Source organism: Massilia rubra (assembly GCF_011682065.1).
Taxonomy (GTDB): Bacteria; Pseudomonadota; Gammaproteobacteria; order Burkholderiales; family Burkholderiaceae_D; genus Telluria_A; species Telluria_A rubra.
Genome location: NZ_VUYU01000006.1, coordinates 171,190 through 284,148 on the forward strand (window position 1 = coordinate 171,190; position 112,959 = coordinate 284,148).

110 protein-coding genes and 1 pseudogene (2 of these 111 cut by a window edge) are annotated in these 112,959 nt (G+C 64.6%); 46 read left to right on the forward strand and 65 right to left on the reverse strand.

Annotation, left to right across the window (positions count from 1 at the left end):
• The 6 genes from F0185_RS11115 to pstS form a co-directional block, all read right to left on the reverse strand.
• Positions 1-237, reverse strand: the 5' portion of a protein-coding gene (locus F0185_RS11115; protein WP_166888586.1) for a response regulator. The gene continues 453 nt to the left of window position 1, outside the view; only the first 237 of its 690 coding nucleotides appear in the window; its start codon is at positions 235-237; its stop codon lies off the left edge, out of view.
• A gap of 5 nt (positions 238-242) precedes the next feature.
• Complete coding sequence (gene phoU, locus F0185_RS11120; RefSeq protein ID WP_166870092.1) at positions 243-950, reverse strand: phosphate signaling complex protein PhoU; 708 nt, start codon at positions 948-950, stop codon at positions 243-245.
• A gap of 31 nt (positions 951-981) precedes the next feature.
• On the reverse strand, positions 982-1,767 hold the full coding sequence (gene pstB, locus F0185_RS11125) for a phosphate ABC transporter ATP-binding protein PstB (protein ID WP_187362493.1): 786 nt from the start codon (positions 1,765-1,767) through the stop codon (positions 982-984).
• Positions 1,768-1,792: 25 nt separating this feature from the next.
• Positions 1,793-2,653, reverse strand: coding sequence for a phosphate ABC transporter permease PstA (pstA, locus tag F0185_RS11130; protein WP_167224354.1), 861 nt, complete (start codon positions 2,651-2,653; stop codon positions 1,793-1,795).
• Positions 2,650-3,633 (reverse strand): phosphate ABC transporter permease subunit PstC, encoded by a 984-nt coding sequence (gene pstC, locus F0185_RS11135; protein WP_229476908.1) that lies wholly within the window; start codon positions 3,631-3,633, stop codon positions 2,650-2,652. The genes pstA and pstC overlap by 4 nt, the downstream gene beginning before the upstream one ends.
• 144 nt (positions 3,634-3,777) lie before the next feature.
• Complete coding sequence (gene pstS / locus F0185_RS11140) at positions 3,778-4,818, reverse strand: phosphate ABC transporter substrate-binding protein PstS (RefSeq protein ID WP_167224357.1); 1,041 nt, start codon at positions 4,816-4,818, stop codon at positions 3,778-3,780.
• Between the two features lie 231 nt (positions 4,819-5,049).
• On the opposite strand from pstS, the gene ppk1 reads away from it, so the two are divergent.
• From ppk1 to F0185_RS35170, 3 genes are all read left to right on the forward strand, one after another.
• The gene (ppk1, locus tag F0185_RS11145; RefSeq protein WP_167224359.1) at positions 5,050-7,155 is read left to right on the forward strand and encodes a polyphosphate kinase 1; all 2,106 of its coding nucleotides are present in this window, start codon (positions 5,050-5,052) and stop codon (positions 7,153-7,155) included.
• Positions 7,156-7,167: 12 nt separating this feature from the next.
• Complete coding sequence (sixA, locus tag F0185_RS11150; protein ID WP_166888573.1) at positions 7,168-7,635, forward strand: phosphohistidine phosphatase SixA; 468 nt, start codon at positions 7,168-7,170, stop codon at positions 7,633-7,635.
• Positions 7,636-7,719: 84 nt separating this feature from the next.
• Positions 7,720-7,842, forward strand: coding sequence for a hypothetical protein (locus tag F0185_RS35170; protein ID WP_267875850.1), 123 nt, complete (start codon positions 7,720-7,722; stop codon positions 7,840-7,842).
• A gap of 272 nt (positions 7,843-8,114) precedes the next feature.
• On the opposite strand, the gene F0185_RS11155 is transcribed toward F0185_RS35170, so the two are convergent.
• The gene (locus F0185_RS11155) at positions 8,115-9,254 is read right to left on the reverse strand and encodes a polyamine ABC transporter substrate-binding protein (RefSeq protein ID WP_167224361.1); all 1,140 of its coding nucleotides are present in this window, start codon (positions 9,252-9,254) and stop codon (positions 8,115-8,117) included.
• 190 nt (positions 9,255-9,444) lie between these two features.
• On the opposite strand from F0185_RS11155, the gene F0185_RS11160 reads away from it, so the two are divergent.
• Positions 9,445-10,143 carry a FadR/GntR family transcriptional regulator gene (locus tag F0185_RS11160; RefSeq protein WP_167224363.1) on the forward strand — a complete coding sequence of 233 codons (699 nt, stop codon included), beginning with the start codon at positions 9,445-9,447 and terminating at the stop codon, positions 10,141-10,143.
• Positions 10,136-10,639, forward strand: a complete 504-nt coding sequence (locus tag F0185_RS11165) for a type II secretion system protein (RefSeq protein ID WP_167224365.1) — start codon at positions 10,136-10,138, stop codon at positions 10,637-10,639. The genes F0185_RS11160 and F0185_RS11165 overlap by 8 nt, the downstream gene beginning before the upstream one ends.
• Before the next feature lie 98 nt (positions 10,640-10,737).
• Here the strand turns inward: F0185_RS11165 and F0185_RS11170 are convergent, their stop codons facing one another.
• The 11 genes from F0185_RS11170 to F0185_RS11220 all read right to left on the reverse strand — a co-directional run bounded on the left by F0185_RS11170 (position 10,738) and on the right by F0185_RS11220 (position 21,064).
• Complete coding sequence (locus tag F0185_RS11170; RefSeq protein WP_166888564.1) at positions 10,738-11,550, reverse strand: pectate lyase; 813 nt, start codon at positions 11,548-11,550, stop codon at positions 10,738-10,740.
• 77 nt (positions 11,551-11,627) lie between these two features.
• Positions 11,628-12,689 carry a pectate lyase family protein gene (locus F0185_RS11175; protein WP_167224367.1) on the reverse strand — a complete coding sequence of 354 codons (1,062 nt, stop codon included), beginning with the start codon at positions 12,687-12,689 and terminating at the stop codon, positions 11,628-11,630.
• Positions 12,690-13,293: 604 nt separating this feature from the next.
• The gene (locus F0185_RS11180; protein WP_166888558.1) at positions 13,294-13,677 is read right to left on the reverse strand and encodes a prepilin-type N-terminal cleavage/methylation domain-containing protein; all 384 of its coding nucleotides are present in this window, start codon (positions 13,675-13,677) and stop codon (positions 13,294-13,296) included.
• Entirely contained in the window at positions 13,652-14,125 is a 474-nt protein-coding gene (locus F0185_RS11185) for a type II secretion system protein (protein ID WP_167224369.1), read from the reverse strand. The genes F0185_RS11180 and F0185_RS11185 overlap by 26 nt, the downstream gene beginning before the upstream one ends.
• Before the next feature lies 1 nt (position 14,126).
• Positions 14,127-16,001: a secretin GspD/PilQ domain-containing protein gene (locus F0185_RS11190; RefSeq protein WP_167224371.1), complete on the reverse strand. Its 1,875-nt coding sequence runs from the start codon at positions 15,999-16,001 to the stop codon at positions 14,127-14,129.
• A complete protein-coding gene (locus F0185_RS11195; protein WP_167224373.1) occupies positions 15,998-16,477 on the reverse strand; it encodes a hypothetical protein in 480 nt (159 codons plus the stop codon). Before F0185_RS11195 ends, F0185_RS11190 begins: the two co-directional genes overlap by 4 nt.
• A complete protein-coding gene (locus tag F0185_RS11200) occupies positions 16,477-17,001 on the reverse strand; it encodes a type II secretion system protein GspM (RefSeq protein WP_167224375.1) in 525 nt (174 codons plus the stop codon). Before F0185_RS11200 ends, F0185_RS11195 begins: the two co-directional genes overlap by 1 nt.
• Positions 16,998-17,567 (reverse strand): hypothetical protein, encoded by a 570-nt coding sequence (locus F0185_RS11205; RefSeq protein WP_167224376.1) that lies wholly within the window; start codon positions 17,565-17,567, stop codon positions 16,998-17,000. Before F0185_RS11205 ends, F0185_RS11200 begins: the two co-directional genes overlap by 4 nt.
• Positions 17,564-18,220 carry a hypothetical protein gene (locus tag F0185_RS11210; protein ID WP_167224378.1) on the reverse strand — a complete coding sequence of 219 codons (657 nt, stop codon included), beginning with the start codon at positions 18,218-18,220 and terminating at the stop codon, positions 17,564-17,566. The genes F0185_RS11205 and F0185_RS11210 overlap by 4 nt, the downstream gene beginning before the upstream one ends.
• Positions 18,201-19,886, reverse strand: a complete 1,686-nt coding sequence (locus F0185_RS11215) for a GspE/PulE family protein (protein WP_167224380.1) — start codon at positions 19,884-19,886, stop codon at positions 18,201-18,203. The genes F0185_RS11210 and F0185_RS11215 overlap by 20 nt, the downstream gene beginning before the upstream one ends.
• Positions 19,883-21,064 (reverse strand): type II secretion system F family protein, encoded by a 1,182-nt coding sequence (locus tag F0185_RS11220; RefSeq protein WP_167224382.1) that lies wholly within the window; start codon positions 21,062-21,064, stop codon positions 19,883-19,885. Before F0185_RS11220 ends, F0185_RS11215 begins: the two co-directional genes overlap by 4 nt.
• Positions 21,065-21,380: 316 nt before the next feature.
• Here F0185_RS11220 and F0185_RS11225 point away from each other — a divergent pair, with 316 nt between their 5' ends.
• Positions 21,381-21,932, forward strand: coding sequence for a CPCC family cysteine-rich protein (locus F0185_RS11225; RefSeq protein WP_167224384.1), 552 nt, complete (start codon positions 21,381-21,383; stop codon positions 21,930-21,932).
• Positions 21,933-21,950: 18 nt separating this feature from the next.
• Here F0185_RS11225 and F0185_RS11230 read toward each other — a convergent pair whose 3' ends face one another.
• Positions 21,951-22,817, reverse strand: coding sequence for a hypothetical protein (locus F0185_RS11230; RefSeq protein ID WP_167224386.1), 867 nt, complete (start codon positions 22,815-22,817; stop codon positions 21,951-21,953).
• A 225-nt stretch (positions 22,818-23,042) separates the two neighbouring features.
• On the opposite strand from F0185_RS11230, the gene F0185_RS11235 reads away from it, so the two are divergent.
• Positions 23,043-24,083, forward strand: coding sequence for an Rpn family recombination-promoting nuclease/putative transposase (locus F0185_RS11235; protein WP_167224388.1), 1,041 nt, complete (start codon positions 23,043-23,045; stop codon positions 24,081-24,083).
• A 73-nt stretch (positions 24,084-24,156) separates the two neighbouring features.
• Here F0185_RS11235 and F0185_RS11240 read toward each other — a convergent pair whose 3' ends face one another.
• The 5 genes from F0185_RS11240 to alr form a co-directional block, all read right to left on the reverse strand.
• Positions 24,157-25,527 carry a glutamine synthetase family protein gene (locus F0185_RS11240; RefSeq protein ID WP_167224390.1) on the reverse strand — a complete coding sequence of 457 codons (1,371 nt, stop codon included), beginning with the start codon at positions 25,525-25,527 and terminating at the stop codon, positions 24,157-24,159.
• An 11-nt stretch (positions 25,528-25,538) separates the two neighbouring features.
• The gene (fliD, locus tag F0185_RS11245; RefSeq protein WP_167224392.1) at positions 25,539-26,906 is read right to left on the reverse strand and encodes a flagellar filament capping protein FliD; all 1,368 of its coding nucleotides are present in this window, start codon (positions 26,904-26,906) and stop codon (positions 25,539-25,541) included.
• A 163-nt stretch (positions 26,907-27,069) separates the two neighbouring features.
• Positions 27,070-27,390 carry a PilZ domain-containing protein gene (locus F0185_RS11250; protein WP_167224394.1) on the reverse strand — a complete coding sequence of 107 codons (321 nt, stop codon included), beginning with the start codon at positions 27,388-27,390 and terminating at the stop codon, positions 27,070-27,072.
• A gap of 60 nt (positions 27,391-27,450) precedes the next feature.
• On the reverse strand, positions 27,451-28,827 hold the full coding sequence (gene radA / locus F0185_RS11255) for a DNA repair protein RadA (RefSeq protein WP_166888516.1): 1,377 nt from the start codon (positions 28,825-28,827) through the stop codon (positions 27,451-27,453).
• Positions 28,820-29,926, reverse strand: coding sequence for an alanine racemase (gene alr, locus F0185_RS11260; protein WP_167224702.1), 1,107 nt, complete (start codon positions 29,924-29,926; stop codon positions 28,820-28,822). Before alr ends, radA begins: the two co-directional genes overlap by 8 nt.
• A gap of 127 nt (positions 29,927-30,053) precedes the next feature.
• On the opposite strand from alr, the gene lplT reads away from it, so the two are divergent.
• Complete coding sequence (gene lplT, locus F0185_RS11265) at positions 30,054-31,316, forward strand: lysophospholipid transporter LplT (protein WP_167224397.1); 1,263 nt, start codon at positions 30,054-30,056, stop codon at positions 31,314-31,316.
• Here the strand turns inward: lplT and F0185_RS11270 are convergent, their stop codons facing one another.
• The 4 genes from F0185_RS11270 to tsaB are packed head-to-tail and all read right to left on the reverse strand — an operon-like array spanning position 31,317 to position 34,360.
• Positions 31,317-32,276, reverse strand: coding sequence for a DUF1853 family protein (locus F0185_RS11270; RefSeq protein ID WP_167224399.1), 960 nt, complete (start codon positions 32,274-32,276; stop codon positions 31,317-31,319). It abuts the gene before it with no gap.
• Positions 32,260-33,180: a uracil-DNA glycosylase gene (locus F0185_RS11275; RefSeq protein ID WP_167224401.1), complete on the reverse strand. Its 921-nt coding sequence runs from the start codon at positions 33,178-33,180 to the stop codon at positions 32,260-32,262. Before F0185_RS11275 ends, F0185_RS11270 begins: the two co-directional genes overlap by 17 nt.
• Complete coding sequence (gene rimI / locus F0185_RS11280) at positions 33,177-33,647, reverse strand: ribosomal protein S18-alanine N-acetyltransferase (RefSeq protein ID WP_166888502.1); 471 nt, start codon at positions 33,645-33,647, stop codon at positions 33,177-33,179. The genes F0185_RS11275 and rimI overlap by 4 nt, the downstream gene beginning before the upstream one ends.
• Complete coding sequence (gene tsaB, locus F0185_RS11285; protein WP_167224403.1) at positions 33,644-34,360, reverse strand: tRNA (adenosine(37)-N6)-threonylcarbamoyltransferase complex dimerization subunit type 1 TsaB; 717 nt, start codon at positions 34,358-34,360, stop codon at positions 33,644-33,646. The genes rimI and tsaB overlap by 4 nt, the downstream gene beginning before the upstream one ends.
• Before the next feature lie 78 nt (positions 34,361-34,438).
• Between tsaB and F0185_RS11290 the strand changes: the two genes are divergently transcribed.
• From F0185_RS11290 to F0185_RS11330, 9 genes are all read left to right on the forward strand, one after another.
• Complete coding sequence (locus F0185_RS11290; RefSeq protein WP_167224405.1) at positions 34,439-34,861, forward strand: thioredoxin family protein; 423 nt, start codon at positions 34,439-34,441, stop codon at positions 34,859-34,861.
• Positions 34,862-34,964: 103 nt separating this feature from the next.
• Positions 34,965-35,204: a hypothetical protein gene (locus tag F0185_RS11295; protein WP_229476915.1), complete on the forward strand. Its 240-nt coding sequence runs from the start codon at positions 34,965-34,967 to the stop codon at positions 35,202-35,204.
• A gap of 94 nt (positions 35,205-35,298) precedes the next feature.
• The gene (locus F0185_RS11300; RefSeq protein WP_167224407.1) at positions 35,299-35,613 is read left to right on the forward strand and encodes a hypothetical protein; all 315 of its coding nucleotides are present in this window, start codon (positions 35,299-35,301) and stop codon (positions 35,611-35,613) included.
• A 255-nt stretch (positions 35,614-35,868) separates the two neighbouring features.
• Positions 35,869-36,621, forward strand: coding sequence for a hypothetical protein (locus tag F0185_RS11305; protein WP_167224409.1), 753 nt, complete (start codon positions 35,869-35,871; stop codon positions 36,619-36,621).
• A 4-nt stretch (positions 36,622-36,625) separates the two neighbouring features.
• Positions 36,626-37,690: a tetratricopeptide repeat protein gene (locus F0185_RS11310; protein WP_167224411.1), complete on the forward strand. Its 1,065-nt coding sequence runs from the start codon at positions 36,626-36,628 to the stop codon at positions 37,688-37,690.
• Positions 37,691-37,721: 31 nt separating this feature from the next.
• Entirely contained in the window at positions 37,722-38,879 is a 1,158-nt protein-coding gene (locus tag F0185_RS11315; protein ID WP_167224413.1) for a tetratricopeptide repeat protein, read from the forward strand.
• Positions 38,880-38,972: 93 nt separating this feature from the next.
• Complete coding sequence (locus tag F0185_RS11320; RefSeq protein ID WP_167224415.1) at positions 38,973-40,025, forward strand: hypothetical protein; 1,053 nt, start codon at positions 38,973-38,975, stop codon at positions 40,023-40,025.
• A 31-nt stretch (positions 40,026-40,056) separates the two neighbouring features.
• A complete protein-coding gene (locus F0185_RS11325; protein ID WP_167224417.1) occupies positions 40,057-40,914 on the forward strand; it encodes a DUF2059 domain-containing protein in 858 nt (285 codons plus the stop codon).
• 50 nt (positions 40,915-40,964) lie between these two features.
• On the forward strand, positions 40,965-41,972 hold the full coding sequence (locus F0185_RS11330) for a hypothetical protein (RefSeq protein ID WP_167224419.1): 1,008 nt from the start codon (positions 40,965-40,967) through the stop codon (positions 41,970-41,972).
• 46 nt (positions 41,973-42,018) lie between these two features.
• Here the strand turns inward: F0185_RS11330 and F0185_RS11335 are convergent, their stop codons facing one another.
• On the reverse strand, positions 42,019-44,301 hold the full coding sequence (locus tag F0185_RS11335; RefSeq protein ID WP_167224421.1) for a xanthine dehydrogenase family protein molybdopterin-binding subunit: 2,283 nt from the start codon (positions 44,299-44,301) through the stop codon (positions 42,019-42,021).
• Between the two features lie 65 nt (positions 44,302-44,366).
• Entirely contained in the window at positions 44,367-47,501 is a 3,135-nt protein-coding gene (locus tag F0185_RS11340) for a bifunctional diguanylate cyclase/phosphodiesterase (protein WP_167224423.1), read from the reverse strand.
• Between the two features lie 275 nt (positions 47,502-47,776).
• Here F0185_RS11340 and F0185_RS11345 point away from each other — a divergent pair, with 275 nt between their 5' ends.
• Positions 47,777-48,283: a DUF1993 domain-containing protein gene (locus tag F0185_RS11345; RefSeq protein WP_167224425.1), complete on the forward strand. Its 507-nt coding sequence runs from the start codon at positions 47,777-47,779 to the stop codon at positions 48,281-48,283.
• Positions 48,284-48,350: 67 nt separating this feature from the next.
• Here the strand turns inward: F0185_RS11345 and F0185_RS11350 are convergent, their stop codons facing one another.
• Complete coding sequence (locus F0185_RS11350) at positions 48,351-48,536, reverse strand: DUF1289 domain-containing protein (protein ID WP_229476918.1); 186 nt, start codon at positions 48,534-48,536, stop codon at positions 48,351-48,353.
• A gap of 7 nt (positions 48,537-48,543) precedes the next feature.
• Positions 48,544-49,113, reverse strand: a complete 570-nt coding sequence (locus F0185_RS11355) for a DUF1415 domain-containing protein (RefSeq protein WP_167224429.1) — start codon at positions 49,111-49,113, stop codon at positions 48,544-48,546.
• 501 nt (positions 49,114-49,614) lie between these two features.
• Between F0185_RS11355 and F0185_RS11360 the strand changes: the two genes are divergently transcribed.
• Entirely contained in the window at positions 49,615-50,934 is a 1,320-nt protein-coding gene (locus tag F0185_RS11360) for a transglycosylase SLT domain-containing protein (protein WP_229476929.1), read from the forward strand.
• Between the two features lie 431 nt (positions 50,935-51,365).
• Positions 51,366-52,769 carry a DEAD/DEAH box helicase gene (locus tag F0185_RS11365; RefSeq protein WP_166885884.1) on the forward strand — a complete coding sequence of 468 codons (1,404 nt, stop codon included), beginning with the start codon at positions 51,366-51,368 and terminating at the stop codon, positions 52,767-52,769.
• Between the two features lie 80 nt (positions 52,770-52,849).
• Here the strand turns inward: F0185_RS11365 and senA are convergent, their stop codons facing one another.
• The gene (senA, locus tag F0185_RS11370) at positions 52,850-54,046 is read right to left on the reverse strand and encodes a selenoneine synthase SenA (protein WP_187362495.1); all 1,197 of its coding nucleotides are present in this window, start codon (positions 54,044-54,046) and stop codon (positions 52,850-52,852) included.
• A gap of 38 nt (positions 54,047-54,084) precedes the next feature.
• Here senA and senB point away from each other — a divergent pair, with 38 nt between their 5' ends.
• Together senB and selD are read left to right on the forward strand one after the other, a co-directional pair.
• Positions 54,085-55,044, forward strand: coding sequence for a selenoneine biosynthesis selenosugar synthase SenB (gene senB / locus F0185_RS11375; protein ID WP_167224433.1), 960 nt, complete (start codon positions 54,085-54,087; stop codon positions 55,042-55,044).
• A 29-nt stretch (positions 55,045-55,073) separates the two neighbouring features.
• Entirely contained in the window at positions 55,074-56,132 is a 1,059-nt protein-coding gene (selD, locus tag F0185_RS11380) for a selenide, water dikinase SelD (protein WP_167224435.1), read from the forward strand.
• Positions 56,133-56,168: 36 nt separating this feature from the next.
• Here selD and F0185_RS11385 read toward each other — a convergent pair whose 3' ends face one another.
• Positions 56,169-56,891: a PEP-CTERM sorting domain-containing protein gene (locus tag F0185_RS11385; protein WP_167224437.1), complete on the reverse strand. Its 723-nt coding sequence runs from the start codon at positions 56,889-56,891 to the stop codon at positions 56,169-56,171.
• A gap of 266 nt (positions 56,892-57,157) precedes the next feature.
• On the opposite strand from F0185_RS11385, the gene F0185_RS11390 reads away from it, so the two are divergent.
• The gene (locus F0185_RS11390; RefSeq protein ID WP_223164493.1) at positions 57,158-57,520 is read left to right on the forward strand and encodes a DUF1428 domain-containing protein; all 363 of its coding nucleotides are present in this window, start codon (positions 57,158-57,160) and stop codon (positions 57,518-57,520) included.
• Between the two features lie 385 nt (positions 57,521-57,905).
• Positions 57,906-59,591: a 2-isopropylmalate synthase gene (leuA, locus tag F0185_RS11395; RefSeq protein WP_167224441.1), complete on the forward strand. Its 1,686-nt coding sequence runs from the start codon at positions 57,906-57,908 to the stop codon at positions 59,589-59,591.
• Between the two features lie 43 nt (positions 59,592-59,634).
• On the opposite strand, the gene F0185_RS11400 is transcribed toward leuA, so the two are convergent.
• From F0185_RS11400 to F0185_RS11425, 6 genes are all read right to left on the reverse strand, one after another.
• The gene (locus F0185_RS11400; protein WP_223164494.1) at positions 59,635-60,867 is read right to left on the reverse strand and encodes an ATP-binding protein; all 1,233 of its coding nucleotides are present in this window, start codon (positions 60,865-60,867) and stop codon (positions 59,635-59,637) included.
• Positions 60,867-61,760: a tetratricopeptide repeat protein gene (locus tag F0185_RS11405; RefSeq protein WP_167224445.1), complete on the reverse strand. Its 894-nt coding sequence runs from the start codon at positions 61,758-61,760 to the stop codon at positions 60,867-60,869. The genes F0185_RS11400 and F0185_RS11405 overlap by 1 nt, the downstream gene beginning before the upstream one ends.
• Positions 61,757-62,221 carry a hypothetical protein gene (locus F0185_RS11410; protein ID WP_167224447.1) on the reverse strand — a complete coding sequence of 155 codons (465 nt, stop codon included), beginning with the start codon at positions 62,219-62,221 and terminating at the stop codon, positions 61,757-61,759. The genes F0185_RS11405 and F0185_RS11410 overlap by 4 nt, the downstream gene beginning before the upstream one ends.
• A 100-nt stretch (positions 62,222-62,321) precedes the next feature.
• Positions 62,322-63,002, reverse strand: a complete 681-nt coding sequence (locus tag F0185_RS11415; RefSeq protein WP_167224449.1) for a haloacid dehalogenase type II — start codon at positions 63,000-63,002, stop codon at positions 62,322-62,324.
• A gap of 88 nt (positions 63,003-63,090) precedes the next feature.
• Complete coding sequence (locus tag F0185_RS11420; protein ID WP_167224451.1) at positions 63,091-63,552, reverse strand: SUKH-3 domain-containing protein; 462 nt, start codon at positions 63,550-63,552, stop codon at positions 63,091-63,093.
• The gene (locus tag F0185_RS11425) at positions 63,545-64,000 is read right to left on the reverse strand and encodes a hypothetical protein (RefSeq protein WP_167224453.1); all 456 of its coding nucleotides are present in this window, start codon (positions 63,998-64,000) and stop codon (positions 63,545-63,547) included. The genes F0185_RS11420 and F0185_RS11425 overlap by 8 nt, the downstream gene beginning before the upstream one ends.
• 377 nt (positions 64,001-64,377) lie before the next feature.
• Here F0185_RS11425 and F0185_RS11430 point away from each other — a divergent pair, with 377 nt between their 5' ends.
• Positions 64,378-64,905: a hypothetical protein gene (locus F0185_RS11430; RefSeq protein ID WP_167224455.1), complete on the forward strand. Its 528-nt coding sequence runs from the start codon at positions 64,378-64,380 to the stop codon at positions 64,903-64,905.
• A gap of 444 nt (positions 64,906-65,349) precedes the next feature.
• Here F0185_RS11430 and F0185_RS11435 read toward each other — a convergent pair whose 3' ends face one another.
• From F0185_RS11435 to egtD, 3 genes are read right to left on the reverse strand one after another with little or no spacing between them, the layout of a single operon-like run.
• Entirely contained in the window at positions 65,350-66,285 is a 936-nt protein-coding gene (locus tag F0185_RS11435; protein ID WP_167224457.1) for a YihY/virulence factor BrkB family protein, read from the reverse strand.
• Positions 66,282-67,487 (reverse strand): ergothioneine biosynthesis protein EgtB, encoded by a 1,206-nt coding sequence (gene egtB / locus F0185_RS11440; RefSeq protein ID WP_370664001.1) that lies wholly within the window; start codon positions 67,485-67,487, stop codon positions 66,282-66,284. The genes F0185_RS11435 and egtB overlap by 4 nt, the downstream gene beginning before the upstream one ends.
• 2 nt (positions 67,488-67,489) lie before the next feature.
• A complete protein-coding gene (gene egtD, locus F0185_RS11445) occupies positions 67,490-68,455 on the reverse strand; it encodes an L-histidine N(alpha)-methyltransferase (RefSeq protein ID WP_167224461.1) in 966 nt (321 codons plus the stop codon).
• Between the two features lie 137 nt (positions 68,456-68,592).
• Between egtD and F0185_RS11450 the strand changes: the two genes are divergently transcribed.
• The 6 genes from F0185_RS11450 (at position 68,593) to F0185_RS11475 (ending at position 73,092) form a co-directional block, all read left to right on the forward strand.
• Entirely contained in the window at positions 68,593-69,480 is an 888-nt protein-coding gene (locus tag F0185_RS11450) for a putative selenate ABC transporter substrate-binding protein (RefSeq protein ID WP_166885914.1), read from the forward strand.
• A gap of 17 nt (positions 69,481-69,497) precedes the next feature.
• The gene (locus tag F0185_RS11455; RefSeq protein WP_167224463.1) at positions 69,498-70,313 is read left to right on the forward strand and encodes a phosphonate ABC transporter ATP-binding protein; all 816 of its coding nucleotides are present in this window, start codon (positions 69,498-69,500) and stop codon (positions 70,311-70,313) included.
• A 14-nt stretch (positions 70,314-70,327) separates the two neighbouring features.
• Entirely contained in the window at positions 70,328-71,158 is an 831-nt protein-coding gene (locus tag F0185_RS11460; protein ID WP_167224465.1) for a PhnE/PtxC family ABC transporter permease, read from the forward strand.
• A complete protein-coding gene (gene phnE, locus F0185_RS11465; protein WP_167224466.1) occupies positions 71,155-71,946 on the forward strand; it encodes a phosphonate ABC transporter, permease protein PhnE in 792 nt (263 codons plus the stop codon). Before F0185_RS11460 ends, phnE begins: the two co-directional genes overlap by 4 nt.
• Positions 71,947-71,972: 26 nt before the next feature.
• Entirely contained in the window at positions 71,973-72,629 is a 657-nt protein-coding gene (locus F0185_RS11470; RefSeq protein WP_166885922.1) for an ABC transporter ATP-binding protein, read from the forward strand.
• Positions 72,630-72,804: 175 nt separating this feature from the next.
• The gene (locus F0185_RS11475; protein WP_054263205.1) at positions 72,805-73,092 is read left to right on the forward strand and encodes a hypothetical protein; all 288 of its coding nucleotides are present in this window, start codon (positions 72,805-72,807) and stop codon (positions 73,090-73,092) included.
• 124 nt (positions 73,093-73,216) lie between these two features.
• On the opposite strand, the gene F0185_RS11480 is transcribed toward F0185_RS11475, so the two are convergent.
• From F0185_RS11480 to F0185_RS11505, 6 genes are all read right to left on the reverse strand, one after another.
• The gene (locus F0185_RS11480; protein ID WP_167224468.1) at positions 73,217-73,972 is read right to left on the reverse strand and encodes a GNAT family N-acetyltransferase; all 756 of its coding nucleotides are present in this window, start codon (positions 73,970-73,972) and stop codon (positions 73,217-73,219) included.
• A 99-nt stretch (positions 73,973-74,071) separates the two neighbouring features.
• Positions 74,072-74,812 carry a hypothetical protein gene (locus F0185_RS11485; RefSeq protein WP_229476931.1) on the reverse strand — a complete coding sequence of 247 codons (741 nt, stop codon included), beginning with the start codon at positions 74,810-74,812 and terminating at the stop codon, positions 74,072-74,074.
• 186 nt (positions 74,813-74,998) lie between these two features.
• On the reverse strand, positions 74,999-78,733 hold the full coding sequence (locus F0185_RS11490) for an ATP-binding protein (RefSeq protein ID WP_167224470.1): 3,735 nt from the start codon (positions 78,731-78,733) through the stop codon (positions 74,999-75,001).
• Positions 78,734-78,849: 116 nt separating this feature from the next.
• On the reverse strand, positions 78,850-80,307 hold the full coding sequence (locus tag F0185_RS11495; RefSeq protein WP_167224710.1) for a Ppx/GppA phosphatase family protein: 1,458 nt from the start codon (positions 80,305-80,307) through the stop codon (positions 78,850-78,852).
• Positions 80,308-80,416: 109 nt separating this feature from the next.
• Positions 80,417-81,583 (reverse strand): GGDEF domain-containing protein, encoded by a 1,167-nt coding sequence (locus F0185_RS11500; protein ID WP_167224472.1) that lies wholly within the window; start codon positions 81,581-81,583, stop codon positions 80,417-80,419.
• Between the two features lie 17 nt (positions 81,584-81,600).
• A complete protein-coding gene (locus F0185_RS11505; RefSeq protein WP_166885930.1) occupies positions 81,601-81,876 on the reverse strand; it encodes a hypothetical protein in 276 nt (91 codons plus the stop codon).
• 166 nt (positions 81,877-82,042) lie between these two features.
• Between F0185_RS11505 and F0185_RS11510 the strand changes: the two genes are divergently transcribed.
• The 3 genes from F0185_RS11510 (at position 82,043) to F0185_RS11520 (ending at position 86,201) form a co-directional block, all read left to right on the forward strand.
• Positions 82,043-82,843, forward strand: coding sequence for a spermine/spermidine synthase domain-containing protein (locus F0185_RS11510; protein WP_167224474.1), 801 nt, complete (start codon positions 82,043-82,045; stop codon positions 82,841-82,843).
• Positions 82,844-82,996: 153 nt separating this feature from the next.
• Positions 82,997-85,885, forward strand: a complete 2,889-nt coding sequence (locus F0185_RS11515) for a bifunctional diguanylate cyclase/phosphodiesterase (RefSeq protein ID WP_167224476.1) — start codon at positions 82,997-82,999, stop codon at positions 85,883-85,885.
• Between the two features lie 94 nt (positions 85,886-85,979).
• Positions 85,980-86,201, forward strand: coding sequence for a hypothetical protein (locus F0185_RS11520; protein WP_166885936.1), 222 nt, complete (start codon positions 85,980-85,982; stop codon positions 86,199-86,201).
• A gap of 436 nt (positions 86,202-86,637) precedes the next feature.
• On the opposite strand, the gene F0185_RS11525 is transcribed toward F0185_RS11520, so the two are convergent.
• Both F0185_RS11525 and F0185_RS11530 read right to left on the reverse strand, forming a co-directional pair.
• Entirely contained in the window at positions 86,638-87,003 is a 366-nt protein-coding gene (locus F0185_RS11525) for a hypothetical protein (protein ID WP_167224478.1), read from the reverse strand.
• 82 nt (positions 87,004-87,085) lie between these two features.
• Complete coding sequence (locus tag F0185_RS11530; RefSeq protein WP_166885940.1) at positions 87,086-87,223, reverse strand: hypothetical protein; 138 nt, start codon at positions 87,221-87,223, stop codon at positions 87,086-87,088.
• 238 nt (positions 87,224-87,461) lie between these two features.
• Between F0185_RS11530 and F0185_RS11535 the strand changes: the two genes are divergently transcribed.
• Positions 87,462-87,761, forward strand: a complete 300-nt coding sequence (locus tag F0185_RS11535; protein ID WP_167224480.1) for a hypothetical protein — start codon at positions 87,462-87,464, stop codon at positions 87,759-87,761.
• Positions 87,762-87,898: 137 nt separating this feature from the next.
• On the opposite strand, the gene F0185_RS11540 is transcribed toward F0185_RS11535, so the two are convergent.
• Complete coding sequence (locus tag F0185_RS11540) at positions 87,899-88,072, reverse strand: hypothetical protein (protein ID WP_167224481.1); 174 nt, start codon at positions 88,070-88,072, stop codon at positions 87,899-87,901.
• A 147-nt stretch (positions 88,073-88,219) separates the two neighbouring features.
• Between F0185_RS11540 and F0185_RS11545 the strand changes: the two genes are divergently transcribed.
• On the forward strand, positions 88,220-88,903 hold the full coding sequence (locus F0185_RS11545) for an SOS response-associated peptidase family protein (RefSeq protein ID WP_167224483.1): 684 nt from the start codon (positions 88,220-88,222) through the stop codon (positions 88,901-88,903).
• A gap of 44 nt (positions 88,904-88,947) precedes the next feature.
• Here F0185_RS11545 and F0185_RS11550 read toward each other — a convergent pair whose 3' ends face one another.
• Positions 88,948-89,208, reverse strand: coding sequence for a hypothetical protein (locus tag F0185_RS11550; RefSeq protein ID WP_167224485.1), 261 nt, complete (start codon positions 89,206-89,208; stop codon positions 88,948-88,950).
• Between the two features lie 143 nt (positions 89,209-89,351).
• Here F0185_RS11550 and F0185_RS11555 point away from each other — a divergent pair, with 143 nt between their 5' ends.
• Positions 89,352-90,263 (forward strand): alpha/beta hydrolase family protein, encoded by a 912-nt coding sequence (locus tag F0185_RS11555; protein WP_229476935.1) that lies wholly within the window; start codon positions 89,352-89,354, stop codon positions 90,261-90,263.
• Positions 90,264-90,499: 236 nt separating this feature from the next.
• Positions 90,500-92,164 carry a methyl-accepting chemotaxis protein gene (locus tag F0185_RS35320; protein ID WP_167224487.1) on the forward strand — a complete coding sequence of 555 codons (1,665 nt, stop codon included), beginning with the start codon at positions 90,500-90,502 and terminating at the stop codon, positions 92,162-92,164.
• Between the two features lie 68 nt (positions 92,165-92,232).
• Here F0185_RS35320 and F0185_RS11565 read toward each other — a convergent pair whose 3' ends face one another.
• Positions 92,233-92,526, reverse strand: a complete 294-nt coding sequence (locus F0185_RS11565; RefSeq protein ID WP_167224489.1) for a 2Fe-2S iron-sulfur cluster-binding protein — start codon at positions 92,524-92,526, stop codon at positions 92,233-92,235.
• Between the two features lie 106 nt (positions 92,527-92,632).
• On the opposite strand from F0185_RS11565, the gene F0185_RS11570 reads away from it, so the two are divergent.
• Both F0185_RS11570 and F0185_RS11575 read left to right on the forward strand, forming a co-directional pair.
• The gene (locus tag F0185_RS11570) at positions 92,633-93,676 is read left to right on the forward strand and encodes a L,D-transpeptidase family protein (RefSeq protein WP_229476936.1); all 1,044 of its coding nucleotides are present in this window, start codon (positions 92,633-92,635) and stop codon (positions 93,674-93,676) included.
• A gap of 36 nt (positions 93,677-93,712) precedes the next feature.
• On the forward strand, positions 93,713-94,441 hold the full coding sequence (locus tag F0185_RS11575) for a M23 family metallopeptidase (protein ID WP_167224491.1): 729 nt from the start codon (positions 93,713-93,715) through the stop codon (positions 94,439-94,441).
• A 4-nt stretch (positions 94,442-94,445) separates the two neighbouring features.
• On the opposite strand, the gene F0185_RS11580 is transcribed toward F0185_RS11575, so the two are convergent.
• Both F0185_RS11580 and F0185_RS11585 read right to left on the reverse strand, forming a co-directional pair.
• Entirely contained in the window at positions 94,446-95,582 is a 1,137-nt protein-coding gene (locus F0185_RS11580) for a PEP-CTERM sorting domain-containing protein (protein WP_167224493.1), read from the reverse strand.
• A gap of 155 nt (positions 95,583-95,737) precedes the next feature.
• A complete protein-coding gene (locus tag F0185_RS11585) occupies positions 95,738-97,510 on the reverse strand; it encodes a M4 family metallopeptidase (protein WP_167224495.1) in 1,773 nt (590 codons plus the stop codon).
• A gap of 365 nt (positions 97,511-97,875) precedes the next feature.
• Here F0185_RS11585 and F0185_RS11590 point away from each other — a divergent pair, with 365 nt between their 5' ends.
• Positions 97,876-99,036, forward strand: a complete 1,161-nt coding sequence (locus F0185_RS11590) for a glycerophosphodiester phosphodiesterase (RefSeq protein WP_167224497.1) — start codon at positions 97,876-97,878, stop codon at positions 99,034-99,036.
• A gap of 34 nt (positions 99,037-99,070) precedes the next feature.
• Here the strand turns inward: F0185_RS11590 and F0185_RS11595 are convergent, their stop codons facing one another.
• Positions 99,071-101,149 carry a TonB-dependent receptor gene (locus F0185_RS11595; RefSeq protein WP_229476937.1) on the reverse strand — a complete coding sequence of 693 codons (2,079 nt, stop codon included), beginning with the start codon at positions 101,147-101,149 and terminating at the stop codon, positions 99,071-99,073.
• Between the two features lie 179 nt (positions 101,150-101,328).
• Here F0185_RS11595 and F0185_RS11600 point away from each other — a divergent pair, with 179 nt between their 5' ends.
• The 3 genes from F0185_RS11600 (at position 101,329) to F0185_RS11610 (ending at position 105,836) form a co-directional block, all read left to right on the forward strand.
• The gene (locus F0185_RS11600; RefSeq protein ID WP_167224500.1) at positions 101,329-102,510 is read left to right on the forward strand and encodes a PepSY-associated TM helix domain-containing protein; all 1,182 of its coding nucleotides are present in this window, start codon (positions 101,329-101,331) and stop codon (positions 102,508-102,510) included.
• A 291-nt stretch (positions 102,511-102,801) separates the two neighbouring features.
• Complete coding sequence (locus F0185_RS11605) at positions 102,802-105,387, forward strand: TonB-dependent receptor plug domain-containing protein (RefSeq protein ID WP_167224502.1); 2,586 nt, start codon at positions 102,802-102,804, stop codon at positions 105,385-105,387.
• Between the two features lie 134 nt (positions 105,388-105,521).
• Positions 105,522-105,836: a hypothetical protein gene (locus tag F0185_RS11610; protein ID WP_167224505.1), complete on the forward strand. Its 315-nt coding sequence runs from the start codon at positions 105,522-105,524 to the stop codon at positions 105,834-105,836.
• Here F0185_RS11610 and F0185_RS34775 read toward each other — a convergent pair.
• The 3 genes and pseudogenes from F0185_RS34775 to F0185_RS11615 form a co-directional block, all read right to left on the reverse strand.
• A pseudogene (locus F0185_RS34775) lies at positions 105,820-105,909 on the reverse strand (VapC toxin family PIN domain ribonuclease); the annotation flags it as partial. The gene F0185_RS11610 and the pseudogene F0185_RS34775 overlap by 17 nt on opposite strands.
• A 3-nt stretch (positions 105,910-105,912) precedes the next feature.
• Positions 105,913-106,116, reverse strand: coding sequence for an antitoxin (locus tag F0185_RS34780; protein WP_229476938.1), 204 nt, complete (start codon positions 106,114-106,116; stop codon positions 105,913-105,915).
• An 82-nt stretch (positions 106,117-106,198) separates the two neighbouring features.
• Entirely contained in the window at positions 106,199-106,891 is a 693-nt protein-coding gene (locus tag F0185_RS11615; RefSeq protein ID WP_167224507.1) for a sigma-70 family RNA polymerase sigma factor, read from the reverse strand.
• Positions 106,892-107,050: 159 nt separating this feature from the next.
• Between F0185_RS11615 and clpP the strand changes: the two genes are divergently transcribed.
• Complete coding sequence (gene clpP, locus F0185_RS11620; protein ID WP_167224716.1) at positions 107,051-107,674, forward strand: ATP-dependent Clp endopeptidase proteolytic subunit ClpP; 624 nt, start codon at positions 107,051-107,053, stop codon at positions 107,672-107,674.
• Here clpP and F0185_RS11625 read toward each other — a convergent pair.
• The 3 genes from F0185_RS11625 to F0185_RS11635 form a co-directional block, all read right to left on the reverse strand.
• Complete coding sequence (locus F0185_RS11625; protein WP_167224719.1) at positions 107,659-107,877, reverse strand: DUF1016 N-terminal domain-containing protein; 219 nt, start codon at positions 107,875-107,877, stop codon at positions 107,659-107,661. The genes clpP and F0185_RS11625 overlap by 16 nt on opposite strands.
• 85 nt (positions 107,878-107,962) lie before the next feature.
• Positions 107,963-109,327, reverse strand: a complete 1,365-nt coding sequence (locus F0185_RS11630) for a sensor histidine kinase (protein ID WP_167224509.1) — start codon at positions 109,325-109,327, stop codon at positions 107,963-107,965.
• Positions 109,321-109,980 (reverse strand): response regulator, encoded by a 660-nt coding sequence (locus tag F0185_RS11635; RefSeq protein WP_167224511.1) that lies wholly within the window; start codon positions 109,978-109,980, stop codon positions 109,321-109,323. The genes F0185_RS11630 and F0185_RS11635 overlap by 7 nt, the downstream gene beginning before the upstream one ends.
• An 88-nt stretch (positions 109,981-110,068) precedes the next feature.
• Here F0185_RS11635 and F0185_RS11640 point away from each other — a divergent pair, with 88 nt between their 5' ends.
• Entirely contained in the window at positions 110,069-111,298 is a 1,230-nt protein-coding gene (locus tag F0185_RS11640) for a serine hydrolase domain-containing protein (RefSeq protein ID WP_167224513.1), read from the forward strand.
• A gap of 10 nt (positions 111,299-111,308) precedes the next feature.
• On the opposite strand, the gene F0185_RS11645 is transcribed toward F0185_RS11640, so the two are convergent.
• Both F0185_RS11645 and F0185_RS11650 read right to left on the reverse strand, forming a co-directional pair.
• Complete coding sequence (locus F0185_RS11645; RefSeq protein WP_166885979.1) at positions 111,309-112,247, reverse strand: LysR family transcriptional regulator; 939 nt, start codon at positions 112,245-112,247, stop codon at positions 111,309-111,311.
• 81 nt (positions 112,248-112,328) lie between these two features.
• Positions 112,329-112,959 carry the 3' portion of a MipA/OmpV family protein gene (locus tag F0185_RS11650; protein ID WP_167224515.1) on the reverse strand. The gene runs 164 nt beyond the window's last position, so the window shows 631 of its 795 coding nt (coding positions 165-795); its start codon lies off the right edge, out of view; the stop codon is at positions 112,329-112,331.

Below are 112,959 nucleotides of genomic sequence, written 5' to 3' on the forward strand. Positions count from 1 at the left end.
GTCCTGGAAGTTGCGGTCCGAACGCATGCGCGAGAGCAGGCGCAAGCCTGTCTGGTCGGGCAACATCCAGTCCAGCAACATCAGGTGCGGCGTGCGCTGCTGCATGAATTCCCAGGCGTCGGCCACATTCTGCACCGAACACACATTCCAGCCCGCTTCACGCAGGGAAAAGGTCACCAGTTCAACAATGGCCGGTTCGTCTTCTACGATTAATACAGTGGTTTTTTCGGCTGCCATCGAGATTAGGGTACAGGTTGATCGGGAATCAAAAGGGCCGGCTTGCTATGCCGGATGTCCTTGCCTTCGACGACGTAGATGACGTATTCGGCGATGTTCTTGGCATGATCGCCAATGCGCTCGATCGCCTTGGCCACCCACAGCGTGTCCAGCGCCGACGAAATCGTGCGCGGGTCTTCCATCATGAAGGTAATCAGGTTACGCATGATCGAGCGGAATTCGTGGTCGATCACCGCATCCTGGGCGATCAGCTGCAAAGCCTGCTTGCCGTCCAGGCGCGCGAAGGCGTCGAGCGCATCGTGCAGCATGTCGGAGGTGGCGGTGGCGATCGTGCGCACCATTTCGTAATGGTTCACGCCAACCGCGCCGCGTCCATGCAAGTTCTTGGAAGTGCGCGCGATCTTGGCCGCTTCGTCGCCGATCCGTTCCAGATCGGTGATCACCTTGATGGTCGCCATGACCGTGCGCAGGTCGTTGGCGGTCGGCTGGCGCCGTACGATCAGGTGGCTGCAGGCGTCGTCGAGCGCCACTTCGAGCTGGTTGACTTCGTCGTCTTCCGCGATTACGCGGTCGGCGCGTTCGAGGTTACCGATGCGAAAACAGGTCATCGCGTCGAGAAACTGGGTCTCGACAATGCCACCCATCAGCAACACCTTGGAGCGGATGGTTTCTAGTTCGTGATCGTACTGCTTGGATGAATGCTCGCCTATCATTGCTGCTCTCCGTAATATGTTTTGTCGTGGCTCAGCCAAAGCGTCCGGTGATGTAATCCTGCGTCTCTTTGCGGGCGGGATTCATGAAAATCTGGTCGGTTTCGCCAAACTCGACCAGCTCGCCCAGGTACATATAGGCGGTGTAGTCCGAGCAACGCGCGGCTTGCTGCATGTTGTGGGTCACGATGGTGATCGTGTAATCCTGTTTCAGTTCGCTGATCAGTTCTTCCACTTTCGCGGTCGAGATCGGGTCCAGCGCCGAGGTTGGCTCGTCAAGCAAGAGCACGTCCGGTTTCACCGCCACGCCGCGCGCGATGCACAGGCGCTGCTGCTGGCCGCCCGAGAGCGACAGGCCGCTCTTGGACAGCTTGTCCTTGACCTCGCCCCACAGCGCCGCTTTTTTCAGCGCCCATTCGACCCGTTCATCCATCTCGCCCTTGGACAGGTCTTCGTACAGGCGCACGCCGAAGGCGATGTTGTCGTAGATCGACATCGGAAACGGGGTAGGTTTCTGGAACACCATGCCGACCTTGGCGCGCAGCATGTTCACATCCTGGCCCGGGTCGAGGATGTTCTTGCCGCGGTAAATCACCGAGCCTTCCGCGCGCTGGCCCGGATACAGGTCATACATGCGGTTCAGGGTGCGCAGCAGGGTCGACTTGCCGCAGCCGGACGGGCCGATGAAGGCCGTCACTTGTTTTTCGTAAATGTTGAGATTGACGTTGGTCAAACTCTGCGTCTTGCCATAAAAGAAGTTCAGGCCGGAAATCTCGATCGTCTTGTTCTTCGGCGTTACAGTAGGCATCGGTGTAGGCATAGGGCTCATGAGAGGGATCGGTCGATTATTTCGTGGTTTTCTGGCTGAACATGGTACGCGAGACGATGTTCAACAACAACACGCTGAAGGTCAACAGCAAGGATGCGGCCCAGGCCAGGTTGATCCAGTTGTCCGCCGTGCTGAGCGCGTAGGTATTGATAATCACCGGCAAGTTGGCGATCGGTGCGTTCATGTTCGAACTGAAGAACTGGTTGGAGAGGGCCGTGTACAGCAGCGGCGCGGTTTCGCCGGTAATGCGCGCCACCGCCAGCAGGACGCCGGTGACCACGCCCGACTTCACAGCGCGCAGGCGCACGGTGGTGGCCACTTTCCAGCGCGGCGCGCCCAGGGCGAACGCCGCTTCGAGCAGGTTTTGCGGCACCAGGCGCAGCATGTTGTCGGTGGTGCGCACCACCACCGGGATGGCGATCAGCGACAGCGCGACCGACCCGGCGTAGCCGGAATAGTGCCCGGCCACGTTGACGTACATGGTCCACACAAAAATCCCCAGCACGATCGAGGGGGCCGACAGCATGATGTCGGTCACAAACCGCGTGACCTGGGCAAAGCGGTTTTCTTCGCCGTATTCGGCCAGGTAGACGCCGGCCAGCACGCCGATCGGGGTGCTGATAAACGTGGCCAGGCCGACGATCATCAGGCTGCCGAGAATGGCGTTGCGCAAACCGCCGCCCTGGGAATCGGGACCGGGCGTATCGGCCAGGAACAGGTCGAGCGACAAGGCCGAGAAGCCCTTGATCAGCAAGGTCGACAAAATCCACATCAGGAAGATCAGGCCGACCGACATGGCCAGCACCGACAAGGTGATGCCGATCCGGTGCTTCCAGAGGCGCTTGCGGTAGACAGGGTTAACAATCGTCTGGCTCATTTGACGCCTTCCTTGCGTGACATTCCGGCCAGCATCAGCTTGGCTGCGGACAGGACGATAAAAGTAATGATGAACAGGATCAGCGCCGTCGCCAGCAGCGACGAGGTATGCAGCGGATGCTCGGCTTCGGCGAACTGGTTGGCCAGCAGCGAGGCGATACTGTTACCGGCGGAGAACAATGACAAGGACAGGTTGTTGGCGTTGCCGATCACGAAGGTGACCGCCATGGTTTCGCCGAGCGCGCGGCCCAGGCCCAGCATGACGCCGCCGACCACACCGGTCTTGGTGTACGGCAGCACGATCTTGCGCACGACTTCCCATTTGGTGCAGCCCAGGCCGTAAGCCGACTCTTTCAGCACGGCTGGCACGATTTCGAACACATCGCGGATGACCGAGGCGATGAAGGGGATGATCATGATCGCCAGCACCACGCCGGCGGCCAGGATCGAAAAGCCCATCATCGGGCCGCTGAACAGCTTGCCGATAAGCGGCAACTGGCCCAGCGTGCTTTTCAGGAAAGGCTGGACATATTCCGAAAACAGCGGCACCAGCACGAAGGCGCCCCACATGCCGTAAATAATCGAAGGAATGCCCGCCAGCAGTTCGACGGCGGTGCCCAGCGGGCGGCGCAGCCAGACCGGGCAAATTTCAGTAAGGAATAATGCAATGCCGAAGCTGACCGGAAACGCGATCAGCAGGGCGATCACCGAGGTGGCCAGGGTGCCGACGATGGGGATCAGCGCGCCGAATTTCTGGTTGCCCGGATCCCACTCTTCGCTGACGATAAAGCCGAAGCCGAATTTGCTGAAGGCCGGCGCCGAGCCGATGATCAGCGAGACGATGATGCCGACAAGCACCAGCAGGACCGTTGCCGCGAACAGCAGGGTCACTTTATGAAAGAAGAAATCTTGCATGCGCTGCTTGCGCATGGTGGAAAGCAAGGCGGCATGTTCGCGCTCATGCGCTGCGGATTTGCTCATGGCCATTGCGATAGTTGGGTTTGCGCTCATTGATTGACTTCGCCAGGTGTCCACATGATGTTGATCGCCATGATGTTGATTGATACCGATAGTGATGCTAAATGGGCAGGCGGGCCGCACACGCGCCCCTCCCGCCCCTTGTTGTTACCAGATGGCCTTGCCGGCCGCATCTTTCAGATTGGCTTTCCAGGAGTCGCCCACCAGCTTGGTGACGCTGTCCGGCAGCGGCACGTAGTCCAGTTCGACAGCGGCGGCGTCACCATTCTTGAACGACCAGTCGAAGAACTTGATGACTTCCTTGCCCTTGGCGGCATCGGCCTGGCTCTTGTGCATCAGGATGTACGATACGCCGGTGATCGGCCAGCTGTTCTTGCCTGGCTGGTCGGTCAGCACCACGCCGAAACCTGGCGCCTTGGCCCAGTCGGCCGAGGCGGCGGCGGCCTTGAAGTTCTCGTCGTCCGGCTGCAGGAACACGCCATCCTTGTTCTTGAGTTGGGTGTGCGCGATCTTGTTTTTCTTGGCGAAGGCCCACTCGACGTAGCCAACCGCACCTTTGACGCGCTGCACGGTCGAGGCGACGCCATCGTTGCCCTTGCCGCCCACGCCAACCGCCCACTTCACCGATGCATCGGCACCGACTTTGGTCTTGAATTCGGGCGATACTTTCGACAGGTAGTCGGTGAACAGGAAGGTGGTGCCCGAACCGTCGGCGCGGTGGACGACGGTGATGTCGTCGGCCGGCAGCTTGACACCCGGGTTCAGGGCGGCGATTTCAGGCGCGTTCCACTTGGTGATCTTGCCCAGGTAGATGTCGGCGATGACCGGACCGGTCAGCTTCATCGCGCCAGGAGCGATGCCTTCCAGGTTGACGATGGTGACCACGCCGCCCATGATGGCCGGGAATTGCATCAGGCCTGCCGCGTCCAGTTCTTCGACTGGCAGCGGTTTATCGGAAGCGCCGAAGTCGACGGTTTTCGCCTTGATCTGTTTGATGCCGGCGCCGGAGCCGACCGATTGATAGTTCATGCCATTGCCGGTTGCCTTCTTGTACGACTCCGCCCATTTCGCATACACAGGGTAAGGAAAGGTCGCACCCGCGCCGGTCATGTCCGCAGCCATGGAGTTCGCTGCCGCCAATGCGCCAACGCCAACGATGATGGAAGCCAACAACTGTTTCATTCGCATATCAAGTCCTTGTGGGTTATACAACGTGGAATGCTGCGCAGTCTACCGCGCAAATATGACATGTTTATGACATGGTCGAAATCCTGCAAGAATCGTTTTGCTGTCTGCATGATACGCTTTGTATGTCATCGAGGCATGTCACACAATTCACACCCCGTGTCACCGACTTGTCATATTCATTTATTACACTGGCGGCGTTTACTATTATCTATCTGACTAGTTAAAGACATAATGAAAACTGCATCGAGCACGGACCCGGCGCGCGCCAACATCTTCCTGGACCGCGAGTTGTCACAATTGACGTTCAACCGCCGTGTACTGGCCCAGGCGGAAGACACTTCCCTGCCCTTGCTGGAGCGGCTGCGCTACCTGTGCATTGTCAGCAACAACCTGGACGAGTTCTTCGAAGTGCGCGTGGCCAGTCTGCTTGCCCAGGGCAACCTTGCTGAAAATCCCGCGCTGATCGCCAACCTGACGCGCATCAGCAACGAATGTCACAATCTGGTCAAGGACCAGTACGCGGTGCTCAATACCGAAGTGCTGCCGGAACTGAAGGCCAACGGCATCCACCTGGTGCGCCACACCGACCGCAACGAGGCCCAGCGCGCCTGGGTAAAGGAGTATTTCGAGCGCGAAGTGCGCCCCCTGCTCACCCCGATCGGACTCGACCCGGCCCACCCGTTTCCGCAAGTGGTCAACAAGAGTCTGAACTTCATCATCTCGCTGACCGGCAAGGATGCATTCGGGCGCGGCACCGGGATCGCCATCGTCAAGGCGCCGCGCGTGCTGCCGCGCGTGATCCGCCTGCCCGATCACCTGTCGAGCAACGGCGCCATGTCGTTCTGCCTGCTGTCCTCGATCATCCACTCGCATATCGAAGACTTGTTTACCGGGCGCGATGTGATTGCCTATTCCCAGTTCCGGGTCACGCGCGACAGCGACCTGTGGGTCGACGAGGAAGAAGTCAAAAACCTGCGCCAGGCGCTCAAGGGCGAATTGCAGGGTCGCCAGTTCGGCACCTCGGTGCGGCTGGAAGTGGCCAAGAATTGCGCGCCGGAATTGTCCGAATTCCTGCTCGAACAGTTCGGGCTCGACAAGAGCCGCCTGTACGCGGTCGACGGCCCGGTCAACCTGGTGCGCCTGGCCGAGCTGATCGACCATGTGAAGCAGCCGGCGTTGCGCTTCGAGCCCTTCGTGCCCGGCATGCCGCAAAAGACCGCGCACCACGACATCTTCGAGCAGCTGAAAAAGCACGACATCCTGCTGCACCACCCGTTCCAGTCGTTCCAGACCGTGGTCGACTTCATCCAGGTGGCCGCGCACGACCCATCGGTGGTGGCGATCAAGCAAACCATCTACCGTACCGGCATGCACTCGGACCTGATGGAAGCGCTGATGGCGGCCGCCCGCGCCGGCAAGGAAGTGACCGTCATCCTGGAACTGATGGCGCGCTTCGACGAAGAAGCGAACATCAACTGGGCCGACAAGCTCGAACAGGCCGGCGCGCAGGTGGTGTACGGCGTGGTCGGCCTGAAAACCCACGCCAAGGTGGCGCTGGTGATCCGGCGCGAGGATGCCGACGCCGACGGCAATCCCGGTGGCCTGCGTTTCTACGCCCACCTCGGCACCGGCAACTACCACCTGACCACCACCCGCCTGTACACCGACTTTGGCCTGTTGACCGCGCACGCCGAGATGGCGCAGGAAGTAAACGAAGTATTCATCCACCTGACCAGCCTGACCAAGCCGCACAAGCTGACCCATTTGTGGCTGGCGCCGTTCGCGCTGCAGAGCGAAATCATCAAGGCGATCCGCAACGAAGCGAAGATCGCCCGCGCCGGCCGGCCGGGGCGGATCATCGTCAAGATCAATGCGCTGGTGGACGAATCGGTGATCCGCGCGCTGTACGCGGCCTCGCACGACGGCGTGAAGATCGACCTGATCGTGCGCGGCGCCTGCACCCTGAAACCCGGCGTGCCGGGGCTGTCGGAGAATATCAAGGTGCGCTCGATCATCGGGCGCTTCCTGGAACACAGCCGGATTTACTATTTCCGCAACGACCTGGCGCACGATGTGTACCTGGCCAGCGCCGACTGGATGAGCCGCAACCTGTTCCGCCGGATCGAGGTGGCCTTCCCGATCCTCGACAAGGCGCTGAAACGGCGCGTGCTCACGGAAGGATTGAACCCCTACCTGAAAGATAACTCGAACGCATGGGAGCTCGACGCGAGCGGGCATTACCAGCGCCGCAAGGTGCGCGGCAAGCAGGTGGAGTTTTCGGCGCAGCGCCATTTGATGGAATTATTGGGCACGCACCCGGTCGATACCGGAGAGTGACAGGAGAACACGATGGATCTGATTTTATGGCGGCACGCCGAGGCGCACGACGCCGATGCGGGCCAGGACGACATGGAGCGCGCACTCACGCCCAAGGGCCAGAAACAGGCGCGCCGCATGGCCGACTGGCTCACCTCGCAGCTGCCCGACAGCACCCGCATCCTGGTCAGCCCGGCCCTGCGCACCTTGCAGACGGTCGAACCGCTCAAGCGCAAGTTCAAGATCGTGCACGAGCTGGCGCCGGGCGCCGATCCGGAAGACGTGCTGATGGCGGCCAACTGGCCGAACGGACGCGAGCCGGTGCTGGTGGTCGGGCACCAGCCGACTCTGGGCCAGGTGGCGGCGCTGCTACTGTCGGGGCATCCGCAGGACTGGCAGATCAAGAAAGCCAACGCCTGGTGGCTGGTGCAGCGCGAGGCGCTCGATCCCTACAGCCTGTATCTGAAAGGCGTGATGGCGCCCGACCTGATTGTTAAATAAGTCGGTCGCAATCCTTGAATTGTTGTATTCACCTGCTAAAGTTTAGGTGTATCAACTAAAGGAGAAATCGCTCAACGGCGGTTCATGATCATGTTAAGCATGCTCGTCATGGCCATTTTCGGAGGCATGGTTGGCTTGGTGCTGTATGAACTGGTGGAAGAGGTTCACGGCAGCAAGCTCGACTTGCAAGACCGCTATCACGAATAGCACCTGGCTCACTAGGGCCGATACAAAAGCGGCAAGGCCCGAGGGCGCTTGCCGCTTTTGCCATGCAGCGTTGCTCACCCATCACGGTTGCGTATCCGCCACCGTCGCTTACCGGCCAACGTCGCTTACCCACCACCGTCGCTCATCTGCCACCGTCGCTCATCTGCCACCGTCGCTCCCGCGAAGGCGGGAGCCCAAGTTTTCTGCTCAGTCATGGACTTCGGTGCGAACTTGGGCTCCCGCCTTCGCGGGAGCGACGGAGCGAGCGCCGTTTAACGCCCGGTCTTGAACTTCGTATACGTCCTCGTCATCACCCGGCGAATATCCTGCGGCACCGCTTCCGGCGGGATCATCTTCTTCAAGTCTTCCTCCGACAGGAACACGCTCTTGTTCTCCGCCACATCCTTGCGCACGAACTTCATGCCGGCCTTGTTCGGATTGGCAAAGAACACCTTGTTGGTCAGGCTGGCCTGCACTTCCGGACGCAGAATATAGTTCATCCACAGATGGGCATTATTCGGATGCGGCGCGTCGGCCGGAATGGCCATGGTGTCGAACACCAGCGGCGCGCCGTTTTTCGGCACCAGGGCCTCGATCTTGACGCCCTTTTTCGCATCGATGGCGCGCTGGCGGGCGATATTGATATCCCCGGCCCAGCCGAACACCACGCAAATGGCGCCATTGGCCATGTCGTTGATATACCCGGAAGAACTGAACAGGGTCACGCTCGGACGCACCGCCTGCAGCATCGTGCCCGCAGCCGCATAATCGGCCGCGTTCTTCGAATACGCCGGCTTGCCCATGTAATGCAGCGCCGCCGGGAACACCTCGGATGGCGAATCGAGGAACGACACGCCGCACGACTTGAGCTTGGACGTGTACACCGGATTGAAGATCAGCTCCCACACATTGACCGGCATCGGCGTGGTGCCCAGCGCGGCCTTGACCTTGTCGACATTGATGCCGACCGTGGTGTAACCCCACATCCAGTCCACCAGGTGCTCATTGTTCGGGTCCAGCGTGGCCAGCTTGGCCTGGATGCCCGGATCGAGATTGGCCAGGTTCGGCAGCTTGGATTTATCGAGTTTACGCAATAACTTGGCGTCGATCTGCTGGCGCGCCCACGGTGCGGTTGGCACCACGATGTCGTAGCCCGATTTACCGGCCACCAGCTTGGCGTTCAAGACTTCGTTACTGTCGAAGACATCGTAGCGCACCGTGATGCCGGTCTCCTTGGTGAAGTTCTTGATCGTGTCGTCGGCGATGTAGTCGGACCAGTTATATATGTTGAGGACTTTTTCCTCGGGCTGCTGGGCCTGGGCCGGAACGCCCGACCAGAGAACCGCCGCCAGCGCGGCCAAACCCAGGCCGAGCCGCCGTTTCGCGTGCATGTGCCGATTGACTGCCACCATTGATGCCTCCGAATATAGATATACGCCAGATAAATGCCCCGTGCGGGACGCACTGCTGGAATGATCCGGCATTGCGGCCCGGTTGGCAAGCGCCGCCGCGCAAGCGCCTTGCATGGGCGCGCATAGCTATCTACAATCTGGCCTGTTGCGGTATCCTTTCCACTTTCCCCTTCCCGGACGGCTCCAGACGATGAAAACAAGCCCTGCGACGCTCGACGCGAGCACGCCGGAACCACGCATGTACCGGGTGGTGGCCGATAGCATCGCCCAACTGATCGTCGCCGAAAGCATGCAGCCCGGCCAGCGCCTGCCCGCCGAGCGCGAACTGTCGGCGCGCCTGGGCGTGAGCCGCGCTTCGCTGCGCGAGGCATTGATCGCCCTGGAGCTGGGCGGCGTGGTCGAGGTGCGCAGCGGGTCGGGCGTGTACGTCAGCGCGCAGGCGGCGAGCGCCACCCGGGCGCCGGAGGTCGGCCCCGGCCCGTTCGAAGTGCTGGCCGCGCGCCGCATGATCGAAACCGAGGTGGCCGGCCTGGCCGCCAAAAATGCCACCGATTCGGCCATCGACGCCATTCTCACCGCCGTGCTGGAAATGGAGCGCGACCACGAAGACCGCGCCAGCAACGAGCAGGCCGACCGCAATTTTCACCTGGCCCTGGCGCGCGCGACCGGCAACACGGCGCTGGTGGGCGCGATCGACTACCTGTGGAACCAGCGCGGCACCTTGTGGCACAAGCTCAAGGAACACTTCCAGACCGAAGAACTGCGCAAGCAGACCTTGATCGACCATCGCAATATTCTGGCGGCGATCGCCGCGCACGATGTCGCCGGCGCGCGCCAAGCCATGCGCGTACACCTTGAACGCGTTACGCGCACCTTCTCCCGTGCGTAGGCACAGCGCGCCGGGCTTCACCTATGTGGGCCTGATGGTGATGATCGCCGTGATCGGGGTGGCGACGGCGGCCACTGTGTCGGTGGGCGAGCTGGCGCGCAAGCGCGACGCCGAAACCGAGCTGCTGTTCGTCGGCAAGCAGTACATCCGCGCCTTTCTCGAATACGAACTCAATACGCCGGACGGCCATGCCAGCCATGCCCCGTCGCGCCTGGAGGATTTGTTGCAGGACCCACGCCAGCCGGGCATGAAGCGCTACCTGCGCCAGCTCTACCCCGACCCGATCACCGGCAAGGCCGACTGGCAGCTGGTGCGCGCGCCGGGCGGCGGCGTGATGGGCGTGCGCAGCGCCTCGTGCGCACCAACGATCCGGCGCAGCTTCACCGATGGCGACTTCGTTTACCTCGATGGTCAAAAGCGCTACTGCGACTGGCAGTTCGCCTACGCGATGGCGTGCGGCGGCAACTGCAAGGACACCTTGCGCCCGGAAGACTGACGCTTCGAACGAAAAAAAACCACGCGAACAGGGATCGCCTGTGCGCGTGGTCAAACCGGCTACATAGGCCGTCTTCTCACCTGAAACCCGATTGCTGATTACTTAAAGACGCATGCGCGAGCGATATTGCCGGCGTTGGTGTCCTTGTTAGGCTCGTTGCCTTTCGAGGTACCGACAAAGGTGGCGCAGCGCGACGACGACTTGTTCGACACGAAGTCGCTCATGGTCGCCACATCGTAGGCCTTGGCCAGCGCTGGCAGTTTCGACGCATCGAAGCTGCTGTTCACGCCCACGCCGGCATTGACGTTATAGATCGTCACGCCGCTGATGGTGACGGTGCGTGCCGACTGGCTCGAGCAATTGCCGCACGAGCGATACAGCTTGCCGCCTTCTTCCGCATAGAAGTTGGTGATGACGATTTTGCTGTTGGCGCCATTATTCTGGAACATTTTGTCGGCCGCTTTGTAAGCCGCGCCGCCGCTGACTGTCATGGTGCCTGCGCCTTTGAGCGTGGCCGCGTCTTCGCCTACATCGCCCCAGTACACGTTCTCGATCTTGCAGTTACCGGCGCAATGGACGCCGTCGGCGCCGCCGGCGGTCAGGTTGCGGCCCGTGCCCTTGGCCGGATCGCCCAGCACCACGTTCTTGAGGGTCGCGCCGACACCCAGGTTGAAGTGAGGGATCTGGCTTTCGGACTGGCTGCCGTCCATCTTCTTGGTGTTACCCACCAGGCAAACCATCTTGCCGTATTTGACCAGGCCATCGAAGGTGGTGTTGGCCGGAACCTCGGTCGTTTGCGTGACCAGCACCTTGGTGCACGACGGGACTGCGCGCTTGCCCGGAGCGGCCGATGCGCTGGTGGCGATGCACAGTCCGATGACTGCGAAAAGAAGGGCATTGAGACGTTTCATGATGACTCCTGGTGGATGAAGGAAGCAGCTATCGCCTTGCGGAGACGGCTGGATTTACAGCGAAATGCGCAGCGAAATTACTGGGCCAGGTTGGTGCGCGCGCCCGCCGTTGCGATGGCTTTCGCTTTTACGCCGGCAGCGGCGCTGGCGGTGTAGTTGTAGCCGGTAGGACCGTAGGCTTTGCTGGTTTTCCAGTCGGTGGCGTTGGCGTAGGTGCCGCTGTCCGGGGCGCCCCAGGTAATGCCGCTGCCGACGAAGTTGCTGCGCAGGTCCCAGTAACCGAGCTTGGTGCTGTCGCGCGAGGTCACAGGATTCCTGACGTTCTCGAAGTAGTTCGCTTCGACCAGCGCCATGGCGCCCATGCGCACGTTGATGCCCGACGTATCGACGTTGCCGAAGTAGTTGTTGAAGAGGTGGGCTTTACCGTAACGCAGAAGCGGCAGGCGCGACTTGACGTTCTCGAAGCGGTTGTTGTGGTAGGTGGTCAGCGAACCGGCGTTGAGCGTGTCTTTGTCGGAAAAGCCATTCAATGCCACTTTCTGGTAGTTGTACACGTAGTTGTACGACACCGTGATGTGGTTGGCGCCCTTCTTCATGTCAATGCCGCCGTCGAACGACGCGTCGCCGGCGCCAGGGCACGATTTGATCGAGGCGAAGATGGTGTTGTGGTCGACCCAGATCTTGCTTGGCTTGCCGCTCGAGGTGCCTTCGATCGAGATCGAATCGGCGTCTTCACCGCCCTGCAGCAGGCCGATGGTCATGTTCTGCACGATCACATTGCTCGAATCGCCAACCACACGGATGCCGAAGTTGGCCGACGAATCAGCCGCGCCGCGAATCGTGATGTCGCTCTTGTTTTTGATTTCCAGCGTCTGCGCCGGTTTTTTCCACTGCGCGCAGACATCCTTGATGCTGGCGAAGTCGAACTTGCCGGTGTAGTTCAGCACCAGGCCACCGCTGCCCGAATACGCCTTGATTTTCGCCGCCATGTCGGCCAGCGTGGCGACATTGACCGCCGCCTTGGCGCCCCCGCCGGTGGTGGCGGCGCCGTAGCCGATTGGCCCGGCCATTGCCTGGGTGCCGGCCAAGACGGCTGCGGCAGCCAGTGTCAGTTTCAGTTCCAAAGTCGATACTTTCATGCGGGTTACTCCGTAAATATTGGTATTTTTCGAGCCACCAGGGTTACCGGGGGAAATCCCTCGCTGGCGATGTGGACCGAACGGAGCGCCGCTTTGTTGCCGTATTGCATCCGCAAAAACCATGGGTTCATGCGCTCCGCGGGTCGGCCATAATGCAAATAAATCAACGTTCGCTAGGTCTGCTGCGAGGATGCACGTTGTTATATTGTCGTGTCAATATCATGTTAAATGACTAAATGCATTATTAAGATACCAATTTTGGCGCAGGTTCCGCAAAACCTGTGATCCTGGTGTGAGATTGTCACGGCGACGATCATTTTTTGTCGGCTAACATCTTTGTATATGCATGCAATTCATATCAACGTCTGTCTGACATCGTTTTCCATGCCAGCTGGGCAAATGAGCGGCTATTTCAAGACCGACAAGACCTCATGCTGATTAAAAATGTAAAATGCAAGATCAAAAAACAACATTTGGCCTGACCGATAGATATTATTGGTCGATTAAATGCAATATTTGGTCAGTCCAAAACACAGATATTTTGGAAATATATCGTGAAACGCCAGATTTGGCCTGACCAGACGATACTCGTATGGGATGCGAATCAGAGTCGGCTGAAAGGCATGCCGTCGCGCGCGGCGCCCGTGGCGCCGCTGTAGAGGTTGTAGACGCCGGCGCCGTTGTCCGGCGCGACGAGGATCCAGGTCGAGGTACTTTCGGTAATCGGATCGAGCGGCAGGGAGCGCAGGTACTTGCGCTCCACCAGTTCGCCGAGCGTCTGCGGATAGCGCCCGTTATCGCCGTAGAATTTGTCGATCACCTCGCGCGTAATGTGCAGGTTCTCCTTGAGCACCGTCTCCTTCGACTGGTCGATACTGCGGAAAAAACGCGGCGCGGCGATCGTCAGCAGCAGCGCCAGGATCGCCAGCACCACCAGCAGTTCGATCAGCGTGAAGCCGCGCTTACCAGCGCCGGTACGCAATGCCATTGAGGCCCACCTGTTCAGAATTGGAATGCACGTCGTAGACATCCTCGCCGGGCTTGGGGTCGGCCGGATCGCTCTGGTAAGAGCGCAGGAGCCAGGTCTGTTCGGCCGGCACGGTCGGATCGGTGCTGAACGGATCGCGCGGCACCGCGCGCAGGAAAAACACTTTGCGCGCCTTTGCGCTGCGCTGGTCCGGCACGCCGTTCACCAGCGCCTGCAGGTTGGGCGGGTAGCCGCTGCCATCGAGCAGGCTGGCGATACGCCCCTCGCCGGCCGCGCGTTTGTATTCGTCGAGCGCGCTGCGAATCTCGCGCAGGGCCAGGCGCAGCTCCTGCTCCTTCTGGCGCTGCACCGCCACCTGCGCCAACGGCAAGGCGATGGTGGAGAGCAGCGCCACGATCGCCAGGGTTACCATCAGCTCGATGAGCGTGAATCCGCGCGCACGGGGCATGTCAGCCGCCGCTTCGTTCAGGCAGGGGCGCGCTGGCCGGTGGCGCCGCCGGCAGCGGCGGCGCCGGCTCCTGTGGCGCCGCATGCGCCGACTGGCCCGGCTGGCCGGACTGGCCACGCAGGCTCGCATCGGTCCCGGCGTCGAACTCCACCTCGGCGCCGGCGCCGCGCGCCTGGTTGCGCAGCACGCGCGGCGTGATCGACAGCACGATCTCGGTCTTGGTGCGCTCGCTGCCCTTGCTGCCGAACAGGCGGTCAAGCATCGGCAGCTCGCCCAGGCCGGGAATGGCGCTTGACGAACGCTTGTCGTTTTCGCTGATCAGCCCCGCCAGCACCTGGTTCTCGCCATCGCGCAGGCGCAGCACCGTGCTGGCATTGCGCGTGCCGATCCGGTAGCCGTACGGCTGGTCGTTACTGTCGAAGATCGTGCCGAGGATGCTGCTCACTTCCAGACTGAGTTTGATCGATACTTCATCGTCCATGTACACCACCGGCTCGGCTTCGAGCTTGAGGCCCACGTCGAGGTAATTGACCGATTGCGAGGTCACGCCGGTCGAGGTGACATTGGCCGACACGCTCGGCACCCGCTCGCCGACCCGGATCAGGGCCTTCTCGCGGCTCTTGATGCGAATGCGCGGATTGGCCAGCACGCTGACGTTATCGCGGTTCACCGACGCCGACAGGCGCATCGGGTCTACGCTGGCGAGCAAGCCCTTGGAATTGAGGTTCTTCAGGTCGTTGAGGGTGAACGGGTTGGTCGCCACGGTGCCGTCGTACAGCAGGGTGGAGGCGCCGAGCGGCGTCAGGCTCACATTGCCCGGCCACTTCACGCCCAGCGATTCGAGGTCGCTGCGCTGCACTTCCAGGATCTCCACTTCCAGCATGACTTCCGGTTCGGCCACGTCGTGCAGCGCCACCAGCTTGGCCGCCATGAGGATGGTCTCGGGTGTATCGCGCAGCACCAGCATGTTGAGTTTTTCGTCGACGACGAGGTCGCGCGTCTTGAGCAGGGTGCGCAGGCTGTTGGCCACGGTTTTAGCTTCGGCGTTGGCAATGCGGAAGCTGCGGATCGTCAGCTTCTGGTAGTCGCGCTGCTTGGCCGCGTCGTTCGGGTACAGCAGCACGGTGCGCTCGTCGACGATGCGCTGCTCCATCTGCACGCTCATTAACAGATTGCGCAGCGCCTGTTCGATGGTCGTGTCCTGCAGGTTGAGCGTGACGCGCAGGTCGGCCGGTACGTCTTTATCGAGCGTGAAGCTGATGCCCGAGGTGCGCGACATCGATTCGAGCACCGCGCGCAGCGGCGCGTCCTGGAAGCGCAGGCTCAGTCGCTTCTGGAATGCCTGCCCCAGCGCCGTGCCGCCGGGCGCCACGGCGGCGTGATCCTGCAAGGCTTGCAGCATCTTGGCCGCGCGCGCGTTCTTCGGATAGTTGGCCACCAGCGCGCGCAAGGCGTCGCGTGCCTCCGCGCGCTTGCCGGCGGCGAGCTGCTGCTCGATGCCCGCCAGCGCCAGCGCTTGCGACTGCGCCGCAGCCAGGTTGCGCATGCCGATCATGGCCTGGTCCACGGCCCCCAGCGCGGCGGCGCGCCGATAAGCCTCCTGCGCCGCGCCCCAGGCGCCGCGTGCCACGTCCTGCGCGGCCTGCGCCAGCACCCGGTTGGTCAGCTCGATGCGCGTGTTGGCCAGCAGGACGCGCGCTTCGATGTGGCCCGGCGTGGCGGCCAGCATGTGCTCGAGGCGCGCCATGCCCTCTTCCAGCTTGCCGGCGTCGAGCAAGGCGCGGATGTCGGGCGCGGTAGGCTGCGGTCCGGTCGCGCATGCGGCCAGCATGGCCAGGCTGCATGCCAACGCCAGGTTGCCTGCTATTTTTCTCATTCTTCTGTCCCGAAACTGATCCGGTGTTGCTTGCCGGTTTGTTGATCCTGAATGTTCACCGATTCCTGGCGCAGGGCCAGCACGCGATAACGCTTTTCGAACACGCTGCCGGTGCGCGCCAGCAGCACGGCGTCGTTGCGCAGCAAATACGCTTCGCGCACGCCGTCTTCCACCTTGAACCCGAGCAGGACGAACGGCGCTTGCGGCTTGTCGCTGGCGTCCGGGGCATCCGTTGGCGGCGGCGCGCCCTGCTCCGCCGCCGCCGACGGGCCACCGGCAAACAGGTCGGGCACCGGGCTGGCCGGATCGACCGCAGGCGGCGGCGCGCGCAGCGGCGCAGCGGCGACTTGCGTCGATTGCGGCCGGCGCGGGCGTTCGGCCACGCCCACCACCTCCGGTTCGGACGGACTGTCGAACAGCATGAGCAGGCCGACGCCCAGCATCACCGCCAGCATGATCTTGAGACGGGTCGACATCAGGGCGCCTTTTCCGCTGGCGAGTCAAGCGTGAACCAGACCGAAAACAGCAGCCGCGCTTCGACGCCGGCGCCGACCGGCGCGCGGTGGATGCCAACTTCGTCAAGCGACAGACCGGGAATGGCCTGGGCCGCGCGCAGGAAGCGGCGCACCTGCGGATAGGTGCCGGTGGCCGGCATCTGCACTTGCCAGCGGCCGACGTGACCCGTTTCCTGGCGCCGGTAATCGGCCTGCGCGATCGTCAGTCCGTGTTCCGCCGCGAGCGCGAACAGGCGCTGCAGGGCCGCATCGGCGCGCGCCGCCGGCGGCAGAGCGCTGTGCGGCGCGGCGGCCGGCACGCTGGCGGTTGCCTGTTCGTTCACCCGCATGGCCAGTGTGTCGCGCAAGGCCGCTTCCTGCGATGGCAGCCACCAGAGCCAGGCCAGCAATGCGCACAGCAGCAAGGCCGCGCCGGGCAGCATCCACAAACCGTGGCGCACCGCCAGCACCTCAAGGCGCCAGCGCAGCGCGTTCCATTGCATCATGGGGCGCTCCGGATCAGGGTATCGGGCAGCCGGTACGGGGCCGAGAGCTGCGCTTCGTAATGGAAGTTGATGCCGCCTTCGGCCGCCGCTTCGTGGCGCATCAGGCTCAGACGCGCAAAGACCGGGCTGCTTTTCAGGGACCGCAGGTACTCCTGCAATCCCGCCACATCGTCCATGTTGGCCTGGACCTTGACCACGCCGCGCGCCAGATCGGGTTCGAACGATTGCAGGCGCGCCTGCGGCACGCGCTCAAACGCGCCGAAGATCTCTTCCCAGGGCTGCGCGCGTTGCAGCATGGCCTGGCGCAGCAATTGCGCTTCTTCGGCCAGCGGCTGCGAGCGGCTACGCTCGGCGCGCTCGCGCTGCTCGCCCGCGGCCAGGCGCGCGGCCTGCGCCGCCCTCGCCTCTTGCAGCTCGTGCTGCACGCGTACGCCGCGTCCGAATGCCAGGCTGCCCAGCACCATGGCGAGCAAGGCGAACGCCACGCCCAGCTGGGTGCCGCGCATGCGCCAGTCCCAGCGCCACGCGCTGCGCTGGTCGGCGAAGTCGATCATCATCGGCTTCATGCGGCTGCCTCCAGATGCGTCCAGCCGGCCGGCGCGGCGGGGCCGGACCAGAAGCGCGCGGCCGGCAAGGCGACACCAAGACGCGCCATTTCCAGCGCCAGCAAGCCGTCGACGTCGGTACCAGGCTGCTGGCGAACCAGTTGCAGGCGCGCCTCGTGCCAGACCAGCAGGTTAACCACGCCGTCGGCCGCCGCGCACCAGACGCCGTCAAGCGGCAGCGCCGCGCAGTGGCGGTTCCAATCCTGCAGCAGAGCCGGCAACAGGCGCGCCAGCGAAAACCCGGCCAGCGCCTGGCGCAGGCTGCGCGGAATCGCACACGCCAGCATCGGCGCGCCGGCCTGCCAGTCCGCTTGCAGCAGCCAGTCGGCCGGCGCCTGGCCGTACAGGGTTTCGAAGCGGGCGTCGAGCAGCAGGCGGCAGTCGCGCAGGCCGCCAATGCCGGCCGGCGCTTCGAGCAAGAAGGTGCGGCTCCAGCAATCGGCCACGCGCACCGACAGGCGCGCGCGCGCCGGCAGCAGCTGCGCCAGTTCGACGCCCAGCGCGGCCCAGTCGCCGCCCGCCGCCTTGAGCGTGGTGCGCTGCGCGCCGCGCCGCAGCGCGATGGTGTGGGCGCCGATATCGACGCCGATGTTTTCAACCTGCCAGAGTGACACGTTTGACCTCCTCCAGCGTGGTTTCTCCGGTGGCCACCAGCGCCAGCGCATCGTCGAACAGGCTGCGCATGCCGGCGGCCCGGGCCAGCTCCTTGATCTGGCGCAGCGGACGGCGTTCGATCACCAGTTCGGCCAGCGCGTCGTCGAGAATCAGGATTTCGGCCACGGCGCGCCGTCCCTTGTAGCCGGTGCCACGGCACTCGCCGCAGCCCACGCCGCGCAGGAAATTGTAGTGCGAAACGGCGGCGCGCGTCAGGCCGCTGCGCACCAGTTCCTCGTCGTGCGGCGTGTAGGGGGCGCTGCACTGGCGGCACGACAGGCGCACCAGGCGCTGCGCGATCACGCCATTGAGGGCCGAGACAAACGAGTACGGGTCGATGCCCATGTGGGCAAAGCGTCCGAACACGTCGAACACGTTGTTTGCGTGGACGGTGGAGAGCACCAGGTGGCCGGTCAGCGCCGACTGCACCGCGATTTCGCCGGTTTCCTTGTCGCGGATCTCGCCGACCATGATGATGTCCGGGTCGTGCCGCAGGATCGAGCGCAGGCCGCGTGCGAACGACAGTCCTTTCTTGTCGTTGACCGGAATTTGCAGGATGCCGGGCAGCTGGTACTCGACCGGGTCTTCGATGGTGATGATTTTTTCGTGGCCGCTGTTGATTTCGGTGATGGCGCCGTACAAGGTGGTGGTCTTGCCCGAACCCGTCGGCCCGGTCACCAGCACCATGCCGTACGGTTCCGATACCAGGCGCCGCATGGTGGCCAGGTGGTCGGGCGCGAACCCGGACGAATCGAGCGTGAGCGTTCCGTGCGCGCTGATCATCGACTGCTTGTCGAGAATCCGGATGACGGCGTCTTCGCCATGCACGCTCGGCATGATCGACACGCGCAGGTCGATTTCGCGCCCCTGCGCCTCGACCCGGAAACTGCCGTCCTGCGGCACGCGGCGCTCGGCGATATCGAGTTCGGCCAGCACCTTGATGCGCGAGATGGCCTGCTCCGCGAGCGCGCTGCCGGCCACTTGCGCGGCCTGGTCGAGCACCCCGTCGATGCGGTACTTGGTGAGCATGCCGCCGGGCGTGCTTTCGAAGTGGATGTCCGATACGCCGGACTTGAGCGCATCGTACAAGGTCGAGTTGACCAGCTTGACGGCCGGACTGCCAGCGTCGCCCAGCGAGGCGTAGGAGAGGCTTTCCATCAGGCGCGCAGGGTCGCCAACGCCAACCTCGCCGGCCTCGCCCATCACGAGCGAGTCGACCGAGCGCACCGATTCCTCCTGCTTGGACAGGTAGGCGTGCAGGTCGGCCGGCAGCGCCAGGCGCCAGCGCACCGGGGCGCCGGCCAGGGTTTCGACCCACACCTGCAGGTCTTGCGCGTAGGGGTCGCACAGCACCGCCCACAAGCCGTCGGCGCCCTGCAGCAGCACGCACTGGCGTTGCTGGGCGCGCGCCAGCGGCAAGCGCTCGAACAGCGGGGTGCAGGCCAGCATGGCCGCCATGTCGATCGCGGGCAAGCGGAACACATCGGCCGCCTGCGCCAGCAGCAGGCGCGGTTCGGACCGGGTCAGCGCTTCGAGTTCGGCAAAAAACGCGCGGCCCGACTGGCGCGCGTTGCACTGCGCCGCGCGCAGGGACGCCATCATGGGCGCCATCTCGACCGGGTTCATTGCAGGGTCCCGGCAAGGTCGAAGATCGGCATGTACAGCAGCACCACGATGGCGCCGATGACGACGCCGATGGCCGCCATCAGCACCGGTTCGAAGGTCTTGCTGAATTTTTCGATCCACAAGGTCGTTTCGGCATCGTAGAACAGCGCGGCGCGGGTGAGCATCAGCCCCAGTTGGCCGGAGCGCTCGCCCACGCGCAGCATGCGCAGCGCGATCGGCGTGGTCAATCCGTTCTGTTCGAGCGACTCGGAGAAGCTGCCGCCTTGCGCGATGGCGTGGCGCGCCGCCGCCAATGCGCCGCGCCGCGCCGGCGAGATGGCGCCGCTGACCATGTCGAGCGCCGACACCACGGCGATGCCGCCTTCGAGCAGCATGCCGAGGGTAAGGTACAAGCGCGCCAGTTCCAGGATGTGCATGCGTTCGCGCACGCCCGGCAGGCGCGTAAACAGCTGCATCAACTGGCCGGAGCGGTGCATGCGGCGCAGCCAGAAGAACAGCGCCGCGCCGATGCCCGCCATGGCCAGCAGGATCGCCATGCCATGGCCGGCGACGGCGCCGCCCCATTTGATCAGCCACTGCGACAGCATCGGCAGTTCGCGTCCGCTGCCCTGGTAGACGGCGGAAAATTTGGGCACCACGTACCCGAGCAGGAACATGCTGACCGCGCTGCCGACCGTGAGCAGGATGACCGGATAGATCGAGGCGCTGACCAGGCGATTGCGCACGCCATCGACGCGCACCTGGTATTCGATGTAGCGCGTGAGCGCCTGCGGCAGGTCGCTGGTGCGCTCGGCCGCCTTGACGATGCCGCCGAACAGGGGCGGGAACGACTCCGGTTCGGCCGCAATCGCCACCGAAAAGCGCAAGCCGTCGCGCATGCGCGCCAGCAGGCGGGCCAGCAGCGCGCCGGTATCGGTGTGGGATTCCTTTTCGCTGAGCGCTTCCAGGCTTTCAACCAGGCCGAGGCCCGCTTCGAGCAGGGCAAGCAGCTCCTGGGTGAACAGCACCAGGGAAAAGGTCTTGCCGCGCCGTTGGGCGCTCACCGCAAGCGGCCGCACGTCGAGCACCGTCAGGCGGCGGTCGACAGCGGCGCGCGATGCGGCGACGGCATCGCTGGCGTCCAGTTCCAGCATCTGGACCCGGTTGTCGGGTCCCACGGCACGAATCGCGAAGCGCACGGGCGGATCAGCGCGCGACGCCGGCGACTGGGCCGCGCAACTGCCGGCGTGGAAATGGATTCATGCTGCCCCTGCTTTCAAAAACATCCTGGTCGAACGCGTTATGGTTTGCCACTAAACAAAGGTGCACGCCCACTTCAACATCATCGGTCCGACCACTTAAGTTGCGGCCTGACCAATTCACATTCTACTACTGTTGATGTCATTTGGATATGTGACTTTAAAGACACGGCTTCTGCAATTTTTCATTGCAAAAACGTCCATCCTGGTGCCCGCGATGGCGGATAAGCGGGCCTGCGCTGAGTTAAGATGCTTTATGAACAGAGATGCAGCAATCGGCCTGCTGGCCCGACGTGACCTTACGCGACTTTCGACCGAGCAGCGGGCGAGCCTGTTGCTCGATTGGTGGTTCAGCGATCCCGATGCTCCGGGATACGCCGGGCTGCCCGATCCGTTGAAGTCGATGCTGGCCCATTCTGTTGAGCCGGACGACCCAACGCGCACGCTGTATGACCCGCTCCTGCAACTTGCGCTTGAATACAACTACATGGGCGTAGTCAACACGTATCTGTCGATGCAGCTCGCCCTGCCTGACCGGGACGTCACGGTCGAGGGCGATGTCGATGAGATGGTGGTATGTCCGTGTTGCCGCTACCTGAGCTTGCAAACGAGTGCGAATGACGAGATTTGCCGCGTGTGCTTTTGGGAAGATGACGGCACGACAGAGTTAAGCAGCCGCAGCGGGCCAAATCACCAGACGCTACGTCAGGCGCAAGAGAATTTCCAGCGCATCGGCGCCGTTACCGAGGCGAGCCGGCGATACGTTCTTCCCGACGGTAAACAGCGATATGGATTGGCCATCCCATAAGCAGGTCGATAGCGCGTTTCATGGCGCTTTTACCAGCGCAGACGATCCCAACACCGTGCCGATCAGGGTGATGAACTTGTTGTACTTGTCGTTCTCCTGCGCAGGCGAGGTGCCCAGGCGGCGCGCGGAAAGGCTCACGAACTCCATCGTCAGCTTGTGGCGTTCGCTTTGCAGTTGTTTCTGCTCGTCCGGCGTGCCGGCTTGCTGGTAGCGCTGGTACAGCTGGCGCAGTTTGAGCGACGCACTCTGCAGTTGCGGGTCCGCGAAATCGGGCAGCGGAGCCGGCGCGGCCGGCATGCGCGGTACGGAAACGATGTGCTGGCGATGCTTCTCGAAGAAACCGGCTTGCTCCGATTCGCTCTCGAAGTAACGCACAAAGTCGGCTGCGGTAAACAGCTTGCTGTAGATGTTGCCACCACCACCCGGGTCATATCCTTGCAGCGAGGTGGGGAAAGGTTCGCGCACACCGAAGCGCCAATCGTTCTCGATAAACAATCCGTTCACGAGCTTGAAGGGACCGCTGAAAGGCACGCCATCGAGCTTGAACGGGCCGCCGCCCCCCGGCCTGAAGTTCTTCAGCTTCTCTTCGCCGGTAACGTAAGCGACGCTGACAATCACGTAGTCGCTCAGCATTGGGTTGATCAGGCCGCCCTTGCGCTCAGCATAGACAATGAACTTGATCTTTCCCGCCACTGGCGCGTCCATGCTGTGCTCGCCAGCTTTCAATGTAATCTCCTTCGATTGATTTGCCGGGATTTCATAGTCCGTTTGATCGATCTGCAGTTTGATTGCCGCATCGGTCGGGTTATCTATCGAGAAATTGACATTGTTGCTGCAACCCGCGAGAAGCAGCAGTGCGGCGATGGAAAACAGCATGTTATTCATAAACTTATCCTTGGGGTGCTTCGATCGGACAACAACGGTGGCGTATCTTAAAGTCATTTCATTTTACACAACTCGCCAGGGTGGTTGCGGCAGTATCGCGCTTGCCTGCCGTGAAAACCCGCGACGATGTTCGCACGAGGCGGCGACCTTGAATGGCCTGTTTCGTGCCCCACGTACGCCTGAGCCAGCGCAACGGGCGGGTACTGTCGCTCGCTACAATGCGCCATGACCGCCCACCACGACCTCGGCTACCGTTCGCTGTTCGCCCACCCGGAACTGGTGCGCGATCTGATCGCTGACTTTACGCCCTTCAAGCTGTTCGAAAACGTCGCGCTGTCGTCCTTCAAGCGGGTCAATGCTACGTATGTGAGCGAGCAAGCATCGGCGCGCGAGGGCGACATGGTGTGGCGCGTGCAGGTCGGCGACCATTGCCTGTACGTGTACCTGCTTCTGGAATTCCAGTCCAGCGTTGACCCCTGGATGGCCCTGCGCATGCAGACCTATATCGGCTTGCTGCACCAGGACCTGGTCAAGCGCCACGAATTGCAACGCGGGGGCCTGCTACCGCCGGTGTTGCCGCTGGTCTTTTACAACGGCAAGCGGCGCTGGAGCGCCAGCATGGAGTTGTCCAAGCTCCTGATGGAAGCGCCTGCCGGACTGGCGCCGTTCCAGCCATCCCAGCGTTACCTGCTGATCGACCAGAAGCGCCTGGACCAGGCAGCGCTTAAAGCGAATGCGAATGTGTTGTCACTACTGTTCCTGTTCGAACTTTCCTCGGCTCCCGATGTCTTAAAAGAGGTAGCGCCAGCGCTGATCACCTGGCTACGCGCAACGCCGCAACTCGCCCTGCGCCGATCGGTCGCAGCATGGGCGAACCGCGTGGCGGAGCGCCGGTCCGGACGACCGGGGCCGTTTTCATTGGAAAATATGGAGGAGTTTGCTGACATGGGACGCAAATTTGCAACCTGGGCAGAAGAATTCGAGTATATCGGTTTCAAGAAGGGACGCGCCGAAGGTAAGGCTGAAGGTAAGGCCGAAGGCAAGGCCGAAGGGAAACTTATCGCACTGCGCGCAATGCTGCAAAGCCTGTTACGCCGCCGCTTCGGCGACCTGCCTGCACCGGCTGTCCAGCGTATCGGCGAGGCCACGCAGCCTGAGCTGGAACAGTGGTTCGAACGCGCCCTCGCCGCGTGGAGCCTGGAGGGGGTGTTTGGCGATGATGACATGCCCGTGGGGGACATGCCCGGCCGGGACGAGCCAGACTAAAGCCGCAGCTGAATCATGTCATGCTCGTTGCGGCAATCTGGACCGGAAGAAAGTTAAAGGAAACAGTCCTTCCCTACACATGCAGTAACAAGTGCTCGCGCTCCCAGGGGCTGATAACGGTCATGAATTCCAGGTGTTCCTGGTCCTTGATAGCGGCATACACGTCGACAAACCGCTCGCCCAGCACGTCGCGCAGCTTGTCTTCCGCGCGCAGCAGGTTCAACGCTTGCGGCAAGCCCTGCGGCAGCTCAAAGTCGAGCGCGTGGGCGCTGCCAACTGTCATCGCGCTCGGCTCGATCTCTTCCGTCATGCCGAGATAGCCGCACGCCAGCGTGACGGCGAATGCCAGGTAGGGATTGGCGTCGGCCCCAATGACGCGGTTTTCCACCTTGCGCTCCTGCGCTGTCGACTCCGGCACCCGAAAGCCGACCGTGCGGTTATCCAGCCCCCACTGCACATTGATGGGCGCGGTGGTGTGGCGCACGATGCGCCGGTACGAATTGACATACGGCGCGGCCAGCGCCATCGCCGCCGGCATGTAGCGCTGCAAGCCACCGATGTAATGGTAAAACGCGGGCGATGGCGCTCCTTCCGGTGTACTGAACAGGTTCAGGCCGGTGCCGCTGTCGGTCACGCCCTGGTGCACGTGCATCGCCGAGCCCGGCTCGTTGGCGAGCGGCTTGGCCATGAAGGTGGCGTACATATTGTGCTTGAGCGCCGCTTCACGCAAGGTGCGCTTGAAGAAGAACACATTGTCGGCCATGGTGAGCGGCTCGCACGAGAGCAGGTCGATGCCGAACTGGCCGGCGCCGATTTCGTGGATCAGGGTGTCGACGTCGAGCTGCATGAGCTCGCAGAAGTCGTAGATATCCTCGAACAGGGGGTCGAATTCGTTGACAGCGTCGATGCTGTAGATCTGGCGGCTGGTTTCGGCGCGTCCGCTACGGCCGATGGGCGAGCGCAGCGGCAGGTCGGGGTCGTTGTTGCGCGCGGTCAGGTAAAACTCCAGCTCGGGACCCACGCTCGGTTCCCAGCCCTTTTCCGCATACAGCTTGAGCACGCGCCGCAGCACGCTGCGCGGGGCGAAATCGACCAGGCTGCCATCGGAAAAATAGCAGTCGTGGATAACCTGGGCAGTCGGGTCGAGCGCCCACGGCACCATGGTGATGGTGGACGGGTCGGGCCGCAGCACCATGTCGCGGTCGGTCTCGGAAATGGCGCGGAAGTACGCAACGTCGTTAGCCGGATAATTGCCGGTGACGGTCATGCCGAGCACGGCTTCCGGCATGCGCATGCCGCGTTCGTTCGTGAATTTGGTGCGCGGCAGGATCTTGCCGCGCGCGACGCCGGTCAGGTCCGGTACCAGGCATTCAATTTCGGTGACCTGGCGCTGGTTGAGCCACAGGTCCATATCGCTGAAAGTAAAGTTCTTGCGAACCGCCATTCCACATCTCCTCAAACCATGAAATCAAACAGCGAGCGGGCCCCTCCTCCGGGCAGGCCGGGCAAGGCACTGTTGGCGCCGCCACCCTGGCTGATCTCGGTGTAGCGCGCAACCAGGTTGCTCGCCTGGGCATTGAGCGCGCCGGTGAGCGCGGTTTTCTGGCCGGTCAGCGTGCTGACGCTGCGCTCGGCCGTCAGTTTTTCCTTGCCGATGCTGCTGCCGGCGCCGAGCAACTGGCCCAACTGCGTGTCCAGCTTGTCGGCAATGCCCTTGCCGCCGTCGGTGAACAATTTGCTGACCGCGTTCGGGTCGGCCTGAACCGCCGAGGCCAAGGCCTTGGCGTCGATCTTGAGCGTGCCATTCTTGTCGAGCGAAACGCCGGCTTTTTCCAGCGCCTCGCTATTGCTGCGAACCATGTTCGTCAGTTGGTCCTGCGCCTGGCGCAGGGCGGGATCGGATTTCAGGCCGCCCTGCTGCAAGCCTTGCAAGGTGGACGAGAGCTTGTTGAAGCCATCGACAAAATTGCCGATATTTTTGGCGATCGCGCCGGTTTCCTGCGCGACGACCACTTTGGTAGCGCCCTTGGCGGTCAGCGCCAGCGCCGTGCCGCCGATCTGGCCGGTAATGACGTTGCCCGAACTGGTGACGCGCTTGCCGTCGATATTAAGTATCGCGTCCTGGGCTGTGCTGCCAGCCGTCAGGTTCTTGAGGCCGGCCGGATTGTAGGCCAGCAGTTTTTCGACCGCCGCGTCGCCGCCGGCGCTGATGCGCATGCTGCCGGCCGCGCCTTCCGGCCCCTTCAGTTGCAGCGCGAAGCCGGCGCTGCCCTTGACGATGGTGGCGTCGATGCCGGCCGCCTTGAAGGCGTCCGCCATGCCTTGCAGGGTATTGTTGCCAATGTCGATGTTGATTGAACGAACGCTGCCGTTTGGCGTGAAGCCGCTGCCCGACTCGGTGCCGAATTCGACCTTGATGGCGCTGGGCAGGCCGTTGCCGATCGGCGCATCCTTGTCCTTTTGCGGAAGCGTCAGCAGGGTTTGCGACTGCGCAAGTTGCTGCACGTCAATTGCGTAGGTGCCCGACTTGGCGCCGGTCATGGTCACGGCGGTCAGGACGTTGGGGCTGGACGAGATGGCGCCGGTTTGCAGGCCCGCGCCGGACAGCGACTGGGTCAGCGACTGGAAATTGGCCAAGGCGCTTTGCAACTGCCCGAGCCCGGACAGGCGGGTCTGGTCGCGGGTCAGCTGGGCGCTGAGTTTCTGGACGCCGGCGTTTTGCGCAAACAAGCTCTTGTTGACCCGGCCGTACATCTCGGCGGAGGCGGCATTGCCCGACTTGAGGCCACCCAGGACACTGTTGGAATTGATCGGCACGGCCATGATGTTTTACCTTTGATTCACGTTTAACGTAAAGGTAACACATTCGCTTGCCGCACTTCGTTCAAATTCCTGATCAAGACCTGAGCCAGATCAACGGTGGCGGGGGACAAGCTTGCGCCAGTCGCAGGCGAGATGCATCGCCCCGACCCCGCGCCCCTCAGTCTTACTTCAGGAACTTGGCCAGTTGCGTCATCCCCGACAAATTCAGATTGAGGAAGCTGAAGCCGACCTTGAAGTCGCCATGGCTCAAAATGCAGTACGAGGCCTTGCCGCGTACATCAATCGTGGTCATGGCGCCATCGACGAACAGGTCGAAGCGCAACTGCGCGCTCGCCCCCACCTGGATCGGCTCGGCCGACATGATGCACATCCCGTTCGCACCCACATCCACCGTCTTGACCGCGGCCGGTGCAGAACCGTCCACCGTCACCACAGCTTTAACTTTTAACAATTTTCGCTGCGCTTGTCTTTGTTCGTTAAACACGTTTCGCCCGTTGGCATTGCAGAGTCATACATTATAGTTCTAATTTGCAACATCGGTTGGCTAATCCAGTTCGCGCAGTTTGTTAAATGCTTCGTCGATCCGTTCGACCGCCACGATGGTCATGCCTTCGATTTTCTGCTTCGGCACGTTGGCCTTGGGAATCATTGCAATTGAAAACCCCAGCTTGGCCGCTTCGCGCAAGCGTTCCTGGCCGCGCGGCGCCGGCCGGATTTCGCCCGCCAGCCCCACTTCGCCGAACACCACGAGGCCGCGCGGCAGCGGTTTGCTGCGCATCGACGAGTTGATTGCCAGCAGTACCGCCAGATCGGCCGCCGGTTCGGTGATCTTGACCCCACCCACCGCATTAATGAAGACATCCTGGTCGAACGCGGCAATACCGGCGTGCCGGTGCAGCACCGCCAGCAGCATCGCCAGCCGGTTCTGCTCCAGCCCTACGGACAGGCGGCGCGCATTGGGCAGGTGGCTGGTATCGACCAGCGCCTGGATTTCGACCAGCAAGGGCCGCGTACCCTCTTGCGTCACCATCACGCACGAGCCCGGTACCTGATTGTCGTGTTGCGACAGAAACAGCGCCGAAGGGTTGGACACCCCTTTCAAGCCTTTTTCGGTCATCGCGAACACGCCCAGCTCGTTGACCGCGCCGAAGCGGTTCTTGATCGCCCGCACCAGCCGGAAACTGGACTGGGTATCGCCCTCGAAATACAGCACCGTGTCGACAATGTGCTCGAGCACGCGCGGCCCGGCCAGCGCGCCCTCTTTGGTCACGTGGCCGACCAGGATAATGGTCACGCCGGTCTGCTTGGCCACCCGGGTCAATTGCGCCGCGCACTCGCGCACCTGCGCCACCGAACCGGGCGCCGAGGTCAGCGCGTCGGAATACACGGTCTGGATCGAGTCGATCACCGCCACTTCGGGCTTCAGGTCGGCCAGGGTGCCGAGGATCTTCTCAAGTTGGATCTCGGCCTGCAATTTAAGTTCCTTGCCATCGACGCCGAGCCGGCGCGCACGCAAGGCGATCTGGGCGCCCGATTCCTCGCCGCTCACATATAAGGTACTCTTGATGTGCGAGATATTGGCCAGCGCCTGCAGCAACAGGGTCGACTTGCCGATGCCGGGGTCGCCGCCGATCAGCACCACCCCGCCCGAGACCAGCCCGCCGCCCAGCACGCGGTCGAATTCTTCGATACCGGTGCCGAAGCGCGGCACGTCGACCGCCTCGATGTCGGCCAGCGACAGCACCGGCGCGGTCTGCGCCAGGCTCCTGTGCTGGGTCTGGGACAGGCGGTTCACGCCGGGCGTGTCGAGCACCGTCTCGACCATCGTGTTCCACTGATGGCAGGCGGCGCACTGCCCGGTCCATTTGTTGCTGATCCCGCCGCAGTCGCTGCAGGTGTATTGCGTTTTAACTTTAGCCATTGAGATCCAGATTGCCTTCCACGACGCGCACGCGAGGCGCCAGCGCGCACATTAATTCGTAACCGATGGTGCCGGCGGCGTTGGCCACGGTGTCGATCGGCAAGCCGGCACCCCACAGGATCACCTTGCTGCCGACCCCGGCGCGCGGCACGTGGGTCAGGTCGACCGCCATCATGTCCATCGACACCCGGCCCACCAGCTTGGTGAGGATGCCGTCGACCATCACCGGGGCGCCGTGCGGCGCGTGGCGCGGGTAGCCATCGGCGTAGCCGCATGCAACGATGCCCACTGTCATCGGCCACTCAGCCTGGAAGCCGCTGCCGTAGCCGACCGAGTCGCCCGCCACCAGGTCTTGCACGCCGATGATTTCGCTGGCCAGGGTCATGGTCGGACGCAGGTCGAACGCGGCCGCGCTGCGGCCGCCCGGGGTGCCGCCGTACAGCATGATGCCGGGACGCACCCAGTCGTTCGACAATTCGTCCGACAGCGCCCCCTGGTGCAGCACGCCGCCCGAGTTCGACAGGCTGCGCTGGCCGGGCAAGCCGTCCGCACCCAGGCAGAAGCGGCGCACCTGCTCGAGCACGGTCAGGCGGGGGTGTTCGAGCTCATCGGCGTTGGCGAAGTGGGTCATCAGGGTGATCTCGCGCACCGCGGGGATGGCGCGCAGGCGGGCATACGCGGCGCCGAAGGCTTCCGGCCGGAAGCCGAGCCGGTTCATGCCGGTATTCATCTTCAGGTGGATGTCGATCGGGCCGGGCAGCGTCGCCTGCTCCAGCAGCACGATCTGCTCCACCGTATGTACAGCGCTGTTGAGCTGATGGCGTACCAGCAAGTCGACATCGCCGGCGTCGAAAATCCCTTCCAGCAGCAGGATCGGGCGCGTCCAGCCCAGTTCGCGCAGGCGCACCGCGTTCTCGGTTTCGATCAGGGCCAGACCGTCGGCGTCGGCAAAGCCGCGCATGCCGCGTTCGAGCCCATGGCCGTAGGCGTTGGCCTTGACCACCCCCCACACCTTGGCGTGCGGTGCGCAGTCGCGCGCCCGCATCAGGTTATGCTGCATGGAATCTAAGTGAATCGTGGCGATGAGCGGGCGCGGCATAGTGCGGAATGGGGTGATTGGCAAGCCTGTATTTTACCGGACGCAGCCCGTTCCGACGTGCCGATTTCTTTGGCTTCCCAGCCATTCATGGTATAAAGCAACCCACACTAGCTTTTAGACTTCTCGAATGAATCGTGGTTTTTACACCATCATGGCGGCGCAGTTTTTTTCGTCGCTGGCAGACAACGCCTTGCTGTTCGTGGCGATCGATCTGCTGATCTCCATGAATGCGCCGGCTTCGCTGACGCCTTTGCTCAAGCTTTCCTTCGTCCTCTTCTATGTGCTCCTTGCGCCATTTGTCGGCGCTTTCGCCGATTCCATGCCCAAGGGCAAAGTAATGTTTATCGCCAACCTGGTCAAGGTGGCCGGCTGCGCGCTCATCTTCTTCCAGGTCCACCCGCTGCTGGCCTATGCGGTGGTCGGCTTCGGCGCGGCGGTATATTCGCCGGCCAAGTACGGCATCCTCACTGAATTGCTGCCACCAGAGAAACTGGTCGCCGCCAATGGCTGGATCGAAGGCTTGACGGTGATGTCGATCATCCTCGGCACCGTGATGGGCGGCGCGCTGGTCAGCGCCAAGGCCTCGGCCTTCATGCTCGGCCTGGACGTGCCGTTCATCGAGACCGGCATCAACACCACCACCGAAGCGGCCCTGTGCGTGGTGGTGGCCGTATATATCCTGGCAACCCTGTTCAACCTGCGCATTCCCGACACCCTGGCCAAGTATGCCCACCAGGAACGCAACCCGGCCAAGCTGATCGCCGACTTCGCCAATTGCTCTTCACTGCTGTGGAAAGACAAGCTCGGCCAGATTTCGCTGGCCGTGACCACCCTGTTCTGGGGCGCCGGCGCGACCTTGCAATTCATCGTGCTCAAGTGGGCCGAAAAATCGCTGCACATGCCGCTCGACAAAGCCACCACCCTGATCGGCATCGTCGCGCTCGGCGTGGCCGTGGGCGCCGCCAGCTCGGCCAAGATGATTCCGCTCAAGAAGTCGCTGACCGTGATCCCGCTCGGCATTGCCATGGGCGTGGTCGTGGTCTGCATGACCATGGTTCATTCGGTCCTGATCGCCTATCCGCTGTTGCTGCTGATCGGCGTGCTGTCGGGCTTCTTCGTGGTGCCGATGAACGCGCTGCTGCAACACCGCGGCCACGTCCTGATGAGCGCCGGCCACTCGATCGCCGTGCAGAATTTCAATGAAAACCTGTCGATCCTGACCATGCTGGCCATTTACGCCATCCTGATCACCTTGAAAGTGGACTTGAATATCGTGATCGTCGGCTTCGGCCTGTCGGTGGCGGGCATCATGTTCCTGATCATGCGCAAGCACAAGATGAACCAGGCTGAGCACGATTCGCTCGCCCTGATCGGCGAGCACAAGCACTGATCAGGCGCCCTGCCCCACCATTTTCTGGCGGAAGGCGGCGCGCACGCGCCAGTCGTTGGGGACGATGAAACCGCGTTGCGTTTCGATCAGGCAGCCGTCTTCCACGCGCACGGCGGCCACCAGCAGCGGCATCGGCACGCTGTCGAATTTCTCGGCCAGGGTGGATTGCAACTGTGCCCGGCTCAGCAATCCGGCCTGGTCCGGCGCGCGGAACGGCGCCAGCCATTGCAAGCGCGGCAAGATCACCCAGGCGTCCGGCGCCAACGCCGCCACCTCGTCGAGCGCGCACCAGAAGCCGCGGCAATGCCGGCCGGAGATGCCATCCATCGCCTGCCCCGCGCCGCCCGGATAGAACAACCATCCCTTGACCAAGGCCCGCGCCCGCGTGACGGGACGCGGCAGCACGGCCTGGGCCGCCGGATGCGCACCGAGCGCCAGCTGCCGGTCGAAAATCTTGCGCATCTTGGCGCCCAGGCTGTCGGCCAGGTTGGGGCCGACAAAGGTGTCGAAGCGCGATGCCGCCGCCCCTTCCAGCAGATAAAACTTGGTGGCGAACTCGATGTGTTCGAGGCCGCCGTCACCGTGATCGAGCAGGAAATCGAACTCGCCGACCGTATCGTTGCGGCTGGCGCGCACCTGCAAGCCGTGCGCCACCAACTGGCCGTGCTCGCGGAAATAGAACGCCATCAGCTTTTCGGCATACAGGCCCAGGCGCGTGTAATTGCGCGTGCCGAGCGCCTCGAGCAGGCGCGCGGGATCGGCATCGAGGCCGAGCAGCCAGTCGTCGACCGCCGCCGGCAGCACGCCCAGGCTGGCGATACGGCCTTCCCAGTGCGGGTCGTCCGGATCGAGCAGGTCGGGCGCGTGCAGCAGCCAGGCCAGCGCGCGCACGTGCGGCTGCGTCAGCTGCCCCCAGCGGCGCGCGAAGCCGGCCTGGTAGTTGTCAGGCGCGCCGCTCATCGTGCTCCCGCGCAAGGCACAAGTCGACCCAGGCCAGCGCCTTGTCGGCGCCGCGCCGCAGCAGCTCGCCCGGATGCAGGGTGGCCACCAGCTTGACGCCGGCCAGTTCGTGCACCTGGCCGCGCGCGCCGGCCAGCGCTTCCTGCAAGGGCTTGCCGCGCAGGGCGTTGGCGGCGATCTGGCCGAGCGTGAGCACCATCGATGCACCGGAGAGCGCCAGTTCGCGGTCGAGGTAGGGACGGCAGGCCAGCGCTTCCTCGGCGCTCGGGGCGCGGTCGCCGCCGTTGGCGCTGGTCGGACGGCATTTGATCAGGTTGGTGACGTATACATTGCTCTCGCGCGAAAGATCGACCGCGGCCAGCATGTTGGCCAGCAGCTTGCCCGGTTCGCCCGACACCGGCTGGCGCTCCTTTTCGTCGGACGCGGTGGAGGCGCCGGCGGCCACCAGCCAGTGCGCCTGCTGCGCGCCGTTGCCGTAGACCGGCTTGCGTCCGCCCTTGCACAGGCCGCAGCGGGTGCAGTTGGCGATGGCGTTCTTGAGCTGGGCCCAGTCCATGGCGGCGATCTCGTCGTCGGTCGGTGGCGGCGCGGGCGGCTCCTCGCCCCAGGCCGAATCGGCGGCCGGGCTGATGGCGGGACTGACGGCGGGCGGCGCGGCCCTGGCCACCACCGGCGGGGGCGGCATGACGACCGCAGCGACGGTGGGCACGGGCACGGCGGCAGGCTCGGGCACGGCGGCAGGCTCGGGCGCGGCTTGCTGCGCGGGAGCGGCTTGCTGCGCGGGAGCGGCAAGCTCGTCGGAGTACGCCTCGTCGGCCACGCCGGCGGCGCCATCGCGCAAGGTCCACAGCGGGCCGATGCCCATCTCCTGCAAAAAGACGCTGTCGCGCGCGCTGGTACTCATAAGACAAACCTCATCACGATGGCATCCTCGCGCTTGCCGTCATGGGCGGGATAGTAGCCGCGGCGGCGGCCGATTTCAGTGTAGCCATACTGCTGGTAGACGGCCAGCGCACGCACGTTGGACGGGCGCACTTCGAGCAGGATCGAGTCCATCGACAGCCCGCGTGCGCAGGCGGCGACCTTGTCGAGCAGGTAGCGGCCCAGGCCTTCGCCCTGGCGCGCGGCGGCCACGGCCACGTTGAGCAGGTGCGCTTCGTCGACGATCGGCATCAGCAAAAAATAGCCGATCAGCGCCCCGCCGCGCTCGCGCAGCACCCAGGCGTTGTAGCCGCTGCCGAGCGAATCGCTGAAGTTACCGCGCGTCCAGGGATGCGGGTAGACCTGCTGCTCCAGCGCGAACACGTCGTCGACATCGGCCGCCACCATCGGCGCATAGACCAGGTGGTCATCGTCGCGCAGCGCGCTCATGCGGCGGCCTTGGCGGCGTTGATCACGCTGCGTTCCGCGCTGGTGTAGGCGATCTTGTTGCGCAGGTAGAGTGGCTGGGCGTCCGCCGCGCCGACCGCCTTGCCCGCCGCCAGAGCGGCACGGCCGAGCGGCGCCAGCTGGGCGGCGTGCGGCATGATGTCCGGATACATGGCCCCGAAGGCCTCACCGGGAAACGCGTCGGGATAGGCCGCCAGGCCATTGCCGCAGGCGGCCAGCGGGCCGTCCACCGGCAACGGCGCCACGGCGCCGGGTGCGCACAGCGCCGGCGCGGCCAGTTCGCGCCACAGGCCGGCGCCGTGATCGTAGCGGTACTGGGCCCAGTAGACTTCGCCCATGCGCGCATCGAGCACGGCCACCACATCGGTGGCGCCATGCTGCTGGCGGCAGGCCACGGCCATCGCCTCGAGCGTGATCAGGGGCAGCACCGGCAAGCCGGCGCCGTAGGCCAGGCCCTGGGCGATGCCGCAGGCGGTGCGCACGCCGGTAAACGATCCGGGACCGGCGCCGAAGGCGATGGCGTCGCACTGCTTCAGGGCGATGCCGGCCTCGGCCAGCAGTTCCTGCACCATCGGCAGGATCGATTGCGAGTGGGTGCGTACGCCGGACGATTCACGGGCGATGACGGTGTCGCCGCGCAGCAAGGCGCAGGACGCCATCTCGGACGAGGTTTCAATAGCGAGAATAATAGACATCCCGTATTTTAACCCGGCCGGGTGCCGCCTTGGCGCTTAAGCAAGCAGGGCTTCGTCGCCCGATGTAGAATGCCGCTCATGCACAGCCACACACTCGACTCCGACAACCGCGACAGCATTGCGCAAGCGCTGGGCGGCGACCGCTGGATCGTCGCCTGCCTGTGCGCAGCCTGGTGCGGCACCTGCGCCTCCTACCGCGCCGCCTTCGACGGCCTGGCCGCGCGCCACCCCGACAAGCACTTCATCTGGATCGATATCGAAGACCAGGCCGAGGTGGTGGGCGACCTCGATGTCGACAACTTCCCTACCCTGCTGATCCAGCGCCACGACACGGTGGCCTTCTTCGGCACCATGCTGCCCGACCCGGCGCTGGCCGAACGGCTGATCCAGGCCCAGGTTGCGCAATCGGAGGAGGAACTGGCGCTCCAGGCGCGCAGCAGCGACGAGCGGCGCCTGTGGCAGCAGCAATGCAATCTGCGCGCACTGTTGCGGCGCGCCTGAACCTGGCGCACCATGCGCTCGTTTGAGTCAAGTCAACAGCACCCGAAAACGGATCGCCGACGATGGGAGATCGTGGTTGAACGTTTTTTGGGAAGCGCAGATAATGGACATCATGGAAGCCCGTATCGTCAAACTTGAATTGGTGACAGAAAAGATCCTGGAACGTCTTGCGGCGGTGGAGCGCGACGTTGCGGTGATCCGGTCCAACTACGCCACCAAGGCGGACATAGCGGCGCTGCAAGTTTCGATAGCGACACTGGAGACGAAAATGCTCAAGTGGTTTGTCGGGACTGCCATCACGCTGGCCGGAGTCGCCTTCGCCGCCGCGAAATGGATCCACTAGCCCAGGCAGCCGGCGCCATCACTTGCGGCGCTGCGAACCCCGAACACGTTTGAGTCAAGTCAACAGCACCCGAAGCGGGACGACACACCATGGCATGTCCTGGTTGATCACTCTTTCGAAAGCGCAGATAATGGACCTCATGGAAGCCCGCATGATCAAACTTGAGTTGGCTGTGGAAAAAATTCTCGAGCGTCTTTTCGCGGTGGAGCGCGATCTCGCCGTCATCCGTTCCAATTACACGGCCAAGGACGAACTGGCGGAGGTGCAGCGCGATGTCGCCGTCATCCGTTCCAATTACGTCACCAAGGAAGACCTGGCGGCGCTGGAAGTGCGGCTACTCAAATGGTTTATCGGCACTGCCGTCACCTTGGCCGGCGTCGCCTTCGCCGCCGGCAAATGGATCCACTAACCGCGCCCTCCCGCACAGTCAGCGCCCTCCCCGCCAGCCGGGGATTTTTTACGCCCGAACGCGCCACAGCCCCCTTCCAGCACTAGCCGCAACCTTGCACTTGCACGAAGATTGTCCTTAGAGCACCTTTTACTGGTATTCTGTCGTCCCTCCGTGTAATTATTGAAACTCTTCTAAAACGACATCGGGAGCGACGCCGGCAACAGCCTGCTGGTGCGCACAACCGCTGCCGGATTGGATCACTTCCGCGCCCGAATGAACGCTAACCGACTCCTCAGCCTGATCCTCACCGTCACCCTGACCGGCCCCGTGCTGGCCGCAGGCGACGACAAATTCGACGACTATTTCGACACCCAGATGAAGGCGGCCCAGAAGGCCATGAGCGAGAAGCGCTACGCCAGCGTCAAGGAAAAAGTGCTGGAGCTGGAAAAAGCGCTGACCAAGGTCGACCCGGCCTACGGCGAAAAATCGCAATGGGCCTACGTGCTCGACTTCAAGCGCTTCTCGCTCTACGAAATGGGCGAGCAGGAAGCGGCCGTCGAGAGCTGCCGCCGCACCGTCAAGGTGCTCGCCTCCAACGACTGGCCTTACCTGGCCGAGTTCAACGTGGTGCGCGCCGCGCGCCGCGCCTGCCACAACATGCTGGCCTACGAACAGAGCGCGGTCGCCACCACGCTGGCCCAGCATGAAGAAGCCATCTCCCAGATCGAGCAATGTTTCGAGACCGTCTCGCCAATCGAAGACGATTCGGTGCTCGACAATTTCTACGAAACGCGCGCCACGGTCTACCTGAAGGCCAACGCCCTCACCAAAAACAAATACCAGCCGCAATTGTTCGACACCCTGGCCCGCGCCGACCTGCGCAAGCTGGACCTGGACCAAGATCCCGAATTTGCCAAGATCATGAAAACGCCGGCTTACCTGAGTTTCAGGAAAGACTTCAAGCTTCCCAAGAAAAACACCAGGCCAGGCATCAACCTGTCCTTCAATTCATCCGACGCCCGCTGACACCATGCTTCTTTCCGCCCGCACTGCCCTGTTGAAAACCTCGATCGCCGCCGCCTGCCTGGCCTTCTCGCTCGGCGCCCACGGCGCAGAACCCAAGCCGCCCGCGGACGACACCGTGCGCGCCCAGATCGACAGCCTGGGCGACAGCACCATCGCCGCCCTCGTGCTCGAGCAGCGCTGGACCGACGTGCTGCCGCTGGCGCGCGCCTGGACCCGCAGCAATCCCGGCTCGGCGCGCGCCTGGTACTACCTCGGCAAGGCCCAGCACCACCTCGACAAGTCGGCCGAGGCCGAAGTCTCGCTCAAGCGCTCGCTGGCCCTGGCGCCGGACGATGCCCAGACCCTCAACGAACTGGGCATCATCGCCAGCAGCCGCGACAAGCGCGAGGCCGCCATCGGCTACTACGAGCGCGCCCACAAGTCCGACCCGACCCTGCCGGCCGTGGCCGAAAACCTGGGCGCGGTGCTGGCCGCGTCCGGCAAGTACCAGCCGGCCCGCAGCGCCCTGCTGAATGCGATCGAACTCGATCCATCGAGCAGCTTCGCCTGGCACACGCTGGGCACGGTGCACGAAAAACTGGGCCAGATGAGCGAAGCCGAACAAGATTACCGCAAGGCGCTGGAACTGGCCCCGGCCCGTGAAAACACCGCCGTCGCGCTGGCCACCCTGCTGCACGCCCAGGGCAAGTACGCCTATGCGCTGCAGGTCTACCGCAACGCCGTGCGGCAGCGCGCCGACGATCCGGCCGTGTGGCACGGCATGAGCAATTCGATGGCCTCGATCGGGCGCATCGACGACGCCGTCAACGCCAGCCGGCGCGCGATCCGGCTCGACCCGACCTACGCCGCCGCCTGGCACGGGCTGGGCGTGCGCTACCTGCAAAAGCGCAATTTCGGCAAGGCGCTGATCGCCCTGAACAAGGCGGTCGCGCTCGATCCCAAGTCGGCCAACGCCTGGACCAGCCTGGTGGTGCTGCACAGCCTGCGCCAGGACCAGCCGGCGCGGCGCACCGCTCTGGCCCGCCTGCGCAAGCTCGACCGCGTCGCCGCCGACAGCCTCAGCAAATAATCATTTACCCTTACAGCCAAGCATCCATCCCATGACCATCGCCCTCCGCCCCCTTTTCGCCAGCGTGGCTGCCGCCCTCATCTTGTCCGGCTGCGGCGCCTTGCCGAGCACGGACCCCGCCGCCAAGACGTCGGCCCAGTACGGCATCCTGGTATCGAACGGCAAGCTGACCGAAGAAGGCGAACTGCGGCGCGACCTCGGGCTCGAGCATTCGACCGCCAAGCGGCACGCCGCCGCCTATGCCCAGTGGCTGCCGCTGGCCGAACAAGGCCACGCCGAATCGCAATTTAACATCGGCCTGATGCTGCGCGACGGCCTCGGCGTGCCGGCCGACAGCGCCCGCTCGCTCGACTGGACGCGCAAGGCGGCCGCCGCCAATTATCCGGACGCGTATCTGGCGCTCGGCGTACGCTACGCCAACGGCACCGGCGTCGCCAAGGACCCGCTTGAGGCGCTGCGCCTGTGGCGCCAGGGCGCCGGCCTGGGCGACGCCAACAGCGCCTTCTATGCCGGCCAGGCCCTGTTCTTCGGGCTGGACGTCCCGCGCGACGGTCCCGGCGGCCTGAAACTGCTGCTCCAGGCGGCCCAGGCCGATACGCCGAGCATACGCGCCCAGTCGATTCTCGGCATGATTTACCTGACCGGCGAAGATGGCGTGGCGCGCGACTACGCCAAGGCGCGCCAGTGGCTGACCCTGGCCGCGGCTGGCGAAGACAGCCAGGCCCAGCACCACTTGGGCGTGATGTACCAATTCGGTCGCGGCGGCCCGGCCGACCTGCGCCGCGCCGTCGCCTGGTACGAACGCGCCGCGCGCCAGGGCAATCCGGCCGCGCTCAACAACCTGGCCACCTTCTACAAGAACGGCAAGAACCTGCCGAAGGACGTCAAGAAGGCGCGCGAATATTTCGAGCGCGCCCATGAAGGCGGCAACTTCGACGCCACCGTGAACCTGGGCGACATGCTGTTCATGACACGCGGCGCCCCGGCCGATCGCGAGAAAGCGGTGGCGCTCTACAAGCAGGCAGCCGAGGCGGCGCATGCCCCAGGCCAGTGCCGCTACGCCCGCGCCTTGCGCCATGGCGAGGGCGTCGCCGCCAACGCCGACGAATCGGCGGCCTGGCTGGCCAAGGCCAAGGCGGCCAAGCTCGCTTGCGACACCAAGCTGCCGCTGGCGACCTTCCTGAAGTAATCGAGGCAAGCACTGACACAAGGCTTTACCCGACCCGGCGTGCCGACCACGGATAGCGACGCCGGTCAAACATCCATCCTTGAAAAGAACTCCATGACGCCACAGTCCTCCCCAGACGCCCGCACTTCCGGCGGCTTCGTCCAGAACGCCGCCGCGTACGGCGTCGCCACGCCGCGCCCGGGCCTGCTGCTGACCTTGCTGCTGCTCATCGCCATCTGCATCGTGGCGCTGACCGCGATCGACCTGGCGACCATGTCCGAGCGGATTGCCTCCCTGAGCAGTTCGGCGGAGGCGGGCAAGCTCCCGGTCGATGCCTTGCGCAGCAGCCAACTCAACAGTTCGCTGTTCATCTCGGCCTTCATGATCGGCGTGCTGGCCCTGATCGCCTTCGGGCACAACTGGGCGCGTTGGGTCTGGCTGATCGTGTGCATGCTGGTGGGGTTTCTGGTCGCGCTCGGCACGCTCATGCTGATGTTTACCTACTCAATGGATGCGGCGCTGCTCAAATGCGCCGTGTACCTGATCCTGTTCGTGCTCTCCTGCATGCTGTTTGCGCCATCGTGCAATGCGTGGTTCCGCCGGATCAAGGAAATTCGCAACAATCCGCGCCTCCATCCGGCCTCCGGCGCCGCCGCAGCAACAGCCGTCCCGGCCGACGGCCAGCCCTACCATCCCTACGCGCCGCCGGGCGGCATGAGCGGCGCACCGGCGGCGCCGGTGGCGATCCCGCCGCGCCCGCGCACCATCTCGCTGGCCGTTGCGCTGTTCCTGCTCAACGCCGTGCTCGGCATGATCCTGACGGTCATCTACCTGCCCGACATGTTCGCCATGCAGAACGCCCTGCTGGGCGAGGGGCTGATGAAGAAGCTGGCCTTCGGTGGCCTTGTGTTCGGCATCGTCCTGATGCTGGTCGTACTCTACTTCATCGCGCGCGGTTCGAATGTGGCGCGCTGGATCTGGACGGCGATCGCCGTGTTCGGCTTTCTCAATGCCTACACCACCCTGAGAATGGCGTTCGCCATCTCGTCGGCGTACGGCGCGTTGACCACGTTCAGCCAGTTGGTTTCGCTGGCCGGGACCATCCTGCTGTTCCTCCCCGTCTCCAACCAATGGATACGCCAGGTAAGGCTGGCAAATGGAAGGTAATCGTTGCCCGAGCGCTAAGCGGAACCAGGCAGTGCACACCCGTGTCGCTGCCATCTGGCGCCTGCTGGCGCAAGCCTGCCTGGCCACTGTGATGCTGACCCAGGTCGCGCAGGCGGCCCCGGCCAGCAAGGCTAGCCTGCGCGCCTATTTCGAGGCCGCCGGCATGGCGCACCAGATGAGCACGTCCATGCAAGCGCTCGCGCAAGCCCAGGAAGACGAATGGCAGGCCGAAAGCGATCCCTTGAGAAAGGCCGCTCAAAAAGGCGTGCTGGACGACTTCAACGCCCGCATGCGCACGCGCATGGTCTGGAGCAAGGTCGAGCCGCTCGCCATTGCCAGCTACCAGGCGCACCTGAGCGAGGGCGAAGTCAAGGCCTTGATCGCGCATGCGCGCACCCCGGCCGGGCAAGTGCGTTACCGCAAACTGAACCCGGCCATGATCAGGCAGTTGCCGGCTGTCCAGAAGTACTTGCTGACCACGTTTGCCCGCATCGCCGGCAATCCGGCGCCGGCGGCGCCCGCAGCCGCGCTGCCGCCGGCGGCGCCGGAGCAAGCCCTGTTGCTGACCTATCTGCGCGGCGTACCGGGCGAAAAAGAAGCGTTCGAGGACGACATGGCGGCGCTGGAAGATCTTATGGGCCTGTCGATCGACGCCGGTGACGACGCCGCCGGCGAGGCGCTTCTGGCGCGCACCCTGGCCGACATGAAAACGCAGCTCTCGTTCGACAACGTCACCCTGCTCAAGGCGCGCCTGCTGGGCGGCGTCTTGACCGCCGATGAAATCGCCCTGCTGATCGACGACAACCGGCATCCTCAGCGCGGCGAGCAACTGCGCAAGCTGCGCAAAGCCGAGCGGAAATTCCAGCAGCGCCTGATGAACAGCATGTAAGCGCAGCGCCAACCACGCCCCGATTTTTTACCGCCCTATCGAAAGCCACCATGCACGCATCGATCATCAGCGCCGTGCGCTACGCCGCCAGCGCTCTGGTCTTCACCCTGGCCATGGCGCAAGCGGCGCACGCCGAACCGGCCACCAAAGAGAGCCTGCAACGCTACTTCGCGATTGCCAGGTTCGAACAGAAAAACGCGGCGGAAGTCGAGGCGATGCTGGCGCTCGATGCGCGCGAGTGGCAAAACGAGCAGGATGCGGCCTATAAAGCGACACTGAAGGCGCGCTTCGAGCGCATGGCCGCCATCACCCGCGAGTATCTCGGCTGGAATGTGATCGAACCGATTACCCTCGGCAGTTACCAAGCGGTCCTGCAAGAATCGGAGGTGCAGGCGCTGATCGCCGAGGCGCAAAGCCCGCGCGGCCAGGTCTACATCGACAAGGTCGGGCCCGCGCTGCTGAAACAGCCGGCGGCGGTCGCTGCCCACCTGGCCCGGCGCGTGGAAGAAATCCGCATACGCGTGCTCGACAATCTGCCGCCGGCGCCTGTCACGCCCCCGGCCCCGCCCACCCCGAAAGAAGCGCTGGCGCAAAAACTCATGCTGAACTGGCCGGGCGCGCGCGAAGAATTCACCAGCAACATGGCCGGGGTCGAAGCGCGCGCGCACGACCTGTTCTCGACCACGGAAAACAAGGACCTGGCCGACATCGCAGTCGAGATACGGCGCTATGCCACGGCGCTGCGCACCGAAATCACATTCGAGGAAGTGAGCGCCATCGAAGCACGCATGATGGCGGCCGAACTGAGCGAAGCGGACATCGCCGGCCTGATCGAGGACCAGAACGATCCCGTGCGCGCCGCGCAACGGGCCAGGCTTGAACTAGCCGAGGCGCGCCTTGTGGAGGACATGCTGGTCTCGCCGCAGATCGTGGAAATGAAAAAACGGCTCGAGAAAGCGTACTTCGCCGAGTACGACACGGCGCCCGCGCGCGCCGCGCCGGCTGGCAAGGCCAGGCCGGCGAAGAAGATCCGTTCGCCGGCGCGCACGGGCCGCTGAAGCGCCCAAGCCGCGCCATTGTCGGCCGGCGCGCCGGCGGCCACCCTCAGGCCAGGCGCAAGGGCAAGCTGCGCAAGCGCTGCCCGGTCAGTTTGAACAGCGCATTGGCCACGGCCGGTGCGATCGGCGGCGTGCCCGGCTCCCCGACGCCCTCGGGCGGCTCGGCGCTCTTGATGATCACCGTCTCGACCTCGGGCGCGCTGTCGATCCGCAGCACCGGATAATCGCCAAAATTGCCCTGCTCGATGCGCCCGTTTTTCAGGGTGATCTCGCCTCCCAGCGCGGCCGACAGGCCGAACACCACCGCCGACTCCATCTGCTGCGCGATGATGTTCGGATTGACCGCCAGCCCGCAATCGATGGCGCACACCACGCGGTGCACGCGGATCTGCTTGTCCGTCACCGACACCTCGGCCACCTGCGCCACGATGCTGCCGAACGACTGGTGCAGCGCCACGCCGTGCGCGCGACCCGCGGGCGCCACGCCGGCCTTGGCCAGCGCCGCGTCGAGCACCGCCAGGTGACGCGGATGGCGCGCCAGCAGCGCGCGCCGGAACGGCGCCCCATCCTGCCCGGCCGCATGCGCCAGTTCGTCGATGAAGCTCTCTTTGAAAAAGGCGTTGTGCGAGTGCCCGACCGAGCGCCAGTACCCGAGCGGCACGGCGCTGTCGACGATCACGTGCACCACGCGCTGGTGCTCGATCTCGTACTGCATGTCGTACTCGCCTTCGGCCGTGGTCTTGTCCGGACCTACGCCTGGCAGGCCCAGGTTGCGCGGAAAATACTGGTGGCCGATCGAGCCGCTGGCCGACTTGTTGTCGTAGCTGACGATGCGGCCCTGCGCATCCACGCTGCCGGTAAAGCGCGCCAGCGCGGCCGGACGATAGACATCGTGCGTCATGTCGTCCTCGCGCGACCAGATCAGCTGCACCGGCTTGCCGCCGGCCGCCATGGCCAGCGCCACCGCCTGCCCCACCATGTCCACTTCCAGCCGGCGCCCGAAGCCGCCGCCCAGCAGCAGCACATCGACCGACACGTCGGCGCGCTCCACGCCGGCCACCTTGGCCGCCATGTCGACGCACATGCTCGGCACCTGGGTCGAGGCCCACAGCCTGACCTTGCCGCCCGCGACCTGCGCGGTGCAGTTGATCGGCTCCATGGTCGCATGCGCCAGGAACGGCGCCCGGTACTCGGCGCGGATGGTCTTGACCGCCCCCTTGGCCGCGGCCACGTCGCCACTCTCAAAGTAGGTGAAGCCCGACTCGGTATCGAGGGCGCCGGCGAACTGCCTGAAAATATCGGCGCTCGACAGGCTGGCGTTGACGCCCTCGTCCCACTTGACGGCCAGCGCGCCGAGCGCCTGGCGCGCGCGCCAGTACGAATCGGCGATCACCGCCACGCCGGCGCCGGCGCCGGTCTTGTGGCTGGCCGGAGGCGCCAGGCCGACCACCGCCACCACGCCCGGCATCGCCTTCGCCGCGGCGGCGTCGAACGAGGCGACCTTGCCGCCGACCACCGGCGACATCGTCAGCGCCGCATACAGCATGCCCGGTGGACGCGCATCGATCCCGAACATGGCGCTGCCATTGACCTTGGCCGGCGAATCGCGGCGCGCCTGCGGAGTGCCGATCAGGGTGAATTCGCCCGGCTCCTTGAGGCGCACATCGTCCGCGCCGATCGCCAAGCCCGCCGCCGCCGCTTTGGCGGCCAGGCTGCCGTACGAAGCGCGCTTGCCGCCCGAATGCACCACGAAACCGGCCGTGCCCTTGCACTGCGCGGCCGGCACGCCCCACTCCTGCGCGGCGGCGGCAATGAGCATGGCGCGCGCCACGGCGCCGGCTTCGCGCATCGGCAGCCAGGCGTCCTTGATGCTGCTCGATCCGCCCGTCATCATGATGCCCATCTCGCGCGCCACTTTGGCCAGCATCCACTGCGCGCCTTCCTTGACGCTGCCACGGTCGTCGGGATGGAAAGGCAGCGTCTCGCGCAGCACTTCGAGGTTGCTGAAGATTTTATCGATCGGCGCCTGGGTGATGCGCACCTGCGCCAGCGGCACGTCGAGTTCCTCGGCCAGCAGCATCGGCAGCGCGGTGTTGACGCCCTGCCCCATCTCGCAGCGCGGCACCACCACCGAAACAGTTCCGTCGGGCGCGATCGCCACCCACCCGTTCAGGGCCACGGCGCCGCCGACCAGCGCCAATGGCTGCGCGCCGTGCAGGCGCTGGCGCGGCGGCTGCACGCCCCAGCCCACCACCAGCGCGCCGCCGGCGGCCAGGCCGCCCAGCAAAAAACGGCGACGGGTCTTGCTCTTCGGTGTGCTCTGGCTCATTGCATTCTCATGGCGTGCGTGGGGAGTCGCACTGTAGCATGCGCGCGGCGCCGCGACGGTGCTGCTTACGAAGGCAGGCGCGCGGGCGCGTGCCAGCGCGCCAGGATCGACTCGGGCAGTTCCGGGCGGCTGTACAGGTAGCCCTGCGCCTGGTTGCAACCGTGGCGCAGCAAAAACGCGGCCTGCTCCTCGGTCTCGACGCCTTCCGCGATGACCGACAAATTCATGCTCTTGCCAAGCTGGATGATGGCGATCGCGATCGCCTCGTCGTTCACATCGGTCGAAATATCCTTGATGAAGCTGCGGTCGATTTTCAGGGTCTGCACCGGCAACTGCTTGAGGTAGGCCAGCGACGAGTAACCGGTGCCGAAATCGTCGATCGCCAGGCCCACGCCGATCGAATGCAGGTCGTTGATGAACACCAGCGCGTCGCCGGTATTCATGATCACCGACTCGGTCACTTCCAGCTGCAGGCGCTGCGGCGCCAGGCCGGTCTCCTGGAGGATGTCGGCCACCATGTTGACGATGCTGCCGCGCTCGAACTGCTTGACCGACAGGTTGACCGCGATCTTCGCCACGTGCAGGCCGGCGCGTTCCCAACGAATCATCTGGCGGCAGGCTTCTTCCAGCACCCACTTGCCCAGTTGGTTGATGAAGCCCGTATCCTCGGCCAGCGGGATGAAACGCACCGGCGTCACGTTGCCCAGCTCCGGATTGTGCCAGCGCACCAGCGCCTCGACCCCGATCAGGCGGCCGCTGTCGATTTCGACCTGCGGCTGGTAGTTCAGGAAGATCTCGTTCTTGTCGATCGAGCGGCGCAGCATCGCTTCCAGGCGCAAGCGCTCGACCCCTTCGCCGGTCATCGACGGCGCATAGAACTGGTAGCCGTTGCGCCCGCGCGCCTTGGCCTGGTACATGGCCACGTCGGCATTGCGGATCAACATGGTCAGGTCGGCCGCATCGTCCGGGAACACGCTGATGCCGACGCTGCCGGTGACGAACAACTCGTAATCGGAAATGATGAAAGGCTGCTCGAACATGGCCATCAGTTTTTCGGCCACCAGGCCGGCGCCGACCTGGCCGGCCACGTTTTCGAGCAGGACGATGAATTCGTCGCCGCCCAGGCGCGCCAGCGTGTCGCCTTCGCGCAGCTTGCCCTGCAGGGCCGCCGCGACCTGCTTGAGCAGCTCGTCGCCGACGTGGTGGCCGAGCGTGTCGTTGACGTTCTTGAAGCGATCGAGATCGATGAACAGCACCGCCAGTTGCTGGTTGTCGCGCGCGGCGCGCTGCAAGGCATGGTGCAGGCGGTCGTGGAACAGCAGGCGGTTGGGCAGCGCGGTGAGCGAATCGTGGTGCGCCATGTGATCGAGCTGCTCCTGCGATTCCTTGACCTTGGTGATGTCGCTAAATACCGCCACGTAGTGCGTGGTGACGCCGTGATTGTCGCGCACCGCCGACACGGTGAGCGACTGCAGGTAGGTTTCGCCATGTTTGCGCGTGTCCCAGCGCTCGCCGCGCCAGAAGCCGTGCTCGCCCAGTTCGGCCCACATCTGCTCGTACACGGCCTGCGCTTCGGTGCCCGAGCGGGTCAGGCGCACGTTCTTGCCCACCGCTTCGATGTCGGTGAAGCCCGTGATCTGGGTAAAGGCCGGGTTGACGGCGACGATTTCCAGTTCGACGTCGATCACCATCACGGCATCGGCGATATGTTCGAGCACGGTGGCCGACAGGCGCAGCATCTCTTCGGCCTCGCGCCGCTCGGTGACGTCGGCATACACCCAGATACTGCCGCCGTTGGGGCGCGCCGGGTCGAGCGCGCAGCCGCTCACGCGGCACCAGAACACGGTGCCGTCTTCCTTCATGTACTGGCGTTCTTCGTTGTAGTCCTTGCCGTCGGCCAGGGCCGCGTACTGGCGTTCGCCCGCGCGCAGGAACTCGTCGTGGCTCGGATACATCATGTCGGCCAGCTTGCCCGTCATCTCGCCGCTGGCGTAGCCGAACAGGTCTTCGCAGCGCCGGTTGACCGACACGATGCGCCGCTCGCGCACGAACATCACGCCGAACATGACGTTGTCGAGGATCGCGCTTTGCTCGGTCAGCAGCGCCGCGATGCGCATCTCGTTGTGTTTGCGTTCGCTGATGTCGGAGATGATCCCATCGACCCACGAATCCTCCATCCTGGCGGCGGCCTGCGGCTGGCCGTTCTCGGACACCCAGCGCTCGACGCCGGTCGCATCGATGATGCGGTACTCGATCTGGTACGGGCGGCCGCTGCTCATCGCTTCGCGCACGGTGCGGCCTTGCAGGCGCCGGTCCTCGGGGCAGATCAGGTCCGACCAGGCGTCGGTGGTGCTGCGCATGAACAGCGCGGCGGCGTAGCCGGAGATGTCTTCGATGGCGTCGCTGACGAAATCGATGGAGCCGCCCGGACGCACGCGGAACACCGCGCCCGGCACCTGGGTGACGATGGTGCGAAAGCGCTCCTCGCGCCGGCCGATATCTTCGAACAGATGCTTGATGGCGACCCGCATCTGCTCCATCTGCTTGGCCAGGCGGCCCAGTTCATCGCTGCCTTCGAGCTCGAGGCGCGTTTCGAAGTCGCCGTGCGAGAGGCGGTCGGAAAACTTCATCAGCTGGCGCAGCGGCACCAGCAAGCGCTTGTTCAGGAACAGCACGATCAGCACCAGCGAGATGGTCAGCTGGAACGCCAGCACGAAAGCGTAGTTGGACTGCTTGCCGCGCAATTCCTGCTGGCTGCGGGCGTCGTCCATCTCGACCACGACCACGCCGATGCGCTCGCCGCGCACCAGGATGTCGCGTTCGGCGCGGTAAATCTGGCCGGCCGGGCGCTGGGCCGAGTGGATGTTGATGAACTGGGCGTCGGCCTGGCCGATCACCTGGATATGCAGCACCGACGGATCGCGCATCACCGATTCGACCAGCGACTGGGCCGATTCGGCGTTCATGTTCCAGAGCGACTCCTGCATGCCGAGGGCCAGGATGTCGGCGTTGCGGCGCAGCGACTCGTTCAGCACCGCCTTGGCCGCCGCCCGCTCCTGCACGGCGATCAGCACATAGCTGCCGATCATGGCGGGAATGACCAGTCCGCCGACGACGACCAGCATCAGCGCGCCATAGATCGACAGACCGTACAGCTTGCCCAGCTTGGTACGGAAACGTTGGTAGGCCGTGCTAAGCATGCAGGGAATGGAATCGCATACGGGGGGATGCCTGAATGATAAGTTAGACAATAAAAGTTTGCTATACGGAATTATGCACGGAAGCACCCGGCAAGTCATCAAAAGTACGGGGGATGAGGCGTTTTACCGACGCCGCGAAAACCAGTTGACGTTCATGCTTGCGCGAAGGTGCATTCAGCGTCCTGGACGACATGACGCATGGCAAACGGCAGGCGCTTCAGCGCGAATCGCGCCAACTTGCTATCATCGCAGCACTTTTCTAACAGGGATTCCCCATGACTTTTTCCATGTACGACGCCTCGGTGCCCGTTTTCAAGCAAATCCTGACCAGCCTGTCGGCCATCATCGACAAGGCCGAAGCCCACGCCACCGAGAAGAAGATCGAGCCGGCGGCCCTGCTGCAGGCGCGCCTGTATCCGGACATGTTCCCTTTCCTGCGCCAGGTCCAGGTTGCGGCCGACTTCGCCAAGGGCTGCTGCGCCCGCCTGGCCGGGGTGGACGTGCCGCGCTATGACGATACCGAGCAGACCTTCGCCGACCTGAAGGACCGCATCGCCAAGACGCTCGCTTTCATCAACGGCTTGCCGCAGGATGGCATCGAAGCGAGCGCCCAGCGCGACATCAGCACCAGCAGCGGCGCCAACGCCAAGCATTTCAAGGGCCAGGTGTACCTGGCGCATTACGCGCTGCCGCACTTCTATTTCCACGCCACGACCGCGTACGCGATCCTGCGCCATAACGGCGTGGAAGTGGGCAAGAAGGATTTTATCGGCGCGTTTTAAGCCGCGTACATATATATAGTGAGGGGAGCCGCGCGGCTCCCCTTTTTGTTATCCGGCGGCCGCCCGGTCAGGTATTGCGGCGCGGGTAACCTTGCGCCAGGATGCGGACCCACACCACTTCCTTTTCGGCGTCGCTCATCGACACCCAGTGCGCCACTTCCACCACGCTGCGTCCGCAACCGCGGCAGATCTCGTCGAACGTGGTCGAACAGACCGCGACACAGGGCGTGTCCGGCCGTTCCGGTGGCTTCATGCCACCCTCACTTGGCGGGGCCGACATCGAGCGCATCCCAACCGTCATGGCCGAGTTTTTCCATGGTTTCAATATTCTTGTCGAAAATCTCGGACGCTTCCGGGAAAGCCTCGACCGCGCGCTCAATACTGTCTTCGCGCAGCAGGTGCAGGATCGGGTACGGGGCGCGGTTGGTAAAGTTGCTGATATCGTTGATATCGGTGTCCGCGAACTGGTATTGCGGATGGAAGCTGGCCACCTGCAGTTCGCCGTCCAGTTGCATGTCTTCCAGCGCGGCATCGGCCACATCGAGGAACTCGTTGTAGTCGAGGAAGTCGCCCAGCACGAATGGATGGATCAGCAAGGTGGTGTCGATGGCTTCAGGATCGGTATCGGACAGCAATTGCAGCTCATTCATCAAGGTTTCGAGCAAGACTTCCGGCGAGGTAGCGCTCGAGACGACGTAGCGCACCTGCTTTTTCACATGAACGGCCTTGGCGAACGGACAGAGATTGAGCCCGATGACGGCCTTTTCCAGCCATTGTTGGGTAGCAGCAATGATCTGCTCATCGTCGGCGTTCAGATTGGGGGTGTTCATGTCATGCTTTCATGGTGCAAAACCCAAATTGTACGCACTCTTTGCGCCACCTCATAGGTGCCAGCGCGTGCGCGAGTAGTTTAGAGCCCGACGACCGATCCGCCGCGCACGCCGGCGGCGCCCCGGTTTTGGTATTATCCCCCGGCGTACCGCGCCCTGTCCCGACGACCCCGCGCTGCGCTCTCCGGCGCCGGTCCGCCATAGGAGAAAATCATGCATACCCCCTGGGAGTATCTGAAGCGATCCCGTCCATACACTGATAGCATCCTGGCATTTTTAAGGCATACTCCCGGCAATTGGTCTTTTCCTATGCAACAATATTGGTTGGAAGTGTTATCAAAATTTTTGCCCCGCACACAGTTATTTGACTTGACTCAAACAAGAAGTGGTACGTACACTCCGACCTTATCTATTCGTCTGTCCAGCAGTTTTCGGACCCAACAATGGAACGCTATGCAAAAAACGACACGCAGTACCACTTCACTTGCAGTCCTCGTTCTGATGCTCGCGCCTGCGCTCAGCCACGCGGTCGACACCGTTTCGACCAACGTCGCGCCGCTCGCCCCGACTGCCAAGCCAGCGCCAGCCCCGCTTCAGCCCTTATCGGCCACCAAGGCCGATGAATACAAGGAAGCCGATGTCTGGGGCCGTATCCGCACCGGTTACGCCATTCCCGATATCGAAAACGAGCTTGTTACCAAGCACGTCAAGTGGTACAGCACCCGTCCCGACTATATCGCCCGCACCTCGGCGCGCGCCTCGCGTTACCTGTTCCACGTGGTCCAGGAACTCGAGAAACGCAACATGCCGACCGAGCTGGCATTGCTGCCGATTATCGAATCGGCCTTCAATCCGCAAGCCTATTCCAAGGCCAACGCCGCCGGCATGTGGCAGTTCGTGCCCGGCACCGGCAAGGATTTCAACCTCAAGCAAGACATGTTCAAGGACGAGCGTCGCGGCGTACTGGCCTCGACCGACGCCGCGCTGAGCTACCTGCAGCGCCTGTACGGCATGTTCGGCGACTGGCCGCTGGCCCTGGCCGCGTATAACTGGGGCGAAGGCAATGTCCAGCGCGCCATCAAGAAAAACCAGGCGCTCGGCAAGCCGACCGACTACGAAAGCCTGTACGAGCACATGCCGGCCGAAACGCGCGAATACGTGCCGAAGCTGCAGGCGGTCAAGAACATCATCGCCAATCCGGCCCAGTACCACGTGTCGCTGCCGGTGATCGACAATTCGCCGTATTTCACCGCAGTCGACAAGACCAGCGACATCGACCTGACCATCGCGGCCCAGCTGGCCGAACTGTCGGTCGAAGAGTTCAAGGCGCTCAATCCACAGTTCAACCGCCCGGTCATCACCGGCGGCGAACAGACCAAGATTTTGCTGCCGCAGCAAAATGCGGAAAAGTTCCACCTGAACCTGGCGCAATGGGGCCGTTCCCTGTCGACCTGGACCACGCACAAGATTACCGGCGCCAAGGACAGCATCGCTTCGCTGGCCTCGCGCTTCGGCACCACGCCGGAAGTGATTCGCCAGGCTAACAATATTCCGGCGTCAACCCGCCTGAAGGCCGGCTCCACGATCCTGGTGCCGAAAATCTCGACCTCGGTGCAGACCGATATCGCCGAGCATGTCGTCGACAACGCGGTGATGGCCTTCGAAGCCGAACGCGCCGGTCGCCGTGGCGGTCGCGCTGAAAAGCAGACCAATGCGGAACGCATCAAGGGCAAGGTCGCCGCACTGAAAACGCGCGTCTCGGCACGCAACACCAAGTCGGCAAGCAACGAATCCTCGCGCTACAAGCGGCGCGGCGGCTGATTTTCGCCGGCGGGTGCGTCCATCGCACCCGCCCCGTCCCGCTTTGCGGGCGACGGTTTATCTACCAAGACTTCTTCAGTAAATCCAGTTCTTCCATACACACTATTCGGATTTACCTATACAAGTACAGTGAAACTACTGTATAGTGTTGTTTGTGCGCTGCAATACGTTTCTCGCAATCAGTCTGAAGCGATGGCCCTTAGCAGTAACAAAGAAGTAAAACTAGCAGCTTCGCAAGCCTAGGCGTATCCCACGGATACCCTCAATAAAGCCCTCCCGCCTTGTGTGTCGCACCTGACACCGTCCCGGCGCAAAGCTTTTGTGCCGAAATTTCTTTCATCCTGAGTCATTTCGTTGTGTTGGTTGGCGTTGCTATTTTGCGCTCGGAGCATGTGCTCGGGCGCTGATCTATACCGAAAGAAAAAAACATAATGAGTTTTGAAGCATTAGGCCTCCACGCGTCTATCGTAAAAGCAGTAACCGATGCCGGTTACACCGTTCCGACCCCAGTCCAGGAGCAAGCTGTTCCTGCCGCCATCAGCGGCCGCGACCTGCTGGTGTCGTCGCAGACCGGTTCCGGCAAGACCGCAGCATTCATGCTGCCAGCACTTCACAAATTCGCCGTTGCCGAGCAATCGCAGGCGTCCAAGAATGCAGCCCAGGAAGCGCAAAATGCGCGTGCCCGCGGCGAGCGTCCACGTTTCAAAGCTGCACAGCCTAAAATGCTGGTGCTGACCCCGACCCGCGAACTGGCCCTGCAAGTGACCAGCGCAACCGAAAAATACGGCACCCAGATCCGCCGTATCAAGGCGGTATCGATCCTGGGCGGCATGCCTTATCCTAAACAGATGCAACTGCTGGCACGCAACCCGGAAATCCTGGTCGCTACCCCTGGCCGTCTGATCGACCACATGGAATCGGGCAAGATCGATTTCTCGGAACTCGAAATCCTGGTGCTGGACGAAGCTGACCGCATGCTCGACATGGGTTTCATCGACGACATCGAAAAGATCATCGCCGCCACGCCTGCAAACCGCCAGACGATGCTGTTCTCGGCCACGCTCGACGGCATGGTTGGCAACATGGCACGCCGCATCACGACCGACCCGATGGTCATCCAGATCGCCGGTTCGGCCTCGAAGCACGAAAACATCGTGCAGCGCGTTCACTTCGTCGACGACCTGTCGCACAAGAACCGCCTGCTCGACCATCTGCTGCGCGACGAAACGCTGGACCAGGCAGTGGTCTTCACCGCCACCAAGCGTGACGCCGACACCATCGCCGACCGCCTGAACATCGCCGGTTTCTCGGCTGCCGCACTGCATGGCGACATGCACCAAGGCGCGCGTAACCGTACCCTCGACGGCCTGCGCCGCGGCCAGGTTCGCGTGCTGGTGGCGACCGACGTTGCCGCCCGTGGTATCGATGTCCCGAACATCACCCACGTGTTCAACTACGATCTGCCGAAGTTCCCAGAAGACTATGTGCACCGTATCGGCCGTACCGGCCGTGCCGGCCGCAATGGCCTGGCGATCTCGCTGGTGAACCATGCCGAAGGCATGAACGTCAAGCGTATCGAGCGCTTCACCAAGCAGCTCATTCCGGTCAACGTGATCGAAGGCTTCGAGCCGAAGAAAACCGCGTCGGCGCCACGTTCGGCTGCCCGTCCAGGCACCTGGAAACCAGGCGACAACCGCGGCGGCGCCAAGCCAGGCCAGCGTACGTTCAGCAAACCGGGCGCTCCGCGCAAGGAAGGCGCGGCCGGCGGCGGCTACAAGGGTTCGAACCCGCGTCCGGCCTCCGAGCGCACCCGCAGCTCGTACGGCGACCGTTAATCGTTCGCTGTAACGACTGATTCAAGAACGGCTGCTTCGGCAGCCGTTTTTTTTCGTCCGGCAGATGGTCCTGGCAACACCTATAGCGCGCAGGTGCGGAATCCGCAGAATATATCGTCGCGCCCGGGCATGAAAAAATTGCGGAAGCGCGCCGACGCAAAGCGCGACGGCGTGGCAAACGAAGCCCCGCGCAGCACCTGGTGCGTCATGAACCACGGCGCCGAATACTCGCGGTAGCGGTCCGCCACAAAACCTGGATACGGCTCGAACGCGCTGCTGGTCCACTCCCACAACTGGCCCCAGCCGAACCCCGCCTGTCCCGACAGCGCCGCGTACTCCCACTCCGCTTCGCCCGGCAAACGCCGTCCGGCCCACGCGCAATACGCCTGCGCCTCGAACAGGCACACATGGCGCACCGGCTCGGACGGCGCCAGCGTTGACAAGCGCCCGAAGCGCATCGTGCGCCACTGGTCGCCGTCGCGTTGCCAGTAGCGCGGCGACGAGCGCTCCTGGCGCATCAGCCACGCACTGCCGGCCGCGCTCCAGTACTGGCGGTTCTGGTAGCCGCCATCGGCCACGAAGTCGGCAAACTGCGCATTCGTCACCAGGCCCGCATCGATACGAAACGGCGCCACGTACACCGGGTGCGCCTGGCGCTCGTTGTCGAACACGAAGCCGCCCTCCTGCGCGCTGCCTTGCACCAGCGTGCCACCCGGATAGGCGATCTCGGACGACGGCCCGCACAGCAATTGCGCCGGCAGCAGCCGGTCCGCCACCGGCACGCCCAGCGTCTGCAGGGTGTACAGGGACGCTTCGCCGTGCATGTCTTCGTGCGCCAGCGCCAGCCGGTAAGGATACAATGCCTCGTCGACGCCGGCCTCGCGCGAGAGCTTGTCGAGCGTGCGGTCGAGCACTTCGTGGCAGTAGGTCTTGAGCGCCCCGGCGCCGGGCAGGTCGAGCGTCCAGCGCGAACGGTGCGGCACGGTGTTCGAATCGAACCAGTCGTCGCCGCGCGTGAGCAGCGAATGGCGGGCGGCGTCGGCCGGGTGGCTCGAGGTCGCTTCGCGCAGGATGAACCACTCGGCAAACCATGCCGTGTGACCGAGCTCCCACAGCGGCGGATTGATGGTGGCGATGTGCGGCACGCGCGCCAGGCTGTCGTAACCCATGGCGGCGAAGCAGTCGAACAGGCCAAGGGTATAATTTCGGGCACTCTGGAGCGCCTCGGCCAGCGGCTGCGGCCTGGCGTGCCGGAACGATGCATTGATTGAGTTCATGGCGTCGATTGTAACGACTTTTTCAAAGGCGGCGCTGCGTGAAGAAACAGCTGTTGATCGTCAGTCCCGCCTCGGCGAAGGAAAACAACGGCAACTGGCAGACCGCCAGCCGCTGGGCGCACTTCCTGCGCGCGCGCTACCGGGTCGCCATCGCCCCCGGATGGCAGCCATCCGATTCCACGCCCGACCTGCTCATCGCCCTGCACGCGCGCCGTTCGGCCGGGGCCCTGGCCGCGTTTACCCAAGCCTGCCCGCAGCGGCCCTCGGTGCTGGTGCTGACCGGGACCGACCTGTATCGCGACATCGCCACCTGCGCCGAGGCCCAGGATTCGCTGCGGCACGCCAGCGCGCTGGTGCTGCTGCAAAGCGCCGGCCTGGCCCTGCTGCCCCCCGCCCTGCATGCGAAGACGCGCGTGATTTACCAGTCCGCGCCGGCGCTGGCCCCGCACCGCCACGCGCCCGGACGGCGCCATGCCGACATCTGCATGATCGGCCACCTGCGCGCTGAAAAAGATCCGCTCACCTTCATGCGCGCCAGCGCCCTGGTCACCAGTCCCACGGCCCGCCTGCTGCACATCGGCGGGGCGCTCGATGCCGCGCTGGGCGAGGCCGCGCGCGCCACGGCGGCGGCCGACCCGCGCTACCAGTGGCTGGGCAACCTGGCGCACGGCGCGGCGCGCCAGCGCCTCAAGCGCTGCCACGCGATGGTGATCGCCTCGCGCATGGAGGGCGGCGCCAACGTCATCATCGAAGCCGTCACCAGCGCGGTGCCGGTGCTGGCCAGCGATATCAGCGGCAACCGGGGCATGCTGGGCGAGGACTATGCGGGCTATTTTGCGCCGGGTGACGCCCCCGCGCTGGCGAGCCTGATTGACCGCTGCATCGACGACCAAGCCTTCCATGCGCTGCTGCGGCGCCAGTGCGACGCGCGCGCCGCCTTGTTCGCCCCAAGCCATGAGCGCGCCAGTGTGCTCGACTTGGTGGATAATCTGGTCTGACCCGCCCTTTACCGAAATGGACACCGATCATGAGCAATGCCCCAGAGACCCCCATCAAACTCACCTCGTTTTCGCATGGCGGCGGCTGCGGCTGCAAAATCGCGCCGGGCGTGCTGTCCGAGATCCTGAAAAACTCGGGCGGTTTCCCGCTGCCGAAGGAACTGATGGTCGGGATCGAGACCGCCGACGACGCCGCCGTCTACAAGCTCAATGACGAACAGGCGCTGATCGCCACCACCGACTTCTTCATGCCGATCGTCGACGACCCGTTCGATTTCGGCCGCATCGCCGCCACCAACGCCATTTCCGACGTGTACGCGATGGGCGGCACGCCGATCATGGCGCTGGCGCTGGTCGGCATGCCGATCAATAAACTGCCGATCGAGACCATCGGCGAGATCATTCGCGGCGGCCAGGTCATGTGCGCCGAAGCGGGCATTCCGATCGCCGGCGGCCACACCATCGATTCGGTCGAGCCGATCTACGGGCTGGTGGTGCTGGGCCTGGTGCATCCGTCGAAGGTCAAGCGCAACGCCGACGCGCGTGCCGGCGACGTGCTCATTCTCGGCAAACCGCTGGGTGTGGGCGTGCTCTCGGCGGCGCTCAAGAAAGACGTGCTGGGACCGGAAGGCTATGCCGCCATGATCGCCAATACCACCAAGCTCAATAAACCGGGCAAGGCCCTCTCGGAGATGGAAGGCGTGCATGCGCTGACCGACGTCACCGGCTTTGGCCTGTTGGGCCACCTGCTGGAACTGGCGCGCGGCGCGCAACTGACGGCGCAACTGAGCATGTCGCAGATTCCCCTGCTGCCGGGCGTGGAGCAACTGGCGCACGATGGCTACTTTACCGGCGCCTCGGGGCGCAACTGGGATGCCTACGGCAAGGACGTGACGCTCTCGCCGAGCATCAGCGCGGCGCAGCATAACCTGCTGACCGACCCGCAAACCTCGGGCGGACTGCTGGTGTCGTGCGATCCGGGCAGCGTGGACGAGGTATTGGCGCTGTTCGCGCGCGAAGGCTTCGAGAGCGCCGCCGTAATCGGCGAAATGACGCAGGGCGCGCCACGCGTGCAGGTCGCGGCGTAAGGCTGCCCAGGCGCGGCCTGGGCAGCCCGGGGCGCGTCAGGCGGACTGGCGACGCTTGCGCGCGACAAAGCCCAGCATGGCCAGGCCGGCGCCGAGCATGGCCCAGCTGCTTGGCTCGGGCACAGCGGCGACCGAGAACGACAGGTTGTCGGCATAGCCATCGTTGTAGCTGCCTTCGACCCGCTTCATGTCGAGCACGATGTCGACCAGCGTGCTGCCTACTGGAATGAAGCCATGGCTCTCACGAAATACCAGGCTGCTCAGTCCGCCACGGTCGCTCACGCTGACCGGCGCCAGGCTCTGGCTGAACAAGGTATTGCCGCTCTTGTCGCGGAACACGGCGGTCAAGGTGGCGTTGTCGCTTTGCGAAGCGTAGCCGCCCAGCCAGCCGGACAGGTCGAATTGCGACCGTCCGCCGTTGATGGCGTCGCTGTAGCCGCCCAGGTCGATCACCTGGACCGCACGCGATGCCGGCGTATTGACGCCGCCAGCAAAAAAGTTCTTGCCGCGGTTTTGCGGACCGGCGTCGGCCGGCCCAGGGAAACCGCCGCTGGCGCCGTACTTGACCGAGGTCAGGCCACCACTGACATTCCAGCCCGGCAGCGTGACCGTGCCGCCATCGCTCGAGCCGGCGCCGGCTTCGGCATCGCCGTTGACGATCAGGTTTTGACCGGGCGCGGCCGGGGCGGCATTCGCCGTTGCGGCGCAAGCGAGCGAACACGCCATCGATAATGCCATTGCTGCAGTTACAAAACGCATGGATTTCCCTTGAAATTGGTTAGAAACGGCGCATGTTTCACCGTCTTGAAATGACATGCAATTCTACAATGTTTACGCAATGAATTAGCATAAAGATAAGCCAACAATGGCGTCCTTGTCGGCAAAACAGCAACACGCATGCCATCGCCCCGCCTGGAAAAGACAAGATGCAAGGCCGATGATTTTTTTGGGGTATGGTGCGGCCCTGCGGCTGCGGGACGGGTATGATCGATTGTCGTACCCACCTTGTACAGCTACAGGAGAACATGATGGCTTATGTCGATGGTTTCGTACTTCCCCTCCCCACCAGCAATCTCGAAAGCTACCGCGCCATGGCGGCGACCTGCGGCGCAATCTGGCGCGAACACGGCGCCCTGCAATACCGCGAATGCATCGCCGATGACGTCAAACCCGGCAAGCTCACCTCCTTCCCCCAAAGCGTCAATCTGCAACCGGGCGAAACCGTGGTGTTTTCCTGGATCGTGTACGAATCGCGCGCCCATCGCGATGAAGTCAACGACAAGGTCATGAAAGACCCGCGCATGGCCGACTTCATGAAGGGCACCGACATGCCCTTCGACGGCAAGCGCATGATTTACGGCGGCTTCGACATGTTTCTCGATCTTTAGCGTCGGCGGCCTGGCTGGGCGGCGGCGGTTTGCGGGCGTTGCACATCAGCGCTTGACAAGCCGGCGCGGCCTGGCGTACAGTTGACTCATGTCTTCCTCCCTGCACCTGTCGTCTTTCCCCCTGCTCGCTGGCGCGCTATCGCTAGCGACGCTACTAGCTGCACGCGCGTAATTTACCCGCAGTGCGCCGCCCGGCTCCCCCGCCGGCGAAGTTGTAAAACCCCAGGAAAGCACGACCCATGTTCGCATCCGTCTCCCTCATTCAGTTTCTACTGCTAAAGCTACCGATCGGTTGCCTGGCCTAGCGTATATCCGTGGCCGCCCGGCAGCCTGTCGCCACACCGCCGCCCGGCCCTTATCCGCTTTCGCCAAACAGGAGTACCCCATGATGTTGCAGAATCCGTCGTCGAAATACCGCGCCTTCCCTCCAGTCAATTTGTCCGCCCGCCAGTGGCCGGATAACGCCATCACCCGTCCGCCGATCTGGATGAGCACCGACCTGCGCGACGGTAACCAGGCCCTGATCGAGCCGATGAGCCCGGAGAAAAAGCTGCGTTTCTTCGAGATGCTGGTCAAGATTGGCCTCAAGGAAATCGAAGTCGGTTTTCCATCGGCTTCCCAGACCGACTTCGATTTCGTGCGCAAGCTGATCGATGAAGACCGTATTCCCGAGGACGTGACCATCATCGTGCTGACCCAGTCGCGCGACGAACTGATCCGCCGTACCGTCGATTCCGCCGTCGGCGCGCGCCGTGCCATCGTGCACTTGTATAACTCGGTGGCGCCGGTGTTCCGCAAGGTGGTGTTTGGCATGACGCGCGAGCAGATTACCGAGATCGCCGTCAGCGGCACCAAGCTGGTCAAGGAACTGGTCAAGCAGCATCCGCAGACGGACTGGGGTTTCGAATACACGCCGGAATCGTTTTCGACCACGGAACTGGATTTCTCCAAGCACATCTGCGACGCGGTCAGCGATATCTGGCAGCCGACGCCGCATAACAAGATGATCGTCAACCTGCCCTCCACCGTGGAATGCAGCACGCCGAACGTGTACGCGGACCAGATCGAATGGATGTCGCGCAAGCTGGCGCGGCGCGATTCGCTGATCATCAGCGTCCATCCGCACAACGACCGGGGGACGGCGGTGGCATCGGCCGAGCTGGCCATCATGGCGGGCGCCGACCGGGTCGAAGGCTGCCTGTTCGGCAACGGCGAGCGCACCGGCAATGTCGACCTCGTCACTTTGGCGATGAATCTGTACACCCAGGGCGTGCATCCGGGGCTCGATTTCTCCGATATCGATGCCGTGCGCCAGGTGGTGGAAGAATGCAACCAACTGCCCGTGCATCCGCGCCATCCGTATGCGGGCGACCTGGTGTTTACGGCGTTCTCCGGTTCGCACCAGGATGCGATCAAAAAAGGCTTTGCCCAGCAGAAGCCAAATACCTTGTGGGAAGTGCCGTATTTGCCGATCGACCCGGCCGACCTGGGACGCAGCTACGATGCGGTGATTCGTGTCAACAGCCAGTCCGGCAAGGGCGGAATGGCGTATCTGCTGGAACAGGAATTCGGCTTGAGCTTGCCGCGCCGCTTGCAGATCGAGTTCAGCCGGGCGGTACAGGCGGTGGCCGACGCTAGCGGCCGCGAGATTGCGGCCAAGGAAATTCATGCGATCTTTTGCAGCGAGTATTTTGACCAGGCCAGCCCGTACGCGTACAGCGCCCACAAGATGGTGGAAGACAGCAGCAACGACGAGCCGGTGCAGATCGATATCACCCTGGCGCACCGCCAGGCCAGCCTGAGTTTGCAGGGTGGCGGCAACGGGCCGATCGATGCGTTCGTCAATGCGCTGGGACTCGATATCAAGCTGATGGATTACCACGAGCATGCAATCGGCTCGGGCGCGAATGCCAAGGCCGCGTGTTATGTGGAATTGCGCCTGGAGAATGGTCCGACCATGTTCGGCGCGGGGATCGACAGCAATATTGTGACGGCCTCGTTCAAGGCGGTGCTCAGTGCGGTGAACCGGCAGTTGGTGCGGGCCGAAAAAGAGCTGGCGGTAGCGCAGTAATGCAGTTGCCGTCCCCGCCCGGCGGCGCGGGGACGGCGCAAGATCAAATGAACTTGGTCTTCTTCAGATACTTTTCCACGTCGCGATAACTGTCGTCGCTGCCCGCGTAGCGCACCAGATTGCGCGCCGTTTTCAGCCACTCCACCGTCGATGGCTGCATCGCATCCAAGGCATACGCAATATCTGCCGGCCCGATCGGCCGTTCCGGATTTCCCGACAAAATATCGTGAATCGCGCTTTCCTTGGCCAGGTCGATTACGCCATCGATATCGGCGCCCGAAAAATGCGGGGTCGCCGCCACCAGCGCATCGATATCCACGCCTTCCACCGGCACCTCGCGCAGCTTGATGTTGATGATGTGCTTGCGCGCTTCGGCATCCGGCGGTGGCACGAACAGCTGGCGCGCAAAGCGCCCGGTGCGCTTCATCGCCTGGTCCACATCCCACGGCATATTGGTCGCAGCCAGGAACAGCACGTCGCGGTTGTCGCGCTCGAAACCGTCGAGCTGCGACAAGAATTCATTCACGATCGTGCGGCTGTGCTCGCTCTGAGCCTTGGAACGCGAAAATGCCAGCGCATCGAGTTCGTCGAAAAACAGCACGCACGGTTTTTGCGCACGCGCCTTTTCGAACAGTTGCGCCAGGTTGCGCTCGCTCTCGCCCATCCACATGTTCAACACTTCGCTGATGCCGACCGACACGAACGAGGCATTGCACTCGTTGGCAATCGCGCGCGCGATCATGGTCTTGCCGCAGCCGGGCGGGCCGTACAGCAAGATCCCGCCGCCGCCCTGCTTCTTGAACTTGGCAAACAGCGACGGCCGCAAAAACGGCTCGATGATGTGCAGGCGCAACATCTTCTTCAAGTCTTCCATCCCGCCCACGTCGGCAAAGCGCACCTGGTCCGGCGCTTGCGGCTTGAGCGGCACCACGTTGGCGCCCTGCCCCACCAGCGACAGCGCCGGCCCGGAAGCCGGACGCGCACTCTGCTGCAACTGTTCCAGCGCCGGCACCGGCACGAAGCCATCCTGCTGGCGTGCGCGGCCGTAGGCGGCCAGCGCATCGCTGTTGCGCTCCAGCGCCAGCAAGGCCTGCGCCTTGCCGCTCGAGGCGGCCGCACCGGGCGACTGCCGTTCGGCCAGCTCGAACTGCACCAGCGCGGCGGCGGCATCGTTTTCGTCGAGCAAGAGGCGGGCATAGCCGAGCCGGTTGGCAGTGTTAAACGGATCGCTTACCAGCGACGCTTCGTATTGTTCACGCGACATAGTCATGGTCATCAAATTCCTGCGCGGCGTTTCAGCCAGCGCTTGAGCAAAGAGGGGAAAATCCAGGAGTACGCACAATAACCGAGAAGGAAGATATTGAGCGGACCGAGGATATGCGGGGCAATCTTGCCGGCGCCACTGAACACGGCCACCGTCACCACCCACAAGACGACCGATGCCGCCCAGCCCCAGCGATTGAACGGCCACAGCGGCAACATGCTCCAGTGGCTCAGGGCGTCGAGTTCGACCACCAACTCGAGGATCTCGCGCGAGCCTGGATTGAGTTTCAATAGTTCGATGGCAATCCGCTTGGCGGCCCGGTATTTGCCGCGACGCACCAGGTGGGTGATCAGCATGTGGGCCGTGCCCGCGCTTTCGGGATGGCGGCCCATCAAGGCGGCCAGGCGCTCCTGCTCGGCGCCTTTGCGGCCATCGATCAGGTCGCCCATCATGCAGGCGATCAGGGCCAGTTCATCGTCCGGATCGAGGCGCAGCGCTTCGTGCGCCAGCGCCTTGGCCTTGTCGATGTGCATGGTGCGGTACATCAGCATGGCGTAGCGCGCGTAATGATGGCCGGACTCCGGGTAATCCCTGAGCAGCTCGATCAGCACCAATTCGGCCGCAGGCAGTTCGCCGCTGTCCTGGTACACGGTGGCGAGCAGGGAGCGGGCCGCGAAATGGCCGGGCTCGCGGCTGAGCACGCGCAGCAAGGCTTCGCGAGCGTCCTCCGGTTTGCCGGTCAGGTAATCGACCAGCGCCGCGCCATACAGCAAGTCGCTGTCGTCGGGATACTGGGCCAGCGCCTCGCCCAGCTCATCGCGGGCTTGCGCATAGCGGTTGCGCTCGATCAAGCCCTGCACGCGCCGGCTGTAATCGCGCACCGATAACACAAGGTGGTCGTTCATGCGAGGCCAGCCACAACGTAGAACTGCACCGCTTTCTTCATGCCGTACGCCAGGACGGCGCAGGCAATCGCCGGAATCCATGGCGACGGCGCCGTGGCGCCGAACAAGGCGGCGGAACGGTGTTGCTTGCGGTGCAGGAGATACACAATGCCAGTCAACGCCAGCGCCAGCGCGCGCCACAAGGCCTCGCCCGCGCTGTTGCCGATGACATCGATCAGGCTCACGAGCGGCGCATACCGGGTCAGCATGGCGACGAGATAAGTTACACCCAGCGCCAGGCCGGCCAGGTAGACCAGTGCGTCGAGCGGCCGCCTGAGCTTCCAGGAATTGAGCGCCGAATACAGGATGATCGCAAACGGCCCGCCGAAAAACGCCAGCACAAAGGACGATTGCAGCGAGTACAGCTTGGCAGCTGGCGCTGCGGAGAGCGAGAGCGACGGAGTGAGCAGGCTTTCGCGCATGGGGTGTTGTCTGGAGTAAGTGATCAATGGGGGCGTGAAACAGAATCCGCATCATACGCAAGTTTCGCGCCGCCTTCCAGTGATCTGCTCGATGCGGGCGTCAGCGCAGATCGAGCAACCAGTCGGCCATCGCGGCCAGGTCGGGCACGATGACGGCGGGCGTGGCGCCGAGCTCTTCGAGCGGGCCGCCATCGCGATTGACCCAGCATACCGGAAAGCCGAACAAACTGGCCGCACTCGCGTCCCAGCCGTTGGCGGACACATAAAGGATGTTCTCGCGCGGATAGCCGGCGCGCTGCTCGGCCAGCAGGTAAATCTTGCGGTGCGGCTTGAACACCTCGACCTCGTCGACGCTGACGAACTGGTCGAAGGCCCATTTCAGGCCCGAGTTCGCCACCACCTGGTTGATGGTGTGGCGCGAGCCGTTCGAGGCGATCAGCATCGGCACGCCGGCGTCGCGCAGGCGGCGCAGGGTGGCCGGCGTTTCGGGATGGGGATCGAGCCGCAGGTACTGGTCGCTGAGCTGGCGCACGGTGCCGGCCAGCAGCGGCAGGCCCAGTTTGGCGCAGGTAAAGCGCAGGGCGTCTTCGGTGACGGCGTCGAAATCGGCGTAGCGCTCCATCAGGCTGCGCAGCCAGGTGTAGTCCATCTGGGTCTGGCGCCACAGGCGGGCGATGGCCTCGCCATGGCCGGGGTAGGCTTGCTCGCAGGCTTGGGACACCGAGTGCACATCGTACAAGGTGCCGTACAGGTCGAAGATAATCGCGTGGATCTTTGGCATGGGCCTCTCCTCTGTCTTTAAAAGCACTGTACCATTTTCGAGGAGAACGCCATGGGTGCGGGCGCGCGCTGTTGTATTGCGTAAGGTTCTAAGGCACTTCCACCATCTGGCGCCGGTCGAACAGGTTGTTCATGGCGTCCTCCACGTCGGTACCGATCAGGCTGAGGTGATCGTCGTATCCGCCATACACGCGGCCCGATTCGGATAACAGCAACACCATGTGCCCGTTGTACGCCATACCGATGACGACCAGTTGTTCCTGCACGCGCGCTTCGTACTCGCGCACCGTCTCGCGGCAGGTACAGGCGATGGCACGCGCCGGATCGAAATCGATACGATCGAGCGCCCCCTCAACCCGGTACGCGGGCATGTCGCCCCCCAGTCCGCCAAAGCGCTGAAAGAACTGTTTTGCCTTAGGGAATACCGTATAGCCGTCGGCGACCAGGCAGGTGAGAAATGGTGCGGGAAGAACCTCGCGATGCGGGGTCCATTGCATTTTTCTCAGATACTCGTACGTCGTCGCGTCAAATATCAACGGCATATTACCCATTGCGGCAGCTCTCCGACATCGGCGTCAGCGCGTTCATCGTCGGGCTTTCCCCGGCCTTTTCCAGCAATCGCGTCAGCCACTCGCACTCCTGCACCGTCCCGGCGAACACGATCCCCGATTCATGCTTGAGCAAGGCATATGCGGCGACCAGTTCGAGGCCGAGGGCGGCGCGCAGCACCTTGACGGTGTCGAATGTCGACCTCGCCCGCCCCATCGAGACCGTCCACTCGCCGAATGCCTCGAGCATGCGCGCGCGTGGCTCCGGCTGCAGGAATCCCGTGTCGTCCCCATGCCACCTCTGCCCGCAGTGAACGCAATGGAATTCCTCGTAAATGCGCAGGGTGCCGGCGTGGTCGCCATAGCCAACCGAGACCGAGGCTTCCTGTGAACAATGTGAACAGGTGACGGCGAGAATCAATTCGGGCCTGGGGTAGGTTCTTGCAATCATGAGGTTTGGCTTACGCATTCGTCACAGTGCTTCAGGGGCCTGAAGCTGGTTAATGGAAATGGGCTGCTGGCAGCCAGCGCCAGCATGTAAAGCCACACGCCAGGCGGGATCGTCTTTACAAGCAGGTGTAATCGCTTGCATGTAAAAAGACCGATATTGACACGCTCGCGCAGCGGCATTTTGCCACGCCGCCGGGCAGGGAGCGAAAATCCAGCCCGGTCCGTCGCTGGCACGGAACTTGATATAGATCATATTACAAGCATGCGCTTCCAGGCGAGCCACAGTCCGGCATCGCCCTCACCGGAGCAAGCCCGGGAAGAATCCGAGTAAGCGTTGCATGTTGACCCCATACGAATGACGTCGAAACGGAGAACCCCATGCCAGATTATTCCAACAAATCCGAGCTGCAAGCTGCAGTCACCCGCGCCCTGGGCGCGCGCAGCGGTAGCGCAACCCTCAAGGCGGTCGCCTACTGGCAAGAAACCGGCACATTCTGGGCACTCAAGCAAGATGGTTTTCTAAGCGAGCACGAAATGGCCTGCCTGCGCAAGGAACTGGGAACCACCCAGATCTATCATGCATGGCTCAACACCTGCGACATCGACTGGACCGCCAGCACCGGCCTGCGCGCCAGGATGGTCGGCGTATCGGCGCATATGAACAAGATGACGCCGCCGCCCGACTGGCGTGGCCTGACGGCCGCCGCCAACTGCGATTGCAGCATCGACTGCGCATTCGACATCGAACGCGTGCCGGCGGACGACCCGGTCAGCGATGCCCGCACCGTGCATTCGGCCTGGTGGACCTTCATGAGCGACATTCCGTTCGAGCAGTTCGGCCTGCCGCTGCAGACCCCCGGATTGCCGGCCGGCGCGGCGCCGGGACGGGCGACGTTTTCCGCCTGAGTTCGTGAACGATGGCCGCGCCGCCTGGCCGGGGCGCGTCCTGGCGGCGCGTCCCTGACAGCCCCATCGACAGCGCTCTGCCGGCGCCGGCGCATCGCCCTGCTCACCATGCGCGCATCCTGACGTCAAAAACGGACGAAAAAAAAGCCCGCCGAAGCGAGCTCTAATCCAATGTATTACCAATGCTTTAATCGTGTCCCAGGCGCCCATGCTATCTGCGTGGTGCCCTGACGTGTAAATCGACTACCGTATTCGGAATTACAAATCCAGGCGGTTGCGACCATCTACCTTGCGACATTACACATATTGCGCGGCGGTGCAGGCTCCGGATAGGGTTTCGGTTCGTTTGAACCTCACCACTGAACGTAGTGTAGCACACGTTTGTGCGATGCAGCAAACTTTATCGCCATATTCTCGCTATCTTGTTGTCGCTGTCTTGCGCAATCACGCCGCCGGCCGCGTCGTCATCGGTATCGGCTCCTTGTTCTGCTCATTGCGCCCGGCCCGCTCGTATTCCGAAATCACCTGCGCGCCGAACAGCAGCAAGGTCGCCCCGATCTCCAGGCTGAACATGACCACGATGGCGGTCGTCATCGACCCGTACACCATATTCACCTGCGACAAGGTCGAAAAGTACCAGACCAGCACATGGCGCGCGATTTCCCACAGCAGCGCCGCCGTCACGCCGCCAATGAGCGCGTGCGACAGCGACAGCCGCCCCACCGGCATCACCAGGTAGATGGAACTGAGCACCAGGATTTCCCCGCTCAGTCCCAGGCAGTACAGCAGCACGCCCGAGACCCCGCCGAGCGACCATTCGTAGCCGAGGAAGTGCACGCTCTCCTCGCCCATCACCTGCAAGGTGCCCGCCACCAGCGTGACGATCATGATGCCCGCGCCGAGCGCCAGGATATAACAGTAAGGCAGGATCGCCGATATCAAAAAGCGCCGCCGCCGGATCGCCACGCGGTGATGGAAGATCACGCTCATCGCGTTTTCCAGCGCGGTGAAGGCGAGCGAACTAAAAAACAGCATGCTGGCGAACAGCACCCAGGTCACCAGGTCGCGATCGTCCATGAAGTGCGCCAGTTCGCCCACGATGGCTTTCGACTGCCCCGGCACCAGCCACTCCAGGTAGCGCCCCAGGGTCGAGAGCAACTCGGCCTGGTCGATGAAGTGCGACAGCGCCACCACCACCAGCATCAGGAACGGCACGATCGACAGCAGCGCGTAATAGGCCACCGCGCCGGCCAGCAGCAAGCCCTGGTTGGCCTTGAAGCCCTTGAGCGTGCGCCACGCGAATTCGAGCGGATGGCCGAGCACATACGCGTTGGCCCGGCGGTTCAATATGCGCAAGCGCAAACCTCTGGTGCCCTTCATCGCGCGAGCCTGATGCCGGTAAACTGCCAGCGTGCGCCGGCCGGGAAGAAGTTGCGGTAGCTGGCGCGCGCATGCCCCGGCGGCGTGGCGCACGAGGAGCCGCGCAGCACGTACTGGTTGAGCATGAATTTGCCATTGTATTCGCCCAGCGCGCCGGGCGCGCAGGCGTAGCCCGGATACGGCGCGTAACTGCTGCTGGTCCACTGCCAGCACTCGCCGAACATCTGCAGCAAGCCCTCGCCCTGCGGCGCGCAAGCCGGATGCAAGCCACCCGTGAGCGTGCCGATGCCGGCGCAGGCGACTTCCCATTCGGCCTCGGTCGGCAGGCGCGCGTCCATCCAGTGCGCGAAGGCGTCGGCCTCATACAGCGACAGATGCGTGGCCGGCCGCGCAGGGTCGAGCGGCAGCAAGCCGTGCAGGGTGAATTCGTGCCACTGCCCGTGCGCGTCGCGCTGCCAGTACAGCGGGTGCGCCAGTGTCAGCTCGCACACGCGGTCCCAGCCCTCGGACAACCACAGCGCCGGCTCGCGGTAGCCGCCGGCCTCGATGAAGGCCAGGTACTCGCCATTGGTGACCAGGCGCGAGGCCAGCGTAAACGGCGCCACATACTGGCGGTGGCGCGGCAGTTCGTTATCGAAGCAAAAGCCGGCGTCGGCGTGGCCGATGTCGGCCACGCCGCCATCGAAACCGATCCACGCCAGCGGCGCGGCCGACGGCGAGCGTGGCAGCGCGCTATCCATATACGCGGGCCACATGGCGTTCTGCGCCAGCATGTGCTTCACATCGGTGAGAATGAGTTCCTGGTGCTGCTGCTCGTGCTGCAAACCGAGTTCCAGCAGGCGCAGCAGCTCGTCGCCCGGCTGCGCCGCCAGCAAGCGCGCCACGCGCGCATCCACATCGGCGCGGTAAGCGCGCACCTCGCGCACGGCGGGACGGGTCAGCAAGGAGCGCTGGGCGCGCGGATGGCGCTCGCCGATACCGTTGTAATAGGAGTTGAACAGGACCCGGAAGGCCGGATGAAACGGCGCGAAGCCTTCTTCGAAGCGCTCTAATATGAACGTCTCGAAAAACCAGGTGGTATGCGCCAGGTGCCATTTGACCGGACTGGCGTCTGGCATCGACTGGGCGCCGCAGTCTTCGTCCGAGAGCGGCTCGGCCAGCATCAGCGAGCGTTTGCGCACGCCGTCGTAGAGATCGCGCATGCTCATCGCGGTATGGCACGCGCGTAGACGACCGCGAACCACTGATCGGGATCGGTCCACACATGCACGCTGCGAAATCCGCCCTGCTCTAACAGGCCGACCGCCGCGCTCTGGCGGTACTTGTAACTGTTCTCGGTATGAATACGCTCGCCCGCCGCAAAAAATCGTTCGCCGCCCGGCCAGCGCACGCTCACAGCTTCGCGCGCTTCGAGGTGCATCTCGACCCGGCTCTCGATGGGATTGAAAAAGCCGCGGTGACGCCACTGCGCCACGTTGAAATCTGCGCCGATGAGCTGGTTCACGTGGCGCAGGATGTTCAGGTTAAAGGCCGCCGTGACGCCGATGGCGTCGTCGTAGGCCGCGTCGAGGGTGGCGGCGTCCTTGACCAGGTCGATCCCGATCAGCAGCGCGCCATCGTCATCGCAGCTGTCGCGCAAGCGGCGCAGGAAAGAACGCGCCTGCTCGGGCGTGTAGTTGCCGATCGACGAGCCGGGATAGAAAAACAGCCGCTTTTCCGCGCGCACCACGCCCGGCAAGGCAAGCCCCTCCGAAAAATCGAGCCCCAGCCCGGTCATCTCGATATGCGGAAAGCGCTGTTGCAACCGCTCGATCGACTCGCGCAGGAAATCGTACGAGATATCGATGGCCACATACTGGGCCGGATGGAGCAGCGGGAACAGGCGCGCCGCCTTGGCGCAGTTGCCCGCGCCCAGGTCGATCATGGTGGCGCCGGGACCGACCGCGCGCGCGATCTCGGCCCCGTGGCGCACCGCGATGGACGCCTCGGTGCGGGTCGGATAATACTCGGGCAGTTCGCAAATGGCCTCGAACAGGCGCGAACCGAGCGCGTCGTAGAGAAATTTAGGCGAAATCGCCGCCTCCCTGCCGAGCAGGCCGGCACGCAGTTCGGAGGCAATGGCGTCGCCCGAGCGCGCGTCGCGCGCATCGGCCAGGCTGGAGGTCGGCATAGTTTTATTGGTCAATCGAAATCGCTGCGTGGGTGTTTTTGTTATCATAGCTGAATATCCCGTATTTCACGGTCCACCCGGCGTTCAAGCGTGCTCGCTGGCCGGCTCCCCCATCGACCTTCCCAGGACAGGCTACCATGACCAATTTCTCCACCCGGCGCACCCTTAAAACCATGCTGGCTGCATCAATCGGCGCCACCTTGCTGCTGGCCGGCGCCAGCGCCCTCGCCCAGGTTACTCCGGGCGTGCTGCGCGTGTCGGCCATTCCCGACGAAGCGCCGACCGAATTGCAGCGCAAGTTCAAGCCGCTGGGCGACTACCTGGCCAAGGCCACCGGCCTGAAAGTCGAATTCACCCCGGTCACCGATTATCCGGCCGCCGTCGAAGGCCTGGTCAACAAGCGCCTCGACCTGGTCTGGTTCGGCGGCTTCACCTTCGTGCAGGCCAATGTGCGCAGCAAGGGCCAGGTCACGCCGCTGGTGCAGCGCCAGGAAGATACCGCCTTCCGCTCGGTGTTCGTCACCACCAAGGCCGACATCAACAAGCTCGATGACCTCAAGGGCAAGACCCTGAGCTTCGGTTCCGAATCGTCGACCTCGGGCCACCTGATGCCGCGCTCGTACCTGCTGGCCGCCAAGATCGATCCGGACGCCGACCTCAAACGCGTGGCCTACTCGGGCGCGCACGACGCCACCGTGGCCGCTGTCGCCGGCGGCAAGGTCGACGCGGGCGCGCTCAATATCTCGGTCTGGGAAAAACTGGTCGCCGAGAAGAAGGTCGATCCGGCCGCCGTGCGCGTGTTCTACACCACCCCCGGCTACTTCGACTACAACTGGAGCGTGCGCTCCGACATGCCGGCCGCGATGAAAAAGAAGCTGACCGACGCCTTCCTCGCCCTCGACAAGTCCACGCCTGAAGGCAAGGAAATCCTGGAGCTGCAAAAAGCGAGCAAGTTCGTGCCGACCACGCCCGACAATTACAAGTCCATCGAAGCGGCCGCGCGCAGCGCCAAGCTGCTCAAGTAAGCAAGCGACGCTCGCGCATGACCACCTACCGGCTCGAAAAACTCACCGTGCGGCACCAGGCCGGCACGCGTGCGCCGGCCTTGCACGCGATCGACCTGGTGGTGGAACAAGGCGAGCAACTGGCCGTGATCGGCCCTTCCGGCGCCGGCAAGACCACCTTGCTGCACACCCTGGCGTGCGCCCACGCGCCGGCCGACGGCGTGTTCCAGGCCTTCGGCCGGCAACCGTGGGCCTTGAGCGGCAAGGCGCGCCACCAGTTGCGCGCCAACCTGTTCCTGGCGCCGCAAACGCCGCCCCTGCCGCCGCGCCAGCGCGTGGTCAGCGCGGTGCTGGCGGCGCGCCTGCCGCACTGGAGCCTGTTCCAGGCGCTGTCCTCTTTATTCAAGCCAGTCGACCCGGATGCCGCCTACGATGCGCTGGCACGCTTCGGCCTTGGCGACAAACTGTATGCGCGGGTCGACCGCCTGTCGGGCGGGGAGCGCCAGCGCTGCGGCCTGGCGCGCCTGCTGCTCTCGTCGGCCAAGGTGTTCCTGGTCGACGAGCCGCTCTCCGCGCTCGACCCGGCGCTGTCGCAACTGACCCTCTCGGCCCTGCAGCAAGAGGCCGCAAGGCGCAACGCCACCCTGATCTGCAGCCTGCACCAGGTGGAGATGGCGCGCGCCAATTTTGCCCGCATCGTCGGGCTGCGCGACGGCCGTATCGTGTTCGATTGCGCGCGCGACGACGTCAGCGACGCCATGATCGCCGCCCTGTACCAGAACGAATCGGTCGCGCCGCATCCGCACGAAACGCACGCGACACCCGATCGCCTGGCCATCGGCGCCTGCTTTTAGCCTGCCCGCAGCGCATGCCCCCTTCCCTCCAACAACATCCGGACCCGGCATGGCGCGCGCGCGTGGCCATGGTCGTCATTGGCGCGGCGCTGCTATGGCCCGCCATGGTGTTGAGCGAATTCAAACCGTGGATCCTGTTCGACCTGCAAAGCCTGAAGGCCGCCGGCGGTTTTCTGGTCGGCTTCCTGACGCCGGCCCATTCGCCCGAGTTCTTGTCGATGGTGCTGCGCGAAACCTGGCAAACGGTGGCCATCGCCACCGCCGGCCTGGCGCTGGCGCTGCTCGGCGCCATTCCCGCCACCCTGATCGTCACCGAGCGCCTGTCGGTCTCGCGCCTGGGCACGGGGCGCATGCACTGGGCCGCCAGCGCGCTGCGCCAGGTCGTGCGCTGGGTGCTGGTGCTGCTGCGCAGCGTGCCCGAACTGGTATGGGCGATCCTGTTCGTGCGCGTGGTGGGCCTTGGCCCGACCGCCGGCGTGCTGGCCATTGCGCTCACTTACTGCGGCATGCTGGGCAAGGTGTACGCCGAAATCCTCGAATCGTCCGACGCCCACGCCACCGAAACGCTGCTGGCCAACGGCACCTCGCGCCTTGCCGCCCTGCTGTACGGCGCCTTGCCCGAATCGGGCTCCGAACTGGTGTCGTACACCGTCTACCGCTGGGAGTGCGCCATCCGCGGCTCGGCGGTGATCGGTTTCGTGGGCGCCGGCGGACTCGGTCAGCGCATGGATGAATCGACCCGCATGATGGCCGGCGGCGAAGTGTGCACCATGCTGATCATGTTCGTGCTGCTGGTCGCGCTGGCCGACTGGGTATCCAAACTGCTGCGCCGGAGGCTCGGATGACGCGCCGCCTGCCTGTGGCGCCGCCGCGCCAGTATTCGACCTGGCTGCTCGGCGCGGCCCTGCTGGCGCTGGTGGTGGCCAGCTTCGCCTCGCTGCCGCTGCAATGGTCGGCTTTTCTCTCGCCCGACGCGGCCACGGTAACGATGGAATTTTTGGCCGGCTTCGCCCCGCCCGAGACCGCGCCGGCGTTCTTGCGCAAGACCGCGCTGGCCGCCCTGGAAACGCTGTCGATGTCGGCCATCGGCACCCTGCTGGCGGTGGGAGGCGGCCTGGCGCTGTCGATGTCGGCCGCGGGGCGCTTCGGCCGCATCCAGCGCGCCGTCGCGCGCGCCCTGCTCAACGTGCTGCGCTCGATTCCGGAACTGGTATGGGCCTCGCTGCTGCTGGTGGCCGCCGGTCTGGGGCCGTTCGCCGGCACCCTGGCGCTGGCGGCGCACACCAGCGGCGTGCTCGGACGCCTGTTCGCCGACGCGCTGGAAAACACCGACCCGCACCCGGAACGCTCGCTGCTTGCCAACGGCGCCTCGCCCGGCGCCGCGTTCTGCTACGCCACCCTGCCGCAAACGCTGCCCCAGATGCTCTCGTACACCCTGTACCGCTGGGAGAACAATATCCGCGCCGCCGCCGTGCTGGGCGTGGTCGGCGCCGGCGGCCTTGGCCAGATGCTCAAATTTCACCTGTCGCTGTTCCAGATGCAAAGCGCGGCCACCGTCATCATCGCCATGCTGCTGCTGGTGGCGCTGGTCGACGCGGCCAGCTTTGCGCTGCGCCGCGCCCTGACCCGTTAATCGTATTCACAGGACTGACCACACCCATGCTCGAACTGCGCGATCTCGCCAAAAACTACAACGGCCGCCCTGTCCTGAACCGCCTGTCGCACCAATTCGAGGCTGGTCAGTTCGTCGCCATCATGGGCGAATCCGGGGTCGGCAAGTCGACCCTGCTGAACCTCATCGCCGGCCTCGACGCGCCCGACAGCGGCGAAATCCTGATCGACGGCCAGAGCATGTCGGCGCTCGACGACAATGCCGCCACCAGCTTGCGCCGCACGCGCATGGGTTTCATCTTCCAGGCATTCCACGTACTGCCGCACCTGACCCTGGAACAGAATGTGGCCCTGCCGCTGCTGCTCAACGGCCAAAGCCAGGAACGCGCCGGCGCCATGCTGGCCGCGGTCGGGTTGAAAGGACGTGGCGGCGATTTCCCGCGCCAGCTCTCCGGCGGCGAAATGCAGCGCGTGGCGATCGCGCGCGCGCTGGTGCACCGCCCGGCACTGGTGCTGGCCGACGAACCGACCGGAAACCTCGATCCCGAGACCGCCGACAGCATTTTGGCCTTGCTGCGCAACGAGGTAAAAGCCAGCGGCGCGACCGCCATCATGGTCACACATTCTCACGCCGCGGCCGCTCAAGCCGACAAAACCCTCATTTTGACCCGCTCAGGATTGCAAATTGTGCAAGATGTGCGTTAAAAGCCGCATTTCCGTCGTTTAATTTATCAACTTTGCTGCGAGTATATTCTTTCGGTAGTATCATCGAACCAAACCCGCGATGCATGAAATATATCAGAATGTAACAAACGGGTTGAAGTTGACCAACAGTCGATCAGTCCCCCATCAATGAAAAAATAATCTTTGGAGGAGTACGATGAACGTACGGCAAAAGAAACTGGAAATGATCGAGGCGATGAACCGCGCTCGAGCGCTCGAACCATCGAGCTTTGTGCCGAACAAGCTGCTCGACACCTTGATCGAAAAGATGAACCTCAAGAACGATGCGGAGTTGTGCCGCGTGCTGGAAGTGCAGCCGCCAATCATCAGCAAGATCCGTCATCGGAAACTGGCCGTGGGTGCGACGATTTTGCTGCGCATGCACGAAAAGTCGGATATGAGCATCCGCGACTTGAAGGACTTGTCCAACGCGTCAATGCACTAGGCAGTCAAGCATGCTGCCTGGCGCCGGCAGCACATTGTCCGGCGCCCGTTGTAGCGGCACATGGTAACGCTGTATCTCTTCGCAGTCCCGCTGCATCCACACCGAGCCCCCGTGCGGACGCCAGCTACTCCACCCCGTAATGCCGCGCATAGCGGCTGTCCAGGTTCGCCAGCGGCAGCAGCAAGAACAAATCCGCACTCTCGAAATCAGGATCCCAGGCCGGCTCGCCGCACAGCCAGGCGCCCGATCGCACATAGCCCTTGACCAGCGCCGGCACCTGCGCCCTGGCCGCGGCTTCCAAAGCGCGGATCGGGAACGGCAAATGCGGGGTGACCCGGTATTCGGCCGGCGCGGCGTGCTTGTAGATCAGCGACTGGTACACCGCCACCGCATTGTGGCCACCGTCGGCCACGCTCATGCTGGCGCAACCGGCCAGGAAATCGCAGCGCTCGCGCCGCATGTAGTCGGCCAGCCCGGCCCACAGCAGCATGATCACGCTGCCGCCCCGGTATTTGGGATGGATGCAGGCGCGTCCCGCTTCGATGATGCGGTTGCGCAGATGGTTCAGGCGACCGAGGTCGAATTCGTTTTCGGCGTACAGGCGGCCGACCAGGCGCGCCTTGGCGGGACTGAGCACGCGGTAGGTGCCCACCACTTTCAGGGTGGAGGCGTCGCGCACGATCAGATGGTCGCAATGCTCGTCGAATTCGTCGCGGTCGAGCCGCTCGGGGTTGACCAGCGCGGCCAAGCCCATCGTCTCGATGAAGACCTTGTAGCGCAGGCGCTGCACTTCGCGCACTTCGGCCGGCGTCGATGCCAGGCTCAGGATCAGCCGCGGGGCGACTGACTTTGTCTCTGGAGAGGAGTGGAGGTTGTGCATGCTTCGTCCTTTTGAGTAGCAACGAAGCACAGACTAACTGCGCAATTTGTCATGCCAGTGACAAGCGCGTGTCACCTTGATGACACGCGCGCCGCCGGCTTATTCGCTTTTCGGGCGGCCGGTCTTGAGCTGCGGAAGGCTCGACAGCACTTTTTGCAAGGTCGCGATATCGAGGTCGCTGATCAGGGCCACGCCGATGCGCAGCAGCTCGCTCTTCTTGATCTCGAAGCCGGCTTTCAGGCAGGCTTTCTTGACCTGGCCGAGCACCGCGTACTCTTGCTCCGGCATGGTGAAGCTGTCGCGCACCAGCTTGGGCTTGCGCGCCTTCTCGCGCGCGCCGGCGTCGACCTCGGCCGCTGGCGTGGCCTGCTTGGGCGCCGCCTTCGCCGGCGTGGCCGCGCTGCGTTTCGGGGCCGCCTTGGCGCTTGCCGGCTTGGCTGCAATCGTCTTCGCTGCCGCAGGCTTGGCTGCCGCAGGCTTCACCGCTGCCGGTTTGGCCGCTATCGCCTTGGCTGCAATCGGCTTGGCCGCCGCCGGCTTGACTGGCGCCGCTTTAACGGCGCCCTTGCCCGGCGCCGCCGGGGTCTTTACAGTCGCTTTGAGCGGCACCCGGGCGCTGGCCTTGGCCGGCACTTTGGCCGCCGCCTTGGCGCGTGGCGCATCAGGCGTCGTCGCAGCCGGCTTGGCCGGCGCCGCTTTCGTCGCGCCGGTTTTCTTTGTCGCCGCCGTCGTTGCGCCGGCTTTCTTCGGCGCCGTCCTGGTGGCGCGTGCGGCCGGGGCCACCTCTTTCAGGTCGGGAATGGCGTGTCCGTTGGTTTTTGCGCTTGCTGTCTTGGTCATTGAGTGACTCCGTTCAATATCGATTTAAACAGTATATACGATTTACTCAATTGCCGACGCGCAGCACTTTTTTTGAGTTAATGCAACATTACGGCAACTCGGCGCAGAATGCCGCCCAGCGCGCCCCGCCCTGCCCCGAATATTGACGTGGATCACATTCCACAAAGAAATATTTGCAGGATTGCGTCACTCTGTATGTGATTTCGCCAACTCCGGATAGCGGCGCAGCAAGTCGCGCACCTTGGCCAGCGCACCCCAGTCGCCCCAGGCCTGCAATGCGCGCCGCCCGTACGCGACGGCCCCGGCGAGCTCGCCGCGTTCGCGGCAGCAGGCCGCCGCCAGTTCGCAAGCCAGCGCCGCGTTCTGCACGAAACCGCCCGCCGTGGCCGACGCGATCGCCGCCTCGTAGCCATCCATCGCGGCGGCCGGATTGCCGTCGATGCGCGCCAGTTCGGCGCCCACCAGCAAATAGCGGTTGGCGAAATTGACGGGGCACGACGCCGCCCACCCGGCCAGCAGCGCGTACTTGTCGCACACCGCTTCGAGCAGGCGGCGCCGGCGCGCCGGCGGGGCCGCGCGGTACAACGCCGTCATCGCCAGCGCGTGATAAAAGTGATGGGTGGTTTCGTTGAACGAGGCGAGGAAGAAATGCAGGTTGGCCGCCGCCGCTTCGGCCGCCTCCAGCGCTTCGTCGTAGCGGCCGAAAGTAAAAGCGGCCACCTGCCGCATCAGCAGGTAACGCGCGCGCTCCGCGCCGAAACTGCCCTGGCCGAAGTCGGCGATCGCGCCACCGGCATCGTCGCCGCCATCCTCGCCGATCAAGGTCACGGCCAGTTGTTCGTAGCCGCGCAACAGGCGCAGCAACGCCTGATTGCCATGGCGCCGCGCGAAGCCCTGGTAATGCGCCGCCATCTGGCGCACGGTGGCCAGCGGCAGGCCGGCCTCGAACGCATTCCAGGTCGCGACATGGGCCGCGTAGCCGGCGTGCGGCAGGTCGCCGGCGCGTTCGCAGTTGGCAAACGCATCGCGCAGCGGCTCGACGCTGGTGGCGATCGGATCGCGCCACGAGTGGATATAGGCCGCATGCACGAAGCGCAGGCGCCCGCTGCGCTTGGACGGCGGCGCGTTGAACTGCACCTGCTCGATGGCCAGCGCCGAAAACGCAAAGGCATCGTCGATCGCACCCAGCGACACCAGCAGGATCGCGTAACGCGAATAGGTCATGCAGGACGATTCGGTGCGCCCGTGCGTGAGCGTGTGGTTGAGCGCCTTGGCCGCCAGCAGGAAGTACAGCTCCGGGCGCGACGAAAACACCGCCGAGCCGACGTCGGACAGCAGTTCCGACACGATCGCCACTTCCGGATCGGTGCTCGCCGGCAGCGCGCCCAGGCTGGCGATGTCGCGCCCGGCCATCCGCTGCGCAATCGCGGCGCGTTCTTCTCCCAGGGCCCAGTCGATTTCGGCGCGCACCGACGGGAAGCTCACGCCGAACAGGGCCAGCGCCTCGAGCGCCACCGATACCGCCTGGTCGAAGCGCCCGCGCAGCTGGTACACGGCCAGGCGCAGCAAGGCCACCCGGGCCAGGTCGATGCGCGAGCGCGCCTGCTCCACCAGCAGCTCGAACAGGCGCCCGGCGCGCTCCAGGCGGCCGCACAGGTATTCGCATTCGGCCAGCGCGGCGTACATGGCGTAGGTGGCGTCCAGGTCGTCTTTCCATGCGCGCGCGGGAGTCAGGCCGGCCGCCAGGCTGAAATAATTGCGCGCCGAATCATAGGCGATGGCGTTGCGCGCCTTGGCCCCGGCCAGCGCGTTCAGGTGCGCCAGGTCGCGCAGCTCTCGCGGCGCGGTGATCGCCGCGCGCGCCCGGTTCAAGTGATGCACGATGTCGAACACGTGCTGGTCGAGCGCCTCCGGCGCCACGCTCTGGAGCAGCAGGCGCCCGATGTGCAGGTGCCGTTCGGGCAGCGACGACGGCGCGATCATCGAGTACGCGCCTTCCTGCACGCGGTCGTGGGCGAAGCGGTAGGTGCCCGGCTCGCGCACGATCAGTCCGAGGCGCGCGGCCGGCCACAGGGTTTCGTCGGTCTCGAGCAGCGACATGCCCGACACCAGCGCGATGGTGTCCAGTCCCGCGTCGGGGCCGAGGCAAGCGAGCAGCTTGACCAGGTCCAGGGTGCAGCCGGGCAGCTGGCCCAGGCGCGCCACCATCAGGTCGATCACGTTGTCGGAAAACGCGCGCGCGGCAATCGCCTGCGCATCCCACTCCCAGCGCGCGCCATCGTCGTTAAAACGCAGCAGGCGGTTTTCGCCGAGGCGGGTCAGGAACTGCAAGGTGAAGAAGGGATTGCCGGCCGTCTTGGGGAACACCAGCGCCGCCAGCGGGGCCGCCTCGGCGCTGGCGCAATCGAGCGCCGCGGCCACCAGTTCGCAGGCTTGCGTACGGTCCAGCGCATCGAGCACGATTTCGTTGACGTCGGCACGCACCCCTGCGCCGGCGGCCAGCATGGCGTCGTGCGCCAGCGCCATCGGGTGCCCGCCGCCCTCCGCGCGCGTGCGCCACGCGCAGATCGCCAGCACGTGGTCCATGCCGGGATGGGTGAGCAGGTGCGAGAGCAGCTTCAGGCTGGCCGGGTCGATCCACTGCACGTCGTCGAGGCACAGCAGCAGCGCCGTGCCGGGGCGCCGGCAGGCTTGCAGGAAGCGCCGGAACACACTGTCGAAACGGCTCTGCGCTTCCGGCGGCGCCAGCGGCGGCGGAGTCGGATGGGCGCCGATCACCAGCGCCAGCTCGGGAATCAGGTCGAGCATCAGGCGCGCGTCCGCCCCCAGGGCTCCTGTCAGCGCGCTGCGCCACGGCGCCAGCGCGGCCTCGCCCTCGCGCAGGCGCTCGCGCACCAGCGACTGGAAGGCCTGGGCCAGGGAGGCGTACGGGATGTCGCGCTGGCGCTGGTCGAATTTGCCGGCGATGACGGTGGCCCCGGCCGCCACCTCGGAGTGGCGCAGCGCCGTCACCAGCGCCGACTTGCCGGTGCCGGCGCGGCCCGACACCAGCACCAGTTGCGGCGCCGCGCCGGCCGCCGCGCGCCGGTGCGCCTCGCTCAGCAGCGCCAGTTGCGGCGCGCGCCCGACCAGCTGCGCCGGAATGCGCACGCGCAGCGCGCCGTCGTGGCAACCGAGCACGAACGGTTCGACCCGGCCCTGCGCTTCGAGCATCGAGCGGCAGTGCTGCAGGTCGGCGTACAGCCCGGCCGCGCTCTGGTAACGCTGCGCCGGGTCGGGCGCGAGCAGGCGCGCCACGATCGAGGAACAGATGCGGTCCACCCCCGGACGGCGCCGGGGCTGCTCCTGCGCCCCGGCGTCGCCCGTGGCCGCGGCCGGCGCGCTCTCGCCGCTGAGCAGGTGATACAGCACCTGGCCGAGCCGCACCAGGTCCGCCTGCGGGTCGCCCGGCCCGTCGAGCGGGGTGGCGCGGCCAAAGCCGGTCAGGCGCACGCCGGCGGTGGCCGGGTCGAACAGGATGTGGGATGCGGCCAGGTCGCGGTGCACCAGGCGACTGTGGTGCGCATGCGACACCGCCAGCGTGATGGCGGCCGCCAGCGTCAGGAAATCGGGCAGGTCGAGCGGGCTTGCGGGCAGCTCGAGCGGCGCGCCGCCGCTGTCGGCCAGCACCAGGGTGACGCTGGCGCCATCGGCGTGAACGGGGTTGTGGAACAGCGCCAGCGGCGTTGCGGCCCAGGCGCTGTCGAGCAAGTCGCGCAGGGCGAATTCGTGCTCCATGCAGGGTGCATCAGGGTGCGCTGCGGCGCGCACCACCAGCAGCACTGGCAGGCGGTCGGCGTCGCGCACCGCGCGCAGCAGGACCGACTGCTGGTCCGCGCGCAAGGTGTCGATCACGGTATATCCGTCGGGGGCCTGGGTCAAGGTCACCTCTTATTTTTGTCGTACAAACGCCGTTCTCCGATCAGGCGTTGGCAATTATGCCACCACCGATAGGCGTTTGATACAAAAATCCCGAGTTGTGATGCCCTTCGTGGGAACTACGCCACGCTGCGCACGCTGAAATCGACCCCGACTTCGTCCCACCATTCCTGCTCTTTTTCGATCCAGTACGACACCGTCGGATGGCTGCCCACCCACTCGCGCCGGATCTCGAGGTCGATGCGGTTCTTCATGCGCAGCTTGAGTTCCCCGGCGTCGGCGTCGATCCGCGCGTGCATCAGCAGGATCGCCACGCGCAGCGCCAGCACCGCCCTGGCGAAGTCGGTATCGGCCAGCGCCTCGGTCACCTTGCGCAGGTTGCCCTTCTGCGCCAGGATCAACTTGCTCATGATGCGCTGCTCGCGCGTGGTGAAGCCTGGCATGTCGGCGTTCTCGATCATGTAGGCCGCATGCTTATGGTAGCCGGTCTGCGACACCACCATGCCCATCTCGTGCAGCAGCGCGCTCCAGCGCAGCAGCTTGGCGCAGCCGTCGCCGGCCGGCTTCAGTTGCAGGTACATGTCGCTGGCCAGTTGCGCCACGCGCCGCGCGCGTTCCTGGTCGACGTGGAATTTGAGCGCCAGCGCCGCCACCGATTCCTCGCGCCGGTCGCGCTGCATCGAGCGCAGGTACAGGTCCCACATCACGCCCAGGCGCAAGCCCGCTTCGACCGGTTGCATGACGCCGATATCGAGTTCGCGCACCAGCGCGATCAGGATCGCCAGCCCGCCGATGATGGTGCCGGCGCGGTCCGGCCGCAGGCCCGGCATGTCGATCAGGGCCACCTGGCCGAAGGCGATGAAGCGCAGCTTGAGCGCATCGAGCCCGGCGGCGCTGAGCTTGCCGTCGCCCAGGTTGTTTTTGGCGATGATGTCGGCGATCGCCCGGATCGTGCCCGAGGAACCGTAGGCCTGCTTCCAGAACTGCGGATGGTAAGGCGGCGCGGCGTCTTCGAAGTGGCTGCGCGCCGACAGAATGGCCGCCTCGTACGAGACCGCGTCGATCCGTCCGTCGACAAAAAACGACAGGCTTTGCTTGACCGTGCCGATGCTGAACGACTCGACCCGCTCGATGTCGGCGCCGCGTCCGAGAATGATTTCGGTCGAGCCGCCGCCGATATCGATCACCAGGCGCCGCTCGGACGGCTCGGCCAGCGCGCTGGCCACGCCCATATAGATCAGGCGCCCCTCTTCCTCGCCCGAGATGATCTCGATCGGATAACCGATGGCTTGTTCGGCGGCCGGCAAGAACGCGGCGCCGTTGCGCGCCACGCGCAGGGTGGAGGTGGCCACCACGCGCACGGCGTCGAGGCGGTAGCCCGACAGCACCGCCTGGAAATTGCGCAGGCAGGCCAGCGCCGACTGCATGGCCGCCTCGGTCAGGTTGCCCTTCGCATCGAGGCCGGCGGCCAGCCGGATCGGCTCGCGCACGCTTTTCAATACCCGGATCGCATCGCCATCGTGCTTGCCGATGTGCAGGCGAAAACTGTTGGAACCTAAATCGACGGCAGCGTACATCGAAGCCTCTTTCTGTATTGTTGTCATCAAGGCTCTCCTGCTGCAAAACCAATCACAGTAGCAAAGATATATGACGCCGTCATGACCGGCGCCCTGGCGCTGCCGCGCTTTACACTGGCGGCGCGGCGGCCGCCGGCGCTGCCACCACCTTGTTGCGCCCACCCTCCTTGGCGGCGCGCAGGGCTTCGTCGGCGCGCTTGAACAGGCTCACCGTGCTGTCGTCCGGGCGGATCACGGTCACGCCGAAACTGGCCGTCATCGAAATCATCGCGCGCTCGGTCTTGACCGGGCTGGCCTCGACCGCCGCCCGGATGCGCTCGGCCACCAGCATGGCTTCATCGATGCCGGTGCGCGGCAGCAGCAAGGCGAACTCCACGCCCACCAGGCGCCCCAATTGATCGCTGTCGCGCAGCTGGCGCTTGCACACCTCGGCCACGCAGCGCAAGACCGTGTCGCCGGCCGGGTGGCCGTAGCTGTCGTTGACGCGCTTGAACTGGTCGAAGTCGAGCATCACCAGGGAACTGGGCTGGCCGGGGCGGCGCGCCAGCGCCATCCACGGCGCCAGCGCCGCGAAAAAGCTGCGCCGGTTGGGCAGGTCGGTCAGGGGGTCGACCAGCGCCAGGCGATCGAGTTCCACGCGCTGGTGTTCGCGCGCCAGCAGCAGGTAGCCGAAGCCGTTGAGCAGCATCAGCAGGTACAGCGCCGCCGAGGCCAGGACCTGCAGCAAGCCCTTGCTCAACCACCCCCACCCCTCGGGCATGGTCAGCACCAGGATGCCGCGCGCGGCCACCAGCAAGGCCAGCAAGGTAATCGAGATGATCAGGAAACGGTGCAGCATGCTGCCGCCGCGCCAGCCGCGCGCCAGGGCCGCCGCGCCGGCCAGGTACAGGACGCCCAGGATGAGCGCGCCGGCCACCACCCGCATGCCGGCTTCGTCGATCGCGTAGCAGGCCAAAAACAGCGCCACCGACAGGCCCATGACCGGATAGGCGATGCGGCGCCAGGCCAGCCGTCCGGCCGACTCCCACAGCGCGCCCGCTTCCAGGCCCACGCCGACGAACAGCACGCCATAGCCGACCGGGATCGAGACCGCGTCGGGCACCACCCCGCTGCCGTTAAAATACAACAGCAGCCAGGCCACGGCCTGGCACTGCTTGGCGATGGCCCAGGTCGACCAGCTCAGCGACTTGCCGCGCTCATACTCGTAAAAGAACAGCGCCGCGGCCAGGCTCAGGTTGCCCAGCGCGAGCGCAAACAACATCGTCGTGATGTCCATGGCCGCGCCGTGGGAGCTCAGACTTCGTGTTCGACGTTGCTGCTGCCATCACCGATCTTGCTGGCCCAGGCTTGCGCGAAAAACTGCTTTTCCACCTCGGTTGGCGCGTCGTTCCAGAACACGATCAGGGTGCCCTTGTGGTCGTGGATCTGGGTGAATTTTTCGATGAAGCCATCGACACCGGCAAGGTCGGCCAGCGCCACCACATAACCATAGACCCGGGTCAGGCGCTCGATCCGATCGGGCTCGGTGAAACTGTTGGTGGCGGTGATGGTGGGGTGGTCTAAAAACATAATCTCTCCGGGTTGGCCGCGCCGCTGGCGCACCGCTTGAAGCCGGCCACACACAGCCGGGGCAAGGATCAGCTTATCAGAAACGGCTGGGGCGCAACAGGGGCGCGTGGCGCGCCCGCGCAGCGAGCCGCTATACTGGCGCACGAGCCTCACGCCACCTTGCACCATGCCGCCACCGACCGAGCCATCGCGCCCGCCCACGCCGTCCCCCGCCCCGCCGCTGGTGCACACCCGGGGCGACCGCCGCACGCTCGAATTCATGCCCGGCGACGTGCAGTCCGAAATGCGCCTCTCGCGCCCGCAAGCGCTGGTCCTGGCCTACTGCCGCGCCATCATGTGCTTCGCCCTGTTCGTGCCGCGCCCGCGCGCCATCGTCATGGTGGGCCTGGGCGGCGGCTCGCTGGCCAAATTCTGCTACCGCCATTTTCCGCAGGCGCGCATCACCGTGATCGAACTGCGCGCCGACGTGATCGCCCTGCGTGAGCAATTCTGCGTGCCGCCCGACGACGAACGCTTCACCGTGGTGCACGCCAACGCGGTCGACTGGCTGGCCGGCGCGCGCGCCTGCGCCGATGTGCTGGTGGTCGACGGCTTCGACACGGCCGGCCTGCCGCCGGCGCTGGGCACGGCGCGCTTCTACGGCGACTGCCGCGGCGCCCTGCGCGACGGCGGCGTGCTGGTGGCCAATATCTTCAGCTACGATCCGCGCTATGCCGGCATGCTGGCGCGCCTGCGCCTGATGTTCAACGACCGCGTCTGCTGGTTCGAGCGCATGGCCGGCAACAACCACATCCTGTTCGCGGTCAAGGCCCCGGCCCGGCTCGAACCGGCCAAGCCGCTGCCGCGCGCCTTGCGCATGCAGCGCTGGGTGGCGCGCCGGCGCGGCCTGGGCAGCATCGCACTGAACCGCCTGCTGGCGCGCGCCGTCGTCGCATGGCTGCAACACCCCTTCAAACGTTCCAAATGACAACGCCTACGTGGCTTTTTAGTTGCTGAATATCAATCGACTTACCGATTTTTATCATTTTGTGACAAACTAACGACGCATCGGGCGCCGCGCAAAGGCGCGCCGGCTGCTCTCTCCCTCTTATTTCTCGCGCTCTACTCTAGGAATCAGGACATGTTGCGTCGTCGCTTGCCGTTCTCGCTCACCGTCGCGGCGGCGCTTACCGTCGGGGCTGGCCTGGCCGCCACCGTCATGCTGGCCGTGGCCGTGGCCCGGCTCGAAGACGACAAACTCGCACTCTCCTTCCAGCAACGCGCCACCGTGCGCGTGGCCGCGATCCGCCAGGGGCTCGACGAAGCGGTCGAAGTACTGACCGTCACCAACCAGCTGTTCGCGACCGTGCACCCGGTCACGCGCCGCCAGTTCCACGACTTCACCCAACCGCTGCTGCGGCGCTACCCCTTCATCCAGGCTTTCAACTACCACCGGCTGGTCGGCGCCGGCGAACGCGCGGCGGTCGAAGCCGAGTTGCAGCAAGTCGTTCCGGGCACGCGCATCACCGAAATGGGAGCGCAGGGACGCCGCCCGGCGCCGCCGCGCGCGCAGTACAGCATGGTCGACTACCTCGAACCGATGAAGGGCAATGAAGCGGCCTTCGGCCTGAACGTCGGCATCAACGCGCAGGTCATGAACGCGCTCGAACAAGCCACCGTCAGCGGTCGCGCGGCCGCCACCGGCTTGTTAAGCCTGGCGCAAGACCAGCGCCCGCAAGGCGGCTTCGAAGTCATCATGCCGGTGTACCGCCCCGGCGCCGCGCTGGGCAGCGCCGCCGAACGACGCGCCGCCCTGATCGGCGACACCGCCGCCATCATCCGCGCGCGCGACCTGGTCGCCAAGATCCTGCGCGGCGCCGACCTGCATCTGGACCACGGCATCCAACTGGCGGTGTACGCCAGCGCCAGTGCCGACCCGGCGCACCTGGTCTACGCCAGCGCCGGGCTGGACGCCGCCGCCGGGCAGCGCGCGGCCCTCGGTACGCTGCCCCAGTGGACCACCTCCGGCCACCGCGAGCGCCACAGCGCCGGGCTCGACGTGGCCGGCCAGCGCTGGCACGTGGTGGCCAGCGCCGCCCCGCGCCCCTTGTTGCACAACCATCCCGGCTCGATCTCGACCCTGGTCGGCGGCTTGTTGTTCACGCTCCTGATCGGCGCCTTCGTGCAAACCCTGGTGCAGCGCTCGCGCCGGGTGCAGTTGCTGGTCGACGAACGCACGGCCGACCTGAAACTCTCCAACCAGCGCCTGATCGACGACGTGCAGGCGCGGCGCCGCACCGAAGCGGCCCTGCAGGAAAGCGAACAGCGCTTCCGCCAGCTGGTGAGCATGTCGTCCGACTGGTACTGGGAACAGGACGCCGACCTGCGCTTTATCGACATCACCGGCGGCGTCGGTGAAAAAGGCGGCGTGGCGGCCGGACGCCTGATCGGACGCACGCGCTGGGAAACCGTGGCCGGCATGCGCGAAACCGACTGGGGCAAGGCGCACATGGCGCAACTGGCGGCGCGCGCGCCGTTCGCCGACCTCGAATACGAAACCGTGGACGAACAGGGCGAGGCGCGCTGGTTCAGCATCAACGGCGAACCGGTGTTCGACGCCGACGGCGCCTTCCGCGGCTACCGGGGCACCGGCACCGACATCACCGCCCGCAAACACACCGAGCAGCGCATCCGCCACATCGCCCAGCACGACGTGCTCACCGGCCTGCCCAACCGCAGCCTGCTGCAGGACCGCCTGAGCCAGGCCGTGGCCTACTCGCAGCGCTGCGCGCGGCCGGCATGGGTACTGCTGATCGACCTCGATCGCTTCAAGTTCGTCAACGACAGCATGGGCCACAAGGCCGGCGATGTAGTGTTGATGACGGTGGCGGCGCGCCTGCGCGCGGCCCTGCGCGAGACCGACACCGTGGCGCGCCTGTCGGGCGACGAATTCGTCGTCATCCTCACCGAGCACGAAGAACGCCTGCAAGCGGACGTGGTGCAGCGCCTGATGGACGCGGTGGCGCAGCCGGTGCCGCTCGGGAGCAAGGAGTTTTTCGTCACCTGCAGCATTGGCGTGGCCGTGTACCCGACCGACAACACCCCGGCCGACAGCCTGATCGAGCATGCCGACATCGCCATGTACCGCGCCAAGAAACTGGGCCGCAACAACTTCCAGTTCTACACGCCGACCATGAACGACGAAGCGCAGGAACGGGTGCGCATCGAAAGCGCCCTGCGCAGCGCGCTCGAACGCAACGAATTCGTGCTGCACTACCAGCCGCAGGTCAACCTGGCGACCGGCCAGGTGGTCGGCATGGAAGCGCTGATCCGCTGGCAGCATCCCGAACTGGGCGTGGTCGCGCCCGACCGCTTCATCTCGGTGGCCGAAGAGACGGGCCTGATCGTGCCGATCGGCGCCTGGGTCATGCGCACCGCCTGCGCCCAGAACAAAGCCTGGCAAGACGCGGGGCTGGGCATGCTGCGGGTGGCGGTGAACCTGTCGGCGCGCCAGTTCGGGGCGGCGAACCTGCTGGCCGACATCAGCGACGTGCTGGCCCGGACCGGGCTGGCGCCCTCGCTGCTCGAGATCGAACTGACCGAAAGCCTGTTCATGAGCGACGTCACCCTGGCGGTCGAACTGCTGCACAGCATGAAGTCGCTCGGCGTGAACTTATCGATCGACGACTTCGGCACCGGTTATTCGAGCCTGTCGTACCTGTCGCGTTTTCCGATCGACGTGCTCAAGATCGACCGCTCGTTCGTCTCCGACATCACGCGCGACGCCAACGACGCCGCGATTGTCGCCTCGATCATCGCGCTGGCGCACAACCTGAAGCTGTCGGTGATTGCCGAAGGGGTCGAGACGGCCGAGCAGCTCGACTACCTGCGCCGCCACGGCTGCGACGAAATGCAGGGCTACTACTTCAGCCGGCCGCTGGCGGCGTCCGCGTTCGAAGAACTGCTACGCCAGCACAAAAGCTTGCCGCTGGCGCTGACGGCCGGGCATGCGGAGCGGGTGGAAGCATAGAGCGCGCGTGGTATTAGTAGACAAATCGACATCTTTGTTCAAAAATAGACTATCATCGTCGACTGACAGCCATTTTTCGAGCCAAGCGACACACATGAGTGAAGACTTTCAGCGCCAGCGGGCCGATCCGCAAGGCAGCGAGGCGCCCAGCCCGCGCACCGATTTCCGCACCCGGGACGTGGTCAACCAGGCGATTGCCGCGATCCCGAGCGTGGGCGTGCAGCAAGCGGCGGAATTCCTGGCCGCAATGAATGTCCCCTCCGAAATTGCCATCCGCACCCTGATCTACAAAGGCACGCGCCGCGACGAACTGTAGCGCCGGCCCCGCCTCCCATCCGGGCCCCGGCTCCCCGCAACCATCCAACCGGGGTCTGACCTCTGTTTCGAAACATTGTTAAATCCCTGGTGCTTTGATCCGCCAACAAGAAACATCCACCGGGGTCTGACCTCTGTTTCGAAACATTGTTAAATCCCTGGTGCTTTGATCCGCCGAAACATCCACCGGGGTCTGACCTCTGTTTCGAAACATTGTTAAATCCCTGGTGCTTTGATCCGCCAACAATATCAAGACTATTTGCTGCGCAAGCGGCAAAGACCGTCTTTTTGGCGCGGGGAATGGTCAAACACGAGCCTTGCCCTAGACAATACAGGCAAGAATGTCAAATGTTTCGAATCAGAGGTCAGACCCCGGTGGTGGGGGAACGGGGGCGGGGGTCTGACCCCGGTTCGGGAGGACGGTAACTAGCCGGGGCTTATTTGTCTTGGGCGTCGATGTCGGCCAGCGATTCGCGGCCTTTGTCGGTGACGCTGTGGCCGCCCGCTTCGAGCGCGACGATGTGGGATTTTTTGCCGAGGAAGACCAGTACGTCGGCGTCAACCACCGCCGCCTCATCGGCCAGCAGCGCGCGCAATCCGGCGATGCAGCGGCGCAGGAACAGCACTTGCTGCCCCTTGTCCGTCAACGCAAGCTTGCCGTCTTTGCTGTACTGGATCATTTTCAGGCCCGCCAGACGCTTGGCGTTGCGCCCCACGCAGGCGTTGAAGCGGTCATGCTTCGCCCCGCCCAGGATATGCCCGAGCGCATCGTATTCGTCTGTCGTTAATTTCTCGTTCTTCATTGCTGATTTCCATGTGGCCAATTTTCGGCCCCCATGGTAACCGCGCAGGCTGCCCGGGGCAACCTGCATTCGCTGACAACACTCACTTTACTGTGCGGAACAGGAACCAGACCGCGCCGATACTGAGCATCGCGCAAAGCAGCAAGGCCACTTGCACGCCGCGCGAACGCAGCACCGAGCCACGGCCAAGGTAGATCTTGTTGTGTAAAGAATTGCCCATCATGTTCTCCCGGAACAAAAAAGTCGCTTGATGGTTTGATTATAGAAAGCCGCCGTCGTTCGCGGTGTGACGACGAGCACAAAATATAACAAATATAGACTGGTAGCAACACATTGACGCGCCTGAGGACCGCCCTGGCGTCCGGCCCTACTGCGCGCCAGCGAATCGCTTGCACTGTTAACATCATTGCCAGAGCGCCGCGCGAGTGCGGCACTCCCCCATACAAAGGAGAATCCCCATGCACCCCACCTCATCCTTCCCGGATCCGGCCCAGGCCAGGTCCCTCGTCGACGAGGCCGACATCGGCAGCGGCGAAAAACCGCCGTCACAGCTTGAAACCGAGAACATCATTCGCCAGATCCCTCCCCTGCCGCCATCGGACCCGGACGACGCCGATAACGACACCGACGCCTCCGCAGCCGGACAATTCGACGGCGGCGAGAACCGCGAGAAGCGCGAACACGACGCCTCGCTCGAACGGGATGAGCCAAGCGAACAGCTCGATCAGCTCGATCCGGTGCCGCCCAAGGGCCAGTAAAGCTGCATCACCGCGCCGGCGCAGCGATGCGCTTGCGGCGCGCCATGCGCACCGGCGCGACACCGGCGCGCGCGCTCACGCGCCCGGCCAGCCTGCGCGAAGCGACGCGTCAGCCAGCGGCCGGCACCGTCACCCCATCAAGCCTTGATCGGCGGCACCGGCATCGCCGGCTCTTCAACCGGGGCATTGACCGGCGGCGGCACGTCGTCCGGCACCGGGCTCGGCTTAGGATCGGTCGGCGGCAAGTCGTCCGGATCGGGGGTGGAATGGGCGCGCTGCGGCGATGTCGTCGAATGATCGTTGTGGGACATGAATTGCCTTTCCTTAGGGGTTATCAAAAGTGCTGTTCCGTCCGGCGCACGGCTGGCGCGCGCGCGGCATACGGTCTTTTTACGGTATCGTTGATCCTTCCGGGCGCCTCGCCCGGCCTCATGACAACGCGTAAAAGGTGACAGCGCATGTGCGGACGTCTCGATCAAAACCATACTGCCATTGAATATGTCGCGGCAATGCACTGGCGCGGCCCCACGCCGCGCGTCGACACCCACGCCGCGCCCAGCTACAACGCGCCGCCGGGCACCTGGCGCCCGCTGATGCGCGTGGTCGACGAGCAGCTCGTCGTCGAAGATGCCTTCTGGGGCTACCGCGCCTCCTGGGCCGCCGCCAAACTGCCGGTGTCGATCAACGCGCGCCTCGAAAAAATCACCAACAATTACTGGGCGCGCCTGCTCAAGAGCGGGCGCGCCATCGTCCCGGCCGACGGCTGGTACGAATGGACCGGCGAGAAGGGCAAGAAGCAACCCTGGCATATCCACCTCAAGACGCGCGAGCCCCTGTTCATCGCGGCCATCGGCGCCTGCGGCAAGGAACGCGAGCAGCCGGCCGAGTCGGGCTTCGTGATCGTCACCGCCGATGCCGAGGGCGGCATGGTCGATGTGCACGACCGCCGTCCGATCGTCTTCAGCGCGCAAGACGCCGCCCTGTGGCTCGATCCGGACCTGTCCGCACAGCAGGCCGAACAACTGGCCCGCTCGGTCGCGCTCGGACCGGACGCCTTCGAGTGGCATCCGGTCGCCAGGGAGGTTGGCCGCGCCAGCAACGAAGGCGCTCACCTGGCCGCCCAGCTCGACCTGCTGGCCTGAGAGGCTGAGCCCGGCTCGCGCCTGGCGCCGGACCGTACGTTCGCTCAGGCGGCCGGCGTTTGCGCCAGCGCCAGCAGGTTGTCGACCTCGATGCGCGCGACCTGCACGCCGGCCAGGCAGGCGATCTCGGGCGTGGCATGGCCGCCCGCGGTCTGGCTGCGCGTGATCGCCGGCGCCGGATCGTTATCCTGCCCGCCCTGCCCGGTCTTGGTGATGCGGTATTCGAAGTCCCACAGGTCGCCGCAATCCTTCATCGGCGTGACCGCGATGGTGAAACCTTTGTATTGTTCCGTTGTAATTTGCATATCATCCTCACTGTTGTTCGCAGCCTAGCATGGAAGGGCCGAACACTGCCACAGCCACGCCAATCGTGCGCGCGCCGGCCGCGCTTGCCCCGCGCGGGACGAACTCGGTATAGTGGCCATTCCCTTCGCTCCCGATCCTCACGATGAACACTGCCCTGCCCGCGTTCCTGGTCCCCGCCCTGCTGGTGCCCGCCCTGCTCGCCTCCAACGCCGCCGTCGCCGCGCCGATGACCCTGGCCGACTACCTGGCCCTGTCCGGACCGCCGCCGACCGCGAAAATCGCCTACGGCAGCGCGCCGTCGCAGTTCGCCGAGCTGTTCCGGCCGGCCGGTCCCGGCCCGTTCCCGGTGGTGGTGCTGGTGCACGGCGGCTGCTGGACGGTGGAGTACGGCGGCATCAGCCAGATGCGCAATGTGGCCGGGGCCCTGGCCGCGCGCGGCATCGCGGTGTGGAACGTGGAATACCGCCGGGTCGACGAGGAAGGCGGCGGCTATCCGGGCACCTACCTGGACATGAACGCCGCCCTCGACAAGCTGGCCGCCGAGGCCCCGGCGCACCAGCTCGACACCACCCGCATCGTCGCGATGGGCCATTCGGCCGGCGGCCAGCTGGTGCAGTGGATCGCCGGGCGCAGCCGGATTCCGGCCAGCAGCCCCTTGTTCCAGCCGGCTCCCATGCCGGTGCGCACCGTGATCAGCCTGGGCGGCCTGGCCGACCTGCGCCGCGAGCAAGCGCTGATCAAGACCAGTTGCGAGCGCGACATGGTGCAACTGGCCGGCACGCCCAGCGCGGCCCGCCCCGACATCTACGCCGACACCAACGCCGCCGACCTGATGCCCAACGGCAGCCGCACGGTGCTGGTCACGGGCGAACTCGACACCATTTCGCCGCCGCGCGTGGCCCACGACTACGCCGCGCGCGCCCTGGCCGCCGGCGACCACGCCGAAGTGCTGATCCTGCCCGGCGCCAGCCATTACGATGAAATCGCGGCCAGTTCGCCGTCGTGGAAACTGATCCTTCCCGTGATCGAAAACGCGCTCGGCATGGCCCGATAAACAACAGCCTTCCGCCACGACGTTGCGTCAAGACAACGTCCTGAATGAAACAAGCCGAAAGGCCTCCACACTGGACGATATACACGGCCAACGCCACCAACCTAGCGTAGCGTGTACTCACGGTAGCCCAATCCGCTGTCCCACCACAGCACGCGCCCTGCCCGCCCCGGCACGGCGGCGTGCCATGCCCCTACGCACCAGTCCGATCCCTACCCTGACGCTTTACGGAGACTTGTATGCTTGATAACATGAAGGTAGGCACGCGCCTGCTCGGCGCTTTTGCCATCGTTGTGCTGCTTGGCAGCATCGTGGCCGCTATCGGCATCCTGAACATGGCCAACATGAACGACCAGGCCGAGCTGGCTTACGACAGGGAGTTGCTGGGCTTGTCATATACCAAGCAAGCCAATATCGATCTGGTCAGCATCGGTCGCGCCGCACGCAGCATACTGCTGGCCAACTCGCCCGAGCAAGCGCGCCTGGCCGGGGTCCACCTCGAACAATCGCGCCGCCAGTTGCATGAAAACCTGGCCCTGGCGCGCCCGCGCTTCGTCACCGCCGGCGGCAAGCAGGCGGTGAACGATGCCGACAGCCACGTCGCCCAGTACGAAACCATGCTGGCGCGGTTGCTGATTTTGGCACAGGACACTAGCGCGGAAGGAAAGATCGCTTCAGCCGAGTTTGCCATCGGCCCGCTCGCGGCGCAGGGCGATATCGCCGACGACCACCTTGCCACTCTGGCCAAGCGCAAGGAAACCACGTCCGCCGAGGCGGCCTCGGTGTCGCGCGCGCGCTACCAGCGCGGGCGCGCGTTGATGCTGGCGCTGACCATCGGCAGCCTGGCGCTCGGAATCGCCCTGGGCTGGCTGATCACGCGCCGCCTGACGCGCCAGTTGGGCGGCGAGCCAAGCTACGCGGTGCGCATGGCCGGCGCGATCGCCGCCGGCGAACTGTCGGGTGCGATCGCTATCCGCCCCGGCGACACCAGCAGCCTGCTGCACGCCATGGAAACCATGCGCGCCGCGCTGGCCGGGATCGTGATCGAGGTGCGCAGCGGCACCGACACGATCGCCACCGCCTCGGCGCAGATCGCCGCCGGCAACCTCGACCTGTCGTCGCGCACCGAAGAGCAGGCCAGCTCGCTGGAGGAGACGGCCTCGGCCATGGAAGAGCTGACCAGCACCGTCAAGCAGAACGCCGACAATGCGCGCGACGCCAATCAACTGGCGGTGTCCGCGTCCGAGGTGGCCGAACGCGGCGGTGCGGTGGTAAGCCAGGTGGTGCATACGATGGCGTCGATTAACGATTCTTCGCGCAAGATCGCCGATATTATCGGCGTCATCGACGGCATCGCCTTCCAGACCAACATCCTGGCGCTGAACGCCGCCGTGGAAGCGGCGCGCGCCGGCGAACAGGGGCGCGGCTTTGCCGTGGTGGCCTCGGAGGTGCGCAACCTGGCGCAGCGTTCGGCCGCCGCCGCCAAGGAAATCAAAACCCTCATCAACGACTCGGTGGACCAGGTCGACGCCGGCGGCAAGCTGGTCGACCAGGCCGGCGTGACCATGGCCGAGATCGTGGCATCGATCACGCGCGTGACCGGCATCATGTCCGGCATCGCCTCGGCCAGCATGGAACAGACCGCCGGCATCGAGCAGGTCAACATAGCGATCAGCCAGATGGACGAAGTGACCCAGCAAAACGCGGCGCTGGTGGAAGAAGCGGCTGCGGCGGCCGGCGCGATGCAGGAGCAGGCGGCCACCCTGGCGCAGGTGGTCAGCGTCTTTAAGCTGAGCAACGACCATGCGGCGGGCGCAGCGGCGCCGGCGCGGCGCGCACCGGCACGCACGCCGCCACGGATGGCGCTGGCGAACTCCGCAGCGGACGAGTGGAAAACCGTCTGAGTCACGCTCAATCGCCGCCACGCGCCGGCGCAGCGGCAACGCTGACGCCGGCTTGAAAAACGGCATGCTCATGCGCCCGCCAGCCTCGCGGCCGGCGCCAGCAGCACCAGGTCCGAGCGCGCCACCGCCACGCACGGCAATACATCGCCGGCGCGCTTTTCGTCCAGGCTCAAGCCCGGCCAGTCGATCAGGTAGCTGATCTCCCCTTCCACAATTCGGCACAGGCAGGTGCGGCAGGTCCCGTTCCGGCACGAACTGGGCAGGATGACGCCGGCCGCCTCGGCCGCCGCCAGCAAGGAGCTTCCCGCCTCGGCCTCGAAGCGCCAGCCGCCCGGCTGCACGGTAATCAGATAACTGTCCATGCGCGTATTTTACCGGCCGCGCGCTTTTTGCGATGAGTACGCTGCCGCACAGACGATATATCCGACCGGAACTATTCTTCACTATCCGATTACCAAGGGGCTTCAATTGAAATCAACTTCGCTTTGCCTGATCGCCGCCCTGTGCGCCGGCGTGGCCACCGTTCCTGCCGCCATGGCCGCCATCGCGCCGTCCGCCCTCACGGCCGAGGCGGTCAATAATGCCGGCAAGGAGAGCGCGCCTGTCGACGCCGGCGCGAAACCTGGCAAGCCGGCCAAACCGGCCAAGAGCGCCAAAGCGGCCAAGCTGCCGGCCGCCGCCCTGCTGCGCGCCCAGGTCCTGCTCGACCGCGCCCACTTCTCGGCCGGCGAAATCGACGCCGCGTCCGGCTCGAACATGCGCCTGGCGCTGGCCGGCTTCCAGAAAAAAGCCGGCCTGGAACCGTCCGGCGTCCTCGATGACGCAAGCTGGGCCGCGCTGAACGCCGATAGCGCCGACGCCCTGGTCCCGTACACCCTGCTCGACGCCGACGTGGCCGGCCCATTCGAACCGATCCCCGAGGGCATGGCCGAAAAAGCCAAGCTGAGCACGCTCGGTTACGGCAGCGTGGCGGAAGCCCTGGGCGAAAAATTCCACCTCAGCCCGGCCCTGCTGGCCCGCCTCAATCCCGGCAAGGATCTGAGCCGCGCCGGCGAAGTCATCCTGGTGCCGAACGTGCTCGATACCGAGCCGCTGCCCAAGGCCGCCAAGATCGTGGTGGACCGCTCCGACCGCTCGCTGACCCTGCTCGACGCGGCTGGCAACATCCTGGCCCAGTTCCCCTCGTCCACCGGCAGCGCGCACGATCCGCTGCCGATCGGCACGTGGAAAGTCAACGGCATCGCGCGCAACCCGGTCTATCACTACAATCCGAAACTGTTCTGGGACGCCAACCCCGGCGACAAGAAAGCCAAGCTGCCGTCCGGCCCCAACAACCCGGTGGGCGTGGCCTGGGTCGATCTGTCGAAGGACCATTACGGCATCCACGGCACCCCGGTGCCGGCCTCGATCGGCAAGACCCAGTCGCACGGCTGCATCCGCCTGACCAACTGGGACGTGGCCACCCTGACCGGCTCGGTCGGCTACGGCACCGAAGTGCTGCTGCAGGAATAATGAAGAATCACCCTCACAACGAAAAAGGATAATCTTATGAAATGGCTTCTGACTTTCCTGGCGGGCCTGGTGCTTGGCGCCGGCTCCCTGTTCGTCTACCTGCGCGCGGTGCCCAAGCCGGCCGAGGTGGTCGTGGTGGCGCCCGCCGCGCCGGTCGCGGCAGGCGCCGTGGCCGCGCCGGCGGCGAGCGGGGTTTCCCTGCCGAGCGCCGACCTGCCGGGCGCTCCGGTGGTGAGCACCGACCTGACCGAACTCGATCTGCCGCTGCGCCCCAGCATGAGCGAAGTCGCCCTGCCTGTCGTGAATGGCGCCAGCGCAGCGGCGCCGACCCCGGCCGGCGGCAAGCTGATGGTCCCGGTGGAAGGCATCAAGCTGGCCGACCTGCGCGACAATTTCGACCAGCCGCGCGGCGCCGACCGTCACCACGAAGCGCTCGACATCATGGCGCCCAAGGGCGCCAAGGTGTTGGCGGTCGCCGACGGCAAGCTGGTCAAGCTGTTTAACAGCAAACCGGGCGGCCTGACGGTGTACCAGTTCGATCCGAGCGAAAAGTACGCGTATTACTACGCGCACCTGGACCGCTACGCCGAGGGCGTGAAAGAAGGCATGGACCTCAAGCGCGGCGACCTGGTCGGCTATGTCGGCGTGACCGGCAATTCGGACCCGAACGCACCCCACCTGCACTTTGCCGTGGTTGAACTGACTGCCGAAAAGAAATGGTGGAAAGGCACGCCAATCAATCCATTCCCCTTGATCGGCGAATAAGGATTTAGCCCATGCGGACGGCGCGCGCGCGCTGCCCGCGCCGCGCCACCAGCAGGAGCACGCCGGCGCCGAGCAGCATCAGGGCCGGCATGCCCGGTTCCGGCACCGCGCTGGTACTGTCGAGTGTCAGCAAAAAGCCGGAACAGGCGCCGAGCGTGTTGCAGCCATGCGCAGTGATCTGGCCCAGGTCGTTGATGTCGGCCGCGTAATTGAGCGTCCAGCCGAATCCGGGGCCGACCAGGGTGTTCAGATCGTGCATTTCACCACCCGAATACAGAAAAGCGTGCGTCGCCTTGCCGCCGGCGATGTCGGAACCGCCCACCGCCTGGCCCGCATTATTGATCCCGTAGCCGTAACTGCTCATGCCACCCAAGGTGTCGAGATCGATCATCTGGCCGTTCGCGAACATGAAGGCATGCGCAATCGCATCGCCAGCCAGGTAGGAAAAGCCCGTCACCGCGCCGCTGTCGTTGATGCGGTTGGCTTCGCTGTAATTGCCGCCCAGGGTGCCGAGGTCGGTCATTCCTTTACCATCTTCCAGGAAAGCGTGATAGTTGCCCGCAGCGAGCTCGGCCCGTCCCACGACGACGCCGCTATTGTTAATGTCGCTACCCAGGCTGCTGGCGCCGCCCAGGGTGCCCAGGTCGCGCAACTGGCCGCCCGGGGTGTAGCGGAAGGCGGCCTGGGACCCATCGGCCCGGTCGGCGCTGCCGGCCACCTGCCCGGCATTGTTGATTCCCTTGGCCAGGCTGTCACGCCCGCCGAGGCTGCCGAGCGTCTCGATCTTGTTGCCATTGAACGTCACTGCGCGCGATACGCCGCCGCCATCGGTCACCTGCCCGGCTGCCACGCCGGCCTCGTTGATACCGCTGGCAACGCTGCTCGTTCCCTTGTCGGGACTGAGGCTGCGCATGGTTCCGCCGCGCGAGACGTAGGCGCTGCTGATATGGTCGCTGTTCAGGGCGTAGCCGACCACCGCACCGCCATTGTTCATGGCGCGTACGTCGCCGCTGCCGCCGCCAAGCGTACCGAGTTGCTTGACAGAGTACACCGGCGCGGCTTGGGCAACGCCCGGGAGCAGCAAGGTGGACAGGAGAGTGGACAGCAGACTGAGCTGCAACAGACGCGGTGCGACAGACATAGGGAACTCCGGGAAACATGAAAATCGGTGGGCGCGCCAGACTCATCCGGCGCGCTGCGTCGATTCTAAACCCGATTTTCCTACGCACATTATGCGGGGTGGAAAATAGTTCCAAGCACACACACTTTAACGCGGAAACCCTTGCCAGCCTGGCACTACTCGTTGCGATCCTCGCCCACATTCACGGCCGCGTAGGCGCGCTGTACAGCCACCGCCTCCTTGCTGTTCTTGCCATACAGCTCCTCGGCGGCAGCGAGCACCTTGGCGCGCGCATCCTTGTAGTCGGTGCTGGAGGTAAAGCGCGTGGTGGCGGCGTTGAACCAGATCCGGTAGGCCTTGTCGAGGCCGATGCCGCTCATCGCCCGCGGCGTGCCGGTGAGAAAAGTACTGTGGGCCTCGCTGGCCGGGTCCGCGTTCGATCCTTGCGCCAGGAAGTAAAACATGCGGTTGTTCGGGCCGCTGCTGTAGTGCACGTCGAGCCGCCGCAACCTGGCCGACCAGGCATCCGGGCTGGTGCCGTCCTTGCTCGGACGAATCATATAGCGCAGGGGCGTGCCGACCTTGCTGATTTCCTTGCCAATCATCCAGTCGTTGCCCTCGGCCGGAATCAGGGCGCCGCCTTTGCCGGCGCGCGCATACGCTTCCACCACTTCCCCGGTGATGTCGGACGACGATTCGTTCAGCCCGCCCGGCTCGCCCGAGTACACCAGGCGCGAGGTGGCGTCGGTCACGCCGTGGCCCATTTCGTGGCCGACCACGTCGAGCGCGCCCAGGCTGTTGAAGGTCGCGCCGTCGCCGATGAACATGCATTTGCAGGCGTCGCTGTAGTAGGCGTTGTCGTAGGCCGTGTTGACATGCGCGGCGATGTAGGTGGCCGTGTCTTGCCCGTCCAGCGCATGCCAGCCCAGCGTGTTTTTCAGCATGTCGTAGGTGTTGGCCAGGCCCCACATGGCGTTCACCGCCGCCGTCTGGCCGTTGGCGTCGGTGGTGCTGCCGCCGGCCAGGTATTGCTTGCCATCGCCCCAGTGGTTGCTGCTGTTGGTAAACAGCTCGCCGGCCTTGGTGCCGTGATCGGCGTTGGTGACCGCCAGCCCGCCGAACTTGCCGCCCTTGGCGCGCAGCGGGTCGAGCATGCGAAAGCCGGCGCCGCCCTCGCTGGTGCTCAGCGGCACCTCGCCGTTGTACTGGCTCTTGCCCTTGCCGATGGCGCTTTGCAGCATGCTCCACTGCGCCAGGATGCGCCCGCTGCCGGCGCTGACCACGGTGTCGTGGTAGACCGGCTGCGGCCCGGCGCGCAGGCGCGTGGCGACCAGCCAGGCCAATTCGTAACCGACCACCACATCGGTCATGTCGAGCGCGTTGAGGGCGTCGTCGGCCTTGCCCAGCGCGGCCGGCAGGCGCTCGCTCCAGACCAGCGGATAGATGATCAGTTCGGCCGTGGGCGGGATCTCGGGCACGGCGCCGGCGCGCACCGAGCGCAGCGCCAGGGTGATGGCGTGCGACGCCGACAGCGCCGGCAGCACGCTGAATATGGCCTTGGCCGCTGCCGTGGCCGTGGCCGCGCCAGCCTGGTCGGCTTTGCCACGGCCCAGCTGCAGGCGCCGCTCCGAGACCGATTCGCGCACGACCGTGCTGGCCGCGTCGAGCAGCACCACCGATTCGGAACCGAACACACGTACGCCTTTATAGGTATGGTGGGCGCGCACCACCGTGCTACCCTGTAAGCCCGGATGCTCGCTGGCGATCAGGAAGTGGTGGTCGTCGTCGAGCCCCAGGCGCGCCCGCTGCGCGGCCAGTTGCGGCACGATGCGGCCGGCCAGCACGGCGGCGCCAGGCGCCACGGGGCCGTTCATCAGCGGCGGCGCGGCCGCGCCGCTCAGGTGCAAGGCGGCGACGGCGACAGCCAGCAGGGTCGGGCGAATTGTCATCGGGCATCTCCGGTATCAAGGGCCTACCCCATGATTGGGGCGGGCAACATCGATTCTCACAGCAGACATGCATGAAGAATTTGCTCAAACGCAAAGACAAGGCAAAATTCCCGGCGCGCCCCGTCATCGTACGGTCATGCAAGCTTGTTACTCTCTGCGTTTTGGCAGTCCTAAGTAAGTGTGCAGAAATTATTGTGATTTATAGCCAACAGAAGCGGATGCCTTGCAAGGCGCACGCCGCGACGCAGTGCGAGCACTGCTAGCGGTGGGCAACGCAGCAAGGCGCCGCTTATGGAAGCTGGAAATCACAAGAATTTATGCGCACTTACTTCACCCTTGTTCCCACCAAATCGGAGTCTGTTGCGATGTACCACGCGTCCCGTACCACCCTGTCCCTGATGTGCGCCGCCAGCGTTGCGGTCCTGATGACCGCTTGCGGCGGCGATGATGCCCCCGACCTGCAAAATCCGGGCACCAGCTGGCCGCCGCAGCCGACCGTCACCGGGCACCGCGGCGCCTCGGCCCTGCGTCCGGAGCACACGCTGGCCTCGTACCAGAAGGCGATCGAAGACGGCGCCGACATCGTCGAGCCGGACCTGGTGGCCACCAAGGATGGCGTGCTGGTGGCGCGCCATGAGAATGAGATCTCGGGCACCACGAATGTGTCGGGCATGCCGCAATTCGCCAGCCGCAAAGCCACCAAGACCATCGACGGCATTCCCGTCACCGGCTGGTTCACGGAAGACTTCACCCTGGCCGAACTGAAAACCCTGCGCGCGAAAGAACGCATTCCCGCCAACCGTCCGCTCAACGCCGCCTACGACGGGCAGTTCGAGGTGCCGACCCTGCAGGAAGTGATCGACCTGGTAAAGAAAGAGAGCGCGGCGCGCAACAAGACCATCGGCATCTACCCCGAGACCAAGCACCCGACCTATTTCAAGACCATCGGCCTGCCGCTCGAAAAGCGCCTGGTCGACCTGCTGGTCGCCAACGGCTATCACGGCAAGGAAGCGGCGGTGTACCTGCAATCGTTCGAAGTGGCGAACCTGAAGGAACTGCGCAAGCTGACCGACATGCGCATCGTGCAGTTGATCGACAATCCGGCCAACCCGCCCGCCGCCAACGGCGCGCCGCGCAATGCGCCATATGATTTTGTCGCCGCCGGCAGCAAGAGCACCTACAAGGACCTGGTCACCCCGGCCGGCCTGAAAGAAATCGCCACCTACGCCGATGTGGTCTCGCCGTACAAGGAAGTGATCATGCCGCGCACGGCAGCCAATGAACTGGCCGCGCCGACCAGTTTTGTGGCCGACGCCCACGCCGCCGGCCTGAAAGTACATACCTGGACCCTGCGTCCGGAAAACCCCTTCCTGCCACCGAGCATGCGCCGTGGCGACCCGGCCTCGCCGACCCAGCGCGGCGATGGCGAAGCCGAGATCCTGGCCTACCTGAAGGCCGGCATCGATGGCTTCTTCACCGACGATCCGGCCGTGGGCCGGGCGGCGGTGACGCAGTTCAAGAAGTAACAATGAGAAGAAAGACAGGAGGCCGCGCCGCGCCTTACCAGGTGCGGTTCCAGCTCAGCGCCAGGGTACGGCCCCGGCCCGCATAGGTCCCGGCCGCGTCCAGCGCGGCGCTCGACTGCGAGTAGTAGCCCACGTACTGCTTGTCCAAGACATTCTCCAGGCTTACCCCGAAACGTCCGTAGGCGCTGTCGAAGGTGAGCGCCATATCGGCCAGCGTATAGCCCTTGAAGTGCTCTTCCAGGTTGCTGGTGCCGATTCTGCGCCCGATATTGATGTCGCGGTCGCGCAGGTGCGCCGCCTGCACGCGCAGCTGCGCTTTCGGCGCCCACTGCCAGTTGGCGCCGAGGACGCCCTTGTCCGGGCCTTGCGCGCGCGCGTTCAGGGACAGGTCGAGCGGCGCACCCTGGGCGGCGGCCGTCTTGCCGTCGGTGACGGCGTAGCTGCCGAACACCGACAGCGCTTTGACGGGACGCCAGTCGCCCGACACTTCCCAGCCCTTGACCACCGTCGGCACCCGTTCGACCGAGCCGATGCCGGTGGCGCTCACGCGCAGCACGCTGCCCAGCTTCGAGCGCGAGTCGTAGCGCGACACGCCCACCTGCCCGTTCGCGCCGCGCCAGTTGACGCCCACTTCGTTGTTGCGGGTGATGATCGGTTGCAGGTCGATCAGGGTCGCCACCGACTTGCCTTCGGTGTTCACGCCGCGCAGCACCAGGCCGACGTCGGGCAGGCCGAAACCTTCCGAGCTGGCGACAAAGGCCGACCAGCGCGGCGCAAAACGCCACACCGCGCCGATGTTCTTGACCGACTTCGAAAACTCGGTCTCGCCGCCCTGCACCACCCGGTTGCCGTAGGCCGCCAGCGTGGTGTAGGTGTCGATGGTCAGCCTGGCCTGTTCGTGGCGCAGGCCGCCGCGCAGCGTGACCGGGCCGAATTCGTATTCGAGCTGCGCAAACGGCGCGGTGGACGCGAACTGCAACTGCGGCACCCAGGTGCGGTTGGTCGTGGCCAGGCGCTGCAGGGTGTTGTCGCGCAAAAGATCGAGGCCGACCGTCAGTTCCAGGCCGCGCACCAGCATGTCGGGACGCACCCAGGTCATGCGCGCGCCGCGCTTGTCGGCCACGATCTGCGACTGGTCGTTGAGGGTGCCGACGGGCGCCAGGCGCGCATCCTGGAAGGTCGACGCGGCCGTGGCGCCGTACAGGGCTTCGAAGTCGTGCGTGAACAACTGGGCGCTGAAGGCGCCGCCGAACAACTCATCGTGGCGGTAATCGAGGCTGGCGCTGCGCACCTTGTTCTTGGGCGGCTCGCCCGGCGCCCGCCCCGGCAGCGATGTCGTCGGCACGCCGGCCGCCACCACGCCCGGCTCGTTCTTGTAGTCGCCGTCGCCGCGCAGGTTGAAGCGGTTCAGGCTCAGTTGAATGCGCTGGGCGCCGAAGCGCTGGCCGATCTTGAAGAACAGGTCGTCGCCGCGACTGTCGAGCGTATCGCCCTGGACGTTATCGATGCCCAGGCGGCGGCCATTGCCGTCGTAGCCCATGCCGCGCCGCTGCATGCCGACGTAGGCGAGCAGGTCGAAGCCGCCGTCCTTGTGGGTGACGTTGTAGCCGGTTTTCCAGTCCAGGTTATCGGAGCGCAGCTGGCCGGACGCGCGCACGTTCAAACCATGCGTGGTGCCGTCGGCGCGCGCGGTCTTGGTGATGTAGTTGATGATGCCGCCGGTCGCGCCCATGCCCTGCATGGCGGACGCCCCGTTGATCACTTCGATGCGCTCGATGATGGCGCTGTCGGCAAAGTAGCCTTCGCGCGAGCCGGCGCGCAGCGGATTCGATTGCGGTATGCCGTCGAGCAGGATCAAGGGCTGGCGCCCGCGCAGCGACTCGCCGGCCGAGGTCATTTTCTGGCGGCTCGGCGCGTAACCCGGCACGTAGGTCGCCAGCGCCTGCGACGGGTCGTCGGCGATCAGGTATTGCGAGGCCAGCTCCTGCTGGCTGATCACGGAAATCGCGCCCGGGATCTTGTCCACCGCCTTGGCTCCGCGGGTGGCGGTCACCACCACCGTGCTGGACGGCTGCGCCGCGTCGTCCGTGGTCTGGGCCTGGGCCGTGGACATGAAAAGGCAAGCGAGCGCGACCGCGCGGGAAAGGGGCGAAACAGGGAGCATGCGGGGGAATCCTTGATGGTGGGACAGAGATGTTGACGCTCAGGGTACAATGTGAATGATAACGATTCTCGTTCAATTATTCAAGAAGCATTAAAAATGATCCACCCCGCCCTCGCTTGCTCCCCTTCATGAAACCGCTGATCCATTTTATCCATCTGTGGGCCGGATTGATTTTCGGGACGATCCTGGTCGTGCTGGGGCTGACCGGCAGCGCGCTGGCGTGGATGCACGAACTCGACGTGCTGCTCAACCCCACCCTGCTGCAGGTGGCGCCGCCGCCCGGCCTGGCGCAAGGGACCCCGATGCGCGTGGCGCCCGCCACCGTGCAGGCGGCCAGCGAGCGCTTGCTGGCCGACCCGCTGTACGGGCGCCCCAGCCAGTTGATGCTGCCCGAGCGCGCCGGCGACGTGTTCGTGGCGTGGTACCGCGATCCGGCACAGCCGGCGTCGACCTGGAACGTGGCAATCTCGCGCCAGGTGATGCTCGACCCGGCCACCCTGATCGTGACCGGCGAGCGCACCTGGGGCGGCCTCGGTTTTTCGCGCCCGCAGCTGATGTCGACCCTGTTTCACATTCACCGCTACCTGGTGGCCGGCGAAACCGGCAAGACCGTGATCGGCGTGACCGGCGTGGCGCTGCTGCTGCTCTCGCTGACCGGCATCGTGCTGTGGTGGCCGCGCATGACGGCGGGCGCCATCAAGGGCGCGCTGACGGTGCGCCATGGCGGCAACTGGCCGCGCTTTAACTTCCAGCTGCACCGCGCCGGCGGCTTTTTCGCCGCGCCAGTGCTGCTGGTGCTGGCCGTGTCGGGCGTGTATTTCAATATGCCGCAGTGGGTGCTGCCCATCGTCGGCGCGCTCGCGCCCCTGGCGCCGAACGGCAAGGTGGCCAACCGCAGCGCCCCTGGCGCGGCGCCGATCGCGCCGCACGCTGCGATGGCGGCGGCGCAGGCCCGGTTTCCGCAGGCGCGCGTCTCGCGCGTGGCCATGCCGGCCAAGCCCGGCCAACCCTACGAAATCCGCCTGCGCCAGCCCGATGAGGTGCGCGCCGGCGACGGCGCCACGCGCGTGTCGGTCGACGCCGGCGACGGCACGGTGCTGCGCACGGTCGATCCGCTGCGCGCGCCGGCCGGCGAGCGCTTCCTGGGCTGGATGTTCCCGCTGCATACCGGCGAAGCCTTCGGCGTGGCCGGGCGCACGTTTATCAGCATCTTTGGCATCGTGCCGCTGATGTTCTTCGTCACCGGGCTGGTGATCTGGATCAAACTGCACCGCCCCAAAAAGCGCAAGGCCAAGGTCGTTGCCGGCTGATCCGGCGGCGATTCATCATTATTTTTCCGGCAAACTGTTTATACGGTTTAAGCTGCGCGACGCCGAATTTCCTGAATGCACGTCGTTGTATTCCGTTCACTCTCCCTGAGCTATTTGTCAATCTCATAGACATTTTCATATTCTGCCTATAAATTAGGTCGGCACTCGTCGCTCAGCAATATATTCGATGACGGCTGCAAAGGTCCCATTTTTCATCCGCTTTCCCAACTCGGGGTCAGGCGCCAGCCTGGGCTTATCTCGTTCGAACTGCATTCGCAAAGAGAGATTTAAATGAAGAAGACTTTTCCCATTGCCGTCATGCTGTTGTCCACCGGCACTGCTGTCGCACAAGAACCTGCGCCTCAAGCAGCCGCTCCAGACACTTCCGCCCCCGCCGCCAGCAAACCGGACGACATCCAGAGAGTCGTGATCGTTTCCACCGGTAGCCGCGGCTCGCAGCGCACGGTCGTCGATGCCCCGGTCCCGGTCGACATCATCAACACCAAAGACCTGAACAAGACCGGCCAGATTTCGCTCGACAAGGCCCTCGGCATGCGCGTGCCGTCCTTTAACACCGTGCAAACACCCGTCAACGACGCCACCTCCCTGCTCGACCCTTACGAGATCCGCAACATGGGACCGAGCCGTTCGCTGATCCTGATTAACGGCAAGCGCAAGAATTCGAGCGCGCTGATCTACACCCAGACCTCGCCCGGGCGCGGCGAAAGCGGCTCCGACATCTCGGCCATTCCGCAAGACGCGATCAAGCGCATCGAAGTGCTGCGCGACGGCGCCTCGGCCCAATATGGCTCGGACGCGATTTCGGGCGTGGTCAACATCATCCTGAAAGACAATCCCGAAGGCGGCTCGCTGACCGCGCGCGCCGGCGTGACCGGCGAAGGCGATGGCAAGATGGGCGCCCTGAGCCTGAACCACGGCATCCGCCTGTCCGACAAGGGCTTCGTCAACTACACCATCGACGTGTCGAAAGTGGGCCTGGCCGAACGCTCAGGGCTAGTCGACGGACGCGGCGACGCCGCCGACTTCGGCGCCAACCTGCAAAAGGATGTACTGCCGTTCTTGGCCCAAACTCCTACCGCCGGCAACATCAACGGCTCGCCCAAAACGCGCGCCAACAAGTTCCTGGTCAACAGCCGTCTCGACATCACCGACGACTTCAACATTTACGGCAACGCGGCCTACGTCAAGAAGCAGGTCGACAGCTTCGCCAACTACCGCACGCCGTACTGGCGCGATACCGACTTCGGCCTGCTGCACGCGAGCGGCACGCCGTATACCGGCTACGGACCGCAGTTCATCGGCAAACTGGACGACTACAACGCGACCCTCGGCGCCAAGTTCACCGTGGGCGACTGGAACGCGGACGTCAGCGTGACTATCGGCGGCAACAAGCAAGCCTATGAAGTGCACAACTCGCTCAACCGGGGCATCGAAAACGCCCGCCTCGACGCCATCGCCGCCGGCAAGACCCCCGGCCCGCGCTCGCCGACCAGCTTCGACGCCGGCGGCACGCGCTTTCGCCACACGGTGGTCAACGCCGACGTGTCGCGCCAGCTGACCGAGGCCGTCAACGTGTACGCCGGCACCGAACTGCGCCAGGAAAAGTACGACGTCATCGCCGGCGAATTCGCTTCCTACACGGCCGGCGGCGCCGATTCGTACGCCGGCAACATGCCGGAAAACGCGCTCTCGGCCGACCGCAAGAACTACGGCGTCTACGGCGGCAGCATGTTCGACATCAGCAAGCAGTGGCTGGTCGACCTGACCGGGCGCTATGAAAAGTACAGCGACTTCGGCAACGCCACTGTCGGCAAGCTCAGCACCCGCTACAAGGTCAGCGACATGGTTACCTTGCGCGGTTCGCTCTCGAGCGGTTTCCGGGCGCCGTCGCTGCACCAGATTTATACCCAGAAGAAGCAGTATTCGTTCGTGGCCGGTTCGGGCATCCAGGTATCGGGCCTGACCAACAACCAGTCGGCCGAGGCGCGCGCGCTCAACGTGCCGCAACTGAAGGCCGAGAAGTCGAAGAACATCACGCTGGGACTGGGCCTCACGCCCGACGCCAACACCAGCATCACGCTCGACTACTATCACATCGCGCTGAAAGACCGCATCATCCTGGGCAAGGAAATCAAGCCGACCGGCGACCCGGCGCAGGAACTGGACAAGATCCTCGCCGCCGGCGGCGTGGTGTCGCTCAGTTTCTTCGCCAACGCGCTCGACAGCCAGACCTCGGGGATCGACTATGTGGTCAGCCGCAAGAATATTCCGGCCCTGGACGGCAAGCTGGCGGTGAATTTGTCGGGCAACTACACGCTGAAAAACGAGCGCGATGGCGCCATCAACAACCCGGCCGCGATTGCCGCCGCGCGCCAGTCGGTGCTCGACGCGACCCAGGAAGCGCTGATGTTCACCTCGCGGCCGAAGCACAAGACGGTGCTCGGTCTCGATCTGGATTACAGCAAGTTCAACTTCTCGCTCAACAACACCGTGTACGGCCCGACCCAGTTCCGCAATGCCGGCCTGGACGATAACCTGGAGCTCAAGTTCAAGACCCGCAACGTGACCGACTTCGCGCTCAACTACCAGCTGAGCAACAACACCACGCTGTCGTTCAACGTCAACAACCTGTTCGACGTGCTGCCAAAGTGGGAGTTAAAGGCCGTCAACAACACCGCCAAGGGCAGCGAGATCCTGAGCAGCACGGCCAGGGATCCGAAGACCGGCATGACCCCGCGCGAAACCCAGGTCAACCTGATCACGTTTAACGGCCGTTATCCGATCGTGACCTACGATGGCTCGCATTTCAGCCAGTTGGGACGCATGTTCAATATGTCGGTGAACGTGCGTTTTTGATGCTGTGTTAAAGTCGCGCGTCGGCACGATCCTTGTGACCGAGCATCCGACGCGCGACCAATTACCGGCGGTGCAGCTACGCCGCTCAACGCGTTCCCAATCGACCGGCAACTTCCACACCGAAGCACACACCCATGACAGTCCTTCCTCTTCCTCGCAGCGAGGATCTCGTGACAAGCGGTCCTTGCGAAAAATACGCCATGATGCATGCAGAGGGAGTTGGCGCTGCGCAGGCGTATGCAGCGATAAGATCGGATGGATCAGACCTGTTTGCTGCCATACGGATGTTGAGAAAAGTCTATGGCTTGACGCTGACGGAGGCAAAGATAGTCAGTGTTGAAGTCGACACAGGTCAATCGATCGAACAATATCTGGGAGGCTTGGAGCAAGATATTCTCGAAGTGCTAGACGATCTGCTGAACGATGAGTACGTAAGCCGGCGAATGTAACAGCTGAAATGACCACGTCACCAACATAGCATGGCGCAAACCGCCTGGCCACCTGCTCAGGTTGCTGTTTCATCAATTACAGTGCCTCCCGGTCTTCCTGCACCTGGTCGCCGCGTCCGTCAGCCATGAAATCGGATCCAAATCTGGCGAACTTGGTCAGTACACCAGCAAGCGGTCGGCGCGCGGGACGGATGCGGAGTTCGTCGCCGACACGTTCAATCTCCAGCTCAATGTCGAGGTGCTCATAGGCAAATTCAGCTGGGATTCGGACCGCCTGCAAATTTCAATTTTGAAAAATTTTAGTCGTCTTCATTTGGCTATCCACGTGTCGACGTCAATCTACTGTAGCACGCCCCCAGCTTCTAGGCCGCCACCACGCACCAGTACAAGGCATCGTTGGCGCAGGCACCCGCGGGTATCCGCAAGCGGGGCGCTTCGTGCACCGAAACGGGCTGCTCATCACCGAGCAAGGACACCATCGCCGGCACGTCGATGCCGTTGATCGCGGCCTGGAAGCGGCGGATCAGCTCGCGGCAGAGTTTTTCGCTGGCCGGCGCTTCCCCCTCATCCTCGCGCAGCCGCCGCCTGGCACGGGCCAGGTACTGGCGCGCGTTCACGGTCGTGGTCCCGAGCGCGGCGGCGATGTCGGCATGCCCGCACTCGAAAACCTCATGCAGGACCAGGGCCAGGCGCTCGGATGGCGACAGGCGGGCCAGCAGGCGAGCCAGCGCCTCGCCCAGTTCGGCGCGCCGCAGCAAGCCATCTTCGGGCGGCGCGCAAGCGACGGCGGGCGCCAGTTCCATGGCGCTGTGCGCCGCCGCCGCGTCGCGGGCGCGCTTGCGCAGGCGGTCGATCGACTGGCGCTGCACGACCGTGGTCAGCCAGGCCGCCGGGGTCGCCAGCGCCGCCTGTTCGGCGCCGTGCCACTTGAAAAAACAGTCTTGCACGATGTCTTCGGCTTCCGCCTCGCTGCCGACGATGCGGCAACTGATCGCTTTCAGGCGCGGTCGCAGCTGTTCGAACAGGGCGCCGTCGGTATCGGTCGGGTGCGTCATCGGAATCTCCTTTATGGGCGTTGGCGCCACTTGACGCCCGGCACAGGCCGGATGTGACACGCCAACAATATATATCTTTGCTGTCACAGCGCGCCGGTCCGCAGGCGTCAAGCGGGTTCAAACTACTCCGTGATTCGACTCTACCGCAAAAGGACCATGATGACTTCCACTTTTCCACAAGCGCTCGGCCTGGTGCCCACCGTCATAGAACAAACAGGGCGCGGCGAGCGCGCCTTCGACATTTACTCGCGCCTGCTGAAAGAACGCGTGATCTTTTTGGTGGGCGAAGTGACCGAGCAATCGGCCAACCTGATCGTCGCCCAATTGTTGTTCCTCGAATCGGACAATCCCGACAAGGATATTTCGCTCTACATCAATTCGCCGGGCGGCTCGGTGTATGCCGGCATGGCGGTCTACGACACCATGCAGTTCATCAAACCGGACGTGTCGACGCTGTGCACGGGCTTTGCCGCCAGCATGGGCTCGTTCCTGCTGGCGGCCGGCGCGATCGGCAAGCGCTACGCCCTGCCGAATGCGCGCCTGATGATGCACCAGCCCCATGGCGGTTCGCAAGGCGTGGCCGCCGACATCGAGATCCAGGCGCGCGAAGTGCTGTATCTGCGCCACCGCCTCAACACGATCTATGCCGAACGCACAGGGCAAACGCTGGCGCAAATCGAGAAGGATTCGGACCGCGACAATTACATGTCGGCCGACCAGGGCGCGCAATATGGCCTGATCGACCGCGTGCTTGCCACCCGCGACGGTCAGGGCGGCCTGTGAGGGCCGAACATGCATGATCGGGGAGGCCCTCTCCAACACGATTGCGCTTGCGGGTAGCCCGAGAAACTCCAGCAAGACCGGATCGCGCAGGAATTCGCGCGCTCCGCTTCGCTGTCTACCCACAACAATGTGCGATAGTGGGTCCAACTCAATTCGCGACGCACTGCGTCGTGAATTGGAAATACCAGGCAAAAGCCGCGCATGTGACGCAAATTGCTCACGTCAAATCCTTTACCAAACTCTGCGAACGACGGCACAGTGCGCCAACCGCCGGCCGCCACGCGCCCCTCAGCGCGGCGCCGCGATCCGCACGACAAAGCGGCAACCGCGCCCACCCAGTCCCGGCTCGAGTGCGACCGTGCCGTTCATGCGCAAGGCGGCCTGCCTGACAATCGCCAGGCCGAGGCCCGAGCCGGTCGTATCCTGCGACCTGGCGCGGTAAAAGCGCTCGAAAACATGCGCCAGGTCGGCCTGCGCGATCCCCGGCCCATCATCGGCCACGGCGAGCGTCAGGCAGCCGTCTTCCTGATCCAGTCCGACCACCACATTCGCGCCCGCACCCGCATAGCGCAGCGCGTTATCGAGCAGGTTGTCCAGGATCGATTGAAACGCCGGCACTTCCAGTGTGAACGGCAAGCGCTCGGGCGCTTCCAGGGCAAGTTCGATGTCCTTGTCCATCGCCGCCTGCGCCGCCCGCGCCAGGTGATGCCGCACCAGATGGGCCACGTCGATGGTGGCGGCCTCGCCCAGGCGCGCGTTGTCCACCCGCGCAAGCGCCAACAACTGCCCAATCAGGTGCGATGCGCGCGCGATTGCATGATCGAGATGGCGCTGCGCCTCGCGCCGCCCCTCGGGTTCGGGCTCGAAGGCCAGCACGTGGGCTTGGGCGGAAATGACCGCCATCGGCGTGCGCAGTTCATGCGCGGCGTCCTGCACAAAACCATGTTCGCGCGCGATCTTCTCGCGCAGCTGCGCAAGGAAACGGTCCAGCGCGCCCACCAGCGGCTTGAGTTCCACGTACGCCGGATCGACGCCGGTGGGCGACATGTCGTCGGTGCCGCGCGCGGCAATCAGTTCACTCAGTTGCCGCAGCGGGCGCATGCCGCGCGACACCGCGATCCAGACCGGCAGCAGGAAGCACGGAAACGCAATGAGCAGGTAAACGACCAGGTCGCGCCCGAGCGTCAGCAGCAAAAAGGTATCGTCCACCCGCGACACGGCAAGCGCCACCGACCAGCGCCCGGCCCCGCCCTTGAACACCCGGAACGTGCGGCCATTGACCAAGGCCGTGGTCAGCGAGCGCGGGTCGCCGGCGAGGCGCGCGGAACCGGCTGCGGGCGACAGGTACAGGCGCGTGCCATCCCGGTCGGTCAGCTCGACCAACATCACGACGGGAATGTCGTTGGCGCGGTAAAGCAGGTCGATTTGTTCCGAGGTGGCGGCGGCGACGGCGCGCGCCTCTCCCGCATTGTCGAGCCGTGCCAGCGATGCGACCAGTCCCCGCCCCACATCCTCGACACCCTTGTCTTCCGCTGCCTGGTCGTTGGCGCTGACGTACATCACCGCCAACAACAATAACCAGGCGATCGCAAACGCCATCAACAACGACAGGACCACGCGCCTGACCAGCGTGGGGCGCAAAAAATTCAGCATGGGACGAGCATGTAACCAACGCCGCGCACGGTGCGAATCCGATGGCCGCCGATCTTGCCGCGCAGGTTAAAGACATGCACATCGATCGCGCCGAAGTTGACCGGCTCACCGAGCGGCTCGAGGCGCTCGGACAAGGCGCTTTTCGACACCACGACGCCCGCTTCGCGCGCCAGTTCGAGCAGCAGCTGGAATTCGCGGCGCGACAAGTCGACGGGACTTCCCGCCAGCCGCGCCAGATGCGCCTTCGGCTCGATTTCCAGCTCGCCGATGATCCACACTTGCCTGGACTGCTGCGCATAACGCCGCAGCACGGCGCGCATGCGCGAGGCCAGTTCCACCGTGGCGAACGGCTTGACGATGAAATCGTCCGCGCCGCCGTCGAGCCCCGCCAGGCGCTCTTCCAATGCGGCGCGCGCGGTCATGATGATGACGGGGATGGCGACGCCCTCGCCGCGCCAGCGGGTCAGCAGCGCTTGCCCGTCGCCGTCCGGCAGCGACAGGTCGAGCAGGATGCAGGCGTAATGCAGGCCCTCGAACGTGCGCGGCGCGTCACCGGCGCGGCGCAGCCACTCGCTGCTGAAGCCTTCCAGCTTGAGCGCCTTTTGCAGGGCTCGACCGAGGTCGAGATCGTCTTCAATGATCAGTATGTGCATGGCGTATTATAGGTGCGCCAATCTTAAGAATTGGAAAAGACTGCAGTTGCAATAATGGCGCCTTCTGATGATCTGAAGAAGGAATCGCATGACCTTGTTATCGTATCTACCCGCAGTAACCCAGTCGATGTCGGGCGTCGCCATGCTCGCCATGCTGGCCGGATGTGGCGGCGGCGGCTCCGGCGATCCGGCCGCGAACGCCGGCAAGTCGCTCACTTGCGTCGCGCAGCATCCCGGCGCGTCGGTGCCCGAACTGCTGGCCTGCAGCGCCGACCTGAATGGCAAGATCGACGCCGCCATGAAACCCTTCATGGCCGCCAACGGCATCAGCGCGGCGACGGTGGCCGTCGCCAAGGATGGCGTCATGCTGGCCGAGCGTGGCTACGGGCACCGCGACAGCGCCCGCCAGGTTCCCCTGCCGGCCGACGCCATGTTCATCACCGCCAGCATCGTCAAGCCGGTCACCGCCGCGGCGATCCAGACCCTGGCGCGCGAGGGCGCACTGGCGCTCACCGACCATGTATTTTGCAGCGGAACCAACGCGCCATGCTGGCTGGCGCCCGCGCTGCTGGCGGCCGCGCCCGATGGCCGGATGGCCTCGATCACGGTCGCCCAACTGCTGGAACATCAAGGCGGCTGGGATGCCGCCATCAGCGGCGACCCGATGGTGTCCGAGTTCGACATCGGGCAGGCGCTCGGCTTGCGCGCGCCGCCGCAACAGGACGACATCATCCGCTTCGTCCTGCGCGGGCAGCTCGATTTCGCCCCCGGCACACGAATCGCGTATTCGAATTTTGGCTATCTGCTACTGGGCCGTATCATCGAAAAGGCGTCCGGGGTGGGCTACATACCGTATGTTCAAGACAAGATCATGGGGCCGCTCGGTGTGCCGAAGGCCGACTTCGAGGGCATGCGCTCCTTGGTGCGCGACCGTCACCCGCGCGAACCGGATTACATCACGACGGTGACGGCGCCGAGCGTCTTCGTCCCCGGCACCACCGTGCTGGCGCTCGACGGCGCCATCCGCGCCGATAACTGGTTTGCGACCGGTTCGACCATCACCACCGCCAGGGCGATGGCGCTGTTCGCGGCCCACTACCGCATTCCGGACGGCGTGCCGCTGGCCGGCGCGAAAAACAATGGCGGCTTCAGCGGCGCCGATCCCGGCGTGGCAACCGTGCTGCGCCAACTGCCGTCGGGGGTCAGCTACGCCGTCATGATGAACAAGCTGGACGAGGCCCATCCGTCGGGCGAGGCCTCGTACCAGATGCAGGCGCTGCGGCGGATCGAGGAGGTCCTCACGGAAGCGGGCCTGTAAAGGCCGTCCGCTAGCCGGCGCTGCGCTGGTAAAACCCTTCCAGCTCGCTGCTGACCAGCGCCTGCCCGTGCTCGATCACGTAATCCTGGAAGGCCGCCGCCACCTTCGGGATCGGCTGGCCGGCCAGGTGCATCACCTGCCAGTCGGCGTCGACCGGATTGCCCTTGAGCGGCAGCATGCGCAGCAAGCCCGACTTGAATTCGAGCGCGCACGCGTGCACCGATAAGAACCCCACTCCCAGCCCGGCCGACACCATGCGCTTGATCGCCTCGTTGGACGAGACTTCGGAACCGAAATTGAGCGCGTGCCCGCCCTCCTTGAACAGGCGCTCGACGGCGGTGCGGGTACCCGAACCGCGTTCGCGCACCAGCAGGTTGGCGCCCACCACATCGGCCAGGGTCAGTTTGCGCTTCTTCATCAAGGGATGCGCGGCGCTGGCCACGAACCCCATCGGATGACGCGCAAAGCGCGCCGCGTTGGTGCGCAGTTCGCGCGGCGGCGTGCCCATGATGGCCACGTCGATCTCCTGGCGCGCCAGCATGTTGACGATTTCGACCCGGTTGCCCACCTGGAGCTTGAGGCGCACGTCGGGCCGCTCGAGCGTGAACGGCACCAGCAGCGGCGGCAGCAAATGTTCGGCCGTGGTGACCGCGCCGATGCGCAGCGTGCCGCTGGTGACGCCATGCAGCGCCGCCAGTTCGTCGCCCGCATGCTCCCACAGGCGCAGGATACGCTCGGCGAAGTCCGCCATCACCTCGCCGGCCGCCGTCAGTTGAATGCCGCGCCCGTCCTTGCGCGTGAGCGCGACGCCGGTGATGTTTTCCAGCGTGCGCAGTTGCAGCGATACCGCCGGCTGCGTCACGTGCATGGCCTCCGCCGCCTTCGACACGCTCTCGTGACGGGCCACGAGGACCAGGGACTGGAGCTGGCGAAAGCTGGCGTGATACATAAGCTATTCCCTATCGATTCGTGAATGACGCGACAAACCCTGTGCGGCCACGCCATGATAGACCAGTTGGCAGGTCCGGGTTCAGAACGCGTAGTTCACCGTTACCGCCAGCAGCGGCGACGTCTTGCGCTTGGCCAGCGGACTGTCGGCGGCGTCGCCCAGCAGGCTGACCACGCCGACCATCGAGTTGACCGACCAATGTTTGCCGAACTTGCGCTGCGCGTTCAGTCCCAGGTTCACGTGCGAGAAACCGGCCTTGGTGGTGTAGCTCTTGTAGCCGGACGTCAGGCTCTGGGCCGCGGTTACGCCATAAAACGCCTGCATGTTCTTTTTGTCGCTGTAGGTAGCCGAGGCGAACATCCCCAGTTGGTAAGCGTCGTTCTTGAACAACGGTGCCTGCGCACCCAATTCATACGTATTGCCGCGTTCGCGGTGGGACAAGGCCATCATGGCGCGCATGCCGACGCCGATGCCGCCGTCGAACTCATAGCCGACCCCGAACGCGCCAATCGCCGACGCCTTGATTTCGCCCATGCCCTTGAGCGCATCGGAGCCTCTGGAGAGCCCGTGATCGCGTTCGCCGCGGCTGCCGGCAACGCCCAGGGCGCCGCTCAGGGAGACCTGGCCAACCTTGGTGTTGTAACCGATGCCGCTCACGGTGCTGGCGAAAAAGCCGCTGGCGTGCTGATAGTCGGCCACGATCACCGGCACC

Coding starts and splice junctions, on each gene's coding strand:
- F0185_RS11580 (WP_167224493.1), bottom strand. CDS start 95,582: ATGTCTGTCGCACCGCGTCTGTTGCAGCTCAGTCTGCTGTCCACTCTC.
- F0185_RS11225 (WP_167224384.1), top strand. CDS start 21,381: ATGAACAGAGATGCAGCAATCGGCCTGCTGGCCCGACGTGACCTTACG.
- F0185_RS11485 (WP_229476931.1), bottom strand. CDS start 74,812: ATGACCAAGACAGCAAGCGCAAAAACCAACGGACACGCCATTCCCGAC.
- F0185_RS11200 (WP_167224375.1), bottom strand. CDS start 17,001: ATGATGCAATGGAACGCGCTGCGCTGGCGCCTTGAGGTGCTGGCGGTG.
- F0185_RS11525 (WP_167224478.1), bottom strand. CDS start 87,003: ATGAAGAACGAGAAATTAACGACAGACGAATACGATGCGCTCGGGCAT.
- tsaB (WP_167224403.1), bottom strand. CDS start 34,360: ATGTCTATTATTCTCGCTATTGAAACCTCGTCCGAGATGGCGTCCTGC.
- F0185_RS11585 (WP_167224495.1), bottom strand. CDS start 97,510: ATGACAATTCGCCCGACCCTGCTGGCTGTCGCCGTCGCCGCCTTGCAC.
- F0185_RS11625 (WP_167224719.1), bottom strand. CDS start 107,877: ATGCGCGGCTTTTGCCTGGTATTTCCAATTCACGACGCAGTGCGTCGC.
- F0185_RS11185 (WP_167224369.1), bottom strand. CDS start 14,125: ATGCCCCGTGCGCGCGGATTCACGCTCATCGAGCTGATGGTAACCCTG.
- F0185_RS11270 (WP_167224399.1), bottom strand. CDS start 32,276: ATGAGCGGCGCGCCTGACAACTACCAGGCCGGCTTCGCGCGCCGCTGG.
- F0185_RS11455 (WP_167224463.1), top strand. CDS start 69,498: ATGACCACCTACCGGCTCGAAAAACTCACCGTGCGGCACCAGGCCGGC.
- F0185_RS11195 (WP_167224373.1), bottom strand. CDS start 16,477: ATGTCGACCCGTCTCAAGATCATGCTGGCGGTGATGCTGGGCGTCGGC.
- pstC (WP_229476908.1), bottom strand. CDS start 3,633: ATGAGCAAATCCGCAGCGCATGAGCGCGAACATGCCGCCTTGCTTTCC.
- F0185_RS11535 (WP_167224480.1), top strand. CDS start 87,462: ATGCACCCCACCTCATCCTTCCCGGATCCGGCCCAGGCCAGGTCCCTC.
- F0185_RS11305 (WP_167224409.1), top strand. CDS start 35,869: ATGAACGCTAACCGACTCCTCAGCCTGATCCTCACCGTCACCCTGACC.
- fliD (WP_167224392.1), bottom strand. CDS start 26,906: ATGGCCGTGCCGATCAATTCCAACAGTGTCCTGGGTGGCCTCAAGTCG.
- F0185_RS11605 (WP_167224502.1), top strand. CDS start 102,802: ATGAAGAAGACTTTTCCCATTGCCGTCATGCTGTTGTCCACCGGCACT.
- F0185_RS11170 (WP_166888564.1), bottom strand. CDS start 11,550: ATGAAACGTCTCAATGCCCTTCTTTTCGCAGTCATCGGACTGTGCATC.
- F0185_RS11460 (WP_167224465.1), top strand. CDS start 70,328: ATGCCCCCTTCCCTCCAACAACATCCGGACCCGGCATGGCGCGCGCGC.
- F0185_RS11515 (WP_167224476.1), top strand. CDS start 82,997: ATGTTGCGTCGTCGCTTGCCGTTCTCGCTCACCGTCGCGGCGGCGCTT.
- pstB (WP_187362493.1), bottom strand. CDS start 1,767: ATGCCTACACCGATGCCTACTGTAACGCCGAAGAACAAGACGATCGAG.
- egtD (WP_167224461.1), bottom strand. CDS start 68,455: ATGCCGACCTCCAGCCTGGCCGATGCGCGCGACGCGCGCTCGGGCGAC.
- alr (WP_167224702.1), bottom strand. CDS start 29,926: ATGCCGCGCCCGCTCATCGCCACGATTCACTTAGATTCCATGCAGCAT.
- F0185_RS11510 (WP_167224474.1), top strand. CDS start 82,043: ATGCCGCCACCGACCGAGCCATCGCGCCCGCCCACGCCGTCCCCCGCC.
- F0185_RS11405 (WP_167224445.1), bottom strand. CDS start 61,760: ATGAACGACCACCTTGTGTTATCGGTGCGCGATTACAGCCGGCGCGTG.
- F0185_RS11160 (WP_167224363.1), top strand. CDS start 9,445: ATGAAAACAAGCCCTGCGACGCTCGACGCGAGCACGCCGGAACCACGC.
- F0185_RS11230 (WP_167224386.1), bottom strand. CDS start 22,817: ATGAATAACATGCTGTTTTCCATCGCCGCACTGCTGCTTCTCGCGGGT.
- F0185_RS11215 (WP_167224380.1), bottom strand. CDS start 19,886: ATGAACCCGGTCGAGATGGCGCCCATGATGGCGTCCCTGCGCGCGGCG.
- F0185_RS11430 (WP_167224455.1), top strand. CDS start 64,378: ATGCCAGATTATTCCAACAAATCCGAGCTGCAAGCTGCAGTCACCCGC.
- radA (WP_166888516.1), bottom strand. CDS start 28,827: ATGGCTAAAGTTAAAACGCAATACACCTGCAGCGACTGCGGCGGGATC.
- F0185_RS11610 (WP_167224505.1), top strand. CDS start 105,522: ATGACAGTCCTTCCTCTTCCTCGCAGCGAGGATCTCGTGACAAGCGGT.
- F0185_RS11545 (WP_167224483.1), top strand. CDS start 88,220: ATGTGCGGACGTCTCGATCAAAACCATACTGCCATTGAATATGTCGCG.
- F0185_RS11420 (WP_167224451.1), bottom strand. CDS start 63,552: ATGGGTAATATGCCGTTGATATTTGACGCGACGACGTACGAGTATCTG.
- F0185_RS11645 (WP_166885979.1), bottom strand. CDS start 112,247: ATGTATCACGCCAGCTTTCGCCAGCTCCAGTCCCTGGTCCTCGTGGCC.
- F0185_RS11310 (WP_167224411.1), top strand. CDS start 36,626: ATGCTTCTTTCCGCCCGCACTGCCCTGTTGAAAACCTCGATCGCCGCC.
- F0185_RS11390 (WP_223164493.1), top strand. CDS start 57,158: ATGATGGCTTATGTCGATGGTTTCGTACTTCCCCTCCCCACCAGCAAT.
- lplT (WP_167224397.1), top strand. CDS start 30,054: ATGAATCGTGGTTTTTACACCATCATGGCGGCGCAGTTTTTTTCGTCG.
- pstA (WP_167224354.1), bottom strand. CDS start 2,653: ATGAGCCAGACGATTGTTAACCCTGTCTACCGCAAGCGCCTCTGGAAG.
- selD (WP_167224435.1), top strand. CDS start 55,074: ATGAGCAATGCCCCAGAGACCCCCATCAAACTCACCTCGTTTTCGCAT.
- F0185_RS35320 (WP_167224487.1), top strand. CDS start 90,500: ATGCTTGATAACATGAAGGTAGGCACGCGCCTGCTCGGCGCTTTTGCC.
- F0185_RS11415 (WP_167224449.1), bottom strand. CDS start 63,002: ATGCCAAAGATCCACGCGATTATCTTCGACCTGTACGGCACCTTGTAC.
- F0185_RS11205 (WP_167224376.1), bottom strand. CDS start 17,567: ATGAAGCCGATGATGATCGACTTCGCCGACCAGCGCAGCGCGTGGCGC.
- F0185_RS11340 (WP_167224423.1), bottom strand. CDS start 47,501: ATGCTTAGCACGGCCTACCAACGTTTCCGTACCAAGCTGGGCAAGCTG.
- F0185_RS11540 (WP_167224481.1), bottom strand. CDS start 88,072: ATGTCCCACAACGATCATTCGACGACATCGCCGCAGCGCGCCCATTCC.
- egtB (WP_370664001.1), bottom strand. CDS start 67,487: ATGCGCGATCTCTACGACGGCGTGCGCAAACGCTCGCTGATGCTGGCC.
- F0185_RS11320 (WP_167224415.1), top strand. CDS start 38,973: ATGACGCCACAGTCCTCCCCAGACGCCCGCACTTCCGGCGGCTTCGTC.
- F0185_RS11275 (WP_167224401.1), bottom strand. CDS start 33,180: ATGAGTACCAGCGCGCGCGACAGCGTCTTTTTGCAGGAGATGGGCATC.
- F0185_RS11470 (WP_166885922.1), top strand. CDS start 71,973: ATGCTCGAACTGCGCGATCTCGCCAAAAACTACAACGGCCGCCCTGTC.
- F0185_RS11530 (WP_166885940.1), bottom strand. CDS start 87,223: ATGGGCAATTCTTTACACAACAAGATCTACCTTGGCCGTGGCTCGGTG.
- F0185_RS11635 (WP_167224511.1), bottom strand. CDS start 109,980: ATGCACATACTGATCATTGAAGACGATCTCGACCTCGGTCGAGCCCTG.
- F0185_RS11630 (WP_167224509.1), bottom strand. CDS start 109,327: ATGCTGAATTTTTTGCGCCCCACGCTGGTCAGGCGCGTGGTCCTGTCG.
- F0185_RS11505 (WP_166885930.1), bottom strand. CDS start 81,876: ATGTTTTTAGACCACCCCACCATCACCGCCACCAACAGTTTCACCGAG.
- F0185_RS11425 (WP_167224453.1), bottom strand. CDS start 64,000: ATGATTGCAAGAACCTACCCCAGGCCCGAATTGATTCTCGCCGTCACC.
- F0185_RS11640 (WP_167224513.1), top strand. CDS start 110,069: ATGACCTTGTTATCGTATCTACCCGCAGTAACCCAGTCGATGTCGGGC.
- F0185_RS11350 (WP_229476918.1), bottom strand. CDS start 48,536: ATGAAGCCACCGGAACGGCCGGACACGCCCTGTGTCGCGGTCTGTTCG.
- F0185_RS11555 (WP_229476935.1), top strand. CDS start 89,352: ATGAACACTGCCCTGCCCGCGTTCCTGGTCCCCGCCCTGCTGGTGCCC.
- F0185_RS11595 (WP_229476937.1), bottom strand. CDS start 101,149: ATGTCCACGGCCCAGGCCCAGACCACGGACGACGCGGCGCAGCCGTCC.
- ppk1 (WP_167224359.1), top strand. CDS start 5,050: ATGAAAACTGCATCGAGCACGGACCCGGCGCGCGCCAACATCTTCCTG.
- F0185_RS11330 (WP_167224419.1), top strand. CDS start 40,965: ATGCACGCATCGATCATCAGCGCCGTGCGCTACGCCGCCAGCGCTCTG.
- F0185_RS11240 (WP_167224390.1), bottom strand. CDS start 25,527: ATGGCGGTTCGCAAGAACTTTACTTTCAGCGATATGGACCTGTGGCTC.
- F0185_RS11520 (WP_166885936.1), top strand. CDS start 85,980: ATGAGTGAAGACTTTCAGCGCCAGCGGGCCGATCCGCAAGGCAGCGAG.
- F0185_RS11600 (WP_167224500.1), top strand. CDS start 101,329: ATGAAACCGCTGATCCATTTTATCCATCTGTGGGCCGGATTGATTTTC.
- F0185_RS11550 (WP_167224485.1), bottom strand. CDS start 89,208: ATGCAAATTACAACGGAACAATACAAAGGTTTCACCATCGCGGTCACG.
- leuA (WP_167224441.1), top strand. CDS start 57,906: ATGATGTTGCAGAATCCGTCGTCGAAATACCGCGCCTTCCCTCCAGTC.
- F0185_RS11480 (WP_167224468.1), bottom strand. CDS start 73,972: ATGCACAACCTCCACTCCTCTCCAGAGACAAAGTCAGTCGCCCCGCGG.
- F0185_RS11190 (WP_167224371.1), bottom strand. CDS start 16,001: ATGAGAAAAATAGCAGGCAACCTGGCGTTGGCATGCAGCCTGGCCATG.
- F0185_RS11290 (WP_167224405.1), top strand. CDS start 34,439: ATGCACAGCCACACACTCGACTCCGACAACCGCGACAGCATTGCGCAA.
- F0185_RS11180 (WP_166888558.1), bottom strand. CDS start 13,677: ATGGCATTGCGTACCGGCGCTGGTAAGCGCGGCTTCACGCTGATCGAA.
- F0185_RS11615 (WP_167224507.1), bottom strand. CDS start 106,891: ATGACGCACCCGACCGATACCGACGGCGCCCTGTTCGAACAGCTGCGA.
- F0185_RS35170 (WP_267875850.1), top strand. CDS start 7,720: ATGATCATGTTAAGCATGCTCGTCATGGCCATTTTCGGAGGCATGGTT.
- F0185_RS11400 (WP_223164494.1), bottom strand. CDS start 60,867: ATGACCATGACTATGTCGCGTGAACAATACGAAGCGTCGCTGGTAAGC.
- F0185_RS11315 (WP_167224413.1), top strand. CDS start 37,722: ATGACCATCGCCCTCCGCCCCCTTTTCGCCAGCGTGGCTGCCGCCCTC.
- F0185_RS11295 (WP_229476915.1), top strand. CDS start 34,965: ATGGACATCATGGAAGCCCGTATCGTCAAACTTGAATTGGTGACAGAA.
- senA (WP_187362495.1), bottom strand. CDS start 54,046: ATGAACTCAATCAATGCATCGTTCCGGCACGCCAGGCCGCAGCCGCTG.
- F0185_RS11475 (WP_054263205.1), top strand. CDS start 72,805: ATGAACGTACGGCAAAAGAAACTGGAAATGATCGAGGCGATGAACCGC.
- phoU (WP_166870092.1), bottom strand. CDS start 950: ATGATAGGCGAGCATTCATCCAAGCAGTACGATCACGAACTAGAAACC.
- F0185_RS11360 (WP_229476929.1), top strand. CDS start 49,615: ATGCTCGCGCCTGCGCTCAGCCACGCGGTCGACACCGTTTCGACCAAC.
- F0185_RS11235 (WP_167224388.1), top strand. CDS start 23,043: ATGACCGCCCACCACGACCTCGGCTACCGTTCGCTGTTCGCCCACCCG.
- clpP (WP_167224716.1), top strand. CDS start 107,051: ATGACTTCCACTTTTCCACAAGCGCTCGGCCTGGTGCCCACCGTCATA.
- rimI (WP_166888502.1), bottom strand. CDS start 33,647: ATGAGCGCGCTGCGCGACGATGACCACCTGGTCTATGCGCCGATGGTG.
- F0185_RS11155 (WP_167224361.1), bottom strand. CDS start 9,254: ATGGTGGCAGTCAATCGGCACATGCACGCGAAACGGCGGCTCGGCCTG.
- F0185_RS11495 (WP_167224710.1), bottom strand. CDS start 80,307: ATGTACGCTGCCGTCGATTTAGGTTCCAACAGTTTTCGCCTGCACATC.
- F0185_RS11450 (WP_166885914.1), top strand. CDS start 68,593: ATGACCAATTTCTCCACCCGGCGCACCCTTAAAACCATGCTGGCTGCA.
- pstS (WP_167224357.1), bottom strand. CDS start 4,818: ATGCGAATGAAACAGTTGTTGGCTTCCATCATCGTTGGCGTTGGCGCA.
- F0185_RS11500 (WP_167224472.1), bottom strand. CDS start 81,583: ATGGACATCACGACGATGTTGTTTGCGCTCGCGCTGGGCAACCTGAGC.
- F0185_RS11385 (WP_167224437.1), bottom strand. CDS start 56,891: ATGCGTTTTGTAACTGCAGCAATGGCATTATCGATGGCGTGTTCGCTC.
- F0185_RS11365 (WP_166885884.1), top strand. CDS start 51,366: ATGAGTTTTGAAGCATTAGGCCTCCACGCGTCTATCGTAAAAGCAGTA.
- F0185_RS11355 (WP_167224429.1), bottom strand. CDS start 49,113: ATGAACACCCCCAATCTGAACGCCGACGATGAGCAGATCATTGCTGCT.
- phnE (WP_167224466.1), top strand. CDS start 71,155: ATGACGCGCCGCCTGCCTGTGGCGCCGCCGCGCCAGTATTCGACCTGG.
- F0185_RS11575 (WP_167224491.1), top strand. CDS start 93,713: ATGAAATGGCTTCTGACTTTCCTGGCGGGCCTGGTGCTTGGCGCCGGC.
- F0185_RS11175 (WP_167224367.1), bottom strand. CDS start 12,689: ATGAAAGTATCGACTTTGGAACTGAAACTGACACTGGCTGCCGCAGCC.
- F0185_RS11345 (WP_167224425.1), top strand. CDS start 47,777: ATGACTTTTTCCATGTACGACGCCTCGGTGCCCGTTTTCAAGCAAATC.
- F0185_RS11590 (WP_167224497.1), top strand. CDS start 97,876: ATGTACCACGCGTCCCGTACCACCCTGTCCCTGATGTGCGCCGCCAGC.
- F0185_RS11300 (WP_167224407.1), top strand. CDS start 35,299: ATGTCCTGGTTGATCACTCTTTCGAAAGCGCAGATAATGGACCTCATG.
- F0185_RS11410 (WP_167224447.1), bottom strand. CDS start 62,221: ATGCGCGAAAGCCTGCTCACTCCGTCGCTCTCGCTCTCCGCAGCGCCA.
- F0185_RS11435 (WP_167224457.1), bottom strand. CDS start 66,285: ATGAAGGGCACCAGAGGTTTGCGCTTGCGCATATTGAACCGCCGGGCC.
- F0185_RS11335 (WP_167224421.1), bottom strand. CDS start 44,301: ATGAGCCAGAGCACACCGAAGAGCAAGACCCGTCGCCGTTTTTTGCTG.
- sixA (WP_166888573.1), top strand. CDS start 7,168: ATGGATCTGATTTTATGGCGGCACGCCGAGGCGCACGACGCCGATGCG.
- F0185_RS11565 (WP_167224489.1), bottom strand. CDS start 92,526: ATGGACAGTTATCTGATTACCGTGCAGCCGGGCGGCTGGCGCTTCGAG.